This is a genomic window from Chryseobacterium sp. 2P, from assembly GCF_059579425.1.
Window position 1 is genome coordinate 2,940,785 of record NZ_CM184194.1, and the last position, 115,343, is coordinate 3,056,127.

Consider the following 115,343-nt stretch of genomic DNA (forward strand, 5'->3'; position numbering starts at 1 on the left):
GCATCGGCAACCTGAATGATCGGAGACAATAATGAAGTCATTTCCACTTCGTCGTGGTGCGCTCCGATGGCATTGACAACTTCTGCATTTTCACCGTATTTTTCTGCCCATTGCATACCTAGTAAAGCGTGAGGAAGTTCAGATTCCTGCTCAGGAACTTTACCGATATCGTGTAACAGTCCTGCTCTTTTCGCAAGTTTTACATTTAAGCCTAATTCAGCCGCCATTGTTGCCGCGATATTCGCCACTTCTCTTGAGTGCTGTAACAGGTTTTGTCCGTAAGAAGAACGGTATTTCATTCTACCTACGATTTTAATTAATTCAGGGTGTAATCCGTGGATTCCTAAATCGATGATCGTTCTTTTTCCTACTTCAATAATTTCCTCCTCAATCTGCTTTCTTGTTTTTTCAACAACTTCTTCGATTCTTGCAGGGTGAATTCTTCCATCTGTTACCAATCTGTGAAGGGATAATCTTGCGATTTCTCTTCTTACCGGATCGAAACATGAAAGAAGGATTGCTTCCGGAGTATCATCTACAATAATTTCCACTCCAGTTACCGCTTCCAAAGCACGGATATTTCTACCTTCTCTACCGATGATTCTTCCTTTTACCTCATCCGATTCGATATTGAAAACGGATACTGAATTTTCAATCGCCTGTTCTGTTCCGATTCTCTGAATGGTCTGGATAACGATTTTTCTTGCTTCACTTTTTGCATTAAGCTGCGCTTCTTCCATAATGCTCTGAACGTGCGCCTGAGCTCTTGTTTTCGCTTCCGCCTTCATGGTTTCTACCAATTCAGCTTTTGCTTCTTCAGCGGTGTAGTTGGCAATTTTTTCTAAAATTTCAACTTTTTTCGCTGTTGCAATATCAAGTTCGTGCTGTTTTCTTTCTAAAATTTCTGTTTTTTTAGCGTAATCAGCGATTTGCTTATCCAGATCTTTTTCAAGTTTTCCGGTTTTGCTAAGCTCGTCGTTCAGCTTATGCTCCTTATCCTTGATTCTTTTTTCTACCTCCTGCATTTTCTTTTCTCTTGCCTGAATGTCTGCATCGTGCTGAGATTTCAGTTCAAGGAATTTTTCTTTTGCCTGAAGGTTCTTTTCTTTCTTTATGGATTCAGCTTGTACATTAGCTTTTTCTATAAGGTTTTCGGCATTTTTCTGTGCATCATCTATAATAAATTTTGCTTTGGTATTCAACGAGCTTTTAGAGAAAAATATCCCTGCAACTGCACCGATTACCAAACAAATAACGCCGACTATAATGGCTGTTGTCATAATCTATATTGAGTTTTAATTGTCTTACTATTCATAAATAAAAAAAGCCCACAATAATCCAGAGATTGAGAGTAAACTCCTAATCAACACGATTTGAACTGATTTCCACTGTCTGTAATCCGGAGAACCGGCACGCCATTCAATGGACATTTGTTCGGTAATTGTTTAGCGTTGAGTTTACCTTTAATGTGTTAGAATTATTGTAGGCAGCTTTTTCGGGAAAAAAAATCTATTTCCCTGTTTCATTATTCAACGACTGATTAATTTTTAATAATCTTTCGTTGGTAGATTGTATGGTTTTATCGTAGTTCATAGACACCACTTCAGCATTGGTTCCTAATTTCAGGGCACACATCGCTAAAGCATCCTGTTTGTCTCTCACATCGAAATTCTGTTCAAAATCTTTAATCATATTCTCTATCTGCTTCCCGACTTTGCGCAGGGTTTCTTCCTCTGCTGCCGGTACATTCAGCGGATATACTCTTCCGGCTATATTAATGGTTATTCTTCTTACTTCCATTATAATCCACTGTTTTGAAGCTGCGCAATGCAGAAATCTATTTCTTTCACCAACCTGTTGATGTGGTTTTTCATCAATCGGTTGTGTTCAGGATTTCCTGATATTGCTGAATAAAGTTTTATATTTTTTTGTTCTTCTGCTAATACCTGATTTTTTCTTCTTTCTTCATCGTATCTCTTCTTCAGATCTTCATGCTCAACATTTAATTCCGAGAATCTTTCGCTAAGATTTTTGTAATTTTTCTGTAACTGCAAAATCTTTTTTTCTAATTCTGAAAAATTGTTTTCTAAATCTTGAAGCATTTCAGGTTTTGTATATTCTAACTATTAGCAAAAATAACAAAATATTAATACTAACAAAAATAAAACGGTCTATATTTTGCCCTGAAACAAAAAAGGAGATACAAAATATATCTCCTTTCTCTATTTTATAGTAAATTTTTATTCAAATTTCAGTACAAAAAAGATTGCTCTTGTGTGTAAAGTAGACATTGCAGACGTCCAGTAAGGAGGTGTTGTTGCATTATCTGCCACAATTTCATTGTTCATAATGAAAGTTCCTCTTACGGCAGGAGTCAGTTTAAATTTATTGAAATAAAACTGGATTCCCATTTCTGCAGACCATGCAAAGTTATGCGTAGTAGATCTGAAAACCTGCTGCATATTGTCGTCTGTAGAAGTTGCATTAGACTGAAGGTTTACGATATAGTTTACCCCGGTTGCAACGTAAGGTCTGGAATTGTACCATCTGTTCCCGTGGAATTCCAGCAATACCGGAACATCTATAAGGGTAGTTTTAATATCTCTTATTTTGTCTTTATCCGTTAATTTCATCGGAATAAAAGGATCGTTCGTCAAAGTACCCGCAGCATACTGGTCGTTGCTCTGCGTATTGAAAGTAAGCTGTCTCTGCCCAAATTGTAACCCTGGCTCCAATCTTACATCCAAAAAGTCATTCAGTCTCCACTTTGCAATTAAACCTGCACCGAAACTGTAGCTTTCTTTAGATGTAACAAGATTCTGATTGTTGTTCATCCCATATCTTGGATTGAGAACAATACGGTAGTCTAGTCTGTTACCACTTAGATAAAAACCCCAACTGAATTTCTGTTCGTCAAAGTCTTCCAACTTATCCATTCTGTTTCGGGTTCTGAATTGCGCGTTTGCTAAAACTGCAACATTTACTGAGGCTAAAACCAGTGCTCTTAATAAAAATTTATTCATAGGTTACTTTGTTGCTTTATAAATTGTGGCTATACCTAAACTTAGTTTTTTATATTCAACTTTTTTAAATCCTGTATCTAAAAGAATTTGTCTCATCTTTTCCCCGTAAGGAAAAGCATTTACAGAATCCGGAAGGTATGTATACGCCCTGTTATCTTTGGAAACCAGTCTGCCGATTGCAGGTAAAATGTTTTTAAAGTAAAACATATACAATGGTCCCATAAACCCTTCAACCTTTGAAAACTCCAGTATATAAACACTCTTGTTATCTTTAACTACTCTTCTTAATTCTGCCAAACCTTTGGTAAGGTTTTCAAAATTCCTAACTCCGAATGCAACGGAAACCGCATCAAATCTGTTATCTTCATACAGTAACTTCTCCGCATCTCCTTTTTGCATGGAAATTTTGCCGTCTAATTTAAGTTTTTTTATTTTAATAACGCCAACATTTAACATTTGTTGCGATAAATCTAAACCAATTACTTTAGAGCCGGTTCCTTTTTCCACAGCAATCGCCAGATCACCCGTTCCTGTAGCCACATCCAGCACTTCCTGCGGATTATCTTTTTTCATCCATTTCACCAGTGTATTTCTCCACATCACATCGATTTTCATGGATAAAACCCGATTCAGAAGATCATACTTCGGTGCAATATTGTCGAACATATCTTCTACCTGACTCTTTTTAGTAGCGTCGGTATTGTAAGGCGTAATTTTGGTAATATCTTTTGTCAAAACTTAAAACTTGTAATATTCATTATAATAATTAAGGTAATCCTGCTTTCTGAAGATCTTCGATCTTGATTCTACCTTCTGGATATTTTTGATAATTTTATCGTAATCTTCGTCTACGTTATAATAAAAATCATCGGTAAACAGCTTACTGAAACGTCTTGCGCCTCCGAAATACGGTTTTCCGTCTATGATGGTTTTATCTAATGCCAAAAGTAATGAATCTTTTTTAAGATTATATCCGTAATACTGATCATTGATATAATAATCCTGATGAGCGATATTGATAAGACCTCTGATTTTTTTTACCTCAAAAGCAGAATCGAATAATAATTTTTTATTCCGGTCGAAAACTTTTATAGAATTTTTTCCCTGATTAAGATCTACGGGAACCGTCTGTCCGCCTGCAATTATACCTTCGGAACCATTATTGATTTTATAGTAAAACGTATCCGGCGTAGGATTATCCACTACGTAGTAATTTTTTTTGGCTAAAAAAAGGAAATAAATCCCAAAGGCTACGATAAACGCCACAACTGCAATAAGTAAGCCTTTTAAAGAAGGATTGTTTTTCATAGGATTGTAAAGTACAATTTTTGCAAATTTAGTAATATTTTTAATTCTCTGTTATTAATATTAATTATTAACTTTGCATCTTTAAAAAAAATCATATAAACGAATGCCGAATACGATCATTATTGGTTCTGGATCTTATCTTCCCAGCAGAATTATAGGAAGAGACTTTTTTCTAGATTCAGAGTTTTATTCAGAAGACGGGGTAAAGATTGACAAACCTGCTGAGGAAACGATCTCAAAATTTGTAGAAATTACAGAGATAGAAAACAGAAGATTCATAGAAGATGATCTTTCCAACTCAAAAATCGGTTACGAAGCTGCAAAAATTGCTATTGCAGATGCAAAAATAGATCAGGAGGAACTGGATTATATCATTTACGCAAGTAATTTCGGGGAAGTTACTGTAAACGGATACGCAGATTTTATGCCAACAATGGCAGCGAGAGTGAAAAACAAGTTAGGCATTAAAAACAGAAAATGTGTTACTTACGATATGCTTTTCGGATGTCCGGGATGGGTGGAAGCGATGATTTTGGCAGACAACCTAATTAAAGCTAAAGTGGCTAAAACCATCTTGGTAATCGGTGCTGAAACATTAAGCAGAGTAACAGATCCGCATGACAGAAATAGAATGATCTTTGCAGACGGAGCAGGTGCTGTTGTGGTTCAGGCTACAGATCAGGAAAATGTAGGAATCATTGCTCACAATACAATCTGTGACAACGGTGTGGAACTGGATTATCTTGCCAACGGACCATCCATCAACAAAGATTCTGACCAGACCCGTATTTTCGTAAGAATGCAGGGCAGAAAAATCTACGAATATGCGTTGAAAAACGTTCCGGCTGCGATTAAAGAAACCATTGAAGACGCTGGTCTTTCTATTGAAGACATCAACAAAATCTTAATTCATCAGGCAAATGCAAAAATGGATTATGCGATGATTGAAAGGCTTCACAAGCTTTATAATGTGAAAGAGTATGACCATTCCATCTCTCCAATGACGATCCAGAATTTCGGAAATTCTTCCGTAGCAACCATTCCTACTATGTTTGATTTAATAATTAAAGGAAAAATGGAAGGTCAATCGTTTAAAGAAAAAGGTAACATTGTAATGACTTCGGTAGGAGCCGGAATGAACATCAATGCTATTGTTTACAGATTTCCTTAACAACATTTAATTTAAAATATAAAAAAGCACAGGGAAAATTAATTCTTTGTGCTTTTTTTACACTTAGTTATGCAAAGAAACTTTTTTATCATTGCGGCAGTTTTTATTTTTCTGGAAATTTACATTTACCAGGCAATCAGAACTTTAACAGATAACAACTGGATCAAAATAGGCTACTGCGTCATTTCTTTAGCGGTTTACGTTTTTTTCGCTTACGAAGTTTCCCACTTCAGCAGAGCAGACCGAAGCATGATGCGCGCGCAGATTATGATCTCCCTGTTCCTAATTTTTATTCTGCCCAAAGTTTTCATCGTTTTATTTTTATTAATTGATGATATCTTCAGAACCGGAAGCTATCTTATCGGACTTACCCGCCCGTCAGAAAACTTTTTCCCTGAAAGACGAAAGTTTTTAAGCATTATGGGATTAGGTTTAGGAGGTGTTCTTTCAGCTCTTTTTATCGACGGAATTACCTTTGGAAAATACCGCCATAAAGTAAGAAGAGTACGAATGAATTTTGCGAATCTTCCCCAAAGCTTTAAAGGATATAAAATCGTACAGATTTCCGATGTTCACAGTGGAAGTTTTGCGGATCCGGGAAAGCTTCAGCATGCAATTGACTTAATCAATGAACAGAATCCTGATCTGGTTCTTTTTACCGGAGATATGGTGAATAATGTTGCTGAAGAATTCAAACCATTCATTCCATTATTTTCAAAAATTAAAGCGAAAGACGGAAAATTTGCCGTTCTTGGAAATCATGATTACGCAGATTATGTAAGCTGGGACTCTCCGGAAGCCAAAAAGAAAAATCTTGATACCTTAATTGATTACGAAAGACAGGCCGGTTTTGATATGCTTCGGAACGAACACAGAATCATTGAAAAAAATGGCGAAAAAATATACATTTTAGGTGTTGAAAACTGGGGATTGAAACCTTTTCCACAGTTTGGAAGATTAGATGATGCCCTAAAAGGAGTTCCGGAATCTGCTGTTAAAATCTTAATGAGCCACGATCCTACCCATTTTGATTATGTGGTGAAAAAACACCCTGCAAATGTTCATTTAACGCTTTCAGGACACACCCACGGAATGCAGTTTGGTTTGGATCTGAAAAACATAAAATGGTCTCCTGTTCAGTATAAATATCCGAAATGGGCAGATTTATACGAAAGCGAAGGAAAAATGCTTTATGTAAACAGAGGCTTCGGAGTTTTGGGATATCCCGGAAGAGTCGGCGTTTTACCGGAAATTACGCTTTTTGAACTTGCTTAAATCACAAACACTTATTGCGTTTGATTCAAAGATATTTTTCACTCAGTTTTTCGATAAGTAGATTTGAATCAATCGCATTCTCATCAAATCTTGTTAAAGCTTCACGAACCTTAGGATATTCGTCTATGAATTCAAGGTTTTCGATTTCTTCTAATTTAAAGTCATTCATGATCTTCCGGAACAATTCTTCATCCACTCCCCAATATTTTATATATTTACTTTCATCAATAAATATTTCGACTAAGTTCTCATCATCATTATAGATTAGCCCAAAATTTATAAAAGCATCCTGAGTAAGTTCTTTTTTATATTGATTAATAAATTTCAAAATACTGTCTTTTTCCTCATAATTGCCATAATTTAAGTCAAAATCAATATGCCCAAATAGAACAGCCGCAACTTCGGGTAATGTTTTTGAAAGCGCAACAATTAAATTCCAGAGGTTAGAATTATCAATATTTATTTCAGCAAAAAAATCAAATCCTATCGATTCATTCTCAGAATTATTTTCTTTAAGCTTAAAAGTATATCCCTGAACAATATTTGCAGTTTTACTCTCTTCCCATCTTTTTAAGATTGAAGGATTGTTGGGAATCTCATCTTCATTTAAAAATCTTATCGTTTTGGGGGATTCCAAAGTTTTTTTCATAATTAAAAAATATAATCTTTCATACGGGAAGTAGCCATTTCTTTCTCGTTGATCCAACTGAGGAGGGCATCTAATTTGTCCTCCATTTTTTTGCCCGAATTCAGCCTTCTGTAAAAGGGAATATCAAACGGATATTTTTGGAAATCTGTAAACTGCCATGAATTAAGATAGATCAGAACGAAATCATCCTTTTTCAGGGTTTCAAAAACCATACTCTGGTAATATTCCATCGGAAGCATCTGAAATACAAAATCGTTATACGGAAGCTGACTGTAAGGAGAAATACTTTCCGGAACAATACTCAGTCCGTCCTCCTCATTAATTTGCGTATCTCTTTTCAGACGTTTAAAAGGAAAAAGAATGTTGGCATTATCAATATTGGAAACGTAATTAAATTCCAGCAATTTTAAATCATGCTGTGGAAGTTTATTGTCTTTCTGACGAATTCCGCGAATCTGTTTTTCTAAAAATTCCTGAGTAAATTTTTTAGCATTGTCAATTTCCGGAAGGGTAGAATTTTTATTATAAAAAGCAATTTCATGCCCTTGGAATGAAATTGCTTTTATTAAATTCTGAAGTTTTTGAGCGATCGAAATCTCTACAAAAAAACTTGCTTTAACATCATGAATGTCTAAAATTCTAAGTATTGCTTTTGTATTATCTTCTGAAATTTTCAGTCTTTCTTCATCGGAAACAGACTGCTGTTTTTTGCAGTCAGCTTCAATATTCAGAATGTTAAATGTGAACAATATCATTTAAACTAAATTTTAGATAATTTTTATAATAAATTAAAAATCAGATGTTAAAATAATTTCTATTTAAATTAAAACTCGAAGTAAATTAATTTTTATTCAATTTTACTTTTAAGTTCTTAATCATGTCTTTTGTCATTTCAGAAATCCCGAAATCGTAGCTTAATCCCCAGTCTTTTTTCGCTACGGAGTCATCAATTGAAGCCGGCCAGGAATCTGCGATCGCCTGTCTGAAATCCGGTTTATAGTCGATCTCAAATTCCGGAATTTCTTTCTTAATTTCTTCCGCCAGTTCTTTTGGAGTGAAAGACATTCCGCCCAAATTATATGAAGATCTCACGGTAAGATTTTCTTTCGGAGCATCCATTAATTTCAGAGTTGCATTGATAGCATCATCCATATACAGCATCGGCATTCCTGTATTCTCGGAAATAAAACTTGTGTATTTTCCTTCTTCAATGGCTTCATAAAAAATCTCAACAGCGTAGTCTGTTGTTCCTCCACCTGCAGGCGTTTTCCATGAAATCAATCCCGGATAACGGATGCTTCTTACATCCACTCCATATTTGTCAAAATAATATTCGCACCATTTTTCACCTGCCATTTTAGAAATTCCGTAAACCGTTGTAGGATTTAGAACTACATCCTGCTCTACATTTTCTTTCGGAATTCCCTTTCCGAAAACAGCGATAGAACTCGGCCAGAAAATTTTTTGGATAAGTCCTTCTTTTGCCATTTCACAAAAATGAAGCAAAGGCTCCAGATTTAGCTTCCATGCGAAAATGGGCTGCTTTTCTGATGTACCCGACAATAATGAAGCCAAATGGTAAACGGTGGTGATATCGTAATCTTTGATCACCTGTCTAACCAATTGTGTATTCGTAACGTCCATCCTTTCGTAATGACCCGCCGCAGTAATTCCCTTTTGCCATCTGTCAAGTCCCGAAGCCACAACATTTTCAGCTCCGTGAATTTCAACAAGTCTGTTTGTAAGCTCGGTACCAATTTGCCCTAAAGCACCTGTAATAAGTATTCTTTCCGTGTGGGGTTTCATTTTTAACTTTTATTTGTTGATCGAAGCAAAAGTAAATATTTTACACCCTATCTTAAAACAAAATCGTAAATTCGAATATAAATTTTGCAAATGAAAAAGATTATCCTTTCACTTATTTTAATTTCTTCCACAATTTCAGCACAATACACAGATATTACTATTGTGAAGGAGGTAAAAGTTAAAAACAAAGGTGTGGTTGTTTCTGCACATCCACTGGCAAGTGAAGCCGGAGCAAAAATTCTTAAATCGGGAGGAAATGCCTATGATGCTATTGTTGCCACACAATATGCACTTGCCGTTGTATATCCGCAGGCAGGAAATATCGGCGGAGGCGGATTTTTGGTTGGTGTAAAAAATAATGGTGAAAAATTTACGCTCGATTATCGTGAGACTGCGCCTAAAAAAGCAAGCCGCGATATGTACGTCGACAAAAACGGAAAAGCTAACACGGATCTTTCCCAAAATGGAAGATTAGCTGTCGGAATTCCGGGAAGTGTGGCAGGTTTTTTTGCTACTTTGAAATACTGTAAACTTCCGATGGACAAATTGATTCAGCCTGCCATTGATCTTGCTGAAAAAGGATTTGCGATTACTGAACAGGAAGCTAATTTACTGAATAACAATAAGCAGCATTTCCAGAAGCACAATCAGTCTTCAATTGTATTTGTAAAAGACATTCCGTGGAAAGCCGGAGACCTTCTAGTTCAAAAAGATCTGGCTGAAACGTTAAAGTTGATTCAGAAACAAGGTTTAAAGGGTTTTTACGAAGGAAAAACAGCGGAACTTCTGGTTTCTGAAATGAAAAGAGGAAACGGAATTATTACTTCTGAAGATCTTAAAAATTATAAAGTTGCCGAAAGAAAAGCGCTTGAATTTGATTACAAAGGAAATCAGGTGGTTTCTATGCCTTTGCCTTCTAGCGGCGGACTTCTTCTTGCGCAAATGCTGAAAATGGCAGGTTATGAAAATCTTGAGAAATATCAGCAAAATTCTACACAGGCTGTTCAGGTGATGGTGGAAGCCGAAAGAAGAGCATATGCAGACAGAGCGGAATATATGGGCGATCCGGATTTTATTCAGGATAAAACATCTTATCTGATTTCTGACGAATATCTGAAAAACCGATGGAAAAGTTTCAGTTTCAGCAAAGCAACTCCAAGTGCGGAAGTCGGGAAAATAACCAAACAGCCGAAAGAATCTACAGAAACGACTCATATTTCCGTTATTGATAAGGATGGAAATGCGGCAGCTGTTACCACGACTTTAAATGGTTTATACGGTAGTAAAGTTGTTGTTTCGGGAGCGGGATTTTTCTTAAATAATGAAATGGACGATTTTTCCATAAAACCGGGTGTCCCGAATATGTTTGGAGCGGTTGGCGGAGAGGCGAATTCCATTCAGCCGAATAAAAGGATGCTTTCCTCGATGACACCAACCATTGTTCTGAAAAACGGAAAACCTTATATGGTAGTGGGAACTCCGGGAGGAACTACGATTCCGACCTCTGTTTATCAGGCTATCGTTGATGTGATCGATTTTAAGCAGAATGCAAATATTTCTGTAAATGCTCCGAAATTTCATCATCAATGGCTTCCTGAAACGGTTGCTTTTGAAAAGAATTTTCCTGAAACCACGATTAAGGATCTGGAAAAATTAGGATACAAATCTGAAAAATGGAACCAGATCGGGAGAACAGAAATGATACTGATTGATGACAACGGGAATATTCATGCGGTTGCGGATGGTCGTGGTGACGATTCTGTTGCAGTGGAATAATTGACGTTTTTGTAGTTAATTTAAAAAAACTGACTCAAAAACATGTTAATTAATTGATTATCAAATATTTTCATTCATCAAAATGGCAAGAGTGGAATAATCTGGATTTTGAGACCTTTTTTTGAGTTTCTTGCTTCATTAAAATTATATAAAAATTTAAAATAATTTTGGTTTCGGCTCGGGCTTCGCCCGAGCCGAAACTATTCATGACATTTGTCATTATTTTAAAGCAAATTTCACTAATTTTCGGTTTTTAAAATCCATATTCTTGTGAAAGCAAAAAAGATTTACCACCAGCTTTATTTTCAGGTTATTATTGCGATTGTTGCAGGAATTCTTTTAGGAAGATTTTATCCGGAACTTGGTGAAAAGATGAAACCTTTGGGTGACGGATTCATCAAACTCGTGAAAATGATTATTGCTCCAGTGATTTTCATTACTCTTACCTTGGGAATTGCACACATGACTGACCTGAAGAAAGTAGGCAGAATTGCGGTTAAAGCGATGATCTATTTCCTTACGTTTTCAACATTGGCATTGATTATCGGTTTGGTGGTAGGAAATATATTACAGCCGGGTCACGGTCTGAATATTAATCCTTCTACCCTTTCGGGCGATGTTTCGCAATATCAGCAAAAAGCACATGAAACGACTTTAACGGGTTTCATCATGAATATTATTCCGGAAACGCTGTTCAGTCCGCTGGTTGGAGATAATATTCTGCAGGTGCTTCTTGTTGCTATTTTAATGGGAGTAGCTTTGGTTTTAACGAAAGAAAAGAGCCAGAAAGTAACGGATTTTTTACAGGATCTTTCCACTCCGGTCTTCAAAATTGTGCATATGCTGATGAAACTGGCACCGATCGGAGCCTTCGGAGCGATGGCTTTTACCATTGGAAAATATGGACTTCATTCGGTTTTGAATCTGATTTTTTTAGTGGGAACTTTCTACATTACTTCTGCATTATTTGTAGTTTTGGTTTTAGGCGCTGTCGCCTGGTACAACGGTTTTAATATTTTTAAACTGATGTATTATCTGAAAGAAGAACTTTTGCTGGTTTTAGGAACGAGTTCATCAGAATCCGCACTTCCCGGAATTATGGAAAAGCTTGAAAAAGCAGGATGTTCAAGAGCGATTGTCGGTTTGGTGGTTCCTACAGGATATTCTTTCAATCTCGACGGAACCAATATTTATATGACGCTGGCTTCACTTTTTATTGCCCAGGCTCTGAACATCCATCTTCCAATTGAAAAACAGATCATTCTTCTTTTGGTTGCCATGCTGAGTTCTAAAGGCGCAGCCGGAGTTACGGGAGCGGGATTTGTGACTTTAGCAGCAACATTAGCGGTTGTTCCTGAAATTCCGATTGCCGGAATGACGCTGATTTTAGGAATCGATAAGTTTATGAGTGAATGCCGTGCTTTAACCAACGTTATCGGAAATTCTGTTGCAACGGTAGTGGTTGCCAACTGGGAAAAACAACTGGATAAAGATCAGCTTCAATATTGTCTGGATCATCCGAATGAAGTGGAAAAAAAGTTGGAAGTTTAGCCTGAGTTGTAACTGATAAGTTCTACTCTGAAGCCGATTAAGTTTTTGTTATGACTGTCATTTTAGCCGCGATTGAGCGGCGTGTCTGAGCTCTTTTCGTTTTTTTCGGCGCGGCAGCTTCGCTGCCGCGCCGAAAAAAATGAAAAAGCGAGTAGCGAAAGCGCGAAACAGCTCCTAAAATAGAAAACAATCTATTTTTTACCGGAATGACTGTTTTAAATTAAAATCCTTAAACTCGAAGGCTGAACTTTTACACGAACCGGAGATTTTATTTTATTGAATTCTCCGTCGAGATGCCAGTTTTTGGTATTCACCTTAAATTCTATTTCGGAAACAGGCAAATAAGTAATGTAATCGTCCTGTTTCAGTTTTTTGGTAAACATTCTAAATGCAAAAAGCATGGAATAGAAAAAAGGAAATTTTTTGACGAGAACCATATCCACCAAACCGTCACTTTTACTTGCATGAGGCGCAATATAAGCGTTGTTCCCAAACTGCCGGGTGTTGGCAATGTTTATCATTAAGTATTTTCCGTTGTACTGCTTGTATTTTTCGTCAAAAAACTTCAGTTTGATCGGCTTATAGCTGAAAAAAGTTTTTATGGAAACTTTGATGTAATTTTTAAATCCTCTTGTCGTTTTTTCAAATTCTTTTACGACTTTGCCATCGAATCCGGTTCCGGAAACATTGATGGAAAGCCTTTCATTTACAGTGAACGTATCAATCTTTCTGGAATTTCTGGTTTTGATCTTTTCCAGCAGTTCGTCCAGATTTTTGCTGAACTGGGTTTCGTTGGAGAATCCGTTTCCTGAACCTGCCGGAAAAATCGCAAGAATTTTTTCTGTATCAATGAGGTTTCTGGCTACGGTAGAAATGGTTCCGTCGCCTCCGATGGCTACAAAAATATCAACGTCATTAAAATGATCCTGAATAAACTGATCGGTTCCGGGAATAGATTCCGAGATGTAATACAAAGGATCTTTCACCTTTGCTTTCAGTTCGTTGAGAAACGGCTGATAATTTTTTTTTGCCGAAAAAGGATTGATGATGAAAGCGACTTTTTCCATTAGTGCAAAAATAAAAAATGCTCCCGATCTGGAAGCATGATTGTTATTTAATTTTTATTCTTTTCATAAATTCGGGAGTAAGAGTTCCTTTAAGCTCTGTCCAGGAAACAGGGATTATAATATCTCCTGCTGCAAAAGCTGTAATTTCGTACGGACTGTAATGGAAATATAGGTTTTTATCATCAAAATAGAAGTTCTCCGTTGCCGGAATTTTATCTACCAGAAGCATTTCAGAATTATTAACTTCTCCTTTATCGTCGGTAGTTCCGCTGTTGGTCTTGTTGATATTTTTCATTAAAAGAGCTTCCAGTTTTTCTTTTGGCATGGAAGTTATGTCTTTTAATTCTAATTTTTTATTGTTTTGAAGATCAAAAACTCTTTCCGAATAACCGTAGTTATCGTGCGCTCCGCCTTCATATGAAGCCCAAAAGTATTCTATCTGGAGATAATCGTTGATATTGGATTTTACTTTCATTGCTGTATCCGAATACCATTCCTGAGAGAATGAAATATCTGAAATCCAGTCTTTTGAATCTTTTCTGATGTTATTAAAATATTCGTTTTTGCTTTTCTGAAGGTAATTCAGCAATCCTTCTCTGGAAAAATCGCCAATATTTTTTTCTGTAAAATAAATGCTGTCTAATAATTTTTTATCCTTAACTGTCGGGAACAGCAACATTTTGGAAGTATATTTAACGGTTAAAGAATCGCTTAACTTAGTCGAATCGCTGATTTTCACGGAATCTACTGTAAACTTTTCAGGTGCTGCAGCTTCTGTTTCATTCAAATTATTGTTTTCTGCCTTTTTACAGGCTGAAAAAACAAAGAAAGCAGAAAGTGCTAAAACAGCAATCGTATTTTTCATAATTCTGATTTCCTTCTGCAATGCAAAAACCATTCAAAAGATGAATGGTTTAAGATTATTTTGAAAAAAAAATTTTAATTACTGTTTCTTTACGAGACTGATGACCTGATTTTCCTGTTTGGAAGCCACTCCCCAAATCTGCTTAAAGGCAGGGTAATATTCTTTCTCATAAGTGGGACTCTTAACTTTGGTGGTAGAAATTACCTCAATCTTATTTCCTTTTTGTTCAGCAATATAACTGTATTCGATTTCTTTGTCGTCCGTTACAATTTTTTTGTTTTTCGGCATCTCTTCAATCAGATATCCTTCCGGAATTTCCAGAACTGCTTTTTTAATTCTGGTGAATGGCGAAGTGAAATCGATAAGGTATTTTCTTTCTTCGGTCTGATCGAATTCGTTTGAGTTTTTATTTAAAAACAACATCGGATTGATAATCATTTTCTTTCCGATCCTGTCTATCAAATTCTCGGAAGAAAATTTCATAGTGCTTTCAAAATCCCCGTTCTCAAGTACTTTAGAATCGATATTGGTGAAATCTATAGAAAAATTATCTTTATACTGTTTTTTGTACTTATCTGCATTGTCGTCGTAGTTTTCTTTCGCAAAAATGGCATAGGTTCCGGTATCTTTATCAGAATAGGTTCCGGAAATACTTCCGTCTGCATTAATTTTTGCCTCTGCGGTAAGATAAGTGAAACTTGTTTTTGCATTGATCATTGATAACTGCTGAACTTTATCTTTATTCATCAAAATTCCGAACTGATTCCAGTCTCTTGGTGGCAACTGATCGATTGAAGACTGCTTGGAAGTGGCATCATACAAATGAAAACCATCTTTTGTCTGAATAGCGGCAATTACAAAATTCATATTGGAAACATTGGGTGAAGCAACATTAATAAGACCGTTGCTTACTGTAGAAATCGTAAGCGGATCTGCTTTGATTCCGGCTTCACGAAGCATCATGACCAGAAAAAGGTTGATTTCTGCCGCATTTCCGGTTTTTGTTTCCAGCATTTTTTTGATGCCGTCTTCTGTATAAATTCCTCTGTCTTTGTTCCATGTAAAGGTATTTTTAACATAATTAAAAACAGCATTGGCTTTTTCTATCTCTCCTGAAATTCCTGAAATATTTGCAGGCATATTGTCTTTTGCCAGTCTTGTTTTCTTTAATTCGCCTCCGAAATCTTCACTCTCATACAATCTGTCTTTGATCTGTTCCCAGGATGAAGAATACAATTTAAGTTCCTTAAAATTTGTTGAGTGAAGCTCTGCGCCTATTTTTGTTCTGTAATTTCTGTCATTGTTTACAAACTTCTCGGTTTTAAATCCTTTTACGTTTTCAAATCCGAAGCGGTATGTTCTGTAATTCATTCCGTACATCAATCTTTCTTCCACTTCTCTGTATTTCGGGGTCAAAAAACCCGTGTAATTTAAGTTGTAAGAAATATTTGATGGACTGTCTAAAACATATTCCGTATATAAAGAAGGGGTGTCTGTTTCAATCGTAATTTCCGGAACTACGTAAAGAAACGGAGAAGTAACCTCATACTGATATTCTATGATGGAGCCGTTTTTTACATTCGGAAATGCAAATTTTGTAATGGAGACATATTTGCTTTCCTTACTCTTAAATTTCGAACTTTTATCTACTTTTGTGGCCACAGAAGTACCATTTTCCAGGTTGTATGTGAAAGCTTTAACCTTTGAAATGGTTTCCTGATTGCTCCCACTCTGATATAACGGAATTTCAAGGTTCAACCAGTCTTCCGCCTTGTCTTTATCATAAATTTTAACTCTGTAAAATGCTTTTTTCACCAGATCTCCTGTATTATTGTCAATACTGAAATGCAAAGATTTGAATAAAATTTCGGCAGGTGCATTTTCGTCCAAAGCAGATTTCTGTTTTGTAAGATCTGCATCATTAAATTTAGGATAATTAAGAAATTCATGCTTTTGTGCCTCAATAAATATCAAATTCATTGAGCAGAAAGCCACTAGAAATATTTTTTTCATGTTAAATTTTAGAAATTAAAATTTTTGAGTTGTCGATGTTAATGGTTTTTTTTCGGAAATTAACGTAATCGTTATATTTTTCTTTAGGATAAAGTCCTTTATTAATTCTGATGGTTCTATTCACTTTCAGTTCTTCACCATTTTTTACAAAGCTTAATTTGTAGGTTCCGAATTCTGAGTTTAAGGTCACATTCTCAGGAAGTTCCTCGATTTTATAATTCTTAGGAAGGGCAAAGCTTATTTCATATTCATCCTGAAAAGATTGTCTTAATTCAAAAGGCAATTCCCTGTTTTCGTCTGTTTTGTAGACATTGTTTGAATAGATGGGCACCGCTCTGAAAATGATGCTGCTTCCTGCGTTTTTAGAATAATTATTCGCTTTAAAATCAAGATCAAACTTTGCAACAGCATTGTCTTTATCGTTCAGGAAATTTTTCATTTCAATCTTTTCAAAATGAAGAACATCCAGAAGATTTTTTATGGCTTCATTTCTTTCTTTTGGTGACATCGTTGCAAGTACGAGATTGTTATCATACTGAATTCCTGTATACGCAAAATTACCTTCCCCGGAAATACTATTGTCTTCATTAAGCTTTATTTTTAAAAGCTGTTTTTCTTTGCTCTGGTCTGCTGTATAAACCGGAGTATCGATTAATTCAATTCCGTTTTTTCTGATGGAAAGTACATTTCTTTCTGTGGTTCCGTAACTTAAATGATTAAAAGCTATTTGCTGAGATGTATTTTCCAGCCAGATATTTCCTTTTTCAGCAGGAACCATCAGAATAACATGGTTTCCTCCCATTTTAGGAAAATCTTTATCAAACGAAACCGGAGAAGAACCGGAATTGATCACCGAATAATAAGACGGAATTCCTGCTTCATCCAGTAAAGTTTTCATATAATTTGTTAATCCCTTGCAGTCACCATATCCTTTTTTCTGAACCTCATCCGGAAGCATCGGCTGCCAACCGCCGATTCCCAACGCTACGAAAATATACCTTGTCTTACTCTGCATATACTGATACAGTTTTCTTACTTTTTCTTCGGTTGTTCCCTGTAAATTTAATGCTGCAACTTCCGCTTTGATTGCAGGTGTTGATAAAGAAACCGGTTGTAAAATGCTGTTGTAATACCAAGATCCGAACTCACCCCAGTTGTTTATACTCCCCTGCTTTCCTTCAAGATTAAATTTAGTTAAGGCAAAACTTACTTTTGGTAAAATTTTTATCGGCTGGGGAAGCAAAAAAACATCATCAATAGCCGGAACATTTTTATAAGAGTATATTTTTTCTCCCGCATTATCGCTTTCTATAACTGAAGCATAGTTATAAGCCGAAGGATACGTTTTTGTTTTAAGTTCAATACCGGATTTATTGATGATCTTCATCTGAGCTTCTTCCAGTGAGATATTGGTTGATCTGAAAGGAATAAAATCCGGCAGGAAAACTGTATTTTCATCACCAATCTGATAAGAGAATTCAACGGTGTAAGGATATTGAGTCGGAGTATATGACATAGCCATCACTCGGTTATCCGAATAGAAAGTTCCCTGATTGTTATTGGCAAAATCTCCAAAATCCGACTTGGAAAATGACTTTATTTTCTTTCCTGATTCATCGTAAATATTTACCTTGATGTCTGAAATACTGTTGCCTTTTTCATAAGGGATATAAATCTGCGCATCGGAGTCTCCATCTTTGTTCAAAACTGTAGTAACCGTATAATACTGATATCTTATATCATCAATTTTATTGATCTGAATGGTTGTAAGATCTTTCCTGATCACCGCATCTGCGTTTTTCTTCAGATTCTCAGGAATAGCAGAAACCGGAAAGTTTTGTGAGTAGTAAAAAGAAGCCATCGAAAGCGCTCCAATACAAAGTATTTTCATCATGGTTATTAAAATTTAGCAAAAATAATGAAATCTTATAACTGACAAAATTATTTTTTATTGTATTGAATGGTTAATATTGAAAAAGAAAAAAGACTCCATTGCTGAAGTCTTTTATAATCGTATTTTTTGAATTCAATTATGCATCAATTTTTGCATATTTGGCATTCTTTTCAATAAATTCTCTTCTTGGCGGAACCTCGTCTCCCATCAACATAGAAAATACACTGTCTGCTTCCACCGCATTGTCGATGGTTACCTGTTTCAGGATTCTGTGTTCAGGATTCAGAGTGGTTTCCCAAAGCTGTTCAGGATTCATCTCTCCAAGACCTTTATAACGCTGAACCTCAACCCCTTTTCCATCCGGAGACATTTCTAAAGTAAATTCTTCACGCTCTTTTTCGTTATAAGCATATACTTTTTTGTTTCCTTTTTTCAATAAATACAAAGGCGGCTGAGCAATATAAATATATCCGTTCTCAATCAGCTCTTTCATGTATCTGAAGAAGAAAGTTAAGATCAAAGTGGAAATGTGGGAACCATCAATATCAGCATCGGTCATAATGACGATCTTGTGATATCTTAATTTTGCCATATTCAACGCTTTGCTGTCTTCTTCCGTACCTACGGAAACTCCTAAAGCGGTATAAATATTTTTAATCTCTTCATTATCATATACTTTATGAAGCATTGATTTCTCAACATTCAGAATTTTACCTCTTAACGGAAGAATTGCCTGAAAGAATCGGTCACGTCCCTGTTTTGCAGTTCCACCTGCAGAATCTCCCTCAACCAAGAAAATTTCTGATTCTGCCGGATCTTTTGAAGAACAGTCGGATAGTTTTCCCGGAAGCCCGGAACCTCCCATCGGAGATTTTCTCTGAACCATTTCACGGGCCTTTTTCGCAGCCTGTCTTGCTTTTGCAGCCAACACAACCTTCTGAACGATAATTTTTGCTTCGTTAGGATTTTCTTCTAAAAAGTTAGTCAGCATTTCCCCAACAATTTTATCAACAGCTCCCGAAACTTCAGAGTTTCCTAATTTTGTTTTGGTCTGTCCTTCAAACTGAGGTTCCATTACTTTTACAGAAACTACAGCCGTAAGTCCTTCACGGAAATCGTCTCCTGTAATTTCTACTTTTTCTTTCTGAGGAATTCCTAAATCATCCGCATATTTCTTTAAGGTTCTCGTTAAAGCACGTCTGAAACCTGCTAAGTGAGTTCCTCCTTCGTGAGTGTTGATATTATTAACGTAAGAGTGAAGATTCTCGTTAAATGAAGTGTTGTAACGCATCGCTACTTCCACAGGAATATCGTCTCTTTCCCCTTCCATGAAAATTACGTTTTCCATGATCGATTCACGATTTCCGTCGATAAAAGCAACGAATTCCTTTAACCCCCCTTCAGAATGGAAAACTTCCGATCTGAAAGAACCGTCTTCCAGTTTTTCTCTTTCGTCAGTAAGGGTAATGGTAATTCCTTTATTTAAATAAGAAAGCTCTCTTAAACGGCTTGCTAAAGTATCATAATTATACACTAACTCTGTAAAAATCGTATCATCCGGCTGGAAGAACTGTTTGGTTCCTCTCTGATCGCTGTGTCCGATTTCCTCAACGCCCGTCTGAGCTTTACCTCTTGAATATATCTGCTGATAAACGTTTCCGTCTCTGTAAACTGTGGTTACCATCTCGTTGGAAAGTGCGTTCACACACGAAACCCCAACTCCGTGAAGACCTCCGGAAACTTTATAAGAATCTTTATCAAACTTACCACCTGCACCAATTTTTGTCATTACCACCTCAAGAGCAGATTTCTGTTCTTTTTCGTGGAAATCCACAGGAATACCTCTACCGTTATCGCTAACCTCGATTCCGTTTCCTTCTTTAATGCTGACAAAGATCGTGTCGCAGTACCCTGCTAAAGCTTCGTCGATAGAGTTATCTACTACTTCATAAACCAAATGATGGAGACCTCTTACTCCCACATCACCAATGTACATTGAAGGACGCATACGCACGTGTTCCATTCCTTCCAATGCCTGAATACTACTAGCTGTATATTGTTTCTGACTCATATAAATATTAAAAAATCCTGCTAAATGCAAAGACTCACAAATATCGTGATTTTTTTCGAGGTATGAAAGTTAAAATATGTCAAAAAAGTGTTGATTTTTCCACAGAAACCCAATATTCTTTTCTTTTAAAAAACATCAAAGTTAAAGCCTATTTCTCGGACAAATGCTGTTGTAAATCATAATGACGGTCTATAATTTATGCGTAAATTTATTTACTCAAAATGAATGGTTTATGGATGACTTTCTTGCAGCTCGTGCACAGATGGCAATGTCACTCGGCTTTCACATTATTTTCTCTTGTGTCGGTATGGTAATGCCTTTCCTTATGGCTTTTGCGCACTGGAAATACTTAAAAACAAAAAATGAAGTTTATAAAGGTCTCACCAAAGCATGGAGTAAGGGTGTAGCAATCCTTTTTGCAACCGGAGCCGTTTCCGGAACAATGCTTTCCTTTGAACTGGGACTTCTTTGGCCTGAATTTATGAAACACGCAGGACCGATCTTCGGAATGCCTTTTTCACTGGAAGGAACCGCTTTCTTTATTGAAGCCATCGCTATCGGATTTTTTCTGTACGGATGGGACAGATTTAATAAATGGTTTCATTGGTTCTGCGGATTTTTGGTAGGCTTAAGCGGTTTGGCTTCGGGAATTTTAGTGGTTGCCGCAAACGCGTGGATGAATTCTCCAGCCGGATTTGATTATGTGAACGGACAATATTTAAATATAGATCCTATTAAAGCCATGTTCAATGATGCGTGGTTTCCTCAGGCGTTACACATGACGGTTGCTGCGTTTTGCGCGACTGGATTTGCCGTCGCCGGAGTTCATGCTTTCTTGATTCTAAAGAAAAAAAATGTTGAATTTCATACCAAAGCTTTCAGAATTGCGGCAGGATTTGCTTTGATCGGAGCATTCGGTGCTCCTTTGAGTGGTGATGTTGCTGCAAAATCAGTTGCAAAAAGACAACCTATAAAATTAGCTGCCATGGAAGCCCATTTTGAAACGGAAAAAGGAGCCTCATTTGTGATTGGCGGCATTCCGGATGAGAAAAAAGAAGAGATAAAATATGCCATAAAAATTCCGAAAGTTCTTAGTTTTTTAGTGGCTAATGATTTTAATGCTGAAGTAAAAGGACTAAAAGATTTTCCAAAAGACGAATGGCCTCCGGTCGCGGTTGTGCATTACGCTTTTCAGATCATGATCTTCTTCGGAGTTGTAATGATTATCATTGGAAGCGTTTTTCTGTATGCTACGTTTTTCAGAAAAGAATGGCTTTCCAGAAACTGGCTCCTGAAAACATTTTTATACGCGACCCCTTTCGGATATATTGCTCTGGAAGCGGGATGGACAGTAACTGAAGTCGGAAGACAGCCGTGGATTATTTACGGAATTATGAAAACGGCAGAGGCGGTAACTCCGATGCCGGGAATTCAGTATTCATTTTACTTTTTTACCGCAATTTTTGTCTCATTATCTTTCGTTATTATTTTCCTTTTGACACGACAGATTAAAATGGTTCCTAAATTATATGATCCTACCGATCCAAAGTTTAATTCTAAAAATAAAAAGTCATGATTTATATTGTTATAGGATTTCTCTGGCTATCCATCTGTCTGTATGTAATTTTAGGCGGAGCCGATTTCGGGGCGGGCATTGTGGAAATGTTCACCAGAAAAAAGAACAGACCCAAAACACAGACTTTGATGTACACTTCTATTGCTCCGGTTTGGGAAGCCAATCATATGTGGCTGATTATTGCGATCGTTATTCTTTTTGTCGGCTTTCCTGAGATTTACACCACGCTTTCCACCTATCTTCATATTCCTTTGGTTTTAATGCTGGTAGGAATTATTGCGCGCGGAACAGCTTTTACGTTCCGGCATTATGATGCAGTAGAAGACAGTTGGCAACGCATTTACACACAGATTTTTTACTTTGCGAGTTTACTCACTCCTTTTTTTCTGGGATTAACGGCTGCAGCTACAATCTCTCATTCCATTAATCCGGATGCGACTAACTTTTTAGATTTATATATTTTCAGCTGGCTGAACTGGTTTGGTGTAGCAGTTGGTTTATTTACAGTTTCCATCTGCGCTTATCTTGCTTCCGTTTTTGCATTGAGAGAAACATCCGACCGTTTTGAACTGGGCATGATGATCAGAAAATCCAAACAGACCATGATCTTTGTTGTTGTCGCAGGACTTCTGGTTTTCATCACGGCTTATTTTTCTGATATTCCTTTACTGATGTGGGTTTTCTCAAAACCTTTAGGAATTATGGCTACGGTTTTTGCCACGATTTGCCTGTTCCTGATTCTGAGAGCAATGAATCGCCGTAAACTTTTACCTGTGAGAGCTTTAGCCGGATTTCAGGTGATTATGATTCTGGTTGCCGCAACTTATCAGCATAATCCGAATATTATTTTGTTTGGAAACGGGCAACATCTTTCGCTATTAGAACACGTTGCAGCACCAAAGACTATTTCCGCTTTGGGATGGGCTTTAATGCTGGGATCGTTATTCATCCTTCCTTTTCTATTTTATCTGATGGCTTCGTTCAGTAAACAGAGAAGATAATTTTATATGTATAAAGAGTTTCGGCGCAGCTTTGCTGCGCCGAAACCTTATCATCTATTTTTTAAGCAAAACAATCTCTACCCTTCTGTTCTTCATAAAATCCTCTTCCTTTCTTTCGGGATAAACAACAGGATTGAGATGTCCCATTCCGGTTGCTTTGATGCGCGTGGAAGCAATTCCCTGTTTTTCCAGAAATTCTTTGATGGCATTGGCTCTTGTCCAAGATAGGTTAAATGTTTTCAGATCTAAATCTTCACCATCGAAATTATCATAATCACAGCAGATATGTCCCTGCAATTCTACCTCAACTGTAGAATTATTTTTTAGAATTTCTGCTAACTGCATCAATATACTATTTCCTTTTGGCAGCCATACGTGGCGACCTCCGATAAAATTAACATTTGGTAAAGAAAAAGTTTCTCCGATTTTCATTTCTGAAACTTTTTTGCTGAAAAAACTCTCAAAGGTTTTCCCCAAATGTATTTCTCCGGCAATCATCACCCGATCAATAAATACATCTACCCTTCTGTTTTTACCACGCAGTTCTTCGGTACTGTTGTCATTAATCGGTTTTTCTTTTCCCAATCCTACTACACTTTCCAGCTTGATATTGTTTCCGATTTTTGACTGTAGATATCGATTAACCGCATTTGCGCGATCTTCAGACAGCTTTTTATTGTATTCCGAAGTTCCGGAAATATCACAATTTCCAAAAATTCTGAATTTCAGATTATATCTAAGTTGCGCCAGACTGTCAAGTTTCTTTTGCGCGTCTTTCGTCAGTTTAGAACTGTTGTACTCGAAATAAACCGAACTAAGCATTTGAGCTCTCGTGTTGACGAACAGAAAAATAAGGACGATCAGAATTCTCATCTTATTTAGTTTTTATAAATAACGGAAATTGTACTGAAATAGTTTCTTAAAGTTTACAAAAAGTTCCGGCGGAAGCTTCGCTTCCGCCGGAACTAAATTATTATAAAATAAAATCTTAAACCAGTTTCATCAAAAGAACCTCATCGATCTTCTCCACTTTCACGAGATTATTTTTCGTTAAAGTTTTGGAAGCTTTGTCCCATTTTTTACCGGACAACTGACTTCTTTCTTTCACTTCTGCCAATGTAAAAGGTTCTTCCTGAGAGTTTAAAATTTCAATAATTACTTTTTCATCTTCACCCAGTTCAATTTGAGGAACTGCTTTTTCAGGTCTCATCTGAGGGAAGAATAAAACTTCCTGAATAGATGCGTTATTTGTAAGGAACATAATCAATCTGTCCATTCCGATTCCTAACCCTGAAGTTGGCGGCATTCCGTATTCCAACGCTCTTAAGAAATCCTCATCAATAAACTGTCCTGCTTCGTCGTCTCCTTTTTCGGATAATTTTAACTGATCTTCAAAACGCTCTCTCTGGTCAATCGGATCATTAAGCTCAGAATATGCGTTAGCGATTTCTTTTCCGCAAACCATCAGTTCAAAACGCTCGGTTAAGCCTTCTTTACTTCTGTGCTTTTTCGTAAGCGGTGACATTTCAATAGGATAATCTGTAATGAAAGTCGGTTGAATAAAGTTTCCTTCACATTTTTCACCAAAAATTTCATCAATTAATTTTCCTTTCCCCATCGTTTCATTCACTTCGATTCCGATAGACTTCGCAAAATCGAATAATTCCTGCTCTGTTTTTCCGGTAATATCGAATCCTGTAAATTTAAGAATCGCATCCGTCATGGAAATTCTCTGGTAAGGCGCTTTAAAATCCACTTCATGTTCTCCGAAAGTAGCTTTTGTTGTTCCGTTTACCTGAATGGCACAAAACTCTAATAACTTCTCCGTGAAATCCATCATCCAGTTGTAGTCTTTATACGCTACATAAATTTCCATTGCCGTAAATTCCGGATTGTGCGTTCTGTCCATCCCCTCATTTCTGAAGTTTTTAGAGAATTCATACACCCCGTCAAAACCACCCACGATCAATCTTTTCAGATACAGTTCATTGGCAATTCTTAAATATAAAGGAATATCCAAAGCATTGTGATGCGTAATAAAAGGTCTCGCCGCAGCTCCTCCAGGAATCGACTGTAAAATAGGAGTTTCTACTTCGAAATATCCTGCATCGTTGAAGAATGTTCTCATTGCATTGAACAGTTTTGTTCTTTTTACGAAAACTTCTTTCACCTGAGGATTTACCGTTAAATCTACATAACGCTGTCTGTATCTTAGTTCCGGATCATTGAAAGCATCGTGAACAACACCGTTTTCATCCGTTCTTGGTTGCGGAAGAGGTCTTAAAGATTTCGTTAACAGCGTAAAATTTTTAACCAAAACCGTCTTCTCTCCTACCTGTGTTGTAAACAGCTCTCCTTCTACTCCAATAATATCTCCGATATCTAAAAGGTGCTTGTACACTTCGTTGTATAGAGTTTTATCTTCTCCTGTACAGATTTCGTCTCTGTTGAAGTACACCTGAATTCTTCCTGTAGAATCCTGCAACTCAGCAAAAGAAGCTTTCCCCTGAATTCTTCGCGACATCAGTCTTCCCGCGATCTTTACCTGTTTACTTTCTGCGAAATCCTGTTTTATAGATTCTGTAGTATCTGTAATGATGTATTCATCCGCCGGGAATGCATTAATCCCCATTTCAACAAGCTTATTCAGCTTTTCTCTTCTAATGATTTCTTGTTCTGATAATTGCATTTCTTATTTTTCTAAAAGCGTACAAATTTAGTGATTATTTATAAAATTCTGCTTTAAAGTTGAAGCAAATATTTTACGCTCCAATACATTACTGTATACAGTATATATTAATTAAACTGCTAAATGATCAGATAGCTTTAAACCGAAACTAAGGTTATCTGTCAAAAACAACAGACCTGATATTTTTGTATGAACATAATGTTAAAGCGCAGTTAACGTACAGGAAACGTGTATAGGAAAACAATATTAATTAAAAAGCAAAGATATACTGGAAATTATATTTTTGACTTCAAAAACCAGTCTTTATGCTTGTGAAGATCAACAAAAGTCCAAGCCAATATACGGCTGATTTTCTGTCCCTGAGCCATTTCGATAATTCTGAGATCTGCTGCTTTTATTTTCTTTAAAAGGGGTGTTAATTTACTGAGGTTCTCTTTTTTGGAAACAAGGCAGGTAAACCATAAAACCTGAGATGAGTACAGCGCACTTTCGCGAATCATATTTGTAATGAATGCCAGTTCTCCGCCTTCACACCATAATTCCGACTGTTGTCCTCCGAAGTTCAGTAATGGTTTTTTAACCGTAGATTTTTTAAGATTTTTTGTCTTTCTGAAATTCCCTTTCATGGCAGATTCTTCGGAATCATGAAAAGGCGGATTGCACATCGAAAATGCAAAACGATCTTCTTTATCAATAATATTTTTGAAAATATGTTCAGGTTCCGACTGTTTTTTCAGATGTATGAAAGGGAGTAAATCCGGATTCTGACTTAAAATATATTCTGCATTTTTCAGGGAAATGTCGTTAATATCAGTTCCAAGAATTTTCCACCCGTAAGAACGATGGGCTATTAAAGGATAGACAAGATTTGCTCCTGTCCCGATATCCAGTCCTTTAATATCAGAATTCTGAGGATTTTTTTCACCGATTAAATCGGCAATATAATGAATGTAATCTGCTCTTCCGGGAATCGGCGGACAAAGATTACCATCGGGAATATCCCAACCCTGAACCTTATAAAAGTGCAACAACAACGCTTTATTCAGCAATTTTACAGCCTTCGGAAGACTGAAATTAATTGTTACACTTTGATAAGCGTTCACAAAAACATAATGTTTTAGTTCCGGTACACAGGAAATCAGCTTTTCGAAATCATAAGGATCACGATGCAGATTTCTTGGATGTAAAGCAGACTTTTCAGTCATCAATTATTTTTTCAGACTTAAAATATACTGTACCATTTTTTTGGCATCTTCTTTCGATACCTGTGGATGTGGAGACATCGGAACGCCTCCCCAAACTCCGCTTCCGCCTTCTATAATCTTGGAAGCAAGCATTTCTGCATCCTTTTCAGAATACTTTTCTGCTATTTCCTGATAAGAAGGCCCTATCATTCTTTCATTCACCGCATGACATCCGGAACAGTCCAGCGTTTCAATAATTTTGTCGCCGGAAAGATTACTTTTCGCCGGTTCATTCATTGTTGTGGCTTCGGGAGAAGCCGCGTCAAGAGGTGTATTTTCTTTTTTGGAACAGGAAAACATCAGCATTGCCAGACATCCTGTCAAAAACAGATTTTTCATTATTTTTTTGTAAGAGTATCTGCTTTAGCTTCAGCTGCAGGAAGAGATTCTGCGGCATTTACTTTTGCTGCTTCAGTTTTTTTGGCAGTAGAATCCACCACAGTTGGAGCATCCGGCTCTGGCAACATCGTGTTGCTGTCCTGTAAGTCATGATTTGGCTTTTTAGAGCAGCTAGCTGCCAATAAACCACCGATAAACGCGATTGCTAATACTTTTTTCATTATTTTTCCTATAAAATTTAGACAAAAATATAAAAAATAAACTTTCAAGCTTATGATAAACCTCCATTTTTAAAGATATTTCATTAAATTTTTTCTGATAAAACATTTTTTCTGATTAGTGAAAGCCATCAGTTTTCAGATTAAGTTTTTTGATGGTCTGTTATTAATCATATTGCTTTTTAACGCAAAGGTTCGCTAAGATTCTTTTATATGCCGACTGTTTTTGAGCTTGCAAAGCTACTTCGACAGGCTCAGTATAAACTATTCACTCAGCAAAGAACTCAAAGGTTTTTTAATGATGACAAATTGCGGACAACCATAAAAGTTTTTTTTAATTTCATAATTTTTTTGTTTTCATATTAAAAAAATTATATACATTTGTACTATGGTTAACAACAAAAATATGTGGTGGTGGCATTCAAACTCTTCGTCGGGTCTGATGTTATTGTCATGTTGTTAATGCTAAACAACCAACAGAAATAATTTATAACAAATAATAAAGACTTTGACGTAATCGTTGAAGTCTTTTTTTTGTTTCATCCATTTTAAAATTCAACTGCAATGTTCAGTAAAAAGATAAAAATAAAAACCGTTTCCAAAAAAACACTCGGAGATCTTCAGACTCCGATGAATATCTATCTGCAGATTCGCGACAAATTCAGAGATACCATTCTTCTGGAAAGTTCAGATTCTAAAAATATCGATAACAACTTCTCTTTCATTGCCATCAATGCGATTGCAGGAATTGAAATTAAAAATTTAAATGATTTTGAAATAAAACTTCCGGGACAGGAACCTGTAAAACAATTTATCATTGAAAATAAAATTGAAGATGTTTTTCAGAATTTCTCAGATCTTTTCGAATGCGAAAAAACGGCAGATCCTATAGAACAGACGGCACAAAGTCTTTTCGGATATACCAGTTTCGAGGCAGTTCAGTTTTTTGAAAATATTCAGTTCAAAGCACAGAGTCCCGAAGTTGAAATACCGATTCTTCGGTACCGATTATATCAATATGTTATTGCCATCAATCATTACAACGACGAAATGCATATCATTGAAAACCAGATGGAAGGTGTAAAATCTGAATTTTACCTTCTTGAAAGCTTAATCAAGAATCTGAATTCCGTAATTTATCCTTTCGAAAAAGAAGGAGCAGAAACTTCTAATATTACGGATGAAGAATATATTGAACTCGTAAAAACAGCCCAGAAACACTGCATGAGAGGCGATGTTTTTCAATTGGTTTTAAGCAGAAGATTTCAGCAGAAATTTAAAGGAGATGAATTCAATGTCTACCGTGCATTAAGAAACATCAATCCTTCCCCTTATTTATTTTTCTTCGATTATGGCAATTACAAACTCTTCGGTTCAAGCCCTGAAAGCCAGTTAATCATCAAAAACAACAAAGCCGTTATTCATCCGATTGCCGGAACATTCAAACGAACAGGACATTTTGAAACGGATCTCCAGTCTATCGAAAATTTAAAAAACGATGAAAAAGAAAATGCAGAACACACGATGCTTGTGGATCTTGCAAGGAATGATCTTGGAAAGCTCGGAAAAAATGTAACGGTAACCAAATTAAAGGAAATACAGCTTTTCTCCCACGTTATACACATGGTAAGCGAAGTGACAGCGGATCTGCAGGAAAATGTAAATCCTTTCGAAATGGTGGCAACAACTTTTCCGCAGGGAACTTTAAGCGGAGCCCCGAAACACAGAGCGTTGCAGTTAATTAACCAGTATGAAAAAGATTCCAGAGGTTATTATGGCGGTTGCATCGGAATGATTGGACTGAACGGAGACTGCAATCAGGCAATTATGATCCGTACTTTTTTAAGCAAAAACAATACGCTGTATTATCAGGCAGGAGCCGGACTTGTAGCAAAATCCAACCCCGAAAGTGAGCTTCAGGAAGTAAACAATAAACTGAATGCCCTGAAAAAAGCAGTGGAAAAAGCGGAGAAATTAGTGAATAGTTGATTGAGTTTAGTTGACAGAATTTAGATGTCTGGACTGAATCCAGAAAACTATCAAATCTAATTTATGATGCAATTAAAAATTGTCTAAAAGAAGAAGTTTTAATTCTTTGCAAAAAATTGATAAACGGATTTATTAATTATTACAGAAAAAAATAAAAATGAATAATACAGAACCATCAACAAACAACCAAAAGCCATCAGCTAAAGTTCTTGTATTCGATAACTACGACAGCTTTACCTACAATCTGGTTCAGATTATCGAGAGAGTTTTGGATACCAAAGTGGATGTGGTAAAGAATGACCAGATCAGTCTGGAAGAAATCGATCAGTACGATAAAATAGTACTTTCACCCGGTCCCGGAATTCCGGAAGAAGCCGGAATTTTATTGGATCTGATCAAAGAATACGCTCCTACAAAAAGCATTTTAGGCGTATGTCTCGGTCAGCAGGCAATTGCAGAAGCTTTTGGAGGAAGTTTAACCAATCTTTCCGAAATTTTTCATGGAGTGGCAACTTCCGCAGATTTCGTAAAAGAAGATACCAAAATTTTTAAAAATCTATCCAGCGGAATTGAAGTCGGAAGATACCACAGCTGGGTTGTTAACCGCGAAGATTTACCGGAAGAACTGGAAATTACCGCAGTAGACAAAGATGGAATGATTATGGCGTTACAGCACAAAAAATATGATGTTCACGGCGTACAGTTTCATCCGGAAAGCATTCTTACTCCGCAGGGAGAAATTATCATCAAAAATTTTCTACTCAATTGAAAACAGCACAAATTCCCTCAACCATAAAACCTCCACAAATGAAAGAGATCCTGCAATACCTTTTTAATCATCATACCTTGTCCAAATCTGAGGCAAAGGCGATTATGATTGAGATTGCCCAGAATAAATTCAATGCAACCGAAGTTACGGCTTTTATAAGTGTTTTCCTCATGCGAAATATCACACTTAAAGAGCTCGAAGGCTTTCGTGAAGCCCTTCTGCAAATGGCAGTTCCCGTAAACATCGATTCCGGAGATGCCATTGATATTGTAGGAACGGGCGGTGACGGAAAAAACACCATCAATATTTCAACTTTATCAAGTTTTGTAGTCGCAGGAGCGGGACAGAAAGTAACGAAACACGGAAATTACGGAGCTTCCACCATCACCGGATCTTCCAATGTACTGGAAGAACTGGGCTATGAATTCAAAAACAGTTCGGAAAAACTTCAGGAAGATCTTGAAAAAGCCAACATCTGCTTTTTACATGCCCCCTATTTTCATCCGGCACTTCAATCGGTTGGTGCGTTGCGAAGAGCTTTAGGTCTAAGAACTTTTTTCAACCTTCTCGGTCCGCTTGTAAATCCTGCAAAACCTCAGTTTTCCATGATCGGCGTTTACAATCTGGAAATTGCCAGAATTTACCAGTATCTTTTGCAGAAGGACAACTGTGATTTTATCCTTGTTCATGGGATGGACGGCTACGACGAGATCAGCCTTACCCACGACAGTAAAATTATTACCAAAAAAGGAGAAGAAGTGTATTCCACAGAAGATCTTGGTTTTGATTCTATCACGCATGAAAGCATAAAAGCAGGCGAAACACCCCAAGAAACGGCAAAAATTTTCAGAAATATTCTTCAGGGAAAAGGAACGGAACAACAGAATGCCGTTGTATTGGCAAATGCAGCAGTTGCCCTTTATCACACCGATAAATTCGGAAGTTATGAAGATTGCCTTTTGATGGCGAAAGAAAGTTTACTTGGAGGAAAAGCATTAAGAAGTCTGCAACTTCTTTTGGAATAATGAAATTGATTATGAATATTTTAGATAAAATCATACAAAGAAAAAAAGAAGAAATTTCCTTCTCGAAATCGAACACTTCAGTCTCAGCATTGAAGGAATCTGAATTTTTCGGAAGAGAAAATTTTTCACTGAAAGAAAGCTTAAAAAAGAGAAGCGGAATCATTGCCGAATTCAAAAGACAGTCACCCTCAAAAGGAATTATTAATGATAGAGTTTCACCTTTAGAAGTGGTTTCCGCATATGAACAATTTGGAGCGAGCGGAATCTCTATTTTAACGGATCGGGATTTTTTCGGAGGAAGTTCTGAGGATATTCTGAGTGTAAGAAATTCTGTAAATATTCCGATTTTGCGAAAAGATTTCATGATTGATGAATATCAGTTTTATGAAGCCAAAAGCATCGGTGCCGATGTTATTTTGCTGATTGCAGCCTGTCTTTCACCACAACAGGTTTCAGAATTTACGGAGCTTTCTCATGAGTTGGGATTGGAAGTTTTACTGGAAATCCATACCGAAGAAGAGTTGAAACACATCCACAAAAACATTGATCTTGTGGGAATTAACAACAGAAACTTGAAAGATTTTAAAGTAGATCTGCAACATTCCGTTAATTTGAAAAATCAGCTTCCGAAAGATATTCTGTCTGTTGCCGAAAGCGGAATTTACAACGAAGAAGATTTCAGATACTTAAAAAATGAAGGTTTCGACGGATTTCTGATGGGCGAATATTTTATGAAACATGAAAATCCCGGAAAAAAATTAGCTGAATTTATTTCGAATACAGGAATTTAAAAATCAGATTATGAAATCAACAGACAACAATCTATTGACGAATAAAACCGCTCCGAAGCTAAAAGTTTGCGGATTAACCCAATCTGATCAGATTCAAAAGTTAATATCTTTACAGACAGACTTTCTTGGTTTTATCTTTTATGAAAAATCGCTCAGGTATGTTTTGAAACATTTGAATCCGGAACAGATTTCAGCAATTGAACACTCTGGAAAAGTCGGTGTTTTTGTGAATGAAAATTTAGAAAAGATAATTGAAACAGCAGAAAAAGCTAAACTGAATTTCATACAGCTTCACGGCGATGAAGATGAAAATTTTATTACAGAATTAAGAAAAAAATTAAATTCTGAAATCAAAATCATCAAAGTAATCCGAATCGGAAATCAAAACTCTGATGAGCTTCAGAAAACAATCAATCAATATGCGCAAACAAACGATTATATTCTTTTCGATACCGATTCAAAAACATTTGGAGGAACAGGAAAGACCTTCGACTGGAATCTGTTAAACAACATTGAAATTCCCTTTCCCTATTTTTTAAGTGGCGGAATTTCAGAAGAAAATACAGAAAACATAAGCATTTTAAAACAAAAGCCTTTTGCTCTGGACATCAATTCGAGGTTTGAAACAGAACCCGGAGTTAAAAACATCAATCAGATAAAAATATTTAAAGAAAAACTGATCTGATCATAAATTAAAACACAAAATTTGTTTAAACTCATTTTAAAATTAACCGCAAAAGACAAAAGACTTATTGAATTAATATAAAGCATTTCAAAAGTCTGCAAAGAAAAAAAATCTTTGATTTTTTTAAACTTATGTGCTCTTTTTTCCATTTAAGTAGTAAACTTAAACAACTAAGGTGTTTAAATCTTTTGTGGTAAAAAAGTTTAAACAAGCTTACAATAAAAAAACAAAAAGCATTGAAAAAATATTATTCGAGAAAACTGAAGCTTTTAAAATTTAAGAAATTAAATCTTGAAGAGATCGGAAAATCCGTTCACAGAGTCCTGTTTTCTCAAAAATTTGAAAATGAAAAAGTAGAAAGACTGCATGATTTTGTCTCTGAAAATGACAGCAATACAGAATATTGGTACATCGGAGGATTATTAAGTGATTTCATCGAAATCATTAAAAATTTTCACAAAGAAGATGTCGAATATTTCTTTAAAACCATTCATTTCTGGGACAGCTATCATTTGGTGGTGATTGCCGATAAATTGCTCGACAGCAACGTAAAAGCCAGTGTGAAATATGATTTCGGAATCGTTTACTGTAAAATTTTCTGCCTGTATGAGAAATTCGATTCTTATTATCTTGTTGATAATCTTGAAATTGCGATTACCATGTACAACTCGAAATTAGATTTAGATATTTTAATAGATTTAACTGCAAAACTGCATCTGCTGCATCAGAACAAACAGATCAGCAAACAGCAGTTTGATTATAACCTTTCACTGATAAATACATTACAAAATGAATTATAGAAACCCCGACGAACACGGATATTATGGAGAATTCGGAGGCGCTTTCATCCCGGAAATGCTCTACCCGAACGTAGAGGAACTGCAAAAAAACTATCTTGACATTATTGAATCTGAAGATTTTCAACAGGAATATCAGGATTTGTTAAAAAATTACGTAGGACGTGCAACACCACTGTATTTTGCGAAAAATTTAAGCCGGAAATACAACACCAAAATTTACTTAAAAAGAGAAGATCTCAACCACACCGGAGCGCATAAAATCAATAACGCTTTAGGACAGGTTTTGTTGGCAAAACGTCTCGGAAAAAACAGAATCATTGCCGAAACCGGAGCCGGACAGCACGGCGTTGCCACCGCTACAGCCTGCGCGCTTCTGGGACTGGAATGCATCGTTTACATGGGCGAAGTCGATATCCAGAGACAGGCTCCCAATGTCGCAAGAATGAAAATGCTCGGCGCAAAAGTCGTTCCCGCAACTTCAGGTTCCAAAACCCTGAAAGACGCTGTAAATGAAGCCTTAAGAGACTGGATCAACAATCCCGTGACCACTCATTACGTGATCGGAAGTGTGGTCGGTCCGCATCCTTTTCCGGATCTTGTGGCGAGATTTCAGAGTGTGATTTCAAAAGAAATAAAAGAACAGCTTCTGGAACAGACCGGAAAAGAAAATCCAGATTACATCATTGCCTGCGTTGGCGGCGGAAGCAATGCAGCAGGCGCTTTTTACCATTTTGTAAACGAAAAAGACGTGAAAATTATCGCTGCTGAAGCAGGAGGTTTCGGTGTAGAATCCGGAAAATCTGCCGCAACGACTTTTCTGGGAACTTTAGGCATTCTTCACGGAAGCAAAAGTCTCGTGATGCAGACCAATGACGGACAGGTTATCGAGCCCCACTCCATTTCCGCAGGGCTGGATTATCCCGGAATCGGACCTTTTCACGCGAATTTGTTCAGGGAACAAAGAGCAGAATTTTTCAGCATCAACGACGATGAAGCCCTGAAATCAGCGTTCGAACTCACCAAACTCGAAGGCATCATTCCCGCTCTGGAAAGCTCTCACGCGCTCGCAGTTTTCGACAAAAAGAAATTCAACGAAGACGATATTGTGGTCATTTGTCTCAGCGGTCGCGGAGATAAAGACATGGAAACGTATTTGAAACATTTGTAAAATAATTCGGGCGATAATTTCCGTCTTCCACTCCCGCTTTTTTGTTCCGCTTTGCTGCACAAAAAGAGCTCCGTTCAAGCCGGATCGCATCGTCAACATCAAAAATAATTTTTGTCATTACGAAGAACTGATGAACTTACACTTTATTTAACCATAAAAGTCATAAAAGATAAACTAAATGATTAGTGTTTATCAATAAAAAGATCTCAACAGCTTTCAAAAAATCTTTGATTTTTTACACTTTTGAAAACTAATGTTATCAACCTTATCTTTATAAATATCTTTTGCACCTTTTGCGGTTAAACTAAAAAACCATTTTAAGCAGACTTTACGAAATGACACCATTAAAAAGAATTTTTAAATGAAAAAACTAAATATATACTTCACCGCAGGAATTCCCGAACTGGAAAATACTGCTGAAATCATACAATTAATTCAGGATTCCGGCGCAGAGATGATTGAAATCGGGATGCCTTATTCCGATCCTGTTGCAGACGGTCCCGTTATTCAGCAGGCTCATGAATTAGCCCTGAAAAACGGAATGACCATCGAAAAACTGTTCTCACAATTGAAATCCATTAAAAACGAAATAAAAATCCCTTTAATTTTAATGGGCTACATCAATCCAGTGCTGCGTTTCGGATTTGAAGAATTCTGTGCAGCATGTTCGGAAAGTGGAGTTTCAGGATTAATTATTCCCGATCTCCCTCCCATCGAATTTGAGAAAAATTATCAGAAAGTTTTAACAAAATACCATCTGAATTTCACCTTTCTTGTGACTCCCGAAACTTCGGACGAAAGAATTTTATACCTCGATTCCTTAAGTTCCGGATTTTTGTATGCGGTAAGTTCGTCTTCAACCACCGGAAACGATCAGGCTGTTCTCAAAAACGAAGAATATCTTTCAAGATTAGCTTCACTTCCTTTGAAAAATCCGGTGATGATCGGTTTCGGAATCAAATCAAAAGAAGACTTCGAAAATGTAACCGAAAAAGCGGATGGCGGAATCATTGGAACTGCTTTCGTCAACATTTTACTTCAAAATAGAGACTGGAAGACCAAAGCTATAGATTTCATCCATTCCATCAAAGCCTAAAAATCACTAAATTTGTGTATTCAAAAAATGATATGAATACAATTCAGAATAAAGTAGTAGAATTTGAAGACTTAGGAACGCGGGAATATCAGTCGGCGTGGGATTATCAGGAATCTCTGATGAAAAACATCATAGATCTGAAAATTAAAAACCGCGATCTTCCTGCGGAACAGCACAGCAAAACGCCCAATCATTTTCTTCTTGTAGAACATCCTCATGTGTATACGCTGGGAAAAAGCGGACATGAAGAAAATATGCTTGCCGGAATTGATAAGCTGAAAGAAATCGATGCCACTTTCGTAAAGGTAAACCGCGGAGGAGATATTACGTATCACGGTTACGGACAGATTGTAGGCTATCCTATTTTAGACCTTGAAAATTTCTTCACGGATATTCATAAATACATGAGAAATCTGGAAGAAGTCATCATCAGAACCATTGCCGAATACGGATTGAAAGGGGAACGATCTCCCGGAGAAACCGGAGTCTGGCTGGATGTGGGAAAACCTTATGCAAGAAAGATCTGTGCAATGGGCGTAAAAGCTTCACGCTGGGTAACTTTACACGGATTCGCTTTAAATGTAAATACGGATATGCGTTATTTTGAATACATTATTCCGTGCGGCATTAAAGACAAGCAGGTAACTTCCTTAAAAAGAGAACTGGAAAGAGAACTCTCTCCTGAAGAAATGGAAGACATTAAAGCGAAAATAAGAAAGCATTTTACGGAGGTTTTCGAAGCAGAACTTATTGCTAAGTAATTTTTACTAAATAACATTTCCCTGCATATTGCGATGTGCAGGGATTTTTAATTAAAAAAACAATATTAGACGTACGTTCGGCGTTCCGTAGGAACGCTATCTTTAGAAAATTCATTAAGAATTACAGATATCAATCCTACGGATTGATTGATGAACTGATTATTATTTCTACGCAGATTCTTCTCCTAAAAGAGCAATGACTTTTACTATAAACAACTTAAATAACCTGAATTCGGGATAAGAAATAAATTTAAACAATTGATTTATAGTATTGTATTGATTTATCGCAAAGGAAAACAAAAGATTTTTCTACTTATTGAAAGTTTGCAAGCTAAACAAAGGCACTCCGTTTATTAAAAAAAGACAAAAATGGTATTACTTTGATAAGTTTTACGCCTTTGTATATCTTAAAAGCTGAATTCCTGATAATTGAATCTCTTTGTTTAACCTTGCGGTTAAGAAGACTTATCCCGAACTCAGGTTAAATAGAAAAACAGAAAGATTTCAGCCGAAACTTATTATCAATTTTGCCTAACCTAACCTTGATTGTAATATTCGCATCACACTGAAGTTCAGTAAGAGTGATAAAACATGATCAATTTATGCCCTATTAATTTCATCGAACTCACGTTAAATACTTTCGCCCAATTTAATTTTTCCAGTATTCATCGGTAATCTGAATGCCTGATAAAATTTCTTAAAAATTTTGAATTTTATATTCAATTTTTTATTACTTTTAAAATCACAACGTAGTGAACTATAGATAAAAAACTGCATATCATTAACCACAAAAATTAAAACTATGAAAAAATTTCTGCTATCCGCAATGGCATTTGTGATGGTACTTTCCTCCAATGCCTGTTCAGATTCCAGTGCCAATCAGGATCCGAATCTTGTTGTAAAGGAAACCAATGAAAATGCCATGAGAGACTTTGGCAGCACTATTCCGGTAGGGATCCAGAAGGAAGGCAATATCCTGAAAGTTTCTTTCATCATTTCTGCGCAGTTCTATGAAATTAAAGACAGCAAAGAAAATGAAGCCTTCATCTCAATGATTCAATCAGCGGTCGAAAATGAAACTCCGGTTCATGTTTTCCTGAAAAAAAATTCCAACGAAATTGCCAAAGTTGAAAAAGCAACCGATGAAGATGTTACTTACTTCAAATCTATCTTCACCAAAGAAACTCAAAGTGAAACCAGCAAAGCAGTAAGTGTAATTCCGAATCAGGCGACTCTGAACAATCTTTTCACACAGATCAAAAATCAGTCCTGCGGAACTTCTACAGCTTCTTCACCATGTATCACGTTTAGATATGCAGTGGACGGATGTTATGCAAGAGCTCATAAAATGAGACAAATTCTTCTGAATGCAGGTTATGACTGCGAAAAACAATTCGTCTACGGAAACCTGAAAGCTTCTACAGGAACATGCTGTGTTTCGTGGGGATATCACGTAGCCATCTTGGTAAGCTTTAAAAATGCTTCCGGTGTGGTGGAGAAAAGAATTATAGATCCTTCCCTTTTCGCCTCCGGTCCTGTAACCGATGTTACATGGAGAAATGCCTGCGTAAATACAAGCTGCGGTTCTGCTTCTGTTTCGTCTTATGCCAATACGGCAGGAAATGTATATTACAGAAGTCCGTCCGGTTCGTTGCTTTATGACAACAATTATATAAACACGAATTGTGTACTGACAACATTTTCAACATTGTCCGGATGCTCTCCTGTTCCGGCTCCAAGTGTAGCAAGCTGCGGATTCTAACAAATCTTTATATAGCTCCTGCAATTATTTGTTATTTTGCAGGAGCTTTTTAAAATCATATTTTCATGAAATTCTTAACCTATACTCTCTTCATAATAATGATGATCATTTCCTGCTCCGGCAATCAGAGTTCACAAAACCTTACATGGTACAATAATTCGGTGATTACCGATATTACAGATGATCCAGATCGACCACAGGAATTTGCCCGTGTTTCCATAGGAATCAGCGCGCAGGTTTTCTATCTTTCAAAAAAATCTCAGGATTATACCCATCTTATCGAAAAGGCAACTTTAAGTCTTAAGACAAGTAAAAAATATGATATTGGCATTGAAAATAAAACAAATATTATCAGACAGATCAAAGACGTAAAATAATCTTTTCATCACATTATCATTTAATTACAGATATTCCGGCATCAATTCTCAGTTCCGCTCCGTGAATGTAAGATGCTTCATCAGAAGCAAGAAAAAGTACTGCTTTTGCAATTTCCGAAGATTTTCCCTGTCTTTTAAAAGGAATGGTAGAAATAATATGCTGTACGGCTTCATCAATCTGTTCTGAATTTAAACCCGTATTATTAAAAATATTGGTTTTAATATGTCCCGGACTAATTCCATTCACTCGGATTCCCTTGTTCGTAAGCTCAGAAGCAAAAGTCTTAATGAAACTTTGTACTGCCGCTTTTGCCGCAGAATAGACCGAAAAATTGGACATCCCGAATTCTGTGACAAAAGAAGTATTAAACACAACCGCACTCCCCTTTTTCATTAAAGGAAGCATCTGCTGAACAGTAAAAAAGCTGCCTTTTACCAGCATATTGAAAAGCTCATCAAAATGATCTTCATCCACATTTTCAATCGAAGCAAATCTTCCGTATCCTGCATTTGCAAATACCAGATCGATATGTTCCGTTAATTTTTCAACTTCATTTCTAAGATTCATCAGATCGCTTATTTTTCCGGCATCCGAAACAATTCCGAAAGCATTTTCGCCTAGTTTATTTACGGCATTTTTTACATTTTCTTCACTTCTTCCGGTGATGATTGCCTTTCCGCCTTCTTCTATAAACTGTTGTGCTGTTGCGAATCCTATTCCGTTGGTTCCGCCTGTAATCAGAGCGATTTTGTTTTTAAATCTCTGCATTGTTTTTGGTTTAAAATTCTTCAGCAAAAATGGAAAGTTCAGTCTTCAGAAAAAATCCGATTCCTGCGATGTTTTAAGAAGGTTTTAAAAACTTTTAAATTAAATTTAACAAAATTAAATTGCACGCAATTTAATTTGGCAATATTTTTGCATCATAGTATTCAAATAAAAAAATTAACAAAATGTCATTAATAGAAGATTTAAACTGGAGACACGCTGTAAAAGCATACAATCCAACAAAAAAAGTATCAGAAGAAGATTTAAATAAAATTTTAGAAGCCGCAAGACTCGCTCCTACTTCTTCCGGATTACAGCCTTTCCGTGTGATCGTAGTGGAAAATCAGGAATTAAAAGAGAAAATGGTTCAGGGTGCGTTGAATCCTGAAGTAATGAGAGATTCTTCTCATGTTTTGGTTTTCGCGGCATGGGACAGCTATTCTGATGAGAAAATCGATAAAGTGTACGATCATCACACCGATGTAAGAGATTTGCCGAGAGGAAGATTTTCAAGCTATACCGATAAAATTAAAGAAATCTACGGAGCGCAGACTCCCGAAGAACATTTCGCACATACCGCAAGACAAACGTACATTGCTTTAGGACTTGCCATGGCTCAGGCTGCGGAACTTAAAGTAGACAGTACTCCCGCAGAAGGTTTCAGCAATGAAGTGGTGGACGAAATTTTAGGCTTGAGAGATTTAGGCTTAAAAAGTGTGAGTTTACTGTATTTAGGATACAGAGACGAGAAAAACGACTGGCTGTCACACATGAAAAAAGTAAGAATTCCGATGGAAGAATTCATCATCAAAAAATAAAATCATAATTGTCAGTAATTTATCGTCATTGAAGAACCTTTGAGTTTTTTGCTAAGTGAAAAGTTTATACTGAGCCTTTCGAAGTAGCTTTGCGAACTTAAAAACGGTTGATACATAAAAAATCTTAGCGATTCTTTGCGTTAAAAAGCTCTATGATTAATAACGGATAATTAAATAAAAACCTCTTCATTTTTCAGAAATCATGGAAAATCCCGAATTTTTAAAATTAGAAAACCAGCTCTGCTTTCCTTTATATGTTATTGCGAAAGAAATTACGGGGCTTTACCGTCCTTTTCTTGATGAGCTGGATATTACTTATCCGCAGTATCTTGTGATGATGGTGCTTTGGGAACATGACGGACTTCCGGTGAACAGCATCGGCGAAAAGCTGTATCTGGACAGCGGAACGCTTACACCGCTTCTTAAAAGACTTGAAAATAAGGGATTTATCGAAAGAAAAAGAAAAAAAGAAGATGAACGTGTGGTGGAAGTTTTCATCACAGAATCCGGCAGAAATTTACAGGAAAAAGCCTGCGGAATTCCGGAAAAATTATTTCAGAAAATCGGAGCATCGCCAGAAGACTGGAAAGCTCTGAAAGAAAATGTTCAAAAAATATTAACTAAAATAGAAAAATAAATGAAAACTTTGTATACAACAAAAGTAACTGCAACAGGAGGAAGAAACGGACACGTAAAAAGCGAAAACGGAGTTCTTGATCTGGACGTGAAAATGCCTAAAGCTTTAGGCGGAGCCAATGACGATTTCACCAATCCGGAAATGCTTTTCGCAGCAGGATATTCCGCATGTTTCGACAGCGCACTGAACCGAGTAATTTCTTTGTCTAAAGCAAAAACCGGAGAAACTACAGTAACGGCGGAAGTAAGCATCGGACAGTTGGAAAACGGCGGTTTCGGATTGGCGGTTCAGCTTGATGTGAATATTCCTGAAGTTTCTATTGAGGAAGCACAGGCTTTAACAGAAAAAGCGCACCAAATCTGTCCGTACTCTAATGCGACAAGAAATAATATCGAAGTAAAACTTTCAGTTACGAACAACTAATTCAGCGTTTTACGGTATAAATATCAGAATCTGTTTCTTTGGAAGCAGATTTTTTTTGTTTAGTAATATGAGAAACATGAAACAGAAATTTGTTTCATCCGAAAAACGTTTATATGTTTGTTGCAAACTAATTTTAAATTTACCGTAAAAGGTACACAAAAGACTTTATTGGATGTATTCAAGATATTTCAAAAGTCTGCAAAGAGAAAAAATCTTTGATTTTTTTAAACTTATGTGATCTTTTTCCCCATTTAAGTAGTAAACTTAAACTACTAAAGTGTTACAATCTTTTGCATCTTTTTCGGTAAAAAAGTTTAAACAGAATTTCTTTAAAAACCATAATCATTTGAAAAAACTTTTCGCCCTATTTATCACAATTTTTAGCTGCATTCAGTTGTATGCTCAACATACGTATGTTTTTTTCGGTTCTTTTAACTGGGAAAAAGAAACGGAGGGAATTTATGTGTATGAATTGAATACTCAAAACGGAAAATTATCGAAAATTACTTCTATTTCGGGGATTTCAAATCCTTCTTTTCTCACTTTGTCACCAGACGGAAAATATCTTTTTGCGTGTACGGAAAGCAAAACAAAGAACGGCGGAAGTGTAAGCAGTTTTGAATTTAATCCTGATAAAAAGTCTTTACAGTTCATCAGTAAACAGAACAGCGGTGGTGAAAATCCGGTTTATCTTACGGTTCATCCAAGCGGAAAATGGCTCGTTAACGGAAATTATACGGAAGGAAGCGTTTCTGTTTACCCGATTTCAGATAACGGAACTCTTGAGCCTTTTGTGCAGAATATACAATTTTCGGAAGGAAGTGTAAATCCCGACAGACAGGATCGTGCGCACATCCATTCCACCGTTTTTTCTCCGGATTCTGATTATCTATTTCTGCCTGATCTCGGAGCGGATAAAATTCGCGCTTATCGTTTTAACAATGAAAAAAATACACCTTTGCAGGAAGCTGAAATTCCTTTTGTAAAAACAACTTTGGGAGCGGGACCGAGGCATTTTACTTTTCATCCGAATGGAAAATTCGCGTACTGTATTGAAGAAATGGGCGGTGCAGTCAGTGTTTATGCTTACGAAAACGGAAACCTGAAACCGCTTCAGAGGATTTTTACCCATCCTGAAACCTGTAAAGAAGATTTTGAAAGTTCTGATGTTCATATTTCGCCGGACGGAAAGTTCTTGTATGCTTCCAACCGAGGAAAAGAAAATAATATTGCTATTTTTTCGATTCAGGACGATGGAAGTCTGAAAACAATCGGTTATCAGTCTGTAAAAGGAAAACATCCGAGAACATTTAATCTTGATCCAAGCGGACAATTTTTAATCACCGCCAATACGGCAACGAATAATGTCACAGTTTTTAAAAGAAATCCTGAAACCGGTTTGCTGAAAAAAACCGGAAGAAAAATTAAGATCAGAAATGTTTCGAATGTGCAGATCAGAAGATATTGATCATAACAAAAAAACTCTGTAAATTTAGATAACAACAAAATTTAAAAACTAATGAACCAGAATAACTTTTACATTCAATATCATAATGCTGATAAACTGAAATGTTTTCCAACTGAAAAGACAGATTTTAATTCTTTAATCTCAGAAATTACTCTTAATGATGATATAAAAGAACATGAATCTTGGATTTATACCCAAAAGAAGACAGCTAAAAAAGCAACTAATGGAATTTGTTTTCTAATTGTAGGAAAAACTGAAAATAAAATTAAAAATTATTATTTATGGAGTTGCTTTAAAATCGAAGATTATGAAGAAAATTTAGACAAAATAATTGTTATCGGAACAGGTCAAGATTTAAAAAAACCAATTTTGCTCAATAATCATCCAGATTTTGTAAGCTTTAAAAAATTTTGCGGGAATTTTGGAATCGGATTTCAAAATATTACTAAGAATAATTTCTCGCTAAAATTATTTTCATACATCAAGGACAACAAAGGAATTTTTTATCAAGCTAATCAGAAGATATCTCTTTATAAAGAAATTAGAGAATTAAACAATAAAATGCTTTTTATTAATCCAGAAAGAAAAGTACAAGAAATTGATAAAATATTACGAAAAGATAAAAAAATAGTAGAATTATTAAAAAAACTTGTTGATTATAAGTGTCAATTTCCAGAATGTAATTCAACTATTCCTACCGAAAAAGGCGTGAATTATGTTGAAGTTGCTCATATAAAACCGGTTTTTAAAGGAGGGAAAAGTATTTTAGGAAACTTAATTGTTTTTTGTCCTAATCATCACAAAGAATTTGATTTGGGAATAAAAGAAATTCTGGAGGATAATATGGAAACAATTTCAGGAATTTTAAATGGTAAAAATTTTAAAATCGATTTATATAACAATTATACTTACAAGATAGAATAATATCAGTAAAATTACCTCATCCCAGAATCACTCTTCTTAAAAGCATCCACTTTCTGATAAGAATCGTTTTTCTCTTTTTCTTTTTTGTCTGAAATTAAAATTCCGAAAAGATGATCGATTTCGTGCTGGAAAATAACGGCTGTAAAACCTTCCACAATTTCTGAATATTTCTGACCTTTTAAATCGACATATTCAAGCTGAATGACTTTGCTTCTGTAAAACTGATCTCTGAAATCGGGAATCGAAAGATCGCCTTCGGGACCTAAATTCTGTAATTCTGATCTCCAGACAATGACAGGATTGATAAAATATTCCAACGGTTCTCCTTTTTTATCAAAACGCTGAACCCAGATTACTTTTCTGTTGATTCCAACCTGTGGTGCGGCAATTCCCACTCCGCCATCGGTGGAAAGCAAAGATTCTTTCATTCTGCCGACTAAAACTGCCGTGTTTTTATCCAACGGATCAATTTCTGCCGAAAGACTTAATAACGTCTTGTGCTGATTTTCGTCTGTGGTCTGATAAATCGGTAACGCAGAATTTTTATCTCCCTGATTGATAATGGAAATTTCGCTTGGTGTCAATTTTTGAGCGTTCATCAAACCGATGAAAAGGATGAAAAGAAGGGATATTTTTTTCATTTTTCTGAATGTTTTGCAAAGATAAATATTGCAGAGTAAGTTTTGTATTTTTGGGCTAAAACCAATTAATTTTTTGGTAAAAAGCAATGAAAAATATGCAGACCTCATTATCTTTTAAACGAATCATTGTCATTCTGACGAAGGAAGAATCTGTTTGAATTCTTCCAAACTTTTAGTCTAAATATAAACCTGGCTCTTTATACTTTTCACTTTTTACCTGGCTCTTTCTCAATACGTTTTCGTCATATCACTTGGAATGATCAGATTAAAATCGGTGGGAATATAGTCTTTCTCAGGAACTTTTAATTCAGGATCATCCGATTCAAAAACAGAAATGACCGCCATTTTCAGGTTCGGATTCTTTTGTTTAATGTACCAGTAAATTCCGCCAAATTCCTTGCTGTGGTAGTTTCCGTTGTAATGAATGAATGTTCTTCCGGATTGCAGATTTTTTAAAATAGATTCTGCCATAGTCGCATCTTTTATTGCCTGAGCGGAAATAAAATTCATGACTTTGGTTCCGTCTGCGTGATCGCCCATCATCGCTTTCATTTCAGGGTAACCCGGTGTTTCAAGCGTTACTTTTATTGGAAGTTGTGCAATATAAGATTTTTCTTTTTCAGATAAATTATTCAGAGATTCCAGACCTTCTTTGGCGGTTTGGGATGCATATTTTCTGGGAATATTGGTTGCGATGAAGTTCAGCTTTTTTGCTTTGGCAAAATCCACCAAAGGTTTATAATCGGTCGTGAAATTATTCCAGAGTCTTGCGGAATCTTTCAGTGTTTTCGAGTCTATTTTCCCGTTGAGATATTGATTCAATTGCGGCTGATTGTCTCTTTCGAACATTTCAGCACCTAAAATAAGCTGTCCGTTTTTCTGAGCATATAACCCTTCCGTCACTTTAAGTTGTAACCAATGGTTGATGGAGTTGTTATGATTTTCACCAAAGAAAACCACGTCGTAATCAGCCAGTTGTCTGATGAGTTTTTCGGGCTTTACTGATTTTCCTTTTTTGTCGTAAAACTGATAGGCTTTAAATTGCTGTGCCTGAAATGAGCAGAAAACAGTAAGAAGAAAGGCAGTGAAAAGGTTTTTCATTTTAATTTTGTTTTTTTTGACGCGAATGGCTTTACAAATATCATGATATAATTTTAATCTTCTGTTGTTTTTTTAAACACGATTGACACAAATGGCTTCACGAATATCACGATATAAGTTTAATTTTTTAATGATCTATTGTTTATTTTAACGCGAAGCTTTTTTTAAACACGAATCACACAAATGGTTTCACGAATGACACAAGGTAACGTTGATTTATTTTAACGCAAAGTAGATAAGGTAAATATTTTAAAGTAAGCAAAGTTATTCAGATTTCATCTGTTATTAAGCGAACGTTTTATGATTGCATTTGGCAATGTCTTAGCTGAGTGGCTCGTTCTATCACTTGCTGAACGAAGTGCCTTTGCGAACAAAAAAATATCCTCAATAAGCTAAAAACAAAACTTAGCGATCCTTGCGTTAAAATAAATCAACGTTACCTTGTGTCATTCGTGAAAAGTACTCGTGCCATTTGCGTTTAAATTAAAAAAAGCCGCCTGTAAAAAACAAAACGGCTTAAAGAAACTATCTAACTATTTCAATTTATTTTTCAAGATCGGCGACGAGGTCTTTCCATTCCTGTAATTCCGGGATTCCGGGTTTTCTTTTTCCGAAAAACTGAACGATAAAATCGCCTTCTTTATTGAAAACTTCAATGGCGGTCACTTCTCCGTCTTCCGTCGGTTTTTTCACAATCCATGCTTCCGCAATTTTGGTAACGTCCAGATGCAGATTGAAATCCGGATCCATTACGTTGAACCATTGCTGATGCCAAAGTGTTTTTTTCACGTTTCCTGTATGAATCTGGATGATTCCTCTGTTTCCGACAAAAATCATGATCGGAAGTTCTTTTTCCGATGCGTCTTCCAGTACGTTTACGACTTTTGAGCTTTCAATTTTCTTTGCAAAACCTTCAGGAGCCAGTCTCAACGCCTGCGTTCTGCTCACTCCGAATTTTCGGGTCATCATAAAGAAATCGTGCGTATCTTTCAGTTCTGTCCATGCTTTCTGGAAGCCTTCTACATCAATTTCGGTGTCCGGTTTTTCTTCTGCTTTCGGAGCTGCTTTTTCAAAATCGAAAGATCCGTTCTGCTCTTCTGCTTTATATTTTTCTGCTATTTCATCGAATGCAGCTTCGTTACTGTCTTTGGTAAGATAAATTTTATGCAGCGCCAAACCGTCTTTTCCGAAAAACTGAAGGCTTTTTTTATCTCCTTCCACCACTGCGAAAGCTAATTTCCAGTGATTCAGGAAAATTCTTAAATCAATATCTTCTCCCACGAAAAGCTGTGCATGAGGACTGCTGAAATCGCCGTTCAGATACACTCCTTTTCTTTCGTGAACGCACTCTTCGTTGCGTGTAAGCGCCATTACTTTTCCTAACTGCTCCACTTCTGCTAAAATATTCTGAAATTCCGGCTTCAAAACCGTTACGCCTTCTCCTACGCTGGTTGCCAACAGTTCCGCCTCGCTTACTCCAAGTTCTGCTGCGGCATTTCGGATTCTCAGATGCGGATTTTCAGCTTTAAGAGCTTCCCATTTTTCCTTCAGATCGTTTACTAATGTGCTCATTTATTTATTTTTTAATGGTTAAAATTGTGTAATTTCTTGTGATGGTTTCTTCTCCGGTTTTGCTTTTTACTTGTTCCTGCCGTTCGGAAATTTTCATTCTTTTAAAATAACTTTTGGAAACGGTTTCCTCCATTTCATCGGTATTGTACAACGTAAAACCGAACTGCGTAAAAGGAAGTTTTTCCATGAAATCCCGCTGTCCGAAAGTGAGTACAAATGTTCCGTTGTCTTTCAGAACTCTGTAAATTTCATTGAGAAAATCTGTTGGTTTTTCCCAGAAATAAACGGTGTTTACGGTAAATATTTTATCGAATGTTTTGTCTTTAAAAGGCAGTTCTGCTCCTTCATACAGGATAAATTCAGCCTGATTCTCAAAATCTTTATTCAGTTTTATGGCTTCGTGATGCATGGTTTCCGAAATATCAATTCCGGTATATTTTACATCAATGGCTTTGTTTAAAATATTTCTGACATGCCCTGCATTTCCATGACCGATTTCCAGAATGTGTTCGTTGTCTTCTATTAAAAGGGTTTTTATGCTTTCCAACGTCATTCCGATGTTGGTTTCATTCATCATTTCGCCGATCTCGATTCCCTTTTCTCCTTGAGGATGGGCGAGATTCTGTGCTAATATTTTCAGTTTTTCTGTATCCATATTATCCAAAAATAATCATTGGGTGCGAAGTTACCGGATGATTGCAGATCGTACACGGAAAATTGTAGGCTTCCCGGATATTTTCTGCGGTGAAAACCTCTTCCGGAGTTCCGTACGCAGCAACTTTTCCTGATTTCATTAATAAAACTTTATCGGCATATTGTGCGGCAAGATTGAGATCATGAAGAACAACAATCGCAGAATTGGCTTTTTTGGTGAAATTTTTAATGATTTCCAATGCTTTGTACTGATGTTTAATGTCTAAATTATTTAAAGGTTCATCTAAAAAAACAAGTTTGTGGGCAATTTCGTTCTGAAGCTGCGCAAAAACCCTCGAAAGATGAACGCGCTGTTTTTCGCCTCCCGATAAAGTATTGTATTCTCTTTCTTTTAAATGCAGAATATCCGTTTCATTCATCATTCTGTTTGTAGATTCATGGTCTTCTGTTTTGGGCTGTGCATCGAAATACGGATAACGTCCCATCATCACGACCTCTTTTACTTCCAGCGGAATATCGTTGCTGTTGTGCTGTGAAAATTTGGCTTTGTGTTTTGAAAGCTCTTTCACATTCCAGTCGTTGATATGCTTGTTTTTAAATATAATCTGCTGTTCAGATTTAATTTCATTGGCAAGAATACTCAGAAGGCTCGATTTTCCTGCTCCGTTCGGACCGACAATTGCCAGAAATTCGCCATATTCCAGATGAACGTCCACCGAATCCAGAATATGGAAGGTTTTATGCTGATAACTGATCTGATGCGCTTTTATCATAACAGGGATTTTTTAAATTTAACTAAAATCGCAATGAAAACCGGACCTCCCATTAAGGCGGTTAAAATCCCGATCGGAAGTTCCGAAGGTTCCACAATACTTCTGCTGAAAGTATCTGCCGTTAATAATAAAATGCTTCCGCATACCGCTGATAACGGTAAAATAACAGCATAGTCTGATTTAAACAAAAATCTTAAAATATATGGAACGATAAGCCCGACAAAACCAATGGTTCCCGAAAATGCCACACAGCTTCCCACCATTAAAGCCGTAATAAGGATGATCTGCTTTTTTAATCTTTCGACATTAATTCCCAAGTGCTGTGCATCTTTTTCGCCTAACATCATTGCATTCAACGCTTTGCCTTTTGGCAGTAAAACCGTGTACGAAATAACCAGAACGATTCCCAAAATAATATTCTTCGTCCATGTTGCAGCGGCTAAACTTCCTAAATTCCAGAACGTTAAATCTCTCAACTGGTCGTCTTTTGAGATGTAAATCAGGAAACCTGTAATGGAAAATCCGATCGCTGTAATGGCAACTCCCGATAATAACATCATCACGACATTGGTTTTACCGCCGCTGGTTGAAATTCTGTACACCAGAAGCATGGAAATAAAAGACCCGATAAAAGCAGCGATCCCCACCAATGAAAACTGTACGGCTTCAGGAAGAAATTCTCTGAAATATCCTCCCAAAACGATGGTAATGGCTGCAAGCAGGGTTGCGCCGGAAGTGAGCCCGATTAAATCTCCCGTTGCCAGAGGATTTCTGAACAATCCCTGCAAACCTGTTCCCGAAACCGCCAACATACTTCCGATAAGGATCGCCATCACAATTCTGGCTGCTCTTACGTCCCAGACTACATATTTATCGCTCATTGTGAGTGACTGATCTCCGTTCATTATTTTTTGTAAAACAGCGAATGCAGACTGACCTCCGAAATCGTAAACTCCGGTGTTAAGCGACCCTACTGCAATGATGCAAAGCAGTACGGTGCTTATGATGATGTAAACGGATAATTTACCTGGTGCTTTCAATCAGAAGTTGGTTTAATTCTACTGCTGCCTGTCCTAATCTTGGTCCGAAACCGGAAACAAGACCACCGTCCATGGCAATAATTTTTTTATTTTTTCCGGCATTGGTTTGGGAAACACCCGGCATTTTTAGTGCGCCTTCGTTTCCTCCCGCTCCCTGCAGCCCGCTCGTGAAGAAGAATAACACATCGGGATTTGCTTTTACAACCGCTTCCGGCGTTAAAGGTTTGAAATCTTCAAAATCATTTACGGCATTTTGTCCGCCTGCAATTTCAATTAAAGAAGCCATCGGTGTATTTTTTCCTGAAACCATGAGCATATTTCCTCTTGCATAGATGAACAGGACTTTCGGTTTTTTGGCAATCGGCTGAATCTGTTTCAGATCGGCATCAATTTTATCATTCAGTTTCTGATAATCTGTATTTCCGACTGCTTTCGCTACTTCTGCGATCAGTTTTTTAGTTCCGTCAACAGTAAATTCCTGTTTAAAAATTTCTGTTTTGATGCCGGAAGATCTAATTTTCCCCATCAGTTCAGGATTGATGTCTTTATCGGAAGCTAAAATTAAGGTGGGAGAAACTGCCATAATCGGCTCGATGGTCATTGATCTTACGTGTCCCAGATCTTTAGCTGTCGATTTAAGAGATTCGGGAAAAGTACTTGTCACGTCGGTTCCCACGATTTCTTTTTCGTGACCCAAAGCAGCTACAATTTCAGTGATTCCGCCGTTCAGCGTTACGATTTTATGAGCAGATTTTGGAGCTTCAGAGCTTTGTTCTGTTTTATTTTCAGTAGCAGTTCCTTCTTTTTTGCAGGAATAGACTGCCATTAATACAGATGCGGCAAGAATGAATTTTTTCATGATATCTTTTTATTTGATTTAAAATTTTAGAACAGGGGTTTGTATTCGAACTGCGGATAGCCTCTTTCGCCGCTGCTGCTCGTAAGTCTGGTGAATCTCAGCTTAAAGTAATATCCGTCCGGATCTTTGATGACATAAAATACATCACCTTTCACCTGATATCCGGAAGGTCCGACTTCCCGCCAGTTTCCTCCGATAACACGCTGATCGTTGTAAATGAATTTCGACTGATCGATATCCGAAACTTTAAAATTATTGTAGGCTTCAACCCCGGTTGTGGTTCCTGAAGCTTTTACTTCATAAGCTCCTGCTCCACCTACATTATTGATGGTGATAAAGTCTGCATACACATAGCTTCCAGCTCCTGTAATGGTATTGGTAAAGACCGAAAAGCAAAGATCCCATTTCTTTTTTTCAGGCTGAATGAAGAGTTCTTTTTCATTTTTCAGGCTGACAAAATTATAGTTGTACGCGGAGTTTTTATTGATGGTTAATTCCTTGTGAGAAGCAGAATTTAATGGGGCGTATTTTATTTTATATCCTCCGTTTGAAGTTCTCAAGATCTGAATTTTCATCCATCCTCTGCTTTCTCCGGCTGTGGTAACGCTTCCCGCAGGAACATTTCCTGTGTAAATTCCTTTTCCCATGTTCAGAAGGTATACTGCATTTTCAGATTCATTGGGATTAATTTCTTCAATTGCGGTGTATCCTGAAGGAAAGTTTCCTTTCACATCATCAATATAAATGGTGTTGGAAGGGTTAAAATTCGCAACCTGTACAAGATCCTGCAAACCGGAAACCTCAGCTTCTGTGACCAGATCGATATTTGTAGCATTCGGGATTTTTCCTGCTGCCATCATCAGAGAAGAATTAAGAATGACTTTAAAATTGCTTCCTGAATACAAAGCGAGATCCCAATCGGTTCTTTTGGTCAGCACTTCAGAATCCGTTCCCAGATCAAACCAGACCTGATTGGGCTGTGTAGGTCCGCCAACGGTAGGATTCACGATGGAACCTTCAATTTTTGATATGGTAACGGGATCTTCATTATCATTAATACAGGACTGGGTGATGAATGATGTCCCGATGAAGAGGTAAAGCAGTATTTTTTTCATTTCAATGATTATTTTTTAAAAGTTGTAGGTTAGTCTGGTGAAGTAGCTTCTGCCGTAGAAAAGATTCGAGTTCGGATCGGTGGTTCCGTGCGCGGTTCCGGCAACGGTGGTGTCTCTTACGGATGAAACATCAAAAATGTTCTTGATTCCTGCACTGAGTTCAAAATGATTTTTGAAAAAGGGCTGACTTACGACGAAATCCATCATATTGAAGTTGCCGCGCTCTCCCACATAATAAAAAGGATGGGCAATATCCTGACTGTCTAAGACAAACATCTGAAGTTTCCCGACGTGTCTGTAAAACAACGAAACATTGGTTCCTGTTTTTGGGAGGGTATAGTTTGCAGCCAGTTTTCCTTCGAATGTATAAAAGAAATCATCTGGAGAAACCAGAGTCCCTGAAAAGAGTTCTTTTCCGATGCCATAATAAGAGGCATTGGCAGCAAGGCTGAACTGGTTTTTCTGAACTTTAAAATTGGCTTCAAAAAGTAATGATCTGAATTTGTTGATATTGATGTATTTGTACTGCAACGGACTCTGATTGATCTGCAGAACTTCTATTCTGTTTTTGAGATCCATGTACGTTGCGCTCGCTCCTACCTGAACATTCCATCCTGAACTGGTGGTGAATTTTTTGTCTCCGTTTAAAGAGATCGTGATTCCTTCTTCCGGTTTTAAATCTTCATTTCCTCTGATGTCGTGGTTGCTGTCTACAAAGTAGGTGTAGAGTTCATCAAAATTGGGAAATCGGTTCGCGCTTCCTGTAACGAGTCGGATATTACTGGAATCATCAATTTTACCTCTTACCGTTAAGGAATAATTGTGCTGTCTATCAAATTTATCACTCAGCGCCAAACGGTAACCGGGTCTCAATGAAAGCCAGTCTGTAGGATTCCATTCTGCTGAAATAAAATTGGCGTAGTTGAAAATTTTTCGGTCAACATTATTTCCTGCAAAATCTCCTGCAATAAAACCTGCGTATCCTTTGGTATGATCGAGTTCATAACCCAACTGGAAATCTATTTTTTTATCATCAAGAAAATTGCTGAAAACACCTCGTGAATAAATGACATCTGCTTTATTATAGGATTGATAAACTTCTTTCGTTCCCATTACTTTCCTGTTCGGAATATCATAGGTAAAATCTCTGTATTTTCTGTCCTGAGTCTGATAAGAAAAATCACCTGTATAATTGATGCTGCCTAATCTGGTCTGAACATTTAACTGATTGACGTATCTTGTGGTGAGGTAATCTCTGTCGGCAGAAGTATAAGTTCTGTTTCCCTCTCCTAAATAAAGTTCTGAAACAATCGGGCTGTAGAAATTGAGTTGTTCATTAACGAAGCCGAATTTATAGAAAACGGACGTTTTATTTTTACTGTATCGGATCACTCCGTCGATATTCAGCACATCTTTCGGCTGCCACAGATATCCTCTTTTTCCATCCTGTTCAAAATACTTATATCCTTCCTGCGTCCCTTTGAATCCCTGAAAATCGTTATGATTGATATTGGCTCCGATATACCAGTTTTCATTTAAGTTATATCCTGCATTCAGCGTTTGAATATGTCTTCCTTCTCCTTTTTTGTACCAATTGTATTCTTTTCCTACGGTTTCTTCCTGAACCGAAGCATTTAACGTTAATTTTTTCTGAGTGCTTTTTTTGGTAATGATATTGATGACTCCGGCAACGGCATTGCTTCCATAATCCACTCCCATTGAACCTCTTACCACTTCTATACGTTCTACATTATTGATATTGAGCTTGGTGAGATCTATATTGTTTCCCAGTCCTACATCTCCCACCACAGGAATATTGTCAATCAGGATCTTGGTATATTCTCCACCCAGTCCCAGTAAACTCGCGGTTGAATTTCCTGAATTGCGGTCTGAAGTAATCAGGATGTTCAGACTTTGGTTTAAAACATCTGCCACATTGGTTGCTGCCATATTTTTGATCTGCTGCGCATCAATAACCTCCACTTTATAAATTGATTTATTTATGGATTGCTGAGTATACTGTCCGGTAAGGACAACCTCTTCAATTTTTTCCAGCTTTACAGAATCTTTTTTCTGCGCGTCCATCCACAAAATCATCGTTAAAGCAAGAACAGAAAGCAATTTCTTCTTCATAGGATCAAAAAATTTTTGACAAATATAATATTTTATTTAGAACAATTAAAAATAATTATATAATTTTGTAGAATAATTCTAAATAAAAATAATGTTATGAAACTAGGACTACTTATTGGAGGTTTACTGCTTACAGCGATTTCGGGAAATGCACAGGTAACAACGATTAATGAGAATTTTGAATCTTTCACGGCAGGAACAGCTGCAGCATGGCCGCAAAATAACTGGAACCGCGTGCAGAGTGGTTCCGGACCTTGGGTATATGTTGACAATTCGAATGCAGCAGACAAACATATCCAGTATTACAGCTTTTTTACAACGAATACACCGGGTTATGCTATTGCTCCGCAAATTGTAGCACCGGACGGAACTCAGACGCTTACGTTTAAGTCTTCCCTTACAGCAGGATCTTCCGCGGGAAGTACCGGAACTATTGAAGTTGGATTTGTGGACGGCGTTACAACAGCAGATATGGCAAGTTTTACAAAGATTGGAAATACGATTACGCTTACTTCAACAGATACGCAGTATTCCGTACCGATTCCTGCATCCAATAAGCAGTACATCGCATTTAAGATTGTGGGAAGTCTAAATCATACCGCGATTCAGTTGGATGATATTTCTTACGCAGTAAGTTCGATACTTGCGGTTTCAGATCAGGCAAAATTAAAGGAAAGTGTACAGTTTGCAGTGAATTCCGACAATACCGCATTGCAGTTTGTTGCTAAAAAAGAACCGAAAAAAATTCAGATCTATTCAACGGGAGGTCAGAAAACAGCCGAAGGAAAATTATCCGGAAGATCGTTTGATATCAGTACGCTTCAAACCGGAGTTTATTATATCCTGATCGAAACGGCGGAAGGAGAAATCGTGAAATCAAAATTCATTAAAAAATAAACTTTTCACAGAATCACAAAGGTTCACCTGAACTTTAATGATAATACTTTCTATTTTTTCTAATAAAAGGCTGTCCGCAATGGTGAACAGCCTTTTAGTTTTATGCTTCCCTCAGGAAGAGTAAAGTTATTTTTAAACTTCCTTCTTACAGATTACAAAGTTTTAAATCCTTTAAATACCTGAGTAGAACTTTCCAGCATTTTAGAAACGTCTCTTCTGAAATTCAGCAAATGATCCTGCCCGTTGTGGCGGTTCAGGTGTTCTTCACTTTCCCACAATTCCACCATGAAAAAAGTTCCTTTGTTATCTTTGTCTTCAATAAGGTCATACTGCAGACATCCCTCTTCTTTTCTGGTTTCTCTTACCAGTATCTGGAAAAGTTCAACTGCTTCCATCAGATAATTCTCATTAAATCTGAAAAGCGCAACTACGTTTATGTTCATTGTTATTTTTTTAGTGGTGTAAATGTAGAATTTTTTCAAAACCGAAAAGATATTTCATGCTTTTATTTTTCCACATTTAACAGATTTTATCACTAAAAAACAGATTTGTAAATGGTAATCGAGCTCATCACGATGACCAGAGTTCCGATGATGATAAACATACTTTTCACAGGAAGTTTTGCCGTTAACATTGCAGAAAAAGGAGCGGTAAAAATTCCTCCGATCAGAAGACCGAGAATGATATTCCAGTGCTGAATTCCCAATGTGAAAATAAAAGTAATGGCTGCCGTTAAGGTTAAAATAAATTTTGCCACCGTAGAACTTCCCACTGCAAATCTCGGCGTAAAGGAATTTTTAATTAAAGTTCCTGTTACCAACGGTCCCCATCCTCCTCCGGCAAAGGAATCGATAAAACCACCGATCACTCCCAAACGCGTTAAATTTGTTTTCCGTTTTAATTTTTTGTCCTGCTTATTTTTAAAAGCATTGGATAAAATCTGAATTCCAAGATATAATGTGTAGAAGGAAATAATTGTTTTGGTGATTTTTGAATAATATTCTCCGAGATACGTGAGTGAAACCGCCCCGATAACGGCTCCGAAAACCGCAGGAATGGCGAGTCTTTTCACCAGACTTTTGCTTACGTTTTTCAGTCTGATATGACTGATGCTTCCGGCTGCCGTTGTAAAGCTTTCCGCAGAATGAATACTCGCACTCACCGCATGAGGCGGAATTCCGAGGAACAAAAGAGTGGTTGTACAAATTACGCCGTATCCCATTCCCATTGATCCTGCAACGATTTCTGCCAAAACTCCTACCAACATCATCCAATAGAAAATGTAATTGTCTTTGGCTAAAACAGTGAACAGTTCATCCAGATAGCCCAGTTCATACATCGTAAAGGCAACAACCGACAGAACTGCGATCGTCACAAAAAATACATTTAACCTGAACTGAACTTTTCTTGAAATAACCATTTTTTCTGTTTTCTATCGTTTTAAACCATTACTGAAATATTTATGCAGCTAAGAAAATTCACTTTAAATCAACTTACCTTTTTAAATCTTTCCTAAATGACTCAGATTATGTTTGTTTAATTTATAAAATCATTACGGCTCCCACCGTTGAATTGCCTGTCTCGTCGATCAATATAGCGTTGCCTGTTGCATTGCTTTCTTCAAAGCTGTCGAAAACCAGGGGTGAAGCTGTTTTTAAACGGATTTTTACGACTTCGTTTAATTTTATGCTTTCAGAAACCGGCGTTTTTTCTAAAGTATTAACGTCTATTTTATATTCGATTTCTTTGATAATCGCTTTTAAAAGTTTGCTCTTGTGCTGAATAAAATATTTGTTTCCTTCGTTTAATTCCTTTTTATCCAGCCAGCAGACAACGGCTTCAATTTCGTTTTCAACTTTCGGAAGGCTTTCAGTTTTTACTAAAAAATCGCCTCTGCTGATATCAATATCATCTTCAACATGCAGAATAGCGGGCTGATTGGCAAAAACGAATTCCACCTCTTTTCCCCCTGTTTCTATTTTTGAAATTTTAGTCTGAATATTCTGAGGAAGTACCGTAATTTCGTCACCTTTTTTGTAAATTCCTGAAAGAACTTCTCCTGCGTAACCTCTGTAATCGTGCAGATCCTCCGTTTGCGGACGAATGACATACTGAACCTGAAATCTCGGACTCTGAAAGTTTTGATCTGAATTGATTTCAACCGTTTCGAGGAAATCCAACAGCGTAGAACCTTCATACCAAGTCATATTTTCTGATCTTTCAACAATATTGTCGCCATGAAATGCCGAAATCGGGAAATAATTTACATTTTTTAACCCTAGTTTTTCTGCAACCAATTCATATTGAGCTTTTATATCTTTAAAAACTTTTTCAGAATACTCAACGAGATCCATTTTATTGATGGCGACCACCACATTTTTCATCTTCAATAAAGACGCAATAATGGAGTGTCTTCTTGTCTGTTCAATCACGCCCTGTCTTGCATCAATCAGAATAACAATCAGTTGCGAATTAGAAGCTCCCGTAATCATATTTCTTGTATACTGAATATGTCCCGGTGCATCCGCAATAATAAATTTTCTTTTCGGCGTCGAAAAATAGCGGTACGCAACATCGATGGTAATTCCCTGCTCTCTTTCTGCTCTTAAACCATCCGTTAAAATAGCAAGGTCTACTCCGTTTTCGTTTTTATTTTTTGACTGTTTTTCGAGTGCTTCAAGCTGATCGATCAATATATTTTTACTGTCGTACAGAAGTCTTCCGATCAGGGTACTTTTCCCGTCGTCTACGCTTCCTGCAGTGATAAATCTTAATATGTCCACTTTTGTTTTATTAATGATGAGTAATTGAGTGAGGTTGAGAGTGAGGTTAAGGATAAGGTTGAGGTTAAGATTAAAGGCTTACTACAAAAACTTCTGGCTTCCATCTTCCAACTTCCAGCCTAAATATAAAGGTTGGGATTAAGGCTAAGACTGAAAACTTACTACAAAACGTCCATCTTCCATCTTCCATCTTCCAGCCTCCAACTTCCAGCCTAAAAATAACCTCCTTTCTTCCGGTCTTCCATCGCAGCTTCCGTCACTTTATCATCGATTCGGGTTTCGCCGCGCTCAGAAATTCTGGATGCGGTGATTTCATTCACAACCTCATTCAAAGTTTCGGCAGTGCTTTCTACTGCGGCGGTACAGGTCATGTCTCCGACGGTTCTGTAACGGACTTTTTTATTAACAATTGTATCATTTTCATCAATCTGAATAAAATCCGATACTGCAATTAACTGTCCGTCATATTCAATCACCTCACGGTCATGTGCAAAATAAATGGATGGCAACTGGATATTTTCTTTTTTAATATAATTCCAGACATCAAGCTCCGTCCAGTTCGAAATCGGAAAAACTCTTACGTTTTCACCTTTGTTGATTCTTCCGTTGTAGATGTTCCACAATTCCGGACGCTGCAGCTTCGGATCCCACTGTCCGAATTCATCCCGCACAGAGAAAAAACGTTCTTTGGCTCTGGCCTTTTCTTCGTCTCTTCTCGCTCCGCCAATGCATGCATCGAACCCGAATTCTTCAATCGTATCTAATAAAGTGTGGGTTTGCAGCCAGTTTCTGGAAGCAAATTTCCCTTTCGGTTCGGTTAAATTTTTAGCTTTGATGGTATCTTCCACTTTTCTTACAATCAGTTCCGCGCCGATATTTTCTGCTAAATAATCTCTGAACTGCAATGCTTCAGGGAAGTTATGTCCTGTATCGATATGAACCAACGGAAAAGGAATTTTCATCGGAGCAAAAGCTTTTTTTGCCAGATGAACCAAAGTGATAGAATCTTTTCCGCCACTGAAAAGCAGTGCAGGTTTTTCAAACTGAGCAGCAATTTCCCTCATAATGTAGATACTTTCTGCTTCCAACTGCTCCAGATAGTCTAACGTATGTGTCGTCATTTTTTATTTTTTTGAATTAATGAGAATGCAGACCGCACTCTTTCTGTGAACTTTCCCACCACCATCGTCCAACGCGCGGATTTTCTCCTTCTTCGATTGCTCTTGTACAGGGTTGACAACCGACACTGATGAATCCTTTTTTGTGTAAAGACAATTCCTGAACTTTATTTTCTTTCAGATAATCTAAAACATTCTGGTAATTCCAGTGAATTAAAGGATTGTATTTGTATAGTTTACGATCTTCATCCCATTCTATAACCGGCATATTTTCTCTGTTTTCAGATTGTTCGGAACGTAATCCTGTAATCCAGACTTTTGCATTTTCCAATGCGCGGTTTAAAGGTTTAACCTTACGGATAAAACAGCATTCTTTTCGGTTTTCTACAGAATGATAAAATGCATTGATTCCTTTTTCATTCACATATTTTTCCACGTCGGAACTTTCCGGAAAATAGACTTCCGTTTTTGTTTTGTATCGGGAATTATTTTGGGAAAGCAATTCGTAGTGCTCGTAAAAAAGTCTTCCAGTATCAAGCGTGAAGACTTTTACCGGCAGATGATTTTTGAAAATCATATCTGTAATTACCTGATCTTCCTGTCCGAGTGAGGTGGAGAAAACAACCCCTTCCGAAATTTTTGAAGAAATAAATTTCAGTCCCTCTTCTGCGGAAAGCTGTTTCAGTAACTCTGCATCTTCTTTTGAAATCATATTTTGTTCATTTGAAGTAATGCAAATATCAGATAAAATAATTATCCTACCAAAAAAGTAGACTAATTATTTTAAAAAAAAGGATCTGATTAATCCACCAAATCCATTAACGTTCTTTTCTCCAGAATATTCAGCGAAGCGTCGCGAACTTCAATCAGAACGTCGTGAAGACCGCAATGATCTTCACTGCAGTCGTCGCATTTTTCATAAAAGTTTAAACTTACGCAAGGAAGCAGAGCAATGGGTCCGTTAACGAGACGAATGATTTTCGCCAGCTTTACATTTTCCGGATTTTCTTTGAAGAAATAGCCCCCTCCTTTTCCTTTTTTGCTATCGAGAATGTCCGCTTTTTTAAGCTCAAGCAGGATATTTTCCAGAAACTTTAAAGGAATTTTCTTGTGTTCGGCAATTTCGGAAATAAGAATCGGTCCGTCATTTCTCTTTTCTACAAGATATGACAGTGCCTTGAAAGCGTATTGAGATTTTTTAGACAGCATTACTACAAAAATAAGAAAATTGTTTGATATATGTAATAGGGAAGCTGGAAGTTAGAAGATGGAAGCTGGGAGTTTTCAGAGACCGTATTACTTCCTTCTTCGTACTTCCTTCTTCCATGCAAAATCCCTAAATTTGCGTTATGTTCAGTAAACAGGAAGCACAGCAGTTAAAGAAAGAGTTTTGGACGGCTTTCGGAAAGTCTTTTCCAAGAAAATGGATTTTGTATGATACCAAAATCAAGGATATGTCGTTTAAATTTTATGCGGATAAGAAAAAAGCGGAAGTTTCTCTGGATATCGAAATGAAGGATGAAGTTTTCAGAGATGCGTACTACAACAAAATATGGTCACTGGAAGACATTCTGAAGGATTTTATCGGCGATTTTCACAAGGAAGAATTTTATACGCTGGAAAACGGAAAAGTTATCAGCCGAATCTGGGTTGAAAAGCACGGCATTTCTGTTTTCAATAAAAATACATGGAGGGAAGCTTTTGAATTTTTTGTTGAAAAAATGGATGGCTTCGAGCGGTTTTATTATGAATATGAGGATTTTATAAAGGATGTTTAGTGAATAGTTCTTAAAGGATAAAAAAACATATCATGAAAATAAGATATTGCTGGAGGTGCAGAATGGATGTTCCCATGCTTGATGAAGAAGAGGGAAAAATCGCTTCGAAATTATTAGCTGAAGGATTTCAGGAATTTAAAACAACCAGAAAAAAGCCTTTAAATGAAAATTTCAAAAAACTGCTGGATTATTACAATAATTTAACCGGTTTTGAAGAAACAAATCCTAATGCCATCATGCATCATTTCATTGATATGTATGGTCCTGACTGTGAAAACTGCGGAAAACCTTACCGAACGGAAACTGCTACATTCTGCCCGAAATGCGGTAACAAAAGAAAAATTTAAGGACTTTTCTCAATTTGGATTTTTTTTAAACGCAAATATTATTTTTACCAATACAATTTTGAGAAGGCAAAGGCAAATGAAATTTGCTGTTCGAAGCTTGAAAATAGATTTCAAAGGCTAGTTTTGTGTCAAGGTGAATCGTGAATTTTTAATTCAAATCAGGATCGGAAACCGCTTAAATATTTTTAACCTTGTGATTTAAACTAATTCAGAGTTAACCGCAAAAGATAATGATAAAGCGAATTTCAAGAATAATCAAAGCGCTTAAAAGAATAAAAATCAAAGATTTTTAAAAACTGTTGTTATCTTCTTATTTATAATCACAACTTTAAATAGACGTTTACTTTATCTTTTGCGGCTTTTGCGGTTAAATAAAAAGTTTAAACAGATTTGTATAAAATTCAACCTTCTGTTCTTATATTTTTCTGTATTTTGGTCAAAATAAAAATAACAGAATAAATTTTCAGCAAAATAAAAACTAATAATTAAAACAAAATGTCAGAAAATAAAATATTTTTCGCAGACGCAGCAGATCCTGAAATGTCTAAAGCTTATAAAAAAGCGCAGGAAACCTTTAAATATTTCTGGAGAGAGCAATCTTGGGAATACAGAAGAATTATTCCGGCACTGAGTGTTTCATGTGTGAAAGTAGCTTTTTCTCAGGAAGATCCTTATTCAGACTCACCTATTGTAGAACATATGTGGATCAATGACATCAATTTCGATGGCGATCTTATCAAAGGCTACCTCATCAACCAACCGAATAAACTCACCAATGTTGAAGTCGGAGATTATGTGGAAATTCCTGTAAACGAAATCAGCGACTGGCTTTTTGCCATGCCGCAACGCGCAAAAAAAACGAAAGGACTTTCAAAACTGTTTTCATCTTCTGCAGAGTCTCTTCCTCCGAAAGCTTATGGCGGATTTACAATCCAGAAAATGCGTTCGGATATGTCTCCGGCGGAAAGAAAAGCACACGATAATGCGTGGCAAATGGATTTCGGAGATTTTAATGATATTGAAATTGTCTATGAACAGAAAGAGCATCCTGAAAATCTTGTGGAGCATCCGATGAGCAGAAACATGAAGGAAGAGCTGGTAAAATTCGTCAGCGAAAATCCGGATGAGATTACAGGTCAGGATAGTAACGGCTACTCTATGCTTCATGCGGAAACAATTGCCGGAAATCTAAGTTCTGTGGAAGTGATTCTTGCAGCAGGAGGTGATAAAAATTTAAAGACAAAATCCGGAAAAACAGCTTTGGACTTTGCCCGACAACTGAATTGGGAACATATTATTCCTGTTTTGGAAAATTGATTTTATCTTAATTAAAGTAAGTTTGATGTTAGAAGATTGAAAATTAATTTTAACCGAAATTAAGTATAAGTTTTTGGCTAAAGCTAATTGTTTTTTAATTGAGTTTGTTTAAACTTTTAAAAAATAAAATATTCTTGTTGGAAAACGCAAAGACGCAAGATTTTTATTAATCTCAAGTCTTTAAGGCGCAAGAAAATCAAAGATTTTCAATAAGGATTGATACTTAATTTTATCGAAGATAAAATCTTTGCGTCTTAGGAAGAGACCATATTTAATGAATATTTTGCGCCTTTGCGATGGTTATAACCATTAAGTTTAAACATCCTATAAAATGTGCTACAGTCAATTCCTATTGATATTTTATCCTGATTTTACATCGAACTCACGATTAGTATATAAAAGAGAAACTTTCCCGTTTCTCTTTTTTGTTTTCTGCCATCCACGATCTGAATACATTCTTTCCTGATTCGGCTACATTTCCTACTGCACAACTTTCCATCTTTGTACCATCATTTAACAACAAAAAATATTTAAAAATGGAAACAAAAAAAGTATGGTTCGTGACAGGAGCTTCAAAAGGATTAGGATTTGAACTGGTTAAAAAATTATTGTCTGAAGGATTTCAGGTAGCTGCAACAAGCCGTACCGTGAATTCTTTAATTTCCGCTTTTGGAGAGACTTCGGAAAACTTTCTGCCCTTAAGTGTAAATATTACGGACAATAATGATGTAAAATCTGCCATTGCAAAAACCACAGCGCATTTCGGACAGATCAATGTTGTGGTAAACAACGCAGGATACGGACAGATCGGAACTTTGGAAGAGCTTAGCGATGAGGAAGCAAGAGAAAATTATGCGGTGAATGTTTTCGGAACTTTAAACGTCATCAGAAATGCTATGCCTTATCTTCGTGAGCAGAAATCGGGAAATATTTTCAATATTTCTTCTATCGGAGGTTTTTCGGGAAATTTTCCGGGTTGGGGAATTTACTGCTCTACTAAATTTGCTGTGGCAGGATTTACGGAAGCTTTGGCTGAAGAAGCAAAAGATTTCGGAATTCATGCAACGGTAATTTATCCGGGATATTTCCGTACAGATTTTTTGGCTAAAGATTCGGTAAAAACTCCGGCAAATCCTATTCAGGCTTATGAAGCGGCAAGAAGTTCGGAACAGGCACATCTTGACGAAATCAACGGAAACCAGCCGAATGATCCTGTAAAAGCAGCAGATGTTCTGATTCAGCTGAGCAAAGAGCAAAATCCGCCGGTACATTTCCTTTTAGGCGTAGGAACCATGGAATTTCTTACCAATAAAGTAGATGCGATTACAGGAGATGCAAGGAAATGGGAGGTTTTAGCAAATTCTACAGCAATTTAGAATTAATTTACTTCTTTTGTCTTGAAACAAAAGAACCAAAAATTCAAGACTTAGAGCCTGAATGCTAAAAATTAAAACGTAATCCTAAAATTCCCAAAACTCGCGCGAATCAAAATCCGTTCTTCGGTTATGGATTATACCCGCGCTCAGACAGTGGAAATTTTTTAACGGATTACGTTTCAATTTTCTTAATGCTTCAGGCTCTTATGTCGGAAAAGCCATCTGATTTAGACATTTTTGATTTAGGTAATGTAAAGTATGAACGTTTAGCAAATTCTACAGCAATTTAGGATTGATTGATTTCTTTTGTCTTGAAACAAAAGAACCAAAAATTCAAGACTTAGATCCTGAATGCTAAAAATTAAAACGTAATCCTAAAATTCCCAAAACTCGCGCGAATCAAAATCCGTTCTTCGGTTATGGATTATAACCGCGCTCAGACAGTGGAAATTTTTTAACGGATTACGTTTTAATTTTCTTAACGCTTCAGGCTCTTATGTCGGAAAAGCCATGTGATATAGACCTGATATAGACATTTTTGATTTATGTCAGGTAATGTAAAGTATGAACGTTTATCAAATTCTACAGCAATTTAGGATTGATTGATTTCTTTTGTCTTAAAACAAAAGAACCAAAAATTCAAGACTTAGATCCTGAATGCTAAAAATTAAAACGTAATCCTAAAATTCCCAAAACTCGCGCGAATCAAAATTTGTTCTTCGGTTATGGATTATATCCGCGCTCAGACAGTGGAAATTTTTTAACGGATTACGTTTTAATTTTCTTAACGCTTCAAGCTCTTATGTCGGAAAAGCCATCTGATTTAGTCATTTTTGATTTGTATCTCAGGTAATGTAAAAGTATGAACGTTTAGCAAATTCTACAGCATTAATTTACTTCTTTTGTCTTGAAACAAAAGAACCAAAAATTCAAGACTTAGATCCTGAATGCTAAAAATTAAAACGTAATCCTAAAATTCCCAAAACTCGCGCGAATCAAAATTTGTTCTTCGGTTATGGATTATACCCGCGCTCAGACAGCGGAAATTTTTTAACGGATTATGTTTTAATTTTCTTAACGCTTCAGGCTCTTATGTCGCAACAAAAGAACATTTATTTCATAAAAATCACTAAAAACAATTAACTTCGTTACTATGAAAGAGACCTTCCGTTTTCATTCGATCTCCGATTTTCATGCTTTCTGTAATCTGCCGAGTCCGGATCATCCGCTGATCAGCTTAATTGATTACAGCAAAGTCCGCTATCCTGTAAATGATACGGAGCTGAAATGGACCCAGAATTTTTATTCGGTGGGGCTTAAAAGAAATGTAAACGCGAAGTTCAATTACGGTCAGCAGGAATATGACTTTGATTCGGGCGTGCTGTGTTTTGTTTCGCCGATGCAGTTTCTAAGAATTGAGATGAAACCAGATGTTGAGTTTGAACCGACCGGATATCTTTTGCTGATTCATCCCGATTTTCTCTGGGGAACCTCGCTCATCAAAAAATTTAAATCGTACGATTTTTTCAGTTATAAGATCAACGAAGCTCTTTTTTTATCGGAAAAAGAAGAGAAAACTATTGTGGAACTGTTTAAAAATATTGAAAAGGAATACCAAAACAATATCGATAAATTTACTCAGGAGCTTATTGTTGCGCAACTGGAATTATTCCTGATCTATTCTGAACGCTTCTACGAAAGACAGTTTTTCACCAGAAAAAAATCCAGTCACGAATTGCTGGATAAATTTGAGGAAGTTCTTTCGCAGTATTTTAACAGCGGAAATCTTCTAGAACATGGTATTCCTTCCGTGAAAACCATCGCCGAACAACTGAATATTTCACCCAATTATCTGGGAAGTTTACTGCGCATCCATACACAGCAGAACACGCAGCAACACATACAGAATAAACTGATCACTCTCGCAAAGGAACGTCTTAGTACAACGAATTTATCCGTAAGTGAAATTGCGTATGAACTGGGTTTTGAACATCCGCAGTCGTTTAGTAAGTTATTTAAGCAGAAGACGAATCAGTCTCCAGGGGAGTTTAGGAGGTTGTTTAATTGAGAAATCAAATTTTCAATTTTTATTTTTTAAATTTGGTATCCGAAAAAATATTAATATGAAAGACATTAATTGGTTAGTAACTTCAGGTCAAGCAAAAATTACTGAAACAAAAATTACTTATATCCCAACTAAAGCAAAAGATCCTGAAGGAAATGAATATTATCAAACTTCTGTTATAAATAGCGATGTAGATTTTGAAAATGGTTCTATCGAATTTAATATAAAAGTTAAAGAAATTAAAGCTTTGTGTCAAATAGTACTAGAAACAGAAGAATATGGCAATTTAAATATCGGAATGAATGCTAGTGGTTCATTATTTGGAATTACAAAGTATGATTACAAAACAAAAAGATGGGAATGGCAAAATGGATCTGGATTTCCTGAAAATTTGGAATTAGACAAAGAATATAAATTAAAAATAATTGTTACTGGCTCCTTATTAACACTATATGTAAATAATATAAAAATCGCCGAATCCAATCAATATATTAAAAAAGCACAGCTAAAATTTTTCATAACATCAAGTAATGAAGTTGAAATTACAGATTTTAAAGTTACAATGAAAAAACCCAAAGCATTTATAGTAATGCAGTTTTCCGATGAATTTAATAAATTATATAATGAGGTTATAAAACCAATTTGTGAGGAATATGGCTTAGAATGCGAAAGAGCAGACGAATTTTATACTTCTACACCAATAATTGCCGATATTGTAAATTCTTTAATTAAATGTTCTATCATAATAGCTGAAATAACTCCAGATAATCCAAATGTATATTATGAATTAGGTTATGCACATGCAATTAATAAACCTACAATTTTATTATGTGATAAAAACAAACGATCTAAATTACCATTCGATGTTTCAGGTTTTAGAACACTGTTTTACGAGGATTCCATAATGGGGAAAAGTAGTATTGAAAGTAGCTTAAGAAAATATTTAGAGATCATATCTTATTAAAAAAGAGAAGCCAAAAACTTCTCTTTTTATTTTATCCAAATTTCTTCTTTCTCAGCCAGAAGAACAAACCTCCCAAAATACCGATAATGACTAAAGGAAGCAGCAAATTAAACCATTGCCAGTTGTTTTTCTCTTCCGTAATTCTCTGTCGGTCAAGAAGCCTTTCTTCGATGTTTCGGTTTCTGAGATCCATAAGATTGCTGTCGTCCAGAAGATAATCTAATGCATTTCTCAGGAACTGCTCGTTTCCAAACTGTTCGTTAGTAAGCAAATCTACGCCTAAAGGAAGCGGTTCTCCTTTCAGAACTTTATTTCTTCCTACGTCTCCGTCGGCGATCACAATCATTTTATTTTCAGGGCTCGAACTTTTGAAATTCGGGTAGGATTTTCTTTCGATTCTGGAAGCATATGCAGAATTGAATTTTCCTTCCAGAGACACCGCATAAATCTTCGGTGTGCTTGGTTTTTCCATTTGTCCGAGACTGTCGACACTGGAAATTTCTTTCAGATCCACATAATTCGGAACCTGCTTCAATAAAGTTCTTTCACTGGATTCAAAAAGAACGTTCGTTTTGATATTTTTTCTTCCGCCCAATGTATCAATCGAAGTCGGGAACTCAAACTTTACAGGATTGATATTTTTAGTAATCGGATTGTTGCTTTCTGCAATTCCCAAAGGAAAATACGGCCACGGAAGACTGGTGTACTGCGGATTTCCACTCACTTCCCCTGTTACCAATCTCAACAGCGCAAATTTCTTCACATCTTTTACCAAAGCCGGATTGATCCTGATTCCATAATTGAAGAAAAAGTCCGTCATATTGATGTCTACAGGAAAAGGCATCACTTTTTGAGACCTCATCAACGTATCCATTTCCGCATTTACGGCATCAATCATCCACAGCGTTTTTCCGCCGTTCATGATGTATTGGTCAAGAATTACTTTTTCACGGTCTGTGAAAGCTTTTCTTGGTTTTGCGATCACCAAAGCGTTCATTTGTTTTAAGGTCGGAATATCTGCAATGGTAAGTTCGGTCTGATTTTTAGGAATAATAGGACCTGCATCATAACTTTCCGTTGCCAGTTGCATAAATCCCTGAAATTCTCTTGGATTCAGCTCATCCTGATTCACCAGAATCCCGATTTTCTTTCTTTTATGCGCCGCAATATTTTTAATGTTTGAAACCAGATTGTATTCTAAATTTTCAATGGATTTCGTAAGCTGCTGATCAGCATCAATTCCTGTCTGCTGAACGACCAAAGGAATAGAAACTCCCCTTTTGTCGTATTTCACAACCGCATAAGGAAAGAGCATGATCTGAGAAACTTTGCCGTCTTTGATGTCCGGAAGCATGGAAGGTTGCATTCCCATCGCCATCAGAGTATCTTTAGACATTTTGGTTTTGATAGGATCAATGAATTTAAAATCAATCTTCGGATTAATTTTTCTGAACTCTTCCAGCATAAATTTCGTTTCGCTCTGAAGCTGTTTGAAACTTGCAGGAAAGTCTCCTTCCAGATAAACATCGACTACCAAAGGTTTATTTACCGATTCAAGAACCTTAACAGTATTATCGGAAAGTGTATATCTTTTTTCTTTGGTTAAATCCAATCTTATTCCTGAAATGACAAGAATAATAACCAATGGCAACACTACGAAAAGTAAAATTCCTAACGGAGATTTGAACTGTATCTTCTTCATCATTCTACTTCTTTTTATTAATGAAATGATTGGACAAAACTAATGTAACACCGATAATTAAAGCAAAATAAGCCACATCCTTAAAATCAATAAGCCCTCTTGTAAAGCCTAAGAAATGTTGGTAAAAGCCTACATTCTGTAAAATAAAATCTGCGCCTCCCAACAATTTGTAACTTGCCAGTTGCTCGATCCCGAAATACATGATGAAACACATGAAAACGCCCAACAGATAAGCCATAATCTGGTTTTGGGAAAGCGAAGACGCCAAAATTCCCACTCCGGAAAATGCTGCAATTAAAATAATTAAGCCGATGTAGCTTCCGAACGTCATTCCCAGATCTACATTTCCGGCAGGAACGCCCAAAACATAAACCGTGTAAAGGTAAATTAACGATGGAATCAGGCATAAAATTCCTACGATCCAAACCGAAAGAAACTTACCGAAAACCAGATCTGAAACTTTCAGCGGTTGGGAAAACAGCCAGTTTAAGGTTCCGGTCTGCTGCTCTTCCGCAAAAGTTTTCATGGAAAGTGCGGGAATAATAAACATCAGTAACCAAGGAACCAGAACGAAATAACTTTGCAGTGAAGCCATTCCGATCTCAAAAATGTTGGAGTCGTTGTCGAAAAAAAACAGAAACAGCGTCGCGATCAGACTGAAAGCCGCGATGATTACCCACGCGCTCCAGTTTCCGAAGTAGCTCCAAAGTTCTTTTTTTAAAATTGCAATCATAGTTTTATTTAGGGTTTAGGTAATAGGTGTCAGGAATTAGGTGTTGGAAAATCCACAACTTACCATTCACAATTCACCATTATCTCACTTTTTCTTATTCTTATTTACCAGCTTCACCGTCATCATGATTAAAAATACCAGAACGAAAAATCCTGCGATTAATTGCCACCAATATTCAATAACCTGAGCTTTTAAAATCACGGTGAAAACGACAAGGAACAAAATGAAAGTAGCGATTTCATTTGCCTGTCTCAGTTTTATATTGGCGGTTTCAAGTGTACTTCCGTTGAGTTCCTTCAGTTTTAAAACTTTTTTCCAGCACCAGTAATGATAGACCGCCAAACCGATCAGGAAGGTAAGTTTTAAATGAAACCATGGTGTTTTCATCAATCCGGAATTCAGGAAAATCATTGTCAGTCCGCAAACCGTCATGATTACTCCGGCAGGAACGGTGATAATGTTCCAGAGCCTTCGGGCCATAAACGTATATTGTTCTCTGAGGATTTTCTTCTTTTCTTCCGCAAATTCATCGGTATCTTTATAGTACACAAAAATTCTTACGAGATAAAAAATTCCCGCAAAATAGCTTACCATGAAGATAATATGAAGCGCTTTTATTATGGTGTAAAGCATGTATTAATTCTATTTTTTAACAGCAACAATCTTACTAAATGTATCCAGTTTCTTTAAATATTCGAAAAAATTATCTTTTGCATTATTAATCCTAACCCGATGTGATAAAACAATTAAAATATAAATGATAACCATGGCGGTAGTCCATAAATAATATGCTTGTAGAAAAAATGCAATCGCAAATCCCAAGAAAATCACGATTTCAAATATGCTTCCAAAAATGGAAAAAACATCTGAATATACGGTCAATTCGATACTTTCCGGTTTATTCTCTTTTCCAACAAATCTCCCTTTAAAGTAAGGAGACATTTTATCCTGAAAAAACTTAACATCAAAACTATTGTCAGACACCTTTCCCGCGAAACGCTTGTTCCAATCAAAGAATTTCTTATATAAATTTTTATCTATATCATCTAAAATTTCCGCTTTTGGTTTTGAAAATTCAATTATATACTTGGATTTAAAAAACATTTCATTAAAAATAATGCGCAAAGATAAGTTTTTATATAATTTTTAAAAATAAATTCTTTTTGATTCGGAAATATAATTTTATAAAAGATGCTTCGACAGGCTCAGCATGACAATCCTAATACTAACAGCTTTTATTTACAGTCATTTCGTAGCGTTGTCGCACTGAACTTGTGGAAGCATTACATTAATAGTATTAATTAAGAAATTACTCCCAATTCTTTTCCAACTTTTTCAAAAGCAGCAATTGCTTTATCCAGATGTTCTCTCGTATGTGCCGCTGAAAGCTGAACTCTGATTCTCGCTTTTCCTTTCGGAACCACCGGATAGAAAAATCCGATGACATAAATTCCTTCGTCCATTAACTTTTCAGCCATTTTCTGAGCCAAAGGCGCATCATAAAGCATTACAGGAACAATGGCAGCATCACCATCCGGAATATCGAAACCTTTAGATTTCATTTCCGCTCTGAAATATTCTGCATTTTCCATTACTTTATCGCGAAGAGAAGTATCTTCAGAAATCATGTCCAAAACCTTCAAAGCTGCTCCCACGATTCCCGGAGCCAATGAATTTGAAAACAAATATGGTCTTGAACGCTGTCTCAGCATATCAATGATCTCTTTTTTACCTGAAGTAAATCCGCCTAAAGCACCGCCTAAAGCTTTTCCAAGCGTAGAAGTAATAATGTCCACTCTACCCATCACTTCGTTGGCTTCGTGCGTTCCGCGACCTGTTTTCCCGATGAAACCTGTTGCATGGGAATCGTCCACCATAACCAAAGCATCGTATTTGTCGGCAAGATCACAAACTCCTTTCAGATCTGCAACAATTCCGTCCATTGAGAAAACGCCGTCTGTAACGATGATTTTAAAACGGTGATTTTTTTCGGAAGCTGCAATTAACTGAGCTTCCAGATCTTCCATATTGTTATTTTTGTAACGGTATCTCGCTGCTTTACACAAACGAACACCATCAATAATGGAAGCGTGATTCAGTTCATCAGAAATAATTGCATCTTCTTCTGTAAATAAAGGTTCGAAAACTCCACCGTTCGCATCAAAACAGGCAGCATACAAAATGGTATCTTCAAGACCTAAAAAGTCTGCAATTTTCTGCTCCAGTTGTTTATGGATATCCTGAGTTCCGCAGATAAAACGAACCGAAGACATTCCGTAACCGTGAGATTCTATCATTTCCTGTGAAGCTTTCATCACTTCAGGATGATTGGATAATCCCAGATAATTGTTGGCACAGAAGTTCAGCAGCTTTTTCCCGTTCGCTTCTATTTCCGCACTTTGCTGAGAAGTGATGATTCTTTCTCTTTTGTAAAGTCCGTCGTTTTCAATATTCTGAAGTTCGTTCTGTAAATTTTCAAGATACTTTTTAGAGATCATTTCTAATAATTTTTAGGATGCGCTAATTTAATAAAATCGCGGTAAAGTAACAGGATTTCTCTTTTTTATTCCCAATGTCTGCAGAAAATCATACTACTTTAACTATTAGTCTATAATTTTAGTAGACTAATTGCTATATTTGCAGAATAAAATCAGAAAATGCGACTATCACCAGTACAAAAATTGAAAATATATCATCAGAGGATTTTATCAAAACCTATCTAAAGCCTGCAAAGCCAGTAGTCTTAAAGGATTTTGCGGCTCCGGAAAGTCCTGCTTTTAAAAATTGGAATTATGACTATTTTAAAGAAATTGCCGGAGAACATAAAGTGAATATCTATGGAAGTGAAATTGAATCTCTGGACAGAATCGCCAGTAAACCAATCGGACAAAGCACTTTTTCAGAATATCTGGATCTTATAACTTCCTCTCCTACCGAACATCGTCTTTTTTTATTCAATTTATTAAACATTAAACCTGAATTAAAAAATGATATTATTTACAACGATGTTACAAAAGGAAAAATTATAAAATGGCTTCCTTTTATGTTTTTCGGAGGTGAAGGTTCGGTTACAAGAAATCATGTGGATATTGATATGTCCCATGTTTTCATAACTCAGTTTCAGGGTATTAAACGAATCTGGCTTTTTCCATGGGAACAGTCTGATTTACTGTATAAACTGCCTTATAACTTTCATTCCATCACCAATATTAAAGAGCCAGATTTCAAAGAATTTCCGGGACTGAAATACATAAACGGTTATGAAGCTGTTATAAAACCTGGTGAAACGCTTTATATTCCTTCCGGATGGTGGCATTACATTCAGTATGAAACGGAAGGATATTCTGTTTCTGTAAGAGCTCTGCCTTCAAGCTGGCTGGAAAAATGGCGGGTTTTTAAAAACTTAGTGCTGATCCGGAATTTTGATAATGCGATGCGTAATTTATTCAAAGAAAAGTGGTTCGATTTTAAAGTTAGAAAGGCCATAAGAAAAGCCAATCGCGCGATTAAAAAACAAAAAAACTTTCAGATTTAGTGAATTATTAACCTTAAATATATTACTATGGAACTACTTTATTTGATATTTTCCTCAGAAAGATCTTTATATACCTATTTACCCCATTTCATTTAACCATTTTTAAACAAAAAACCTTCAGAAATTCTGAAGGTTTTGACTTTATGCTGTAAAAAATTATTTCTTTAAAAACTTCACATTCTTATCGTTAATTTTAAAAATATACGTTCCCGGAACCAACTCTGAAATGTTGATTGATTTCTCCGGCTGATAAATTCCCTGTCTCACTAATTTACCGTCTGTGAAATAAATCGTAAAATCTGTAGGTTTTGTAATCCCTTTTAAGTTCAGTTCATTTTTAGCAGGATTCGGATATAAAGCAAATTCTTCTTTAATTAAATCTGCTGTTCCCAATGTGTTATCCTGAGTTACCGTAGAATTTCTGTCCAGAATCTGATATTCATAGTTAAATTCCACACTTGCTACAGGAAAACTCACAGTCTGTGTAAAATACTGGTTGTTGGACGTATTGTTTAAAGCAAAATAAGCAACCTGTCCTCCTGTTCCGTTTACTTTGATCGGTAAAGGCATTTCGAAGAAACTTACCGTTGAACTGCTCTGGGTTTGAGATGCTCTGAAAGTAACGGTATTTCCTACCTGCTTCCAACGGATGTCATACGTAGGATACCCCTGTCCGTAAATCCAGTCGTTGAAGAATTCTGTAAAATCCTTTCCGGTAGACGTTAATAAAGACGCATTCAGATCCTGAGTTCTTACATAGTTATAAGCCAAATTCGGTCTGGAATGGTAATCCTGAATTGCCTGATAAAATACGGCATCTCCCAAAATCCATTTCAACATTCTCAGTACATAAGCTCCTTTTGAATAAGACAGTCTGCTGCTGAAAATAGTTCCTACACTGGTAAGATTGGCATCAGCAACATATACACTTCCTGTTGGCGAACCTGTAACAAAGTTTTTCTGAGTCAGCAGATAATTTAAAAAGTCTGTATTTGTCATCAGCAATTTTTCATTCGCCACATGTTCTCCAAAAGTGGCAAAACCTTCATTCAGCCAGATGTCATTCCACGCTCCGCAGGTTACTTTGTCGCCAAACCACTGGTGAGCCAACTCATGGGCAATGAGACCTCTGCTCCATCCCGCCATCGATGACATGGTCTGATGTTCCATTCCTCCCCCCGCCTGAAATTCCATATGCCCGTATTTTTCATTTCGGAAAGGATAAGGCCCGAAGTACGTTTCAAAAGTATTCATCACGGTTTTTGTCCAGTCGATGTTACTCATACTTGTCGTATTGGTAGAAGTTGCCGGAAATATATAATTAATGAACGGAAAAGGAGGATTTCCCATCGTATCCGTAAGTTTCACAAAGTTGGTGATCGAAAGTGCAATTAAATATGCTGCAGTAGGATACTGCGTTCTCCAGAACGTCAGTTTCTGACCATTCCCTAAAATGGTTTCAGACATTGGCTTTCCGTTGGAAGCAACGCTATATTGTGAAGGGGTGGTTACTTTTATATCTACTCTTTCAATTTTATCATTCAGACTTTGCTTGGTTGGAAACCAGTCCTGCGCTCCATAAGGTTCATTTAAAGTAGATAAAACCGCAGTTCCGCCCTGTGTTCCGTTAAAAAAAGCGTTGTTGGTTGATGAAGGCGCTCCTGAATACGTAACTGTTAAAGAATCCAGAACATTCGCCGCAAGAGCAGACTGAAAGTTAATTTTCAGTTCTTTGGTAGACAACTGTTGAAAAGTAAGCGGCGTTCCGTGATACTGCACTCCCGAAACCGTCATCTGATTATCCAGATCAAAATAAATAGAGCTTACACTCTGATTCGGTTTAAAATGAGAAGTGACGGAACCCGAAACATTATACACCGCCGGATTAATGGTAAGATCCAGCCTTTGGTATTGAAGATCGTAATTCAGTGTATTAGGATTCACATTTCCTACAGCCATTTTGTGAGCGAAAGATTTCATCTCCTTTTCCACCATCGCTTTTCTTTCGATATTCTCGTTTTGTGCGCTTAATTGCTGAAAAGCCAGAACACTCAAAACTAAAAAGTAAAACTTTTTCATATTCAATTTAAAATAACATATCAAAGATATAAAAAAACCTTTCAATCATTGATTAAAAGGTTTTGATATTCATTAAATTTTAACAATTTATAAATCTAAAGCTGGTTCGAGAATTTTTTCCATTCTTTTCTTTACCATATCTACAGAGCCTGCATAATTGTTAACCATTAAAGAGAAAACCAATGTTTTTCCGGTATTTGTTTTCATATATCCGGCTAACGTTTTTACTTTGTTCAGCGTTCCTGTTTTTGCAAAAACCTGACCGTTTCCAAGACCGTTGAACATTCTTTTTAATGTTCCGGACTGTCCTCCGATCGGCAATGAATTCAGATACGTTTTGTAATATTTTTCATTCATTAAAGAAGTCAGGAATTTTGCCTGAGCAATCGGCGTTACGTTATTGCTTCTTGAAAGCCCGCTTCCGTCGATATAATTTAATCCAAGCATATCAAATCCTCCGTTTTTAAGATGCTCTGTTACTACTTTTCTTCCGGATTCTGTAGTCTGATCTCCAAGACTCTGAAAACCTACGGTTTTTAACAACGCTTCAGCCAGACCGTTATCGCTGTGCTGATTGGTATAATAAATAATGTCTGCTAAAGTTGGAGATTTGTATACTGAAACGAGCTTTCTAGCTTCAGGATTGGCATCCGTCATTTTTGGAGTCACCTTTCCTGTTACAGAAATTCCACTTTTTACAAGAGTAGTTCTGAAAGAGTTGGCAAGAAAAGCAGGTGCATCGGGTAATTTTGTCGTTAAAATTCCGTCGCCTTCATATTTATCTGCATACACCATCTGATTGTTGTACGGAGAAACGTAGAAAAACTTTTTATCGGTTGAAAAATTGTTTCCTTTCTTTACGATCAGTTTTTCATTGGCAGGATTGATCTCTTTGGTTGTTCCCACCGGCAAATAGTAATTGTTGTTTTCCAACCACACAACATTTTCCGGAAGCTTCGAAATATTGCCTTTGAAAAGCGCTGTCTGGATAATAATATCTCCATTTACCTTTTTGATTCCCTCACGAGAAAGTCCTTCTTTGAAATCTGTAATAATGTCTCTGTAAGCCCAAGCTCCGCCTTTATTGGTTCCTAAAGAAGGATCTCCGCTTCCGACGATGTAAAGATTTCCGTTTAACACTCCGTTTTCATCCACTGTTCCTGAATATTCGAGCTGAGTATTCCAACGATAACTTTCGCCTAGCATGTTCATTGCTGTTTCGGTAGTTAATAATTTCGTTGTGGAGGCTGGAACCAAAGGAGTATTTTCGTTATACGAAGAGATTACTTTCTTCGTTTTCGGGTCGTACACTACGAATCCCCAAGTTGCATTTTTCAGCACAGGATCGGTCATCATAGTGTTTACATTAATGTCTACAAGTTCTTTCGGCGACAAAATAGTTTTTTCCACCATGGAAGTGATGGGAGAAGGTAAGTTTAAACTGCTCTTCTGATTGTCGTAAGCCGGAGAATACAGAACTGTAGAAACGGTAGACTGTGCAAGAAAAAATCCTGAAGCCAGCACCGCAACACCTGAAATATACTTTCTGAAATTTACCATCTATTTTACTTTTGTTATAGTTTGGATGGTTTAAAAATCAACGGGTTAAATTGAAATAGAAAACACCAAACATATAATCAACGATCAAATGTAGAAAATATTGTTGTATGGCAGTTCAGTAGACTATTATAAAAAGAGTATAAAGTTTGTTAAAAATTGTTAAAAATCTACAAAAACGTCTTTTCTGATGCTGTGATACGCAGTAATTTCATCGAATTCTTTCAGACTTGCTAAAACCCTTTTTTTATACTCTTCATACTTTTTCCCTTTGGGAAGTTTCAGCATGATCTGGAACTGATAGAGATTGTTAAGTCGCGCAATCTGAGCTTTTTCCGGACCCAGAACACAATCTTCGGGAAGATATTTTCTAAGGATTGATCCTAAAAACTGGGAAGCACGATTGGCTTTATCCTCTCTCCTGTGTTTCAGCTCAATCATAATAAGCTTTGTAAAAGGCGGATAATGGAATTTCTGGCGTTCCGTTAAAATATATTTGTAGATTTTCGCCGGACTATTCATTTTAATTAACTGAAAAACAGAATGATCCGGATTAAAAGTCTGTATTAAAACTTTTCCTTTTCCGGAAACTCTTCCCGCTCTTCCGGAAACCTGAGTAATGAGTTGATAAGCTCTTTCTTCTGCTCTGAAATCCTGAACATATAATAAGGAATCCGCTTTCGGAATCGCAACCAACTCGATGTGATCAAAATCCAGGCCTTTTGAGATCATCTGTGTCCCGACAACAATGTCTGTCTCTCGGTCTTCAATTTTTTCGTACAGTTTTTCATAGGCAAATTTCTTTCTCATGGAATCTACATCCATTCTGTCCACTTCCTGATCGGGAAATAATTTAGAAACTTCTTCATGGATCTGCTCTACTCCTACTCCTCTTTCATTCAGGTTTTCGGAATGACATTTTGGGCAAACTTTGGGTTTTGAGGCTCTCTGTCCGCAGTAATGACATTTCATTTCATTGGCAGCTTTATGATACGTCATCACCACATCGCAATTGGAACAATAGTTTACGTAACCGCAGGTTTCGCATTCCACAACATTGGCGTAACCACGGCGGTTATGAAGAACGATTGCCTGATTTTTTTCTTCGATAACATTTTTAATCTCGTCAATAAGCTGTAAAGAAAAATTTCCGGATACTTTTTTGGATTCCTGAGCTTCTTTGAAATTAATCAGTTCATATTCAGGAAGATTGACATTTCCAAAGCGTTCTTCCAGAAAAACATATTTCATTTTATCTTTTCTGGCGTTGTAATAGCTTTCTACGGAAGGTGTTGCAGAGCCTAAAATGACTTTTGCTCCATAAAAATTTCCAAAAACCAGTGCCGCATCTTTTGCATTGAAATAAGGAGAAACTTCTCTCGGACGATACGCAGAATCATGTTCTTCATCCACAATAACCAACCCGACATTCTGAAAAGGTAAAAACAAAGAATTTCGTGTTCCTATTAAAACTTTAATATCATTCTGCCTGATTCTTCTCCAGACTTCAACCCGTTCAAAATCTGTAAGTTTCTGATGGTAAAATCCCAATTGTCGACCGTATTTTTTTTCCAGTCTTTGGGTGATCTGTTTGGTTAAAGAAATTTCGGGAAGTAAAAACAGTACATTTTTTCCTTCGCTGATGCATTCTTCAATCTTTTCTAAATAAATATGGGTTTTTCCGGAAGAAGTTACTCCGTGAAGCAGGACATTTTTCCCTTCTTCAAAGGCTTCATCCACTTCATTTTTCGCTTCTTTCTGGGCTTCCGAAAGTTCTTCGATCTGTTCTATTTCACCTTCATAGCTTTCGATGCGGTCTTTCTGCATATAATATTCTTCGACCAGATTTTTATCTGCCAAAGCCTTAAAATGCGAGCTTCCGAAATATCCGTCTTCAAAAAGTTCTGATTTTTTGATGGGCAAATCAGGATTTTCGGTCTGCTTTTCTAAAATATGGAGGAAAAGATCTTTCTGCTTTTGCGCTCTTTTTAAGGATAAAAGTATTTCTGTAAGATTTTGACGCTGTAAAACCTCATCATTGATTTTTACGTAGGCAACTTCTTTCGCTCTGTATTTTTCGGCAATTTTCTCGTCGATTTCAATGTACTGCAAATCGATTAACGAATTGACGGTTTTAATGATATCTTTTTTAGGAATAAAAGCTTCGATGTCAGTTAGATTAATCAACTGCCGTACTTCCAAAGCCTGAATAAGATACATTTCGTTGACATCGAGGTTCTCAAAATCAACTTTTACATTGGGTTTTAGCTTTAAATATGTTTCACTTTCGAGTTTGAGGGACGAAGGAAATGCAAAACGGTAAATTTCTCCCAAACCGCACAAGTAATAGTCGGAAAGCCAGTTCCAGAATTTAATCTGCTCCTGCGGAACAATCGGCTGATCGTCGAGAAGACTGATAACTTCTTTTGCTACAAATGTTTCCGGCGCATTGTTGTGAAGTTCAAAAACAATTCCCGTATAGATTTTTTTGCCGCCAAAAGGAACCAAAACCCTCATTCCTGTCAGAATTCCGGTTTGCAGCTCTTCAGGAACTTTATAGGTGAAAGATCCTTTTAGGTTTAACGGTAAAACAATCTGGGCGTAATTCAAGGGAAAAATTTAAAGTGTAAAATTAATTTTTTCTTTTGTGAACTGCAATTTTTTTGGTGGTGTGTTTTTATGGGATACTTTTTAAGTAGATCATTCAGGAAAAATCTTTGATTGATATGCTTTTTTAAACGCAATGACCGTTAAGATTTTCTTTAAATGATTATGTATATTTTTTCGTTCGCTAAGGCGTTTCACTTAGCGAATGAGATGAAATACTTAAAGCTTATTATCAAAAGGAATTTTTTCGTTTTGAAAGACTCTGAAACATACAAAATTTTTAAAATCTATCTGTTCAATTGGAGATTGTCTCGTCGTGTTGCTCGTTGCCATGAGTTTTTTTAGCCCGGATTGCAACGGCATCCTTTTGGGTTGCGGGCGGAGCAAGGCGGAGCCCGTAACCCAAAAGATACAGTGAAAAGCCGGAAAAAGCTCCAAAAAAATGTTGAAGGGTTTGAGAGTTTAAGAGTTTAAGAGTTTGAGAAAGTTAAGCTTTAGTTCAATGTAAAGATTTCTAATCAAAATTGATTTTAACCGAAATTCAGCATACGTTTTGGCTAAATTGTTACTTATCTTTTTGTATAGTTTTTACATTAAAAACAATAGTTGCCATTATCCACTAAAGAAGTAATCGATAATGTAAAACCAGACTGCAGAAGTGAAAAACGCCGCAATAATACTGAAGCCGATCGTTAAATTGGTAAGTTTTGTATTTAATCGGTACTGCTCCGCAATAATGCTTGAGGTAACGACTGTAGGCATTGCTGATTCGAAGATGGTAATTCTGGCAATATTTCCTTTTATTCCGAGTAAAAGTGCTAATCCGAGCGTTATTGCCGGAGCCAGAATAAGTTTGTAAAACATGGAAACGGACATTTGGGGAATCAGTTTTTTCCAGCCATTGAATTTCAGTTGTAATCCGACTGAAAATAAAGCTAAAGGACTAACTGTGGCTGCTAATTTATCGAAAAAAGGTTCTGCGGAAGTGAAATCGACGAATTGAGACAAAACTAATGCAGCAATACAGCCAATTAAAGGTGGAAATGTAATGAGTCTTTTCAGAATAAATGCCGCGCTGATCTTTCCGGATTTGCTTCCGCCTTTTAAAGCCGCAATAATTCCTAATGTTGAAAGTGCAAAAAACATGGTCTGATCACAGATAATGGCAATGCTCAGTAAGCTTTCTCCGTAAAAAGCCGAAATAAGCGGAAAACCGATAAACGAAGTATTGCTGTAGCCGCTTACAAGTTCCAGAGTGCTTCGGGAACGCCGTGAATAACCTTTACTTTTGCTGTAAAACATCATAAAGAAAAAGCAGAAAACCGCTGTAAGAAAAGTCGCCACCACAGGAAACAGCATTTCTGCCGACCAGTGAACTTTCGGTAAATATTTGAATGAAACCGCCGGAAGCGCAAGATAGAGAATCCAGGTGTTGATTCCTTTATGTGCATCGGGATGGATGGATTTTGTTGCTTTGAAAACCATTCCCGCGATAATGCACACTGCAATCAGAACAAAATTTACCATAGTTTTGAATTATTGTGCAAATTTACGGTTGATTTCTTTTTAATGGAGATATCTGAAGATTTTTTAATCGCTTATTTTCCATTATCAAAAAACTTTATTTTTGTCATTCTGACGAAGGAAGAATCTCTACGAAAATATTATAAATTCTTCATTCCGCTTCTTAACTTTGTTCGTAAACTTTCAGTATATGTTTAGAATGGTAACTATATATAAATTTAATTCATTGTATCAAACAAGCTCATTACCTCTATTTTCTCCAATGGTTTTGAAAGGATAATTCTTTTGGCTGTTTTTGGAAGAAGATCGAAAAAATTATCGCTGAAATGGGTATCTCCCATCAGATAAACGTCTTTTGCCAAAACATCTGTAGAAATTTCAATTTCAGTGGCAGATATTTTCCTGATTTTAAGTGCAGGTTTTGTTAATTTTAAATCTTTGGGCTTTGCGAAGAAATAGTTGCTTTCGGCAATTATCTTTCCGTTGGTATCTTTTAAAGTCAATTTTAAAAACGTTTCATTTCTATTGGAATCAGAAACCAGATTTTGAATTTCGATCGGATCGAATGGTACAATTTCTTCCAGTGTTTTTCCATTGGGAACTGTTGTTATTTCGTCTAAAACTTTCCCTTGAAAATTAACGATCTCTATTTCCACAAAAACATCATCAAATTTTCGTGTCTGATCATTAATGGCATAAAAAGTAAGTATTCCTTCTTTTTCTGCCATTAAAATCACCTGATTTTCAAAGCTCCTTTTCACCTGATAATGCAATGCTTTCCAGTTTCCTGAATAATCTATGGAAGACCACGAAACAACAGGCCAACAATCGTTCAGTTGCCAGTATAAAGTTCCCATATTATAAGGTTTTGCTCTGCGGTGTGCTTCAATGGCAATCTGCATTCCACGAGCCTGAAGCAACTGCGAAACATAATTATACTTCACAAAATCTGTCGGAACTTTATAATCACGCTTCATGTAATTTTCAATAATTTCCCAGCCTCTGGAATGTTTTTCATGAGCTTTTATGGTTCCATTTTGTAAGCTTAAATCAGGATTTCCCGAAAACATAGATTTTGTAGTTTCCAATGTCGGCATTCCCTGAAAACCATATTCCGAAGCAAAACGCGGAACTTTTTCATTGTATATTTCAAACGTCTGTTCTCCCCACCAAACGCCCCAATAATGGGAATCGCCTTCCGTAAGGCTTTCTTTATGCCCCCATCCGATGGACGGTGAGCTTTCCCAATAGATTTGCTTATCCGAAGACGCATATTTTTGAATGGCATTGGGAATTACTTCATGAAAAATTTTCTTGTAATCTTTCCAAACCTGCAGCGAATCTTCTTTTGAATATTTGAATTGTTTCTGATACCCCCAATTGACAATCGCTTCATCGATTTCGTTATTTCCGCACCACAAAGCCAAAGAAGGATGATTCTGAATCCTTTCGATCTGGTCTTTCACTTCCAATTCTACATTTTTCTGAAAGTTTTCATCGGACGGATAAAAACTTCCTGCAAACATAAAATCCTGCCACACCAAAATTCCATTTTCGTCGCAGGCTTTGTAGAATTCGTCATCTTCATAAATTCCGCCTCCCCAAACGCGGATCATATTCATATTCGCATCCTTACAGGCTTTAATCAACTGCTGATATTTTTCTTTGGTCATTCTCGGAGAAAAACTATCGCCCGGAATCCAATTGGTTCCTTTGGTATACATTGGTTTTCCGTTCACTTTGAAGTAAAATGATTTTCCTTTTTCATCTTTTTCCTGAATTAATTCAACTGTTCTCAGTCCGATTTTTTCAGATTTTTCAGCAATCATTTTTGAATCTTTTTGCAAAGAAACTTTGATATCGTATAAGTTCGGATTTCCCCAACCGTTAGGCTGCCATAATTTCGGATTTTGAATCTGATAAGGAATTGAAATTAAATTCAATCCGGATTTTAAAGAAATATTTTGAGATTTTCCGTTAATTGAAAAAGTGTATTTTCCTTCTTTTTCAGTAAAAATTTCAGCCTGAATGTTTAAATCCGCTTTTTGCTTTGTTAAATTTTTTTGTTCGATTTTTACATGATCAAGTCTTGCAGCATTCCAGAAATTCAACTTAACGTCTTTCCAGATTCCTGCCGTTACTAATCTCGGTCCCCAATCCCAACCGAACTGATATTGCGCTTTTCTCACAAAACTTCTCGGAGATTCCGGCATGATGAAAGGAACTTTTTGGGCTAATTCTTTTCCGACATTTACCGCAGACCTGAATTTTACCTGTAAAACATTCTCACCTTTTTTTAAACTTTGTTTAACCGGAATTGTCCATTTTCTGAACATATTATCTGTCGATTCAATCAATTTTCCATTTAAATAAATTTCAGAAAACGTATCCAATCCATTAAAAATCAATTCAATATTTTGATTTTCTAAATCCTTTGAAGAAATGTTAAATGACGTCTGATAATCCCAGTCTTCATTTTCTATCCATTGTACTTTTTTTTCGTTTTCATCCTTATACGGATCGGGTATAATTTTGTTATTCATCAAATCCAGATGAACAGTTCCCGGAACAGAAGCAGTCAACCAATTATTCTCTTTGGCATTTTTGAATTTCCATTTTTCAGAGGATAAATTGCGCTCTGAAGTTTGTGCATTGGTAAAGATTTGTATGAAAAGGAAAGTAAAAAGTATGGATTTTTTCATTAAGAGATTGATTATTAGTAAAATTCAAACGTTTTGTCATTCTGACGAAGGAAGAATCTCAGCATTTATATTTAGATTCTTCACTTCACTTCGTTTCATTCAGAATGACAAACTTGGCGTATATTTTTTAGTTAAAATTTCATATTATTATTTATTCTTCAAAGCAACAATCTCTTCAGAATTCGCAAAAGCTCCACCGTCCGTAATCGCAGAAGAATGAAAATATCCGGCTTTGGTAAATCCCCTGATTTCTTCGATATTGGATGACCGAAGTCCGCCACCGACAAGAATTTCTATTCTGCCATTGGATAACGCTACTAATTTTTTAAGATTTTCCTTGCCCTCCGAAACATTGGGCTTCTGTCCTGAAGTAAGAATGGTTGTAAAGCCGCATTCAATAACTTTTTCCAAAGAGTTTTCTAAATCTTTTGCACGGTCAAAGGCACGGTGAAATGTACATGGATAAGGTTTTGCCAGTTCCACCAAAATTTTATTCTGCTCACTATTCACCTCATCATTTTCATCCAGAATTCCGAATACGAAACCGTCAACTTTTAGAGATTTTAACTGAACCAGATCTGATTTCATCTGTTCAAATTCATCATCACTGTACGTGAAATCTCCGCCACGAGGACGAACCATCACAAAGATTGGAATATTGATTTTTTCTCTAAGTTGTTTTATGGTTTCAAAATCAGGTGTGGTTCCTCCTTCGCTTAATCCGTCGCACAATTCTATTCGGTCTGCACCGTTTTCAACAGCGATTAATGCAGATTCCGGATTGAAGCATGCTATTTCTATTTTTGACATCTTTTTAATTTAAGTTTTGGCTAAAGCCAATGGATTTTTTATTTTGAAAAATGGGCTAAAGCCCGTTCCTATTGATGATTACATCTATTTTAATGCAAAATCTGGTTTTTCCAGACGGTTTCCTTTTTGATCGTACACTGCGAAATTAAACCCATCCTGAATGCAGTAGGAGCCATATTCCCCTTTTTTATTAAGGGCAATAAAACCCACCTGAATATCCTTCAGATTTTTATTTCTACGCTGTGTAATTTTTACAATTCTTTCAACAGCTTCTTTACAAGCCTGTTGCGGCGTTCTTCCATGTCTCATTAATTCTACCACCAAATGCGTTCCTACGGTTCGGATCACTTCTTCACCATGACCGGTTGCTGTTGCTGCACCTACCTCATTATCAACAAACAAACCCGCCCCTATAATCGGTGAATCTCCTACTCTTCCGTGCATTTTGAAAGCCATTCCGCTTGTTGTACAGGCTCCGGAAAGATTTCCGTTTGTATCCAGAGCGATCATTCCGATTGTATCGTGATTTTCGATATTGACGATCGGCTGATATTTGCTGTCTTTCAGCCATTCTTTCCATTCTTTTTCGGATTCGGGAGTGAGAATATTTTCTTTTTTAAATCCCTGCGAAATGGCAAACTGCAAAGCTCCATCTCCAACCAGCATTACGTGAGGTGTTTTTTCCATCACAGCTCTTGCTACAGAAATCGGATTTTTAATATTTTCCAGACAGGCAACAGACCCGATGTTGTAATTTTCGTCCATAATACAGGCATCTAAAGTCACTCTTCCGTCTCTGTCGGGACGACCGCCGTAACCTACACTTCTCTCTGCCGGATCATTTTCCACAAGGCGGACTCCTTTTTCCACTGCATCCAAAGCTCTTCCTCCTTTTCCGAGAATCGTCCAGGCTTCTTCATTGGCTTTTAAACCGAAATTCCATGTGGAAAGAACGATCGGTTTATTAATGATTGTCTTGTTATTTTCAGGCTGATTTTTAGCTAACAGATCCAACGGATTTACCGCTAAAGCCAGTGAAGCGACGGCAGATTTTTTCAGAAACTTTCTTCTACTTTGCATACTCAGATTTATTTGGCTCCAAATTAAGGATTTTTCGCATGAAGATGAAATAAAAAAAGCGGTAGATTTTCTACCGCTCAAATGATTTTATTGAAATTAATGAGGTAATTTTTCCCTGAAATATCCATACATCCAAGTCCCGAAAATAGCACTCAGCAAAGTGATAGCTACCGCAAAAGCTCCGGTTCCGATCTGTGCGAAAAGCGGTCCTGGGCAGGCTCCTGTAATTGCCCAGCCAAATCCGAAGATCAGTCCGCCATAAATTTGCCCTTTATTAAATTTCTTTGGAGCAATGGAAATTTTTTCGCCATAAATAGTTTTGATATTAAATTTTTTAATGATCAATACGGCAATCATTCCCGTTAAAACGGCACTTCCGATAACGCCGTACATGTGAAAAGACTGTAACCGGAACATTTCCTGAATTCTGAACCAGCTTATAATTTCTGCTTTTACAAAGATGATCCCGAATAATATTCCAACGATCATATATTTTAAATTGTGGTACCATTTGTGCCTAAGTTGACTTTCGTTGGTACAAATACTGTCCTGATGTCTTATCTCTTTTTCCTGTTTCATTTTTAAATTTTAAAGTGAAAGAATAATGGGCAGAATGATGTTTGCCATTAAAAAACCACCTACCATAAAGCAGATTGTTGCAATTAAGGAAGCGCCCTGAAGGTTGGAAAGTCCCATGATGGCGTGTCCGCTGGTACATCCTCCCGCATAACGCGTTCCGAAACCTACCAAAAAGCCGCCGACAACCATCATAATAAATCCTCTTATAGTAAAAAGACTGGTAAAATTCATGAGTTGGGTCGGAACGAGATTGCTGTAATCTGTAATTCCGTAGGTTGTTAATTCTGCTTTTAGATTCTGGTTAACGGTAATTTCTTGTGAATTCATTAAAAATTGGGCGGCAATCATTCCGCCTAAAAAAATTCCGAACACGAAGAATAAATTCCATAGTTCTTTTTTCCAGTCGTATTTAAAGAAGCCGATATTCGCAGGAATACAGGCTGCACAAATATGTCTGAGTGATGAGCTGATCCCGAAAGATTTATTTCCCAAAATCAGCAAAGCAGGAACAGTAAGCCCGATTAACGGTCCTGCAACGTACCACGGCCAAGGTTCTTTTATGATTTCTAACATTAAGTATTTGTATTAAAACTGTTTTTATTCTGATTAATGATTTTAACGTGAGTTTGATGTAAAGATTGCAAATAAAATCGACTTCAGCAGAAATTGACCTATTTTTGGATCTAAACGCCAGGAACGCTAAGTTTTCTTTTCAAAATAACTCTGTTGATTTTTATTCTGCCTGATTTTGGATCTCCAAAGATCTTTTGTCTCTTTCTTTGTTAAATCTATTTTAAAATTTTACTCTGGCAAACAAAATCACTTACCGGAATGTCTGTTTGAGAAATTGCGCTGAACCCGCCTTCAATTTCACTAAAATTGCGGTAGCCTCTTGCCTGAAGAATACTTGCAGCCATCATACTTCTGTAACCTCCTGCACAGTGAAGATAGAAATGTTCTGCCGGATCGATTGAACTGATCCATTCGTTGATGTATGCCAAAGGTTTGTTGAATGCTTCATCTATATGTTCTGCATTGTATTCACTTTCTTTTCGGACATCAATAATTTTCGCATCTTTTTCTTTAATTTCCTGTTCAAATTGCTGCGCTGAAATTCTGTTGACAGAATCTGTTTCTTTACCGCTGTCTTTCCATGCGTTGAAACTGCCTTTTAAAAATCCGAGAACATTGTCAAATCCTACACGGCTTAATCGGGTCACGGTTTCTTCCTCTTCATTTTCGTTGGTAATAAGCAGAATCGGCTGTTTTACATCTACAATCAAAGCTCCGACCCAAGGTGCAAAATCGCCATTCAGTCCGATATTAATGGATTGCGGAACAAATCCTTTTGCGAAGTCTTCGTTATTCCGTACATCCAAAATCAAAGCACCTGAATGTTCTGCCATTTCTTCAAATTCATCCGGAGAAAGAGCCTGTAAACCTTTAGACAAGACTTCATCGAAACTGTCGTAGCCTTTTTTATTCATCGCCACATTCATTCCAAAATAAGCCGGAGGCGGAAGAAGTCCGTCTGTAACCTCTTTGATGAAACTTTGTTTATCTCTCTGATTCAAGGCGTAATTGGTTTTCTTCTGATTTCCCAGAGAATCTACCGTTTCTTTCTGCATATTTTTTCCGCACGCAGAACCTGCTCCGTGTGCCGGATAAACGGTAATATCGTCATTCAAAGGTAAAATTTTGCTGTAAAGACTTTCATAAAGCAAACCAGCCAATTCTTCCTGCGTCATGTTTGCTGCTTTCTGCGCCAGATCTGGACGGCCTACATCGCCTAAAAACAAGGTATCTCCGCTAAAAAGAGCTGTTTCTTTTCCGTTTTCGTCCATCAGAAGAAAAGATGAGCTTTCCATGGTATGACCGGGTGTATGAAGAACTTTTATGGTGATACTTCCTACCTGAAAGGTCTGATTATCTTCTGCAATAATGGCTTCAAATTCAGGTTTTGCTGTGGGACCGTACACAATCGGTGCATTCGTTTTTTTACTTAAATCTAAATGTCCGCTTACAAAATCCGCGTGAAAGTGGGTTTCAAAAATGTATTTCAGCGTAACGTTATCTTTTTTAAGACGCTCAATATAAGGCTGGGTTTCTCTTAGCGGGTCTATAATTACCGCTTCACCGTTGGAAACAATATAATAAGCTCCCTGTGCAAGACATCCTGTATAAATCTGTTCTATTTTCATTTTTTATGATTTTAAATTTTACTTATTTTTTCTGATACAAATTTCCGAGTTTGGGATTTTCTGTACCGCTACTTTTGTTACAGAAGGGTTTTATTTTTTGAACACAAAGACCACAGAGTTTTTTTTAAATACATATTTTTTTAGCTTCACAAAGCCGCTAAAGCTTATAAGAGATTGGATTTCATGGTATTTTAATTAAAATTAGCTTTACACGAAATTTATTATAAGTTTTGGCTAAAGCCTATTGTTTTCTTGATTATTAAAATGGGCTGAAGCCCATTCCTATTGATACTTTTGTACTGTTTTTAGATCAAACTCACGTTAAGACACTATATCCCCAAAGATTTTTTAACTACTATGCTTTTTTGAGTGTCACAAAGCCACTAACGCTTATAAAAAATTGAATTTCAATGCATTAAAATTAACTTTAATAGAAATTTAGTACAAGTTTTGGCTAAAGCTTATTGTTTTCTTGATTATCAAAATGGGCTGAAGCCCATCCCTATTGATAGTTTTGCACTGTTTTTATATCAAACTCACGTAAAATACTATGTACCCAAAGATTTTTTAACTACTATGCTTTTTTGAATATCACCATGATGCTAACGCTTATAAGAGATTGGATTTCATGTTGTTTTAATTAAAATTAGCTTTAATCGAAATTGAGTACAAGTTTTGGCTAAAGCCTATTGTTTTCTTGATTATTAAAATGGGCTAAAGCCCATTCCTATTGATACTTTTGCACTATTTTACATCAAACTCACGTTAAAATACTTTGTCCCCAAAGATTTTTTAACTATTATACTTTTTTGAATATCATAATGATGCTAACGTTTATAAGAGATTGGATTTCATGGTATTTTGCTCTATAGATTTAAAACTTTGATGTTTTTTTCTCCCGAATCTTTCGCAGTCCGACCTGAGTGGAGCTCTTTTTGTTTTTTACAAAACAAAAAGATTGGGAGCCCTTCGATAAACTCAGGATAAACTACTGGCGGAAACAGATGCCCTAATAAAAAAACTATAAAAAAAGTTCTTTAATGATGATGTACATTCCCATCACAAGAATGAACCATCCGAATGCAGGTTTGAGTTTTTTCCCGTCGATTTTTTTGGACAACTGCGAACCGATGATGATGCCGACAATTGCAATTGATGAAATGGTGGCTAATAATTTCCAATCGATTTTCACAGCATCCATTGATGAGAAAAATCCGATAAGCGAATTGAGCGAAATGATTACCAGTGAAGTTCCGATGGCTACTTTCATTGGAGTTTTAAGCAGATTAACGAGTGCGGGAATGATCATAAATCCGCCTCCTGCACCTACCAAACCTGTCAGAACCCCAACAACAGATCCTTCTCCTGCTGCTAAAAGGGTATTGTTTTTCTGTAAATCTGATGTCTTGGTAACACAATCTGTAGTTTTCTGAATCATTTTGTAGGAAGCCAAAATCATTAATCCTGCAAAAATTAAAAGCAACAGAATATCTTTGGTTACCACAAAGTTGCTGACTGTAAAAACTTCATCGGGAATTAAGGGTACAATATAATTTCGCGTCAGAAAAATGGAAATAATGGACGGAATGCCGAAAACAAGTGCTGTTTTAAAATTCACCAAGCCTTTTTTAAAATAGGAAACTGAACCGACCACACTGCTGATCCCGACAATAAAAAGGGAATATTCTGTTGCCAGAAAAGCGTCTAATCCGAAAAGGTAAACCAAAACGGGAACGGTAAGAATGCTTCCGCCGCCACCGATTAACCCTAACGAAATTCCTATTAAAACAGAAGCGAGATATCCAAAAATTTCCATGTTTTCAACTTTATGATGCAAAATTGAAGATATTTGGAAAGGTGTACCGCTACTTTTGTTACAGAACGGCTTTTTAATGCTAAGTTTGCGAAAATTTTTACTTTAGTTGTTATGTTGAAAGGATATTAATATTTTTTTTGATCGCGAAGTTCGCTAAGATTTTTTTTAATACTATCCTTTTTAAGTTCGCAAAGCTACTTCGACAAGCTCAGCATAAACTATTTACTTAGATAAGATTGCTAAGAGAGATTTAGGAAAGTAATATAGAATCTTTGTAAACATTTAAGATTACTTTTATCGTGATGAAATATTTAGTTTCGACGGATTAAAACATCTTAATATTTTTTTGATTGCGAAGTTCGCTAAGATTTTTTTTACTACTATCCTTTTTTAAGTTTGCGAAGCTACTTCGACAAGCTCAGCATAAACTATTCAATTAGATAAGATCGCAAAGAGACTCGCTAATCTTCCAAAATTGTAATTTTATTTCGTCCGAGCTGCAGCTTTCCGGAGTCTTCAAGCTGTTTCAGGAGTCGGGAAACGACGACTCTGGCTGTTCCAAGTTCGTTAGCAAGCTGTTCGTGGGTGATTACGATGGTTTTGGAATTCAGAATTTCGGATTTTTTGTGAAGAAGATTCAGCAGTCTTTCATCTACTTTTTTGAAAGCGATCGCATTGATGATATCCAAGAGTTCTTCAAAACGTTTATGATAGAGCCTGAAAATATAATCGAGCCATTCCGGATATTCTTTAATAAACAATGAAACCTTGTCAACAGGCAGAAACAGGATTTCGGTATCTTCTTCTACTTCCGCTTTTACGATGCTTTTTTCGTTGTGCATTCCGCCCAGAAAAGACATGATGCAGCTTTCTCCGGCTTTGATGTAGTACAGAAGAATTTCTCTCCCGTCTTCTTCGGTACGGATCACCTTCATCATCCCTTTCATCACAATCGGAATAGAACGGATGGACGAATTTTCATCGAGAATAATATCGCCTTCCTGATAGGTTTTTGTAACTCCGTATCTGTAAAGCTTTTCTACCAGTTCCGGCGAAGTAGTAAATTCTGAGGAAAGAACCGAATCTTGCATAATTAAATTTCTAAGGCTAATTTACGCCAATTTCGTCAACAAAAAGCCAAGCTTTAGAATCCGCGCCCGGATTTCCCGCAGGAATAATGCCTGCATTTTCTATTTTAACCTTAATGTATTTTGAATTCTGGCTTCCTACATTCACTTTAATTTCTCCTTTTGCTGAAAGGATTTCTTCTTTTCCGACTTCTTTGATTAACTTAAAATCTGAGCCGTTGTCTGACACGAAAATCTGAGCCGATTTTGCAAAATGAATCCAGCTTCCTTTATTATCCAGTGTATTGAAATAAACTTCTGAGAACTGCGTTTTCTGTCCGAAATCAATGGTTGCGACCACATCTTTTCCATTAAAACCGAGCCATGTTTTTCCCAATTGCTTTTGGTTTCCAGTAATTCCGTCGACTAAAGTAAAAGCTCCGCCGAAAGAATAATTTTCACTCGGCTGCTCTTCTAATGTAATTTTTTTTCCGGTTGTTTTGGATATGGTGAAACTTTGGGAAGATACAGAGCTTTTAAGCTGTCCATTTTCGAAATAGGCAGATTTAACCGTCATTGATTTTGAAATCTGAACAGGATTTTTATAGTTTTGAGAATTGGCAGAAGGATCTGCTCCATCCACTGTATATCGTATTCCATCAGGATTCTGAGAGGTTGAAAGTTCGTAAGCTACTCCATTTTCAGAAGAAATTACTTTCCCTGAAACATTGTAAATGCTTTTCGCATAATTCACCGCCATTTTATCCAGATTTCTGAATTCATTAATTACTCTTCCTTCAAATTCCTTGTAATTTTTAGGATCAGCAGTTCCCCATCCCACTTCCGAAAGCGCCAGTAATCTCGGGAAAATCATATACTGAACCTGTTTGAAATCCAGAATATATTCCGTCCATAAATTTGCCTGAACTCCTAAAATGTATTTTGCCTGTTCAGCATTCAGTTCTTCGGGAATCGGATTATAAGAATAGACTTTATCCAAAGGCGTAAATCCTCCGAAAGCGTTCGGCTCTGTTGCGGGATCTCCCTGATAATGATCGAAATAACAGTAAGAACCGGGCGTCATAACGGCAAAATGACCGGATTTTGCAGCTTCTACCCCGCCTTTTATTCCTGTCCAGCTCATTACAACAGCATTCGGAGCCAGTCCACCTTCCAGAATTTCGTCCCAGCCGATAATTTTTCTGCCTTTTGAATTTACATATTTTTCAATTCTTCGGATAAAATAGCTTTGCAGACCATGTTCATCTTTCAGGTTATTTTTTTTGATTAATTCCTGACAATGTGCGCATTCTTTCCATCTTGTTTTCGGGCATTCGTCGCCTCCGATATGGATGTATTGTGAAGGAAAAAGTGCGATTACCTCATCTAAAACGTTTTCTAAAAATTTAAATGTTTCATCTTTCGGGCAGAAAACATCATCAAAAACGCCCCATTTCGTTGCCGGTTCGAAAGATCCTTTTGTACAGGCTAAATCAGGATAAGCGGACAATGCAGCTAAAGCGTGACCCGGCATTTCAATTTCGGGAACTATGGTAACATGTCTTTCCTGAGCGTATTTTACCACTTCTTTAATCTGTTCCTGTGTATAAAAATACGGTCCGTAAGGTTTTCCGTCGAAGGTATTGTCAACATACGCTCCAATCATCGATTCCTTACGTTTTGAACCGATCTGCGTTAATTTCGGATATTTTTTGATCTCAATTCTCCAACCCTGATCGTCGGTTAAATGCCAGTGAAAAGTATTGAGTTTGTACATGGCAAGATAATCAATGTACTGTTTTACTTCTTCAACGGTGAAAAAATGTCTGGAAACGTCCAAATGCATTCCTCTCCATTGGAATTTTGGGGAATCCTGGATTTCGAGAGCAGGAATTTTTCCGTCTTCTGACGTTTTTATTAATTGCAAAAGAGTTTGGATGCCTTGAAAAAGACCTTCAGGGTTCTTCCCAACAACCATAATCATTTCGTTGCTGATATTTATAATATAATTTGAATTAAACTCTCGTTTATTATCAATTTTTAAATCTTTATTTAACAGTAGCGAAATAAAATTTGGCTTTGTTTTTTTTATGTTTTGAGATGAATTTTTTGGATAGATTTTTTTAAAATTATCCATAAAATATTTGTATTCATTCGATTTTTTGTCTCCCACGAAAAGTGTATTCCCGCTTACCTCGAAATTCCCTGTTTTTAATTCAACCTTTTGCGGATAGGGAATTAAATTTAATCTGGTTTGAGTAAAAAAAAGACTTGAAAAAAGCACAGAAAGTACCAGTAAAAAACGCTGCATTTTGTGAGTTTAAGATTAAGCGAATATACTTATTTTCTGAAAATTTTTAAACGTAATTTAACTTATTAAATAAGAAAACATCTAATTTTGCAAAAAAATAAATGATGAGAAAAACATTTTTACTGGTGGGCGGACTTTTATTTTCAGTTTCATCACAGGCACAGATTTTAGATGTCATAAAATCAACGGTAAAAGATCAGACAGGAATTGATCTTAACAATCCAAAAGTTCCGGCTCAAACCAGCGGAACGGCAACCACGCCAAAAACAACCACGACCACATCTCCAATCAATCTCGGAAGTCTTACTTCAACCCAGATTTCTTCGGGACTAAAGGAAGCTTTAAGTCTGGGTGTGAATGAAGGCGTAAAAAAACTGGGCGTTACAGACGGTTTCCTGAAAAATGAAGCAGTAAAAATCTTAATGCCGGAAAAATTGAGAAAAATCGACACGACTTTACGCTCTATCGGGTTGGGAAGTCTTGCAGACCAAGGAGTGAAATTACTGAACAGAGCTGCGGAAGATGCTGTAGTGGAAGCCGCTCCTATCTTTACAAAAGCAATTACTTCAATGACGATTACGGATGCTAAAAATATTTTGCTGGGAAGTAATAATGCAGCGACCAATTATCTGCAAACGAAAACACAGGCTCAGCTTTTCTCCGCTTTTCAGCCAAAAGTGAAAGCTTCACTGGGAAAAGTGGGAGCCGATAAGGTCTGGAGCAATATTATTTCCAAATACAATACTTTTACCGGACAGGCTGTAACCACGGATCTTAATGAATATGTAACCACAGAAACCATCAACGGAGTTTTCAAAATGGTGGCAGAAAAAGAAAGCGGAATCCGAAATACGCCTGCCATGAGAACCACAAGTATTTTACAGAAGGTTTTCGGAGCGCAGGACGGTAAATAATTTAAAATCTAATCCCTTCAAAATATCCGGTTTTGAAGGGATTAATTCATGATAATTTATTGACTTTCTGCTTAATACCCGATATTAAAGTAAAGCGGAAGTACTATCTGTAATTTAATATTGTTTCAATAAATATTTTAAAATATCTGTGGTCGTTACAATTCCTTTCAGTTCTCCATTTTCCACTACAGGAATAGAATGAAAACTCTGTTCAGATAAAATTTCCACTACTTCTTTAATAGTTGTATTGGGTTCTACAATCATCGGGCTTTTCGTCATCACCTGTGAAATGCTGAAAATATCATATACTACGGCAGAAACGCCATCTGTTTCAACATCCTCTTCCTCCACATCTGCATAGCTGATTTTCAATAAATCGGAATAGCTTAATACTCCCAGCAGTTTTTTATCTTCCACAACAGGAATGTGTCTTATTTTGTGATTCTTAAATAATTTTTCGGCATCATACAGTGTATTCGAAACATTAAGAGTTATTAAGTCTTTCGTCATGATCTGAGATACAGGAATTCTTTGTTTCATAATATTCAAAATTTAAATTGTTTTTAAAGAAATCACTTACTAAACTCCATTTTGTATACTCAAAGTTAGCGAACAAACTGTTGTTTTTAGAATTCGGGAGTATGATAAAAGTTAGCTTCTTCAATAAAAAAAGTGAATATTGATTTTATGAATCACAATTGAAAAATCAATTCATATTTTAAATATATAAAATTTAAAATAAACAATTATTAACTAAAAATAAAACAATAAAAAGACTTAATCTACCGTAAATTTAAAAACAAAATTTATATTTTTTAACAAAAATGACAAATATCAAAATGACAAATATCAGCGAAAATCATCACAAAAAAAGATGAATACCCTCCTAAATTTGATGGTGTTAAATAAATAAAATTTAGGAACATGAAAAAAATGTTATTAGCTGGTTCTATGATAATAATGGGGCTATGCAACGCACAGGAAAAGCAAGAAGGTCTAAAGGGAACTTGGTTTGCAACTGCACAATTTGGCTATCAAAGCACAAATGACGGTTCGGAAACCGGTAAATCTTCCAGTACTACGATTCTTCCTCTTGCCGGTTATTTTGTAGGACCTTCCACTGCCATAGGAATTGCAGCAGGAAATATTGGTGTAAAATCTCAAAATCAGGTTGCGGATAATGTAACTTTAAAAACGAATCTTCTGGTGGTGGAACCTCTGGCAAGAAAATACTGGAATATACACGGAGGACTTTTCTTTTTCGGGCAACTTGCAGTTCCTATCATTTCAGGAAAAACGAAAATGACAGCAAACGGACAATCTGTACCGAATAGTGATATCAAGGTAAATCAGATAGGGCTGGCTGTTTCCGGAGGATTAGATTATGTTCTCACCAAACATTTTACGGTAGAATTTTCTTATAATCTGGCTAATCTTTCGTATACAACAATTAAAAATTATCCGGGAACAACAAAAGATATTAAAACAACAGATTTTTCTCTGGCTCATGTTGCCACTGTAGTACCGGATTATAATAAGGCGGTATTCGGACCTAACGGAAATGCCATCTCTACGCTGTCTTTCGGTTTTAAATTTTTATTTTAAAGAAATCTGAAGATACTTTACACGCTCATAGGTTTGAATGAAATAAATGATGCTTAACAAAAAAGCTGTTTCAGACAATTGAAACAGCTTTTGTTTTTTATCAGAACTGCATTTCCGGAATTTCTCCTTCAATAATCAGATCAGCTTCTGTAGATTGTATGATGTGCTCCACAGAAACTCCCGGAGCTCTTTCAATAAGCTTAAAACCTTGAGGCGTAACATCTAAAACGGCTAATTCTGTAACCACTCTTTTCACGCAGTTTACTCCGGTTAAAGGAAGGGTACATTTTTTTAGAATTTTACTTTCTCCGGCTTTGTTTACGTGCATCATCGCAACGATAATATTTTCTGCCGAAGCTACTAGATCCATTGCTCCGCCCATTCCTTTCACCATTTTTCCCGGAATTTTCCAGTTGGCAATATCTCCGTTTTCTGCAACTTCCATGGCTCCCAAAATGGTAAGATCTACTTTCTGCGCTCTGATCATCCCGAAACTGAACGCCGAATCGAAGAAGGAACCTCCGTTTAAGATGGTAATCGTCTGTTTTCCGGCATTGATAACATCCGCATCTTCTTCTCCCTCAAAAGGAAATGGTCCCATTCCCAAAACTCCGTTCTCACTCTGGAACTCTACCGAAAGATTGTCCGGAACGTAGTTGGCAACCAATGTTGGAATTCCGATTCCTAAATTTACGTAATATCCGTCTTTTACTTCTCTGGAAATTCTTTGTGCAATTTGTTCTTTAGTTAGCATAGCTTAATCTTATCCTGCCAAATTAGCCATTTTTTCAGAATTACAAAATAATTTTCTTTCTTATCATAGGATAAATTTTGAATCTCAAATTGTTGTAAATTTGTACGCTTTAATTTAAACGATGAAAATTTTATTACATTACCTTAAACCTTATAAGTGGCTGATTATTATTTCGCTTTTTTTAGCTGCTGTAAATCAGGTATTTTCTTTATTTGCACCCGCTATTACAGGAAATATATTAGATAAACTTGTTACCCATCCCAATTTTTTCGATAAAGAGAAAACTCTTCCCAGAAATATGGGGGAATATCTCTACGGAACTGATATCTATCATGGAGTTTTTTACTTTTTGGGACTGTTAATCGGTACTGCCATGATCAGCCGAATCGCCAAAGCTTTTCAGGATTACGTGGTGAATGTGATTATTCAGAAATTTGGGGCTAAAATTTTCACGGACGGTCTGAAGCATTCGATGAGGCTTCCTTTTCAGGAATTTGAAGACCAGAGAAGTGGTGAAACACTTTCTATTTTAACGAAGGTTCGGGAAGATTCTGTAAAATTCATCAATAATTTCATCAACGTTTTTTTCGGAATTCTGGTGAGTATAATTTTCGTTTCTGTGTACGCAATTCGTCTGCACTGGTCGATTATGCCAGTTTATGTGGTGGGAATAGTTTTTATTGCAGTGGTAACAAATTTATTAAGCAAGAGAATAAAAACCATTCAGAAAAATATTGTTACCGAAACGACCAATCTTGCGGGAAGTACCACGGAAAGTCTCAGAAATATTGAGATCGTAAAAAGTTTAGGACTGACCAATCAGGAAGTTGAACGTCTGAACAATAATACCTACAAAATTCTGAATCTGGAACTGAGAAAGGTAAAAAGTATCCGTTCCCTGAGTTTTGTACAGGGAACTCTGGTTAATTTTTTACAGCAGACGATTACTTTTACTTTATTGTTATTGATTTTTAAAAATATTGTAACTCCGGGACAGTATTTATCGTTAATGTTTTACGGGTTCTTTATTTTCGGACCGATGCAGGAAATCGGAAACATCATCATTTCATACCGTGAAGCGCAGGCTTCTCTGAATAATTTCGACAGAGTGATGAAAAAAGAAGTGGAACCAAAACCTTTAACGCCAAAGAAAATCGGAGCTATTGAGGAGCTTGAATTTGAAAAAGTTTCTTTTCAGCATCAGACTGCGCATTATAAAGCTTTAAATTCTATTTCATTTAACGTAAAAAACGGAGAGACCATTGCTTTTGTAGGACCAAGCGGTTCGGGAAAAAGTACTCTGGTAAAACTGTTGGTGGGATTGTACAGACCGCAGGAAGGCTCTATTTTATATAACAATATTGACGGGAAAGAATTTGATTTTGATGAACTGAGAAACCAGATCGGGTTTGTAACGCAGGATACTCAGCTTTTTGCAGGAACTATTAAAGAAAATCTGCTATTTGTAAACCCATCTGCAACGGAAGAAGATTTGCAACTGGCTTTAAAAAAATCAAGCTGTACTGCTCTTCTGGAGCGTGCTGAAAACGGAATTAATACCGTGATTGGTGAAGGCGGACTAAAACTAAGCGGTGGTGAAAAGCAGAGAATTGCGATTGCAAGAGCATTACTGAGAAAACCTCATTTGCTGATCTTTGATGAAGCTACTTCTGCACTGGACAGTATTACCGAAGAGGAAATTACCACAACCATTAAAGAAATTTCTAAGGAAAAAGAACAGATTACCGTTCTTATTGCACACCGTTTAAGCACGATTATGCACGCCGACAGAATTTACGTTCTGGAACGCGGACAAATTGTAGAAACCGGCTCTCATCTTAATCTTATTGAAGAAAAAGGTTTGTATTATGCCATGTGGAGACAGCAGATCGGGGAGAGAAAAACTTTAGTGTAGATGAGATGGAAGTTGATATGATTGTGAGATTCTTCACTTTGTTTATAATGACAATTAGGCTTTTATAACTAAAATAAATTACCCCGAATATTGATTTCGGGGTATTATTTTTAAGAAGAAATTTAAAATCAATCTCTTTTTCTAACGGTTCTCTGCTCGATTCTTTTTTCGAATTTTTCACCCTGAAAAATTCTCTGGATCATGATTCCCGGAATGTGAATCTGGTTGGGATCCAATTCTCCCGGTTCTACTAATTCTTCCACTTCTGCAATGGTAATTTTTCCTGCTCCTGCCATCGGATGATTGAAGTTTCTTGCCGAACCTTTGAAGATAAGGTTTCCGGCGTGATCTCCCTTCCAGGCTTTTACAATAGAAAAATCTGCTTCATATGCATATTCCAGAATATGAGGTTTTCCTTTGAAATCTTTTACTTCTTTTCCTTCCGCTACTTCAGTTCCGAAACCAGCCGGTGTATAAAAAGCGGGAATTCCAGCCTGTGCCGCTCTGCATTTTTCTGCCAAAGTTCCCTGCGGAGTAAGTTCCACTTCCAATTCTCCTGAAAGCATCTGTCTTTCGAATTCTGCATTTTCTCCCACATAAGAGGAAATCATTTTTTTGATCTGTCTTTTGTGAAGCAGTAATCCCAGACCGAAATCGTCTACTCCGGCGTTGTTTGAAATACAGGTTAAGTCTTTTACATCACTCTCTACCAAAGCATTAATTGAGTTTTCAGGAATTCCGCAAAGTCCGAATCCGCCTAACATTAATGTCATTCCGTCTTTAATGCCTTCGATGGCTTCCTTTGCATTTTTTACTCTTTTATCTATCATGAAATATTAGATTTTTCTGTTGGCTAAATTTAATAATTTTTCTCATATATCCGTTGTTCAGGATTTTTAGATTTTTTTTCGTGGTCTGAATTTTGGTACGTCTTACACAATCACCTCACAAATATTTATTTATGGAAACAAAAAATATTTCAAGAATTGCTCTGGGAGCTTTTCTGATTACCGCAGGAATAGGACATCTTACTTTTGCAAGGAAAGAATTTCAGGCACAGGTTCCGGAATGGGTTCCTCTGGATAAAGATGATACTGTTGTTTATTCGGGAATTGCTGAAATTGCTTTAGGAACGGCAATGATCGCAACGCCCAAAAAATACAGAAAAAATATGGGAAGAATTGTTGCCGGATTTTTCGCGGCTGTTTTTCCCGGGAATATTGCCCAGTATAAAAACAGAAGGGATTCGTTTGGACTGAACACGGATAATCAGAGATTGGGAAGGCTTTTTATGCAGGCTCCGCTGATTGCATGGGCACTGAAATCTACTGATGATTGATTTTTGAATGTCAAATATTGAACTACGGAGAATGTTTTAGCCCAGATTGAGCGGCATGTCTGAGCTCTTTTCTTATTTTCGGCGGCTGCGAAGCAGCCGCCGAAAATAAGAAAAAGCGAGTAGCGAAAGCTGGAAAAAGCTCCAATTTTGATGATCGATAATCAATAATTGATGATTGATTATTGATGAGCGATGGGTCAATATATAATTGATCCGGGTATTACCAAAAATAACAAAAACGGACTTTTCTAAGCCCGTTTTGTTGTTTTATATGAAAATTGAAGTGTTTTACTGAATGACTAATTTTAAGGTAAATAATTTTCTTGTGTATACTTTTACAAAATACACTCCTTTCGGAAGATTTTCGTTGACCAGAGAGAAACGCTGGTTATTTACATTTTTCGACTGATATAAAAGGTCTCCGTTGGCAGAAAGAAGTTCTATTTTTTCGATCGGATAATCACTTTTAATAAAAGTCGGTTCACCGGGTTTTGTAGGATTCGGATAAAGAACCACATTTTTCTCTGTACTTTTTGTTTCTTCTGTTCCAAGCGGTGTTCCGGTTACCTGAAACTGAACCCTGTTTGAAACTTCCGTGTAAGAATCGTTGGTAAACATCACCATATAATAATTTCCCGGTGCTGCAGGAACTGCTGTTCCGGTGATTGTTTTGGTTCCCTGTGTAATTCCGTCAAAATAAGTATAAGAAATAAACTGATCATCCGGAACCGAAATATTCTGAGGATAAATTCCGAGCCAGTCTTTGATTATTCCCGGAGAATCCGTCCATGAAGCGGTGATATTTTCTCCTAAACTGTAAACCGGTTTGTTGATCCAAAGTTCGGTGACTACATCCCCTACTTTAAAGAAAACTTTTTCTCCAACCGTTGTATAACCGTCTTCCAAGAAGTACTGTGCATAATAATATCCTTTGGCAAGGCCTGTAAAATTAAGCGTTCCCGAAGCCGTTGTCACATAGCTCCACTGAGTAGAATTTATGGTTCCGGGCGTGTGTCCCATTTTATAAATTCCGATCCAGTCTTTGGTTAAATTCGGTCCGTTGGAGAAATTTACGGTTACGGTTCCGCCAACAGGATAAACATCTGAAGTGGTACTCAGATTAACTTTCGGACCTACGTAGAAGTTTTTTCTCGGTGTAATTTCCGTATATCCGTTATTGGCAAAAAATCCTGCAAAATACTGACCTTTGGCAGAAATTCCGTTCGGGAAAGTGGCTGTTCCTGCGGTTTGCCCGTTGGTATACACAAAAGCCTGAGAAGTTACGGCAGAAGGATTCTGTCCTTTTTTATAAATTCCAACCCAGTCCTGATTATTTCCTGGACCGTCTGTAAAGTTGGCAATAATGGGTTCGTTTTGAAGATATTCTGTTTTATTTAAAGTGAAAACAGGATTAGAAACCACACTTCCGGTTACTGTAAACTGTTTTACATCACTCCAGTCGCTCCACTCCATGTTGCGGTCTCTGTAACGCACTTTTACGTAATAATTTCCGTTGGTGATTGAGTTGGCGGCAATAGTAGCTTTTGTGATATCTACTCCTGCATTCAGGTTTTTGGTGATATCGGGAGTTCCGCTTCCGTCTTTTCCGAACCAGTTTTCATAGTCTCTGTAAAATTCTTTTTCAATGATGGAAAAATCAGCCGCTTTACTAATTAAGAACTGAGTGGTGTTCAGCAATTCTCCGTTTGAGCTTGAAAATGTACTTCCGTTTAAAGTTAACGGTAAAGTAACCGGCGCCGTAAATGTATTGGAAATGGAAGGTTTTGCAGGTTTGGGCTGATTTTTATAGCGGTGGAATGTATCAATCAGCTCATTATATTTTTTATGATAAACCCCTCCGATAGAATAGGATTCCACATCTACTTTTCCTGTGTTTACATCTACTTCCACGATCTGGTACGTCCAGTCTGTTAATGTTTTCTGAACATCATCAAAGTCCTGTTCGGTCGACATTCCCCAATACTGATCCCATGCAACTCCACCGGAAATAATCTGGTAATTCGGTGTATTTTTCAGCTGACCTCTGTGGTATAAATGGTGATGCGCTCCAACGTGCATTAAATATTTTGAAGAAGTGGTTAAAAGTGGAACGGCACTGTTTCTTACCCATGTAGAAATATCTCCTACATATTGTTCCGCCTGATACGGTCTGTGGCTCAGAGAAATGATCCAGTCTACCGTAGAATCGCCGTTTGCAGCATTTAAAACCTGTTGCAGCCAAGTCATTTGTGCAGAACCGGTATGTTCAGAGCTTAAGCTTATAAAGAGAACGTTTCCAGCCTGTTGCGCATAGTAATTTTCGTTTCCTGAGCTAATGTTTTTATACTGAATTTCATCGATGTAAAAATGTGCATAATAGGAATTCATTCCCAGACTTCCGTAAGTTTCATGGTTTCCCACCGTGGTCTGAATCGGAAGATAAGGCGATAAATTAATGTTTTTCTTGAAATGAACATTTTCGTAATGATCCAGAGTTCCCACATCTACCTGATCTCCTACCATGAAGGTTAAAGCAATATTATCTGAAGGATCGGAAGCCGCACCGAATTTTTCCTTTAATTTTTTATAAGCATTTAAAGTTAAGGTATCGTATCTCGGTTCTGCTTTAATCTGGTTGTCGCCCATGATCAGGAAACGGATTTTTCCGTTGGCTGTTGCTGCTTGTCCCGGTAGAGGAAGTGTCCGGAAATTATACACTGCAGATTCACTGGTTCCTGTTTTAATCTTATAATAGTATTTTGTGTTAGGCTGAAGATTGGCAATTTTTGCAGTGTGATAAAAGTAATTGTTGTTATATCCTGTATCTGAAAAAATATTCGTTGTTCCTGTAAAAGTAACATTCAGGTTGGTTGGGCTGGTTCCGTAAAAAACTGTGGTTTCATTATTGGAAGAGGTTTTCCAGTTGACAATCATGGAAGTTGGCGTCGGATTTTGTAAATAAGGATACAAAGTCTGTCCAAAAACCATCTGGACGACGAAGAGGAAAAAGAAAAAATAATGTTTCATTTTTAGTTTAATTTTTATTAGATTTATTGAGATTAAAAATTGTATATCAGCGGATTATTAAAAATTGTACTGCCTGATTTTATTTTCGTGCAAAAGTAGAATTCACATATAAACTGTGTCTGATGGGAAGTTGAAGGAAACATTAAATCTGAGCCGAAAAACGGGATGAAAATTTCATGATATTTAATATAAAATTGTTTGGAAAATTTCAAAAATGTTTTGTACATTTGCAACCTGTTATTCAACCTCTGACGAAGTCCGTGTAAGTTGCTTAGCTTTAACATTTTATTTATTAATAATGGATTTATTAAAGTACGTACAAGACAAGTACATTACAAAAAAAGAATTCCCTGAATTCAAAGCGGGTGATACGATCACTGTTTACTACGAAATTAAAGAAGGACAAAAAACAAGAACTCAGTTTTTCAAAGGAACAGTTATCCAATTGAGAGGTACTGGTTCTACAAAAACTTTCACCATCAGAAAAATGTCTGGTGATGTAGGAGTAGAAAGAGTATTCCCAATCAACATGCCGGCTCTTCAAAAAATCGAAGTTGACAGAAGAGGTAAAGTTAGAAGATCTAGAATCTACTACTTCAGAGATCTTAGAGGTAAAAAAGCGAGAATTAAAGACGCTGCTTACAAGAAGAAATAATTCAGACAACAATACATACGAAAAGAGACTGCTAATTTTTAGCGGTCTCTTTTTATTTGAAGTACATATTTATTTGGAGCTTTTTCCCGCTTTCCGCTGCAATCTTTTTTTTTTCAAAAAAGGATTTTTACTGCAATCGGGGCTAAGAAAAGTATGCATTTTAAAACCACCCCGTCAAAAATTTCAGGAAATTTTTGCCACCCCTCCAGAGGAGGAGAATTCATTCATTAAAAATAAATTTATATATTCTCTCAATCATTTAAATTTTCAATCATCAAACCTTTTGCTTTTCTACTTAATAAATTCATACAACGCATTCCAGAATTTATCATAGACTTCGATATGCGGAAGGTGTCCTACGTTTTCGATTTCCACGAGTTTAGAACCAACAATCTGTTGTTGTGTTTTCTTTCCTAATTCCTGATATTGCCCCATTTTTGTTTGCAGTTCTTTTGGAGCGCGGTCTTTCCCGATTGCGGTTCTGTCTCTTGTTCCGATAATGAGTAAAGTGGGAACTTTTATGTTTTTAAATTCATAGCAAACCGGCTGATTGTAAATCATATCTGAAGTTAAGGCTGCATCCCATGCAACTTTTGGATAATCAGGATGTACAGTCCATCCTGCAATTAAGTTTAACCATGGTTGATATTCTGCTTTCCATTTATTGTCGTAATAAAATTTAAGCTGATAATTTTTATAGGTTTCTGCGGTATTTTTTAATTCTGACTGATATGCCTGATCAATTGTTTGATAAGCAGCAAATGTTTTATAATCTTCCAATCCGATTGGATTTTCTAAGATCAATTTTTCAACTTTTTCGGGGTATTGTAAAGTAAATCTTGTCGCAATCATCCCTCCCATCGAATGTCCTAAAACAATAATTTTATCGATTTTTAATTTGTCCAAAATGGCTTTTGTATTTTCTGCCAACTGCGAAAATGAAAACTGATAACTTTGAGGTTTTGAAGATTTTCCAAATCCTATCTGATCCGGAATAATCACTCTGAAACCATTATCTGAAAGGTCTTTGGCGGTTCTTTCCCAATAAGCTCCATTAAAATTCTTACCATGAAGGAGCATGATGACTTTTCCGTTTGACTTTGTTGGCTGAACATCCATGTAAGCCATTTTCAAATTGTTTTTCTGAGATGTAAAATTTAAAAAATGAACTTCGAAAGGGTATTGATAATTCGTTAATTCCGCATCCAGTGGTTTCACCTGTGACAATAAAAGATTCGTACTTGTAATAAAAATTAATGCGGTAAATATATTTCTGTAATATTTCATAAACCATTTTATTTACTGAAATTAAAAAACCGTTCCAAATGAAACGGTTTCAATAGTATTATTTAAGATATTTCAGCAAGTTGATTTTCTTTTTTAGATAAATTCATGAGGACAATTGCAAAAAGTATTAGTGCAATTCCAACCCATTGTATAAAAATTACTTTTTCACCCAATAAAACAAAGGCCATCGTCACAGAAACCGGTAATTCTAAAGAAGAAACGATGCTTCCCAATCCAAGTCCTGCATTCGGAAATCCGACATTAAATAAAATCGGCGGAATTATGGTTCCGAAAAGTGATAAAATTAAACCATATTTCCATAAAATTGAATAATTAAAGGAATGAATATGCTCTGTATTGTCTGTAAAATTAAGGTAAAAAGATTTTAAACCTTCGAAATGCAGCGGTCCGATCTGTGCAAAAAACAAAAATGCAAAAACAACAACTGAACCACCCAAAAGCATGATAATACTTTTTCTGAAAACAGGTAAGTGCGTTGCTAAAGTATTGGAAGTAAACATCGTTAGTGTATAGGAAGCTGCAGCTAATAATCCCCAGAAAATTCCTTTCCAGTCCAGATCTAAACTTTCATTGATTAAATTGGTGGCTAAAATGGTTCCCGCCAAAACAATAATAACGGAAACAATTTTTCTTGCATTGGGCAGTTTTTTTGTCAGAAAACTTTCCACCACTACACTGAACCAGACGGACTGCATCAGCAAAACAATCGCTATCGAGACATTGATATACTGAACTGCAATGTAATAAAACAAACTGGTGCAACCTAATGAAGTTCCGGCTAACAGTAAGTTTCTTACTTCTTTTGATGTTGGTGAAGGCAAAGCTTTTTTAGAGGTGATTGTCTGAATAAAATTTAAGACTAAAAGGCCCACTATTCCCAATAAAAACTGTGATGTTGTAACTTCTGAAGTGGTATAACCATCCTGATAAGCGAGTTTAACAAACGTTGCCAGCATCCCATATATACTTGCGCCAATCCCTACAAATAGAACTCCCTTTAAAATATTTTTCTTCTGCATAATTCATTTTTACAGCCTGCAAAGGTACAATATATTATTAAATGAATAATAAAATGGCTGTGAAAATAAAAAGTTACGGCGCGAGCTTCGCTCGCGCCGTAACTAAAATTTATAAATATTCAGATTATTTTTTAACAATAACTTTTGATGCAGCATCAATACCGATGCCTTTTACTTTCACCATATATGTTCCGTTAATCAGTTTATCTGTAGAGATTGATTTTTTAGCATCTGGAGAAATTTTATCCTCAGAAGAAACTAATTTTCCAGACATATCATAAATTTCAACACTTACTTTTCCTAACGTATTGCTTGGGAAATTGATGAAAAATTCATTCTTCGCAGGATTAGGATAAATTGAAATGTTGTTTTTAACAACTTTTACTTCGTCTGTAGCCAATACACAATCTGCAGGAACACTAAAATCCTGAACCTGATCATTAATATTTGTTAAACTTCCCGCACTAGCATTAACACCTAAACCTCTCTTTGCAAACGTTCTCCAGATCATACATCTGTCTGCACCTCCTTTAGCCTGATCTGCTGCAATGATGGCATCTCTACCATTGATAAATGTAGGATTACAAACCTGAAGTTTCAATGCGTCGGTTACTAATTGTAAAACTCTTGAGCTACCATTTGTTGTGTTTGCCATTACATCAGAAGAATATCCATACTTGGCAACATACTGCCAGTGAAGATCCCAAAGCATTGTAGCCCATACAAATCCAATAGAGTGTACATCAGGAACTATTTGTAAATTAGTATTCGTATACTCCATTCCATTGGTGTCACCATAAGTATAATCATTAATGGCAAAATCTGGTGAATATTGAGCTGGTCTTATACCGCTTCCAAAAATCCCTTGTCCTGCTGCATATGTTGCCATACCTCTTGGAACAGAGGCGTTATCTCCCGCCTTATTAGTAAGCATTAAAGCAAAGAAGTCCGACCATCCTTCACCCATTTGCTCTTTATCTAAAGAAGAATTCAAACATCCAGAACCAGTTCCGGTAAGTCTATTAGAAATTCCGTGACCATATTCATGAACTACTATTCCATTATCAAAACTTCCATCTGGCGTAATACTGCTGGCAGGATCATTTTTTAAAGTTACATTTACAGTTGTATTAGCGGAAAGCTGCCCTTTAATATATTCACCTTCAGTATTTGAAATTAGAACTGATGGGATAGTAATCGTTGCATCAGTTCCAGACATATTTCCAACCGTATCACCATTTGTAGTGTTATTATAAATAATTACTGCTGTAGCTCCTGCGTTTTGTGCATTTTTCACCTTAACTGTAAAATTACAAGTTCCTCTTTCTACTAAACCAATCTTACCCGTTAAAGATCCTGCAGGTATTGCTGTACAGCCATCAAGAACTGAGGATAACTGTACATTGCCTGTAACACCAGTCGCATCTAAAGCATTTCCAAATAAAGCTGTTCCTGCAATGGGTTGACGAGGCACTGCCGAAGTCGGTGCATTATAATAAAATATTCTGTTCACAGCTGACCAAAGATACATCTGCATTCTTGGTTTACTTCCATCACTAGGACTTGCAAAGTTAGCATTATTTGTTCCTCCTCCATCTTGTGCTTCAGCCTGTACATAATCGTTACCAGAACCTCCTAAGCCAAAATTAGTATTCTGAAAGTTTCTTGCTGTAGGAGTAAAACCAAACATGTAGAAAATATCGTGAATTTTATTATTAATATAAAATAAATTCGTTATTGCCGCATTCTGATTGTTTAATGGATCATCATTAATATTAAAAGCATAATTGAAATTTCTTGTAGTGCCTCCATCAGGTGAATATCCAACTGCATTGGTTCCTGCTGTATCCTCATAAGCATGTACGTTATTACCTCTTGTAATTGTATAACGGGTAGTTCCGTCATAATGCCATCCTTCCGGAGAGGCAGTTAAGATCCATGGATTACTTACAATTGATCTTGAACCAAATGTAGGAGCCTCTATAGGTAATGCAAAAACATTATATGAAGCGTTATCGGGTGCTAAAAGTGAAAAACTATTTTTACTTTCTTCTTGCTTTAGCGGTCCTGCTGTAATAGTTTCATTATGAACATGACTGTAATCACGCGAATAAGCATCATTATGGAAATTACAGGATAAGTTCAAATCTAGTTTACTGATAATATTTCCTGTATTTGCATCTACTAGAATATCCCAATAGCTTGGAGAATTAGGCTCTGGAAAAGAGAATTGGTAAGCTAATTTTAAAGCACCATTATCTTGTACGTATACCAGTCTTTGTTTTGCAGCGGGTGCGTTATTTAAATCTGCATCATTATACCCTAAAATAGGATAATTCTGAATTTTATCTTTCTGTAAATTTTCAGCTATTTTCTGAAGAGCAGCAGTCTTCGTAACAGAAGCTGTATTTGATACAGAAGAAGTATAATCTTTCAAAAAAGTATCAGAATAATAAATTACTTTATTATCTCTTACTAAAACAGTACCTTCCGCATTGTATACCGGAAGTCCATTATAAGTCTGCTGGAATTTAATTACATTTCCATTTAATGACTTTGATTCATCAACATTATCAATCTTAAAATTTGTAAGATCTGATTTCTTATATTCTCTGATCTTATTTTGAGAAATATAATCCTTAATTAACTTCTCATTATCCTGTCCGAAAAGAACAGAAGGAAACATTGCAGAAACTACAAATAAAAGGGGTAAAGCTACTTTTTTCATATACACTAATAAAGCCGCTAATTTACATATAATTAACAATAAAACAATAGTATAATTTAAAATTATTTAAATAGACATTTAATTTAACAATAGTATATAAACTCCGCTAAATTTATGAATAAATCAAATTAAGAAATCCCGGATTAACAGCAATTTTATGAATTGAATAAAAACAAAAAAGCCACTCTTTTGAGTGGCTTAATATTTAAAATGAATCAGGTATTATTTCCCTTCTTCCATTTTTCTTTTTAATTCTGCTAATGCATCGATATCTCCAAGAGTAGATCTCTCTTCGTTTGAAGATGATGAAACATTATTAGATCTGTTGTTAGAGTTTTCTCTTACGTTTTTCTTCTCTTCGTCTCTGAAGATTCCTGTATGAGAAACTACTACTCTCTTGAATTCTTTGTTGAATTCAATTACTTTGAAATCAGCCTCTTCACCTTTCTTGATTTTAGATCCGTCTTCCTTCTCTAATAATCTTGATGGACAGAATGCTTCAACTTCAGCATCTTCGAACTGTACAGAAGCTCCTTTATCGTGTACTTCTACCGCTTTACCAGCGTGAACTGTTCCTTCAGCATATTTAGTTTCGAATGCATCCCAAGGGTTTTCTGTTAATTGTTTGTGACCTAGAGATAATCTTCTAGCCTGGATGTCTAGTTCAAGAACTACAACATCTAATTTATCACCAACTGCACAGAATTCAGATGGATGCTTGATTTTCTTAGTCCAAGAAAGATCAGAAATGTAGATTAAACCGTCGATACCTTCTTCTAACTCTACGAATACACCAAAGTTAGTGAAGTTTCTTACAGTTCCTACGTGCTTAGATCCTACAGGATACTTAGCTTCGATATTTTCCCATGGATCTTTGCTTAATTGCTTGATACCTAAAGAAATTTTTCTGTCTTCTCTGTCTAAAGTAAGTACTTCAGCTTCTACCTCATCACCTACTTTTACAAAGTCACCTGCAGATCTCAAGTGAGTAGACCAAGACATTTCAGAAACGTGGATTAATCCTTCAACACCCGGAGCAATTTCTACGAATGCACCATAGTCAGCAAGAACTACTACTTTTCCTTTTACTTTATCTCCAACTTTTAAGTCAGCAGAAAGAGCATCCCAAGGATGAGCTTCTAATTGCTTCATACCTAACTGGATTCTTGTTTTCTCATCATCAAAATCAAGGATAACCACTTTTACAGTCTGTCCGTCCTCAAGGATTTCAGATGGGTGGTTCACTCTAGACCAAGAAAGGTCTGTAATGTGGATCAATCCATCAACACCTCCTAAGTCGATGAACACACCGTAAGAAGTAATATTCTTAACAGTACCTTCAAGAACCTGTCCTTTTTCTAACTGAGCGATGATTTCTTTTTTCTGACCTTCGATATCTGCTTCGATCAATGCTTTGTGAGAAACTACTACGTTTTTGAACTCAGGGTTGATTTTCACAACTTTGAATTCCATAGTTTTTCCTACGAACTGATCGTAATCTTTAATTGGCTTAACGTCGATCTGAGAACCAGGTAAGAATGCTTCGATTCCATGTACGTCAACGATCATACCTCCTTTAGTTCTAGACTTAACAAAACCGTTAACGATTTCACCTGTTTCGTGAAGTTCGTTTACTTTATCCCAGGCTTTAAGCGTTCTTGCTTTTCTGTGAGATAACTGTAACTGTCCTGTTTTGTCTTCTCTTCTGTCCACCATTACTTCTACCTCGTCTCCTACTTTAAGACCTTGGTTGTAACGGAATTCGTTAAGAGAAATAACACCTTCAGACTTGAAGTTGATGTCTACGATAGCTTCTTTATCAGTTAATCTTACTACTTTACCAATTAGAACGTCGTTATCGTCTAAGTTGTTTAAAGATCCGTTGTAGATTTCTTCTAAATCGCTTTTCTCTTTTCTAGCATCAGCATCAAGACCAGATTCGAAAGAATCCCAGTCAAATTGTTCAGGTGCTACGTTTTGATTTAATAATAATTCAGCTGAATTTGTCTCTTTTGACATAATTCTAATTAAATTTGTATTCCTTCTCTTTCAACGGTCTGAATAAATGTGAATTGAAAAATACGGAAGTAATTAATTTTTAGTTATTTACTCTTCAAACCTTTTCGCCACAAAAGTGGGTGCAAAGATATGAAATTTATTTGAAACAAACAATAATATTCTGAGCATCAAAATACTGCATATCTTTACCAGACAATGCATACTTTACAAATATTCATCCCTGAAATATTGTTTTAATAAAATGAAGCTACCTAAGACAGCTAAACCATCATTCTAATCCAGCCTTTGAAATCAGGAAAAAGCGCCTTATAATTTTTTATTGATATCTTTTAGTTAAAAACAAATCTTAAACTTTAAACTGAAAAAAACAACTAGCCAACACCATAACGAATTCTGTATCTTTGCACCATGGAATTAGAATCTATCTACGAAAAACTGCAGATTCAGGACATGAATCAGATGCAGAAATCTACATACAAAGCGACAGAAAACAATCAGGATGTTGTCCTGCTCTCTCCTACCGGTTCGGGAAAAACACTGGCTTTTTTGTTTCCTGTGCTGCGAAATTTAAAGAAAAACAGTTCAGGAATTCAGGCTCTTATTCTGGTTCCGGCGCGAGAACTGGCTTTACAGATCGAGCAGGTTTTTAAAGCAATGGGAACCGATTTTAAAGTTTCCGTGTGTTATGGCGGTCACGACAAAAAAATTGAGGTAAACAACCTGATTGAAGCTCCGGCGGTATTAATCGGAACACCGGGAAGAGTGGTTTATCATCTGAGGAATAATAATTTTGATCCGAAAACCATCAAAACGCTGGTTCTGGATGAGTTTGATAAGGCTCTTGAACTTGGCTTTCATGATGATATGGAATTTATTTCCAATTCATTGAAGGGATTGTCTCAGAGAATTTTAACTTCCGCAACGGCAATGGACGAAATTCCTGCATTTACTGGATTAAAAGATGAAAAGATTATTGATTTTTTAAAACTAAGCGAAGCAAAACCCGACATTCAGTTTAAAAAGGTAATGACTACGCCGGAAGAAAAACTGGACACGTTATTCAATTTAATCTGTAAAATCGGGAACAAAAGAACTTTAATTTTCTGCAATCACCGAGAAGCAGTTGACCGGATTTCCGAGCTTCTCCGCCAGAAAGGAATTGACAGAGAAACCTTCCATGGAGGAATGGAACAGGATGAAAGAGAACGCGCCCTGCTGAAATTTAGGAACGATTCTGCAAGAATTTTAATTACCACTGATCTGGCTGCAAGAGGGTTAGATGTTCCGGAAGTAGAATCGATCGTTCATTATCAGTTACCGCCGAAAGAAGACGCTTTCATCCACAGAAACGGTCGTACAGCAAGAATGAACGCGAAAGGTTTTGCGTATCTTATTATGACGGAAGATGAAAATTTCCCTTTCATCAAAAACAATACACCGGAAGACAGCGTAGCCGGATTTACCAGAGTTCCGGAAAAAACGCCTTTTCAAACCATCTATATCAGCGCCGGAAAAAAAGACAAAGTGAATAAAGTGGACATTGTTGGTTATCTGCTGAAAAAAGGAGAACTCCAGAAAGAAGATGTCGGCTTGATCGAAGTAAAAGACACGACTTCTTACGTTGCCGTATCAAGAAATAAAGTCAATGCGCTGCTGAAAAAACTTGCCAATGAAAAACTGAAGGGCAAGAAAGTAAAAATGGAAGTGGCGTATTAAGATTAAGGTTGAGGTTAAGATTTAGATTAAGGCTGAGATTAAAACACAACGCTTATCTAAACCTTAACCTCAACCTTAAATTTATCTCACTCCTCTTACTCGTGTCGGTAAAGTATAAACAGATTTTGAAGCGGTGATGAATAGAACATCATTATTTTTACCTCCGAAAGTAACGTTAGAAGTCCAGTCTTCTTCGATGGGAATATGATAAATCTTCTTTCCTTCTCTGTTGAATACATGAACCCCTTTTCCAGTTAAATAAAGATTTCCGTGTTTGTCTAACGTCATTCCGTCGGAACCCATTTCACAGAAAAGTTTTTTCTCGGATAATTTTCCTTCGCCCAAAATATCATAAACATATGTTTTTCCGGCATCAATATCCGAAACATACAATTTTCTGAATTTTTCGCTTCCTACCACTCCATTCGGCTGTGTAAAGGTTTCAAGTTTGGAAATCTGTCCGTCTTTATTTCTGTAGTATAAACTTTTATGCGGAGTTTCCTGCTTAAAATTCACCCAGTAATCTCGTACATACAGAGGATCGGTAAAATACATTCCGCCAAACTCGTCATTCCAGACATCATTCGGTCCGTTCAGTCTTTTTCCTTCAAAGCCTTTCAGCAGAACCTGTACTTTTTTATCTTTTGAAATTTTCCAGATTTCACCCTGATCATCGGAACAGGTGATTAAATTATCATCTTTATCGAAATGTGTTCCGTTGGCTCTTCCCGTTTTATTCATGAACTCAATCACTTTATTGGTTTTCCAGTCCCAATAATAAATCTTATCATTCGGCTGATCCGTGAAGTACACATTCCCTTCTTTATCCGAGGAAGGACCTTCGGTAAAACTGAACTGATCCGAAACTTTCTCGGGCTTTACATCTTCATAAAACATTTTAGTGGTATTTACTGATTGACAGCTATATACTGCTAAAATCAAACCAAGCGAGCCGGTTTTTAAAATATTTTTCATTCCGCACAATTTTTAAAGCAGGCAATTTACGATATGTAAAATGAGATTCAAAGTTTATTTTCTCTTTTTGATTAAATAAAAACCAAATCCAAAATGTCCGAATTGTACTATTTCAGAAGCAGATCATATTAGTTCAGGAAACAATTATTGCAGAGCTTTGTATCAGTGAAAAACACTATAGGATTTTAGTTAAAAATATCTGGAAATGAGCATTTAAACTTTATTAAATGATTTCAGCCAGCTTTCAGATCAAATCAAAAAGATGAATACACAGAACAGCAATTTTCAGGCTCCGGAACTTTATGAGGAAAGCTTCCGGAATTCCGTAGGAACAATGGACGAAACCGGAAAAAGAAAATGGGTCTATCCGAGAAAACCCAAAGGAAAATTTACCAACTACAGAGATTATGTAACTTATTTGCTTTTAGCGATATTTTTCACTTTACCTTTTGTGAAAATCAACCATAATCCTTTTCTTTTATTTAATGTTATCGACAGAAAATTTTTTATTTTCGGACAGCCGTTTTATCTGCAGGATTTTTTCATTTTAGCACTTGGAGCCGTTACTTCTGTTATTTTTGTGATGCTTTTCACCGTTGTTTTCGGAAGGATTTTCTGTGGCTGGCTTTGTCCGCAGACCATTTTTATGGAAGGGGTTTTCCGGAAAATAGAATACTGGATCGAGGGCGACCGTAATAAACAGATGAAGCTCGACCGACAGGAATGGAACAGCGAAAAAATAAGAAAAAGGCTCACCAAATGGTCTGTTTACGCCGTTCTTTCTGTGGTGATTACGAATTTCATGTTCATGTATATTGTTGGTTATGAAGAAGTTTTCAGAATCATCACCGAAGGTCCCGCAGAAAATCCGCTGAAGTTTCTTGCGATGATCTGTTTCACTGCGGTTTTCTATTTTGTTTTTTCGTGGCTGAGAGAGCAGGTTTGTACTTTGGTTTGTCCGTACGGAAGATTACAGGGCGTTTTAATCGACAAACAGACCATCAACGTTTATTATGATTTTAAAAGAGGTGAAAACCGCTCCAAATGGAAAAAAGACGAAGACCGAAAAGCCGTCGGAAAAGGAGATTGTATCGATTGTAATCAATGTGTTGTTGTCTGTCCTACAGGAATTGACATCCGAAACGGACAGCAACTGGAATGCGTAAACTGCACCGCATGTATTGATGCGTGTGACGAAATTATGGTAAAAGTAGGTCTTCCGAAAGGGCTGATCCGTTATGCCACAGAAGCGGAAATTGAAAATCAGGAGAAATTCAAATTTACCGGAAGAATGAAAGCAACAACGGTAATTTTAAGTTTACTGATCGGGTTTTTAGGATTTCTGATGTACGACAGAGGTTCGATGGAAGCTAAATTCATTAAACCGGCAGGATCAACATTTTTCATTAAAAACGGAAAAATTACGAATACTTTTATTTATACGCTTTTAAACAAATCCAACGAAAAGAAAACACTCACAATAAAAGTCTTGAATCCTAAAAATGCGGAAATTAATTTCTTCGGCAATGAAAAAATTATATTGAAAGGGGATCAGATCTTAAAAGGAAATATCAATATTTCTTTCCCTGAAAAAGAGATCCGGTTTTCGAAACAGAATATGACGATTGGCGTTTTTGATGAAAAAGGAAATCTTGTAGATTCTTTCGACACGGTATTTGAAGGACCTTTTCAATTGGTATTGTAGATATTGAGGTGAGAGTTTGAGTTTGAGTGTTTCAGAGTTTTAGAGAGGAGTTTGTTGGAGTTAAACTTCATACCATCAACAAAATTAAGCCTTATATTTTTTAATAAATTGTGTGGGAGTCATGCCGGAAGTTTTACGGAAGACTCTCACAAAATAGGAATATTCTTCGAAACCAAGACGGAACGCAATTTCCGTAAGGCTTTCATCAAGATACATAAGCATTCTTTTGGCTTCCAGAATTATTCTTTCTGTAATAACGTCAGTCGCTGTTTTCTGAACGACAGTTCTGGTAATTCTGTTTAAATGTTTAGACGAAATTTCCAATAAAGAAGCATAGAAAGCAACGGATTTTTCTTTTGCAAAATACTCTTCAATAAGATTTTCGAACTGCTGATAATGTTTAAAATAAGAAATGTTAACCCCAGAATTTTCTTTTCCCAGCTCTTTTGAAAAAGCTCTTGTTGCCTGAATGAAAATCTGTGACATCAGTGAAAGAATTAAACCATCTTTCATCACGTTTTGAAGCTGATATTCTTTTTCCAGTGCTGCAAAAAGGTGATTATTTTCTCTTAGTTCCGTTGCAGTAAGCTGTAATTTTCTTGGGAAATTAACCGATCCGAAAAAGGGAAAACTTCTGAGCTTCTGATTGACATAATGCATTTCGTAAAAATCCTGTGAGCAGAAAAAAATATATCCATCGATATCCTCAGAAAGTTCCCAGCTGTGAATCTGTCCCGGAGACATAAAAAATAAGCTTCCTGCTGAAACGTCATATTTCTGAAAATCAATTTCATGCATTCCGCTTCCTTTGGTAAAGAGAATTGTGGCATAAAAATCATGACGGTGCGGTTTTTCGATATGTCTGTGTCCCAAAACCAGATGTTCCTTCATTCGGTTGAAATAAAAATCTGAGGTATTTTTACCAGGCTGAAAAAGATTAATATGGATAACAGAAATAGAATTCAATTTTTTATACGTTTTTCATCATCAAAAATAACAAAAAGAATTACATTTTCTTATCATAAAATTCACA

At 36.5% G+C, this 115,343-nt stretch carries 100 protein-coding genes (1 of these 100 cut by a window edge); 37 read left to right on the top strand and 63 right to left on the bottom strand.

Annotated features, from left to right (window positions below; translation table 11 throughout):
• From rny to AC52CF_RS13425, 6 genes are all read right to left on the bottom strand, one after another.
• Positions 1–1,280 carry the 5' portion of a ribonuclease Y gene (rny, locus tag AC52CF_RS13400; RefSeq protein ID WP_214589242.1) on the bottom strand. It extends 289 nt beyond the left edge of the window, so the window shows 1,280 of its 1,569 coding nt (coding positions 1–1,280); it begins with the start codon at positions 1,278–1,280; the stop codon falls past the left edge of the window.
• 229 nt (positions 1,281–1,509) lie between these two features.
• Complete coding sequence (locus AC52CF_RS13405) at positions 1,510–1,800, bottom strand: cell division protein ZapA (protein WP_214589241.1); 291 nt, start codon at positions 1,798–1,800, stop codon at positions 1,510–1,512.
• Positions 1,800–2,102: a V-type ATPase subunit a family protein gene (locus tag AC52CF_RS13410; RefSeq protein WP_214589240.1), complete on the bottom strand. Its 303-nt coding sequence runs from the start codon at positions 2,100–2,102 to the stop codon at positions 1,800–1,802. The genes AC52CF_RS13405 and AC52CF_RS13410 overlap by 1 nt, the downstream gene beginning before the upstream one ends.
• A 138-nt stretch (positions 2,103–2,240) precedes the next feature.
• The gene (gene porT / locus AC52CF_RS13415; protein WP_214589239.1) at positions 2,241–3,023 is read right to left on the bottom strand and encodes a type IX secretion/gliding motility protein PorT/SprT; all 783 of its coding nucleotides are present in this window, start codon (positions 3,021–3,023) and stop codon (positions 2,241–2,243) included.
• Between the two features lie 3 nt (positions 3,024–3,026).
• Positions 3,027–3,758: a bifunctional demethylmenaquinone methyltransferase/2-methoxy-6-polyprenyl-1,4-benzoquinol methylase UbiE gene (gene ubiE, locus AC52CF_RS13420; RefSeq protein ID WP_076393308.1), complete on the bottom strand. Its 732-nt coding sequence runs from the start codon at positions 3,756–3,758 to the stop codon at positions 3,027–3,029.
• Positions 3,759–3,761: 3 nt separating this feature from the next.
• On the bottom strand, positions 3,762–4,331 hold the full coding sequence (locus AC52CF_RS13425) for a hypothetical protein (RefSeq protein ID WP_214589238.1): 570 nt from the start codon (positions 4,329–4,331) through the stop codon (positions 3,762–3,764).
• Between the two features lie 103 nt (positions 4,332–4,434).
• Here AC52CF_RS13425 and AC52CF_RS13430 point away from each other — a divergent pair, with 103 nt between their 5' ends.
• A complete protein-coding gene (locus AC52CF_RS13430) occupies positions 4,435–5,502 on the top strand; it encodes a 3-oxoacyl-ACP synthase III family protein (RefSeq protein WP_214589237.1) in 1,068 nt (355 codons plus the stop codon).
• A gap of 69 nt (positions 5,503–5,571) precedes the next feature.
• Complete coding sequence (locus tag AC52CF_RS13435) at positions 5,572–6,777, top strand: metallophosphoesterase (RefSeq protein ID WP_214589236.1); 1,206 nt, start codon at positions 5,572–5,574, stop codon at positions 6,775–6,777.
• A gap of 25 nt (positions 6,778–6,802) precedes the next feature.
• Here the strand turns inward: AC52CF_RS13435 and AC52CF_RS13440 are convergent, their stop codons facing one another.
• The 3 genes from AC52CF_RS13440 to AC52CF_RS13450 form a co-directional block, all read right to left on the bottom strand.
• Positions 6,803–7,426: a hypothetical protein gene (locus tag AC52CF_RS13440; protein ID WP_375182235.1), complete on the bottom strand. Its 624-nt coding sequence runs from the start codon at positions 7,424–7,426 to the stop codon at positions 6,803–6,805.
• Positions 7,427–7,428: 2 nt separating this feature from the next.
• Positions 7,429–8,181: a polysaccharide deacetylase family protein gene (locus AC52CF_RS13445; protein WP_214589234.1), complete on the bottom strand. Its 753-nt coding sequence runs from the start codon at positions 8,179–8,181 to the stop codon at positions 7,429–7,431.
• Positions 8,182–8,266: 85 nt separating this feature from the next.
• Positions 8,267–9,232 (bottom strand): NAD-dependent epimerase/dehydratase family protein, encoded by a 966-nt coding sequence (locus AC52CF_RS13450; protein ID WP_290265813.1) that lies wholly within the window; start codon positions 9,230–9,232, stop codon positions 8,267–8,269.
• Positions 9,233–9,322: 90 nt separating this feature from the next.
• Between AC52CF_RS13450 and ggt the strand changes: the two genes are divergently transcribed.
• Positions 9,323–11,008, top strand: coding sequence for a gamma-glutamyltransferase (ggt, locus tag AC52CF_RS13455; protein WP_496517260.1), 1,686 nt, complete (start codon positions 9,323–9,325; stop codon positions 11,006–11,008).
• Between the two features lie 270 nt (positions 11,009–11,278).
• The gene (locus tag AC52CF_RS13460; RefSeq protein WP_496517261.1) at positions 11,279–12,559 is read left to right on the top strand and encodes a dicarboxylate/amino acid:cation symporter; all 1,281 of its coding nucleotides are present in this window, start codon (positions 11,279–11,281) and stop codon (positions 12,557–12,559) included.
• A 215-nt stretch (positions 12,560–12,774) separates the two neighbouring features.
• Here the strand turns inward: AC52CF_RS13460 and AC52CF_RS13465 are convergent, their stop codons facing one another.
• The 5 genes from AC52CF_RS13465 to gyrB all read right to left on the bottom strand — a co-directional run bounded on the left by AC52CF_RS13465 (position 12,775) and on the right by gyrB (position 20,469).
• A complete protein-coding gene (locus AC52CF_RS13465) occupies positions 12,775–13,626 on the bottom strand; it encodes a diacylglycerol/lipid kinase family protein (RefSeq protein ID WP_496517262.1) in 852 nt (283 codons plus the stop codon).
• A 43-nt stretch (positions 13,627–13,669) separates the two neighbouring features.
• Positions 13,670–14,491, bottom strand: coding sequence for an RsiV family protein (locus tag AC52CF_RS13470; protein WP_496517263.1), 822 nt, complete (start codon positions 14,489–14,491; stop codon positions 13,670–13,672).
• 78 nt (positions 14,492–14,569) lie between these two features.
• Positions 14,570–16,504 carry a transglutaminase-like domain-containing protein gene (locus AC52CF_RS13475; protein ID WP_496517264.1) on the bottom strand — a complete coding sequence of 645 codons (1,935 nt, stop codon included), beginning with the start codon at positions 16,502–16,504 and terminating at the stop codon, positions 14,570–14,572.
• Between the two features lies 1 nt (position 16,505).
• Positions 16,506–18,398 carry a DUF3858 domain-containing protein gene (locus AC52CF_RS13480; RefSeq protein ID WP_214589228.1) on the bottom strand — a complete coding sequence of 631 codons (1,893 nt, stop codon included), beginning with the start codon at positions 18,396–18,398 and terminating at the stop codon, positions 16,506–16,508.
• Positions 18,399–18,534: 136 nt separating this feature from the next.
• Positions 18,535–20,469, bottom strand: coding sequence for a DNA topoisomerase (ATP-hydrolyzing) subunit B (gene gyrB / locus AC52CF_RS13485; protein ID WP_235131197.1), 1,935 nt, complete (start codon positions 20,467–20,469; stop codon positions 18,535–18,537).
• A 232-nt stretch (positions 20,470–20,701) separates the two neighbouring features.
• Between gyrB and AC52CF_RS13490 the strand changes: the two genes are divergently transcribed.
• Positions 20,702–22,045 (top strand): cytochrome ubiquinol oxidase subunit I, encoded by a 1,344-nt coding sequence (locus AC52CF_RS13490; protein WP_496517265.1) that lies wholly within the window; start codon positions 20,702–20,704, stop codon positions 22,043–22,045.
• Positions 22,042–23,046 (top strand): cytochrome d ubiquinol oxidase subunit II, encoded by a 1,005-nt coding sequence (locus AC52CF_RS13495; RefSeq protein WP_214589226.1) that lies wholly within the window; start codon positions 22,042–22,044, stop codon positions 23,044–23,046. Before AC52CF_RS13490 ends, AC52CF_RS13495 begins: the two co-directional genes overlap by 4 nt.
• A 54-nt stretch (positions 23,047–23,100) precedes the next feature.
• Here the strand turns inward: AC52CF_RS13495 and AC52CF_RS13500 are convergent, their stop codons facing one another.
• From AC52CF_RS13500 to AC52CF_RS13520, 5 genes are all read right to left on the bottom strand, one after another.
• Positions 23,101–23,919, bottom strand: a complete 819-nt coding sequence (locus tag AC52CF_RS13500; RefSeq protein ID WP_336734376.1) for an OmpA family protein — start codon at positions 23,917–23,919, stop codon at positions 23,101–23,103.
• Between the two features lie 115 nt (positions 23,920–24,034).
• Positions 24,035–25,735, bottom strand: coding sequence for a lysine--tRNA ligase (lysS, locus tag AC52CF_RS13505; RefSeq protein WP_496517266.1), 1,701 nt, complete (start codon positions 25,733–25,735; stop codon positions 24,035–24,037).
• Between the two features lie 275 nt (positions 25,736–26,010).
• On the bottom strand, positions 26,011–26,940 hold the full coding sequence (rlmF, locus tag AC52CF_RS13510) for a 23S rRNA (adenine(1618)-N(6))-methyltransferase RlmF (RefSeq protein WP_496517267.1): 930 nt from the start codon (positions 26,938–26,940) through the stop codon (positions 26,011–26,013).
• A gap of 3 nt (positions 26,941–26,943) precedes the next feature.
• Entirely contained in the window at positions 26,944–27,318 is a 375-nt protein-coding gene (locus AC52CF_RS13515) for a c-type cytochrome (protein ID WP_496517268.1), read from the bottom strand.
• Entirely contained in the window at positions 27,318–27,539 is a 222-nt protein-coding gene (locus AC52CF_RS13520; protein ID WP_076393272.1) for a hypothetical protein, read from the bottom strand. Before AC52CF_RS13520 ends, AC52CF_RS13515 begins: the two co-directional genes overlap by 1 nt.
• 561 nt (positions 27,540–28,100) lie before the next feature.
• Between AC52CF_RS13520 and AC52CF_RS13525 the strand changes: the two genes are divergently transcribed.
• From AC52CF_RS13525 to AC52CF_RS13575, 11 genes are all read left to right on the top strand, one after another.
• Positions 28,101–29,525: an anthranilate synthase component I family protein gene (locus tag AC52CF_RS13525; RefSeq protein ID WP_076393271.1), complete on the top strand. Its 1,425-nt coding sequence runs from the start codon at positions 28,101–28,103 to the stop codon at positions 29,523–29,525.
• A gap of 157 nt (positions 29,526–29,682) precedes the next feature.
• Entirely contained in the window at positions 29,683–30,294 is a 612-nt protein-coding gene (locus AC52CF_RS13530) for an anthranilate synthase component II (RefSeq protein ID WP_076393270.1), read from the top strand.
• A 38-nt stretch (positions 30,295–30,332) separates the two neighbouring features.
• Positions 30,333–31,319, top strand: coding sequence for an anthranilate phosphoribosyltransferase (trpD, locus tag AC52CF_RS13535; RefSeq protein ID WP_214591206.1), 987 nt, complete (start codon positions 30,333–30,335; stop codon positions 31,317–31,319).
• A gap of 11 nt (positions 31,320–31,330) precedes the next feature.
• Complete coding sequence (trpC, locus tag AC52CF_RS13540; RefSeq protein WP_214589220.1) at positions 31,331–32,110, top strand: indole-3-glycerol phosphate synthase TrpC; 780 nt, start codon at positions 31,331–31,333, stop codon at positions 32,108–32,110.
• A 10-nt stretch (positions 32,111–32,120) separates the two neighbouring features.
• Positions 32,121–32,795: a phosphoribosylanthranilate isomerase gene (locus AC52CF_RS13545; protein WP_214589219.1), complete on the top strand. Its 675-nt coding sequence runs from the start codon at positions 32,121–32,123 to the stop codon at positions 32,793–32,795.
• A 236-nt stretch (positions 32,796–33,031) separates the two neighbouring features.
• Positions 33,032–33,595, top strand: coding sequence for a hypothetical protein (locus AC52CF_RS13550; RefSeq protein ID WP_214589218.1), 564 nt, complete (start codon positions 33,032–33,034; stop codon positions 33,593–33,595).
• Positions 33,585–34,763 carry a tryptophan synthase subunit beta gene (gene trpB / locus AC52CF_RS13555; protein WP_214589217.1) on the top strand — a complete coding sequence of 393 codons (1,179 nt, stop codon included), beginning with the start codon at positions 33,585–33,587 and terminating at the stop codon, positions 34,761–34,763. Before AC52CF_RS13550 ends, trpB begins: the two co-directional genes overlap by 11 nt.
• 361 nt (positions 34,764–35,124) lie before the next feature.
• Complete coding sequence (gene trpA, locus AC52CF_RS13560) at positions 35,125–35,859, top strand: tryptophan synthase subunit alpha (RefSeq protein WP_214589216.1); 735 nt, start codon at positions 35,125–35,127, stop codon at positions 35,857–35,859.
• Positions 35,860–35,891: 32 nt separating this feature from the next.
• The gene (lipB, locus tag AC52CF_RS13565; protein WP_214589215.1) at positions 35,892–36,620 is read left to right on the top strand and encodes a lipoyl(octanoyl) transferase LipB; all 729 of its coding nucleotides are present in this window, start codon (positions 35,892–35,894) and stop codon (positions 36,618–36,620) included.
• Between the two features lie 802 nt (positions 36,621–37,422).
• Positions 37,423–38,382, top strand: coding sequence for a protein-glutamine glutaminase (locus tag AC52CF_RS13570; protein WP_214589214.1), 960 nt, complete (start codon positions 37,423–37,425; stop codon positions 38,380–38,382).
• A 65-nt stretch (positions 38,383–38,447) separates the two neighbouring features.
• Positions 38,448–38,759 (top strand): hypothetical protein, encoded by a 312-nt coding sequence (locus tag AC52CF_RS13575; RefSeq protein ID WP_496517269.1) that lies wholly within the window; start codon positions 38,448–38,450, stop codon positions 38,757–38,759.
• Between the two features lie 16 nt (positions 38,760–38,775).
• On the opposite strand, the gene AC52CF_RS13580 is transcribed toward AC52CF_RS13575, so the two are convergent.
• Positions 38,776–39,528, bottom strand: a complete 753-nt coding sequence (locus AC52CF_RS13580) for an SDR family oxidoreductase (RefSeq protein ID WP_375181336.1) — start codon at positions 39,526–39,528, stop codon at positions 38,776–38,778.
• Between the two features lie 182 nt (positions 39,529–39,710).
• On the opposite strand from AC52CF_RS13580, the gene AC52CF_RS13585 reads away from it, so the two are divergent.
• The 5 genes from AC52CF_RS13585 (at position 39,711) to AC52CF_RS13605 (ending at position 43,795) form a co-directional block, all read left to right on the top strand.
• Positions 39,711–40,343, top strand: a complete 633-nt coding sequence (locus AC52CF_RS13585) for an NAD(P)H-dependent oxidoreductase (protein ID WP_375181337.1) — start codon at positions 39,711–39,713, stop codon at positions 40,341–40,343.
• 202 nt (positions 40,344–40,545) lie between these two features.
• Positions 40,546–40,980: a MarR family winged helix-turn-helix transcriptional regulator gene (locus tag AC52CF_RS13590; protein WP_076393251.1), complete on the top strand. Its 435-nt coding sequence runs from the start codon at positions 40,546–40,548 to the stop codon at positions 40,978–40,980.
• Entirely contained in the window at positions 40,981–41,403 is a 423-nt protein-coding gene (locus tag AC52CF_RS13595; RefSeq protein WP_116097987.1) for an organic hydroperoxide resistance protein, read from the top strand.
• A 346-nt stretch (positions 41,404–41,749) separates the two neighbouring features.
• Entirely contained in the window at positions 41,750–42,871 is a 1,122-nt protein-coding gene (locus AC52CF_RS13600) for a lactonase family protein (protein ID WP_375190973.1), read from the top strand.
• A gap of 51 nt (positions 42,872–42,922) precedes the next feature.
• Entirely contained in the window at positions 42,923–43,795 is an 873-nt protein-coding gene (locus AC52CF_RS13605; protein ID WP_496517270.1) for a hypothetical protein, read from the top strand.
• 11 nt (positions 43,796–43,806) lie between these two features.
• On the opposite strand, the gene AC52CF_RS13610 is transcribed toward AC52CF_RS13605, so the two are convergent.
• The 9 genes from AC52CF_RS13610 to AC52CF_RS13650 form a co-directional block, all read right to left on the bottom strand.
• A complete protein-coding gene (locus tag AC52CF_RS13610; protein WP_375181340.1) occupies positions 43,807–44,436 on the bottom strand; it encodes a peptide deformylase in 630 nt (209 codons plus the stop codon).
• Between the two features lie 228 nt (positions 44,437–44,664).
• Positions 44,665–45,537, bottom strand: coding sequence for a ChaN family lipoprotein (locus AC52CF_RS13615; protein WP_375181341.1), 873 nt, complete (start codon positions 45,535–45,537; stop codon positions 44,665–44,667).
• Positions 45,538–46,080: 543 nt separating this feature from the next.
• The gene (locus AC52CF_RS13620; RefSeq protein ID WP_375181342.1) at positions 46,081–47,109 is read right to left on the bottom strand and encodes a hemin-degrading factor; all 1,029 of its coding nucleotides are present in this window, start codon (positions 47,107–47,109) and stop codon (positions 46,081–46,083) included.
• Positions 47,110–47,113: 4 nt separating this feature from the next.
• On the bottom strand, positions 47,114–47,764 hold the full coding sequence (locus tag AC52CF_RS13625; protein ID WP_375181343.1) for a class I SAM-dependent methyltransferase: 651 nt from the start codon (positions 47,762–47,764) through the stop codon (positions 47,114–47,116).
• A gap of 1 nt (position 47,765) precedes the next feature.
• Positions 47,766–48,536, bottom strand: a complete 771-nt coding sequence (locus AC52CF_RS13630; protein WP_214589204.1) for a heme ABC transporter ATP-binding protein — start codon at positions 48,534–48,536, stop codon at positions 47,766–47,768.
• Positions 48,533–49,576, bottom strand: a complete 1,044-nt coding sequence (locus AC52CF_RS13635) for a FecCD family ABC transporter permease (protein ID WP_214589203.1) — start codon at positions 49,574–49,576, stop codon at positions 48,533–48,535. The genes AC52CF_RS13630 and AC52CF_RS13635 overlap by 4 nt, the downstream gene beginning before the upstream one ends.
• A complete protein-coding gene (locus tag AC52CF_RS13640; protein WP_214589202.1) occupies positions 49,560–50,435 on the bottom strand; it encodes a heme/hemin ABC transporter substrate-binding protein in 876 nt (291 codons plus the stop codon). The genes AC52CF_RS13635 and AC52CF_RS13640 overlap by 17 nt, the downstream gene beginning before the upstream one ends.
• A 26-nt stretch (positions 50,436–50,461) precedes the next feature.
• Complete coding sequence (locus tag AC52CF_RS13645) at positions 50,462–51,550, bottom strand: HmuY family protein (protein WP_214589201.1); 1,089 nt, start codon at positions 51,548–51,550, stop codon at positions 50,462–50,464.
• A gap of 15 nt (positions 51,551–51,565) precedes the next feature.
• Positions 51,566–53,683, bottom strand: coding sequence for a TonB-dependent receptor plug domain-containing protein (locus AC52CF_RS13650; RefSeq protein WP_214589200.1), 2,118 nt, complete (start codon positions 53,681–53,683; stop codon positions 51,566–51,568).
• Positions 53,684–53,779: 96 nt separating this feature from the next.
• Here AC52CF_RS13650 and AC52CF_RS13655 point away from each other — a divergent pair, with 96 nt between their 5' ends.
• Positions 53,780–54,580 (top strand): T9SS type A sorting domain-containing protein, encoded by an 801-nt coding sequence (locus tag AC52CF_RS13655; RefSeq protein WP_214589199.1) that lies wholly within the window; start codon positions 53,780–53,782, stop codon positions 54,578–54,580.
• A 152-nt stretch (positions 54,581–54,732) separates the two neighbouring features.
• Here AC52CF_RS13655 and AC52CF_RS13660 read toward each other — a convergent pair whose 3' ends face one another.
• From AC52CF_RS13660 to AC52CF_RS13685, 6 genes are all read right to left on the bottom strand, one after another.
• Positions 54,733–55,023 carry a putative quinol monooxygenase gene (locus AC52CF_RS13660; RefSeq protein ID WP_087711034.1) on the bottom strand — a complete coding sequence of 97 codons (291 nt, stop codon included), beginning with the start codon at positions 55,021–55,023 and terminating at the stop codon, positions 54,733–54,735.
• A 92-nt stretch (positions 55,024–55,115) separates the two neighbouring features.
• Positions 55,116–56,000: a sulfite exporter TauE/SafE family protein gene (locus AC52CF_RS13665; protein WP_214589198.1), complete on the bottom strand. Its 885-nt coding sequence runs from the start codon at positions 55,998–56,000 to the stop codon at positions 55,116–55,118.
• Between the two features lie 121 nt (positions 56,001–56,121).
• A complete protein-coding gene (locus AC52CF_RS13670; RefSeq protein WP_214589197.1) occupies positions 56,122–57,363 on the bottom strand; it encodes a sulfate adenylyltransferase subunit 1 in 1,242 nt (413 codons plus the stop codon).
• Between the two features lie 212 nt (positions 57,364–57,575).
• Positions 57,576–58,484 (bottom strand): sulfate adenylyltransferase subunit CysD, encoded by a 909-nt coding sequence (gene cysD / locus AC52CF_RS13675; protein WP_214589196.1) that lies wholly within the window; start codon positions 58,482–58,484, stop codon positions 57,576–57,578.
• A gap of 16 nt (positions 58,485–58,500) precedes the next feature.
• Positions 58,501–59,193: a phosphoadenylyl-sulfate reductase gene (locus AC52CF_RS13680; RefSeq protein ID WP_214589195.1), complete on the bottom strand. Its 693-nt coding sequence runs from the start codon at positions 59,191–59,193 to the stop codon at positions 58,501–58,503.
• Between the two features lie 89 nt (positions 59,194–59,282).
• Positions 59,283–59,690 carry an RrF2 family transcriptional regulator gene (locus tag AC52CF_RS13685; protein ID WP_076393217.1) on the bottom strand — a complete coding sequence of 136 codons (408 nt, stop codon included), beginning with the start codon at positions 59,688–59,690 and terminating at the stop codon, positions 59,283–59,285.
• A 140-nt stretch (positions 59,691–59,830) separates the two neighbouring features.
• Between AC52CF_RS13685 and AC52CF_RS13690 the strand changes: the two genes are divergently transcribed.
• The 6 genes from AC52CF_RS13690 (at position 59,831) to AC52CF_RS13715 (ending at position 66,328) form a co-directional block, all read left to right on the top strand.
• Positions 59,831–60,259 carry a DUF4268 domain-containing protein gene (locus tag AC52CF_RS13690; protein WP_076393214.1) on the top strand — a complete coding sequence of 143 codons (429 nt, stop codon included), beginning with the start codon at positions 59,831–59,833 and terminating at the stop codon, positions 60,257–60,259.
• A 32-nt stretch (positions 60,260–60,291) separates the two neighbouring features.
• Positions 60,292–60,606 carry a hypothetical protein gene (locus tag AC52CF_RS13695; protein WP_250902120.1) on the top strand — a complete coding sequence of 105 codons (315 nt, stop codon included), beginning with the start codon at positions 60,292–60,294 and terminating at the stop codon, positions 60,604–60,606.
• 495 nt (positions 60,607–61,101) lie between these two features.
• Positions 61,102–61,923, top strand: a complete 822-nt coding sequence (locus tag AC52CF_RS13700) for a DUF2314 domain-containing protein (RefSeq protein ID WP_214589194.1) — start codon at positions 61,102–61,104, stop codon at positions 61,921–61,923.
• A gap of 536 nt (positions 61,924–62,459) precedes the next feature.
• Positions 62,460–63,299, top strand: coding sequence for an SDR family oxidoreductase (locus AC52CF_RS13705; protein WP_214589193.1), 840 nt, complete (start codon positions 62,460–62,462; stop codon positions 63,297–63,299).
• 1,153 nt (positions 63,300–64,452) lie between these two features.
• On the top strand, positions 64,453–65,367 hold the full coding sequence (locus tag AC52CF_RS13710) for a helix-turn-helix domain-containing protein (RefSeq protein ID WP_214589192.1): 915 nt from the start codon (positions 64,453–64,455) through the stop codon (positions 65,365–65,367).
• A 55-nt stretch (positions 65,368–65,422) separates the two neighbouring features.
• Complete coding sequence (locus AC52CF_RS13715; protein WP_214589191.1) at positions 65,423–66,328, top strand: TIR domain-containing protein; 906 nt, start codon at positions 65,423–65,425, stop codon at positions 66,326–66,328.
• A 31-nt stretch (positions 66,329–66,359) separates the two neighbouring features.
• Here the strand turns inward: AC52CF_RS13715 and gldG are convergent, their stop codons facing one another.
• The 5 genes from gldG to kbl form a co-directional block, all read right to left on the bottom strand.
• Entirely contained in the window at positions 66,360–68,030 is a 1,671-nt protein-coding gene (gene gldG / locus AC52CF_RS13720; RefSeq protein WP_214591204.1) for a gliding motility-associated ABC transporter substrate-binding protein GldG, read from the bottom strand.
• Between the two features lie 4 nt (positions 68,031–68,034).
• Complete coding sequence (locus AC52CF_RS13725; RefSeq protein ID WP_087711056.1) at positions 68,035–68,763, bottom strand: ABC transporter permease; 729 nt, start codon at positions 68,761–68,763, stop codon at positions 68,035–68,037.
• An 84-nt stretch (positions 68,764–68,847) separates the two neighbouring features.
• Positions 68,848–69,396, bottom strand: a complete 549-nt coding sequence (locus tag AC52CF_RS13730; RefSeq protein WP_496517271.1) for a CopD family protein — start codon at positions 69,394–69,396, stop codon at positions 68,848–68,850.
• A 9-nt stretch (positions 69,397–69,405) separates the two neighbouring features.
• A complete protein-coding gene (locus AC52CF_RS13735) occupies positions 69,406–69,888 on the bottom strand; it encodes a hypothetical protein (RefSeq protein WP_123956658.1) in 483 nt (160 codons plus the stop codon).
• A 176-nt stretch (positions 69,889–70,064) separates the two neighbouring features.
• Positions 70,065–71,261, bottom strand: coding sequence for a glycine C-acetyltransferase (kbl, locus tag AC52CF_RS13740; protein ID WP_059136536.1), 1,197 nt, complete (start codon positions 71,259–71,261; stop codon positions 70,065–70,067).
• A gap of 209 nt (positions 71,262–71,470) precedes the next feature.
• Here kbl and AC52CF_RS13745 point away from each other — a divergent pair, with 209 nt between their 5' ends.
• Positions 71,471–72,298, top strand: coding sequence for a cupin-like domain-containing protein (locus tag AC52CF_RS13745; RefSeq protein ID WP_496518221.1), 828 nt, complete (start codon positions 71,471–71,473; stop codon positions 72,296–72,298).
• Positions 72,299–72,454: 156 nt separating this feature from the next.
• Here the strand turns inward: AC52CF_RS13745 and AC52CF_RS13750 are convergent, their stop codons facing one another.
• From AC52CF_RS13750 to AC52CF_RS13810, 13 genes are all read right to left on the bottom strand, one after another.
• The gene (locus AC52CF_RS13750; protein ID WP_214589186.1) at positions 72,455–74,377 is read right to left on the bottom strand and encodes a M1 family metallopeptidase; all 1,923 of its coding nucleotides are present in this window, start codon (positions 74,375–74,377) and stop codon (positions 72,455–72,457) included.
• Positions 74,378–74,464: 87 nt separating this feature from the next.
• Entirely contained in the window at positions 74,465–75,937 is a 1,473-nt protein-coding gene (gene dacB, locus AC52CF_RS13755; RefSeq protein WP_214589185.1) for a D-alanyl-D-alanine carboxypeptidase/D-alanyl-D-alanine endopeptidase, read from the bottom strand.
• A 159-nt stretch (positions 75,938–76,096) separates the two neighbouring features.
• Positions 76,097–78,544, bottom strand: coding sequence for a replication restart helicase PriA (gene priA / locus AC52CF_RS13760; RefSeq protein ID WP_214589184.1), 2,448 nt, complete (start codon positions 78,542–78,544; stop codon positions 76,097–76,099).
• Between the two features lie 609 nt (positions 78,545–79,153).
• A complete protein-coding gene (locus AC52CF_RS13765; protein WP_214589183.1) occupies positions 79,154–80,068 on the bottom strand; it encodes an AEC family transporter in 915 nt (304 codons plus the stop codon).
• Positions 80,069–80,283: 215 nt separating this feature from the next.
• Positions 80,284–82,767, bottom strand: a complete 2,484-nt coding sequence (locus AC52CF_RS13770) for a beta-mannosidase (protein ID WP_496517272.1) — start codon at positions 82,765–82,767, stop codon at positions 80,284–80,286.
• Positions 82,768–82,914: 147 nt separating this feature from the next.
• A complete protein-coding gene (locus tag AC52CF_RS13775) occupies positions 82,915–83,577 on the bottom strand; it encodes a copper homeostasis protein CutC (protein ID WP_375180841.1) in 663 nt (220 codons plus the stop codon).
• 84 nt (positions 83,578–83,661) lie between these two features.
• Positions 83,662–84,657 (bottom strand): isoaspartyl peptidase/L-asparaginase family protein, encoded by a 996-nt coding sequence (locus AC52CF_RS13780; RefSeq protein ID WP_375180842.1) that lies wholly within the window; start codon positions 84,655–84,657, stop codon positions 83,662–83,664.
• 96 nt (positions 84,658–84,753) lie between these two features.
• The gene (locus tag AC52CF_RS13785) at positions 84,754–85,236 is read right to left on the bottom strand and encodes a DUF6691 family protein (RefSeq protein ID WP_214589179.1); all 483 of its coding nucleotides are present in this window, start codon (positions 85,234–85,236) and stop codon (positions 84,754–84,756) included.
• 9 nt (positions 85,237–85,245) lie between these two features.
• Complete coding sequence (locus tag AC52CF_RS13790) at positions 85,246–85,809, bottom strand: YeeE/YedE family protein (RefSeq protein WP_214589178.1); 564 nt, start codon at positions 85,807–85,809, stop codon at positions 85,246–85,248.
• A 215-nt stretch (positions 85,810–86,024) separates the two neighbouring features.
• Entirely contained in the window at positions 86,025–87,437 is a 1,413-nt protein-coding gene (locus tag AC52CF_RS13795; protein ID WP_214589177.1) for an MBL fold metallo-hydrolase, read from the bottom strand.
• Between the two features lie 1,021 nt (positions 87,438–88,458).
• On the bottom strand, positions 88,459–89,253 hold the full coding sequence (locus AC52CF_RS13800; protein WP_214589176.1) for a sulfite exporter TauE/SafE family protein: 795 nt from the start codon (positions 89,251–89,253) through the stop codon (positions 88,459–88,461).
• Positions 89,254–89,714: 461 nt separating this feature from the next.
• Positions 89,715–90,344, bottom strand: a complete 630-nt coding sequence (locus AC52CF_RS13805; protein ID WP_029297242.1) for a Crp/Fnr family transcriptional regulator — start codon at positions 90,342–90,344, stop codon at positions 89,715–89,717.
• A gap of 16 nt (positions 90,345–90,360) precedes the next feature.
• On the bottom strand, positions 90,361–92,631 hold the full coding sequence (locus AC52CF_RS13810; RefSeq protein ID WP_496517273.1) for a glycoside hydrolase family 20 protein: 2,271 nt from the start codon (positions 92,629–92,631) through the stop codon (positions 90,361–90,363).
• Between the two features lie 101 nt (positions 92,632–92,732).
• On the opposite strand from AC52CF_RS13810, the gene AC52CF_RS13815 reads away from it, so the two are divergent.
• Positions 92,733–93,545 (top strand): DUF4197 domain-containing protein, encoded by an 813-nt coding sequence (locus AC52CF_RS13815; protein WP_496517274.1) that lies wholly within the window; start codon positions 92,733–92,735, stop codon positions 93,543–93,545.
• A 114-nt stretch (positions 93,546–93,659) separates the two neighbouring features.
• Here the strand turns inward: AC52CF_RS13815 and AC52CF_RS13820 are convergent, their stop codons facing one another.
• On the bottom strand, positions 93,660–94,085 hold the full coding sequence (locus tag AC52CF_RS13820; RefSeq protein WP_496517275.1) for a CBS domain-containing protein: 426 nt from the start codon (positions 94,083–94,085) through the stop codon (positions 93,660–93,662).
• 384 nt (positions 94,086–94,469) lie between these two features.
• Here AC52CF_RS13820 and AC52CF_RS13825 point away from each other — a divergent pair, with 384 nt between their 5' ends.
• Positions 94,470–95,150: an outer membrane beta-barrel protein gene (locus tag AC52CF_RS13825; protein WP_235131258.1), complete on the top strand. Its 681-nt coding sequence runs from the start codon at positions 94,470–94,472 to the stop codon at positions 95,148–95,150.
• 100 nt (positions 95,151–95,250) lie between these two features.
• Here the strand turns inward: AC52CF_RS13825 and AC52CF_RS13830 are convergent, their stop codons facing one another.
• Positions 95,251–95,904 (bottom strand): CoA transferase subunit B, encoded by a 654-nt coding sequence (locus AC52CF_RS13830; protein WP_496517276.1) that lies wholly within the window; start codon positions 95,902–95,904, stop codon positions 95,251–95,253.
• Positions 95,905–96,025: 121 nt separating this feature from the next.
• Between AC52CF_RS13830 and AC52CF_RS13835 the strand changes: the two genes are divergently transcribed.
• Positions 96,026–97,819: an ABC transporter ATP-binding protein gene (locus tag AC52CF_RS13835; protein WP_214589170.1), complete on the top strand. Its 1,794-nt coding sequence runs from the start codon at positions 96,026–96,028 to the stop codon at positions 97,817–97,819.
• A 128-nt stretch (positions 97,820–97,947) separates the two neighbouring features.
• On the opposite strand, the gene AC52CF_RS13840 is transcribed toward AC52CF_RS13835, so the two are convergent.
• The gene (locus AC52CF_RS13840; protein WP_029297233.1) at positions 97,948–98,649 is read right to left on the bottom strand and encodes a CoA transferase subunit A; all 702 of its coding nucleotides are present in this window, start codon (positions 98,647–98,649) and stop codon (positions 97,948–97,950) included.
• Between the two features lie 131 nt (positions 98,650–98,780).
• On the opposite strand from AC52CF_RS13840, the gene AC52CF_RS13845 reads away from it, so the two are divergent.
• Positions 98,781–99,158 (top strand): DoxX family protein, encoded by a 378-nt coding sequence (locus AC52CF_RS13845; RefSeq protein WP_214589169.1) that lies wholly within the window; start codon positions 98,781–98,783, stop codon positions 99,156–99,158.
• Positions 99,159–99,446: 288 nt separating this feature from the next.
• Here AC52CF_RS13845 and AC52CF_RS13850 read toward each other — a convergent pair whose 3' ends face one another.
• Positions 99,447–102,185, bottom strand: coding sequence for a fibronectin type III domain-containing protein (locus AC52CF_RS13850; RefSeq protein ID WP_214589168.1), 2,739 nt, complete (start codon positions 102,183–102,185; stop codon positions 99,447–99,449).
• A gap of 298 nt (positions 102,186–102,483) precedes the next feature.
• On the opposite strand from AC52CF_RS13850, the gene rplS reads away from it, so the two are divergent.
• Complete coding sequence (gene rplS, locus AC52CF_RS13855) at positions 102,484–102,840, top strand: 50S ribosomal protein L19 (RefSeq protein WP_007846341.1); 357 nt, start codon at positions 102,484–102,486, stop codon at positions 102,838–102,840.
• A gap of 291 nt (positions 102,841–103,131) precedes the next feature.
• Here rplS and AC52CF_RS13860 read toward each other — a convergent pair whose 3' ends face one another.
• From AC52CF_RS13860 to rpsA, 4 genes are all read right to left on the bottom strand, one after another.
• Complete coding sequence (locus AC52CF_RS13860) at positions 103,132–104,127, bottom strand: alpha/beta fold hydrolase (RefSeq protein ID WP_214589167.1); 996 nt, start codon at positions 104,125–104,127, stop codon at positions 103,132–103,134.
• Between the two features lie 62 nt (positions 104,128–104,189).
• The gene (locus AC52CF_RS13865; protein WP_214589166.1) at positions 104,190–105,167 is read right to left on the bottom strand and encodes an EamA family transporter; all 978 of its coding nucleotides are present in this window, start codon (positions 105,165–105,167) and stop codon (positions 104,190–104,192) included.
• Between the two features lie 124 nt (positions 105,168–105,291).
• Positions 105,292–107,895: a T9SS-dependent M36 family metallopeptidase gene (locus tag AC52CF_RS13870; RefSeq protein WP_214589165.1), complete on the bottom strand. Its 2,604-nt coding sequence runs from the start codon at positions 107,893–107,895 to the stop codon at positions 105,292–105,294.
• A 222-nt stretch (positions 107,896–108,117) separates the two neighbouring features.
• Positions 108,118–109,914, bottom strand: a complete 1,797-nt coding sequence (gene rpsA, locus AC52CF_RS13875) for a 30S ribosomal protein S1 (protein WP_076392562.1) — start codon at positions 109,912–109,914, stop codon at positions 108,118–108,120.
• 408 nt (positions 109,915–110,322) lie between these two features.
• Here rpsA and AC52CF_RS13880 point away from each other — a divergent pair, with 408 nt between their 5' ends.
• Positions 110,323–111,630 carry a DEAD/DEAH box helicase gene (locus AC52CF_RS13880; protein ID WP_214589164.1) on the top strand — a complete coding sequence of 436 codons (1,308 nt, stop codon included), beginning with the start codon at positions 110,323–110,325 and terminating at the stop codon, positions 111,628–111,630.
• Positions 111,631–111,711: 81 nt separating this feature from the next.
• On the opposite strand, the gene AC52CF_RS13885 is transcribed toward AC52CF_RS13880, so the two are convergent.
• Positions 111,712–112,605 (bottom strand): SMP-30/gluconolactonase/LRE family protein, encoded by an 894-nt coding sequence (locus AC52CF_RS13885; protein WP_214589163.1) that lies wholly within the window; start codon positions 112,603–112,605, stop codon positions 111,712–111,714.
• 262 nt (positions 112,606–112,867) lie between these two features.
• On the opposite strand from AC52CF_RS13885, the gene ccoG reads away from it, so the two are divergent.
• Positions 112,868–114,310 carry a cytochrome c oxidase accessory protein CcoG gene (gene ccoG, locus AC52CF_RS13890; protein WP_214589162.1) on the top strand — a complete coding sequence of 481 codons (1,443 nt, stop codon included), beginning with the start codon at positions 112,868–112,870 and terminating at the stop codon, positions 114,308–114,310.
• An 84-nt stretch (positions 114,311–114,394) separates the two neighbouring features.
• Here the strand turns inward: ccoG and AC52CF_RS13895 are convergent, their stop codons facing one another.
• Entirely contained in the window at positions 114,395–115,276 is an 882-nt protein-coding gene (locus AC52CF_RS13895) for an AraC family transcriptional regulator (protein WP_214589161.1), read from the bottom strand.
• Positions 115,277–115,343: the final 67 nt, after the last annotated feature.

Excerpts from the sequence above, each read along its gene's own strand:
- AC52CF_RS13405 (WP_214589241.1), bottom strand. The coding sequence starts at position 1,800 with ATGGAAGTAAGAAGAATAACCATTAATATAGCCGGAAGAGTATATCCG.
- AC52CF_RS13410 (WP_214589240.1), bottom strand. The coding sequence starts at position 2,102 with ATGCTTCAAGATTTAGAAAACAATTTTTCAGAATTAGAAAAAAAGATT.
- porT (WP_214589239.1), bottom strand. The coding sequence starts at position 3,023 with ATGAATAAATTTTTATTAAGAGCACTGGTTTTAGCCTCAGTAAATGTT.
- AC52CF_RS13425 (WP_214589238.1), bottom strand. The coding sequence starts at position 4,331 with ATGAAAAACAATCCTTCTTTAAAAGGCTTACTTATTGCAGTTGTGGCG.
- AC52CF_RS13430 (WP_214589237.1), top strand. The coding sequence starts at position 4,435 with ATGCCGAATACGATCATTATTGGTTCTGGATCTTATCTTCCCAGCAGA.
- AC52CF_RS13435 (WP_214589236.1), top strand. The coding sequence starts at position 5,572 with ATGCAAAGAAACTTTTTTATCATTGCGGCAGTTTTTATTTTTCTGGAA.
- AC52CF_RS13440 (WP_375182235.1), bottom strand. The coding sequence starts at position 7,426 with ATGAAAAAAACTTTGGAATCCCCCAAAACGATAAGATTTTTAAATGAA.
- AC52CF_RS13445 (WP_214589234.1), bottom strand. The coding sequence starts at position 8,181 with ATGATATTGTTCACATTTAACATTCTGAATATTGAAGCTGACTGCAAA.
- AC52CF_RS13450 (WP_290265813.1), bottom strand. The coding sequence starts at position 9,232 with ATGAAACCCCACACGGAAAGAATACTTATTACAGGTGCTTTAGGGCAA.
- ggt (WP_496517260.1), top strand. The coding sequence starts at position 9,323 with ATGAAAAAGATTATCCTTTCACTTATTTTAATTTCTTCCACAATTTCA.
- AC52CF_RS13465 (WP_496517262.1), bottom strand. The coding sequence starts at position 13,626 with ATGGAAAAAGTCGCTTTCATCATCAATCCTTTTTCGGCAAAAAAAAAT.
- AC52CF_RS13470 (WP_496517263.1), bottom strand. The coding sequence starts at position 14,491 with ATGAAAAATACGATTGCTGTTTTAGCACTTTCTGCTTTCTTTGTTTTT.
- AC52CF_RS13475 (WP_496517264.1), bottom strand. The coding sequence starts at position 16,504 with ATGAAAAAAATATTTCTAGTGGCTTTCTGCTCAATGAATTTGATATTT.
- AC52CF_RS13480 (WP_214589228.1), bottom strand. The coding sequence starts at position 18,398 with ATGATGAAAATACTTTGTATTGGAGCGCTTTCGATGGCTTCTTTTTAC.
- gyrB (WP_235131197.1), bottom strand. The coding sequence starts at position 20,469 with ATGAGTCAGAAACAATATACAGCTAGTAGTATTCAGGCATTGGAAGGA.
- AC52CF_RS13490 (WP_496517265.1), top strand. The coding sequence starts at position 20,702 with ATGGATGACTTTCTTGCAGCTCGTGCACAGATGGCAATGTCACTCGGC.
- AC52CF_RS13495 (WP_214589226.1), top strand. The coding sequence starts at position 22,042 with ATGATTTATATTGTTATAGGATTTCTCTGGCTATCCATCTGTCTGTAT.
- AC52CF_RS13500 (WP_336734376.1), bottom strand. The coding sequence starts at position 23,919 with ATGAGAATTCTGATCGTCCTTATTTTTCTGTTCGTCAACACGAGAGCT.
- lysS (WP_496517266.1), bottom strand. The coding sequence starts at position 25,735 with ATGCAATTATCAGAACAAGAAATCATTAGAAGAGAAAAGCTGAATAAG.
- rlmF (WP_496517267.1), bottom strand. The coding sequence starts at position 26,940 with ATGACTGAAAAGTCTGCTTTACATCCAAGAAATCTGCATCGTGATCCT.
- AC52CF_RS13515 (WP_496517268.1), bottom strand. The coding sequence starts at position 27,318 with ATGAAAAATCTGTTTTTGACAGGATGTCTGGCAATGCTGATGTTTTCC.
- AC52CF_RS13520 (WP_076393272.1), bottom strand. The coding sequence starts at position 27,539 with ATGAAAAAAGTATTAGCAATCGCGTTTATCGGTGGTTTATTGGCAGCT.
- AC52CF_RS13525 (WP_076393271.1), top strand. The coding sequence starts at position 28,101 with ATGTTCAGTAAAAAGATAAAAATAAAAACCGTTTCCAAAAAAACACTC.
- AC52CF_RS13530 (WP_076393270.1), top strand. The coding sequence starts at position 29,683 with ATGAATAATACAGAACCATCAACAAACAACCAAAAGCCATCAGCTAAA.
- trpD (WP_214591206.1), top strand. The coding sequence starts at position 30,333 with ATGAAAGAGATCCTGCAATACCTTTTTAATCATCATACCTTGTCCAAA.
- trpC (WP_214589220.1), top strand. The coding sequence starts at position 31,331 with ATGAATATTTTAGATAAAATCATACAAAGAAAAAAAGAAGAAATTTCC.
- AC52CF_RS13545 (WP_214589219.1), top strand. The coding sequence starts at position 32,121 with ATGAAATCAACAGACAACAATCTATTGACGAATAAAACCGCTCCGAAG.
- trpB (WP_214589217.1), top strand. The coding sequence starts at position 33,585 with ATGAATTATAGAAACCCCGACGAACACGGATATTATGGAGAATTCGGA.
- trpA (WP_214589216.1), top strand. The coding sequence starts at position 35,125 with ATGAAAAAACTAAATATATACTTCACCGCAGGAATTCCCGAACTGGAA.
- lipB (WP_214589215.1), top strand. The coding sequence starts at position 35,892 with ATGAATACAATTCAGAATAAAGTAGTAGAATTTGAAGACTTAGGAACG.
- AC52CF_RS13570 (WP_214589214.1), top strand. The coding sequence starts at position 37,423 with ATGAAAAAATTTCTGCTATCCGCAATGGCATTTGTGATGGTACTTTCC.
- AC52CF_RS13575 (WP_496517269.1), top strand. The coding sequence starts at position 38,448 with ATGAAATTCTTAACCTATACTCTCTTCATAATAATGATGATCATTTCC.
- AC52CF_RS13580 (WP_375181336.1), bottom strand. The coding sequence starts at position 39,528 with ATGCAGAGATTTAAAAACAAAATCGCTCTGATTACAGGCGGAACCAAC.
- AC52CF_RS13585 (WP_375181337.1), top strand. The coding sequence starts at position 39,711 with ATGTCATTAATAGAAGATTTAAACTGGAGACACGCTGTAAAAGCATAC.
- AC52CF_RS13590 (WP_076393251.1), top strand. The coding sequence starts at position 40,546 with ATGGAAAATCCCGAATTTTTAAAATTAGAAAACCAGCTCTGCTTTCCT.
- AC52CF_RS13595 (WP_116097987.1), top strand. The coding sequence starts at position 40,981 with ATGAAAACTTTGTATACAACAAAAGTAACTGCAACAGGAGGAAGAAAC.
- AC52CF_RS13605 (WP_496517270.1), top strand. The coding sequence starts at position 42,923 with ATGAACCAGAATAACTTTTACATTCAATATCATAATGCTGATAAACTG.
- AC52CF_RS13610 (WP_375181340.1), bottom strand. The coding sequence starts at position 44,436 with ATGAAAAAAATATCCCTTCTTTTCATCCTTTTCATCGGTTTGATGAAC.
- AC52CF_RS13615 (WP_375181341.1), bottom strand. The coding sequence starts at position 45,537 with ATGAAAAACCTTTTCACTGCCTTTCTTCTTACTGTTTTCTGCTCATTT.
- AC52CF_RS13620 (WP_375181342.1), bottom strand. The coding sequence starts at position 47,109 with ATGAGCACATTAGTAAACGATCTGAAGGAAAAATGGGAAGCTCTTAAA.
- AC52CF_RS13625 (WP_375181343.1), bottom strand. The coding sequence starts at position 47,764 with ATGGATACAGAAAAACTGAAAATATTAGCACAGAATCTCGCCCATCCT.
- AC52CF_RS13630 (WP_214589204.1), bottom strand. The coding sequence starts at position 48,536 with ATGATAAAAGCGCATCAGATCAGTTATCAGCATAAAACCTTCCATATT.
- AC52CF_RS13640 (WP_214589202.1), bottom strand. The coding sequence starts at position 50,435 with ATGAAAAAATTCATTCTTGCCGCATCTGTATTAATGGCAGTCTATTCC.
- AC52CF_RS13645 (WP_214589201.1), bottom strand. The coding sequence starts at position 51,550 with ATGAAAAAAATACTGCTTTACCTCTTCATCGGGACATCATTCATCACC.
- AC52CF_RS13650 (WP_214589200.1), bottom strand. The coding sequence starts at position 53,683 with ATGAAGAAGAAATTGCTTTCTGTTCTTGCTTTAACGATGATTTTGTGG.
- AC52CF_RS13655 (WP_214589199.1), top strand. The coding sequence starts at position 53,780 with ATGAAACTAGGACTACTTATTGGAGGTTTACTGCTTACAGCGATTTCG.
- AC52CF_RS13660 (WP_087711034.1), bottom strand. The coding sequence starts at position 55,023 with ATGAACATAAACGTAGTTGCGCTTTTCAGATTTAATGAGAATTATCTG.
- AC52CF_RS13665 (WP_214589198.1), bottom strand. The coding sequence starts at position 56,000 with ATGGTTATTTCAAGAAAAGTTCAGTTCAGGTTAAATGTATTTTTTGTG.
- cysD (WP_214589196.1), bottom strand. The coding sequence starts at position 58,484 with ATGACGACACATACGTTAGACTATCTGGAGCAGTTGGAAGCAGAAAGT.
- AC52CF_RS13680 (WP_214589195.1), bottom strand. The coding sequence starts at position 59,193 with ATGATTTCAAAAGAAGATGCAGAGTTACTGAAACAGCTTTCCGCAGAA.
- AC52CF_RS13685 (WP_076393217.1), bottom strand. The coding sequence starts at position 59,690 with ATGCTGTCTAAAAAATCTCAATACGCTTTCAAGGCACTGTCATATCTT.
- AC52CF_RS13690 (WP_076393214.1), top strand. The coding sequence starts at position 59,831 with ATGTTCAGTAAACAGGAAGCACAGCAGTTAAAGAAAGAGTTTTGGACG.
- AC52CF_RS13695 (WP_250902120.1), top strand. The coding sequence starts at position 60,292 with ATGAAAATAAGATATTGCTGGAGGTGCAGAATGGATGTTCCCATGCTT.
- AC52CF_RS13700 (WP_214589194.1), top strand. The coding sequence starts at position 61,102 with ATGTCAGAAAATAAAATATTTTTCGCAGACGCAGCAGATCCTGAAATG.
- AC52CF_RS13705 (WP_214589193.1), top strand. The coding sequence starts at position 62,460 with ATGGAAACAAAAAAAGTATGGTTCGTGACAGGAGCTTCAAAAGGATTA.
- AC52CF_RS13710 (WP_214589192.1), top strand. The coding sequence starts at position 64,453 with ATGAAAGAGACCTTCCGTTTTCATTCGATCTCCGATTTTCATGCTTTC.
- AC52CF_RS13715 (WP_214589191.1), top strand. The coding sequence starts at position 65,423 with ATGAAAGACATTAATTGGTTAGTAACTTCAGGTCAAGCAAAAATTACT.
- gldG (WP_214591204.1), bottom strand. The coding sequence starts at position 68,030 with ATGAAGAAGATACAGTTCAAATCTCCGTTAGGAATTTTACTTTTCGTA.
- AC52CF_RS13725 (WP_087711056.1), bottom strand. The coding sequence starts at position 68,763 with ATGATTGCAATTTTAAAAAAAGAACTTTGGAGCTACTTCGGAAACTGG.
- AC52CF_RS13730 (WP_496517271.1), bottom strand. The coding sequence starts at position 69,396 with ATGCTTTACACCATAATAAAAGCGCTTCATATTATCTTCATGGTAAGC.
- kbl (WP_059136536.1), bottom strand. The coding sequence starts at position 71,261 with ATGATCTCTAAAAAGTATCTTGAAAATTTACAGAACGAACTTCAGAAT.
- AC52CF_RS13750 (WP_214589186.1), bottom strand. The coding sequence starts at position 74,377 with ATGAAAAAGTTTTACTTTTTAGTTTTGAGTGTTCTGGCTTTTCAGCAA.
- dacB (WP_214589185.1), bottom strand. The coding sequence starts at position 75,937 with ATGGTAAATTTCAGAAAGTATATTTCAGGTGTTGCGGTGCTGGCTTCA.
- AC52CF_RS13765 (WP_214589183.1), bottom strand. The coding sequence starts at position 80,068 with ATGGTAAATTTTGTTCTGATTGCAGTGTGCATTATCGCGGGAATGGTT.
- AC52CF_RS13770 (WP_496517272.1), bottom strand. The coding sequence starts at position 82,767 with ATGAAAAAATCCATACTTTTTACTTTCCTTTTCATACAAATCTTTACC.
- AC52CF_RS13775 (WP_375180841.1), bottom strand. The coding sequence starts at position 83,577 with ATGTCAAAAATAGAAATAGCATGCTTCAATCCGGAATCTGCATTAATC.
- AC52CF_RS13780 (WP_375180842.1), bottom strand. The coding sequence starts at position 84,657 with ATGCAAAGTAGAAGAAAGTTTCTGAAAAAATCTGCCGTCGCTTCACTG.
- AC52CF_RS13785 (WP_214589179.1), bottom strand. The coding sequence starts at position 85,236 with ATGAAACAGGAAAAAGAGATAAGACATCAGGACAGTATTTGTACCAAC.
- AC52CF_RS13790 (WP_214589178.1), bottom strand. The coding sequence starts at position 85,809 with ATGTTAGAAATCATAAAAGAACCTTGGCCGTGGTACGTTGCAGGACCG.
- AC52CF_RS13795 (WP_214589177.1), bottom strand. The coding sequence starts at position 87,437 with ATGAAAATAGAACAGATTTATACAGGATGTCTTGCACAGGGAGCTTAT.
- AC52CF_RS13800 (WP_214589176.1), bottom strand. The coding sequence starts at position 89,253 with ATGGAAATTTTTGGATATCTCGCTTCTGTTTTAATAGGAATTTCGTTA.
- AC52CF_RS13805 (WP_029297242.1), bottom strand. The coding sequence starts at position 90,344 with ATGCAAGATTCGGTTCTTTCCTCAGAATTTACTACTTCGCCGGAACTG.
- AC52CF_RS13810 (WP_496517273.1), bottom strand. The coding sequence starts at position 92,631 with ATGCAGCGTTTTTTACTGGTACTTTCTGTGCTTTTTTCAAGTCTTTTT.
- AC52CF_RS13815 (WP_496517274.1), top strand. The coding sequence starts at position 92,733 with ATGATGAGAAAAACATTTTTACTGGTGGGCGGACTTTTATTTTCAGTT.
- AC52CF_RS13820 (WP_496517275.1), bottom strand. The coding sequence starts at position 94,085 with ATGAAACAAAGAATTCCTGTATCTCAGATCATGACGAAAGACTTAATA.
- AC52CF_RS13825 (WP_235131258.1), top strand. The coding sequence starts at position 94,470 with ATGAAAAAAATGTTATTAGCTGGTTCTATGATAATAATGGGGCTATGC.
- AC52CF_RS13830 (WP_496517276.1), bottom strand. The coding sequence starts at position 95,904 with ATGCTAACTAAAGAACAAATTGCACAAAGAATTTCCAGAGAAGTAAAA.
- AC52CF_RS13835 (WP_214589170.1), top strand. The coding sequence starts at position 96,026 with ATGAAAATTTTATTACATTACCTTAAACCTTATAAGTGGCTGATTATT.
- AC52CF_RS13840 (WP_029297233.1), bottom strand. The coding sequence starts at position 98,649 with ATGATAGATAAAAGAGTAAAAAATGCAAAGGAAGCCATCGAAGGCATT.
- AC52CF_RS13845 (WP_214589169.1), top strand. The coding sequence starts at position 98,781 with ATGGAAACAAAAAATATTTCAAGAATTGCTCTGGGAGCTTTTCTGATT.
- AC52CF_RS13850 (WP_214589168.1), bottom strand. The coding sequence starts at position 102,185 with ATGAAACATTATTTTTTCTTTTTCCTCTTCGTCGTCCAGATGGTTTTT.
- rplS (WP_007846341.1), top strand. The coding sequence starts at position 102,484 with ATGGATTTATTAAAGTACGTACAAGACAAGTACATTACAAAAAAAGAA.
- AC52CF_RS13860 (WP_214589167.1), bottom strand. The coding sequence starts at position 104,127 with ATGAAATATTACAGAAATATATTTACCGCATTAATTTTTATTACAAGT.
- AC52CF_RS13865 (WP_214589166.1), bottom strand. The coding sequence starts at position 105,167 with ATGCAGAAGAAAAATATTTTAAAGGGAGTTCTATTTGTAGGGATTGGC.
- AC52CF_RS13870 (WP_214589165.1), bottom strand. The coding sequence starts at position 107,895 with ATGAAAAAAGTAGCTTTACCCCTTTTATTTGTAGTTTCTGCAATGTTT.
- rpsA (WP_076392562.1), bottom strand. The coding sequence starts at position 109,914 with ATGTCAAAAGAGACAAATTCAGCTGAATTATTATTAAATCAAAACGTA.
- AC52CF_RS13880 (WP_214589164.1), top strand. The coding sequence starts at position 110,323 with ATGGAATTAGAATCTATCTACGAAAAACTGCAGATTCAGGACATGAAT.
- AC52CF_RS13885 (WP_214589163.1), bottom strand. The coding sequence starts at position 112,605 with ATGAAAAATATTTTAAAAACCGGCTCGCTTGGTTTGATTTTAGCAGTA.
- ccoG (WP_214589162.1), top strand. The coding sequence starts at position 112,868 with ATGAATACACAGAACAGCAATTTTCAGGCTCCGGAACTTTATGAGGAA.